The organism is Nostoc sp. C117 (genome assembly GCF_043099735.1).
GTDB lineage: Bacteria > Cyanobacteriota > Cyanobacteriia > Cyanobacteriales > Nostocaceae > Nostoc.
Map to the genome: position 1 here is coordinate 3,867,501 of NZ_CP170991.1, position 115,343 is coordinate 3,982,843.

A 115,343-nucleotide genomic window follows, 5' to 3' on the forward strand; every position below is an offset into this window, starting at 1 on the left:
TACAAGCCACGCCTAGTATCCATCGTTTACGGCTAGGACTACTGGGGTATCTAATCCCATTCGCTCCCCTAGCTTTCGTCCCTCAGTGTCAGTTGCGGCCTAGCAGAGCGCCTTCGCCACCGGTGTTCTTCCTGATCTCTACGCATTTCACCGCTACACCAGGAATTCCCTCTGCCCCGAACGCACTCTAGCCGTGTAGTTTCCACTGCCTTTACAAGGTTGAGCCTTGCTCTTTAACAGCAGACTTACACAGCCACCTGCGGACGCTTTACGCCCAATCATTCCGGATAACGCTTGCATCCTCCGTATTACCGCGGCTGCTGGCACGGAGTTAGCCGATGCTTATTCCTCAGGTACCGTCATTGTGTTCTTCCCTGAGAAAAGAGGTTTACAACCCAAGAGCCTTCCTCCCTCACGCGGTATTGCTCCGTCAGGCTTTCGCCCATTGCGGAAAATTCCCCACTGCTGCCTCCCGTAGGAGTCTGGGCCGTGTCTCAGTCCCAGTGTGGCTGATCATCCTCTCAGACCAGCTACTGATCGTCGCCTAGGTGCGCTCTTACCACACCTACTAGCTAATCAGACGCGAGCTCATCTTCAGGCAGCAAGCCTTTCACCTCTCGGCACATCCGGTATTAGCCACCGTTTCCAGTGGTTGTCCCAGACCTGAAGCCAGATTCTCACGCGTTACTCACCCGTCCGCCACTAGCTCCGAAGAGCCCGTTCGACTTGCATGTGTTAAGCATACCGCCAGCGTTCATCCTGAGCCAGGATCAAACTCTCCGTTTTGTTGTGTTTCGAGTTTGTGGCTCCGAAAAAAATATTTCCCGGAATCCCAGTTAAAATATCGATTGTCTTTTTGGGTTTTCCCAAAAACAAAATCTTCTGACGAGGATTGGTTATTTTTAAGCTTTCAAAGTATTGTGTTTTTACGGTTCAGGTGTCGTTGGCGTTCTCTTTTGCCTTCCGACTTAACTAGAGTAGCTAGTCTTCCCCTAGATTGTCAAGGGGTAAATCTAACTTTTTTTTATAGTGGTTCAGAACGTTTGACTAGTAGTGCTTTGAGCTTAATCGCTTAAGGATTCAGAAGAGAAGCAAAAAACCAAGTGGCTTTTCGTTTATAGATAGGACTCCTATTTGATTTTTGGGCGTGCATTTAGGACGTTTAATGAGACTCTCGGTGTACATCCACAACTGTTTTTGGTTTCTGTGACGGTATCAACAGGGACTTTTTTGTTTCTAAACGAAATCTCTCAGAACTAACCAACACACTTTCTTTTGCGTTGTGCTGTAGGGCGAACAGTTGATTCCGATACTTGCCAATCTTGGGTTATATGGAAGTAATCCCTCTTTGTATCACTCTGAGAAAAGAAAAATAAGAGCCAAATTTTCAACTCTAGATATAACAGGCATTTGAGCGTTTATTTTCTCACACAATGCCTGAAATCAAAATTTTTGGTAAAAGTCTTATGCTGTAAGCATTCAAGATTATTCTCTCCGGAAAGTGATAAAAGAGGGATAAGTTTCGATATTCTCCGAGGCGGAGTGTCTCCGACTCCGCGTCAATATTGCAAGCAAATTAAAAGTTGGTCTTCCAAATCTAATTTATTTGGACAACCTGGAGTTGGTTTAGGAAGGTTTATCCTCAGTTTATTGACCCTGGATCTCAGATTGTAAGTAAGATTTATATGACTAGAGTTGAAGGTGAGAACACTCTATGTAGCCATTATGTTAGACGACTACATCGAAAAACATTGTATGTATTATTCTAAGTATCTAGAAAGGCTGAAATACTCTATTCGATAATTACTTAATTAATTGAAGTATTGTTTTATTCCTCTCTTTGGTTAAGTGATACTGCAATCAGCAACGTCAGTTTTACTTGTGGACTTCACTCTTTTTTTGGTTAGTTAACTGTTGCAGCAATAATTGCAGTGCCAGAGCTAACAAACCAATTGTTACTATACCAAATATCCCGCTTCCTAAAGCAACTACACCGACAACCAAGGTACGAACAGCAGAGGCAATTTTTATTACCAATGGATTAACTGAATAGATAGGTTTAGCCGCAAAATTTGTGGCGATCGCAATCATTAGCGAATACATTGCAAATGCCATTCCTCCGGAAATGACAGCCCCAGTAATAGACCTTAACGGAGTGGCTGTAACCTTGGCTGGAACATCTGTTTTTGGAGTTAAATTTTGGTCACTCATACAATTTTTAGATTTGGGCGTTAGGAATGGGGCATTGGATATGGCGATTGCTGAGTTAAGAGTTTTGTTTATCTTCTTGTCCTCTTTGTCTCACTTATATCCCTCACAAAGCTTTTTTAAACTGAGGATACTACCTCAATACCATGTGTGACTGTCCGAGTCACAAACAATTCTAAATCCTCATCAGAAATTGCTTTCCTGAGATGCAGCTTAACTTTTTCTGCTTGCTGTTCAGACTCAAAAAGAGCAAATACTGTCGGACCAGAACCAGACATCATTGTTCCTAAAACGCCTTCTTGATTTGCAAATAGTTCTCGCAGTTCTAATACTTTGGGATAGGCTGGTAATATTATGCGCTCTAAATCATTATGCAGTTTTTGAGCAATTTTTCCTGGGTCTTGAGCGACGATCGCTTTTACTATTGCTCCTGAGTGGACTGCACTAGCACGCGCTGCTAAGTCGTTGGTATCTTTGATGTAAGAATCACCAAATTGCTGCCGATAGGTTTTGTATGCCCAAGCAGTGGAAACTTCTAAGCTGCGATATTTTGCCAATACTATATATATATTATCCAAACTGGGCAGGGGAGAAAGTTGCTCGCCTCTACCTGTGGCGATCGCTGTTCCACCTGATACACAAAATGGCACATCTGAACCGAGTGTAGCTCCCAATTCTGCTAATTCTGACTGAGTTAGTCCCAATTTCCAGAGTAAATCTATCCCCACCAATACAGCTGCGGCATTTGTCGAACCCCCGGCTAAGCCAGCCGCTACAGGAATTTGCTTATTGATGCTAATCTCTACACCTCCATATTTAGCCCAGGCTTCAGGAAATTGGCTGGCCATGAGTTCTGCTGCTCTATATGCCAGATTACTTTTATCTGTCGGTACTTGTGGGTGGTTGCAGTGAACGCGAATGGTGTCAGTACTGATGGAACGAACATCAATTTGGTCTGCAAGTCCAATACTTTGGAGTATCATTGCCAACTCGTGGTAGCCATCGGGGCGATCTGCAATGATTTCTAGATACAAGTTGATTTTAGCAGGGGCAATTAGGTTGTAAGAATGCATTTTTGCGGAAGTGGGAAGTGTGATATTGGGCATTGTGCAAAACAGTTCCGTTAGCAGCGGGGCGTTTAGCCCGTTCCGAGTTCCGAGTTCCGAGTTCTGAGTAAAGAACTCGGAACTCAGCACTCAGCACTTCTGAGGGGCATTGGGAATGGGGCTTTGGACATTGGTATTAATAATTTTCTTGTGCTGCCTTTCCCTACTCCGTACTCCCGACTCCCAATTTATTTGCTAAAGTTACCCATTGCTGAGTGCTGAGGTCTTCGGCTCTGGCTTGGGGATTTATTTCTAATTGTTCCAGTAAGTGGGTCAGGCGATCGCGTTCTACGACTGATTGCAAGTTATTTCGTAACATTTTGCGCTTGGCACTAAACCCCAACTTCAGCAGACTCTCTAACTGTCTTGGATCGCGTGCTGGTATTTCTATTTTTTGAGGACGCAATCGCACGACTGCTGAATCGACTTTTGGCGGTGGATGGAATGCAGCGGCTGGAACTGTAGAAATTAATTCACACTCAGCTAAATACTGTACCCGCACACTCAATGCCCCAAAGGCCTTTGACCCTGGTTTAGCATACAATCTTTCTGCTACTTCTTTTTGTACCAGTAGCACTATCGAGTCAAATGGTTCTGAGTTGGGGTTAGCGATCGTACCAAGTAGTTTCTCGATGATTGGACCGGTAATATTATAAGGAATATTGGCTACTACTTTATTCGGCTTTTGAAAATTGGGAAATGTTGCTAAGTGTGATGTTAAATCTAGAGTCAGAAAATCTCCTTGTAGTAGTAGAAAATTTTCTTTCTTACCTAGTTGCTTTGCCAATAGTTCGCATAGGTCGCGGTCTATTTCAACTGCGACGAGAGATTGTACCAAAGGTAGTAAACGACGAGTTAAAATACCCGTTCCTGGACCAATCTCTAGAATGCGTTCACCGAAGTCATTGCTTTTTCTACACTCTGCTGCTTGAATAATTGAGTCCAGAGCTTTTTCACTTTTAAGCCAATGCTGGGCAAAGACCTTGCGCGGTCGTATCATGATAAAACTCCATCACAAATTTGATCCTATAAAAACTAGAGGGTAAAAGCGATCGCAATTACCAAAATCACAATATTGCCTTTGGCTGAAAAAATCATATTTGCTTTCTCACCCAAGCACGAAATGCTTTCATTGTTGCATTCCTACCATCAGCTTTACTTCGGTTTAAATATTCGGGAATAATTTGAGCTATGGAGAAATTTGGAAAAATAGAACTTGTAGAAGATTTTATATATGTACCATTAATCAAAACATTAATTTCTAGTTTAGTTCCATTCCAGCGCCATAATTCTGGAACTTCCAATACTTGATAATTATTAAAATGAGTCCGGGAGGTAATATCAATTTCGATTGCTAAATCTGGAGGTGGATCGACTGTTAAATCAATTCTGTCCTTACCTCTAACAGCAGTTTCGTTTTGGATGTAGAAGCAATCATCGGGTTCTACCCCAGCATCCATCTTTTCTCGATCAAAAGTTGTAGACCCCAAACTCCAAAATTCAATATCAAGTTCTTCAAAAAGAACTTTTAGTAAGTCCCCAATAATAACTTTAGCTACCTCATGCTCTGGTAATGGAGCCATTATTTCCAGCTTTCCTTGACTGTAAGATATCCGAGAACTGCGATTTTCACCCAATTCTGCCAAAATATTTTTGTATGTTGACCAGGATATACCTTTAATCAATAACTGATTACCAACAGGTACAATTAGTTGGTTGAGTTCAACTAACATAACTTACTTGCCTCTAAAGTTAACCTAAGTAATACCAAATCCATCTTATCAGGAGAAAATACAGCAGATTTGAATTTGGTCGACTACACAATCTCATTCTCAAAGCCAAGCTTAAAGCCCATTTTACTTCTGTTAGTACAGTAGGGCATAGCTGGAGCGTCTCCGGCTCCCTTTATAAATTCTGCTGTATTACTTGACAATCTATGACTGACTGGTGGGAATTTTAATTATGAATTCTGCTCCTTGTCCAAGTATTGAATTACAAGACAAATTTCCCCGATGTTTCTCTACCACAATCTGGTAACTGATGGATAATCCCAGTCCTGTACCTTTACCAATATCTTTAGTAGTAAAGAAAGGATCAAAAAGTTTTGGCAGTATTTCTTGGGGAATCCCTATACCATTATCTGATATGCTGATGACTACCCATTTGCTATTAAAAACTTCGGTGGAAATGCGAATTTGTCCTTGCTTTACTATCAATGAATCTTCCAAGGCATCAATAGCATTAGTGAGAAGATTCATAAATACCTGATTTAATTGACCCGGATAACATTCAATGAGAGGAAGTTTACCATATTCTTTAATTACAGAAATCTCTGGGTGATTTGGTTTAGCTTTCAAGCGGTTATGTAGAATCATCAAAGTACTATCGATACCTTGATGGATATCTACGTCTTTAAATTCAGCTTCATCAAGGCGGGAAAAATTCCGCAGGGAGAGGACAATTTCCCGAATTCGCTGAGTTCCTACGGACATAGACTGGAAGAGTTTTCCAAGGTCTTGTTTGAGAAAATTAAGGTCAATATCTGCGATTTTTTCTTGAATTTCTTCTGGGGGATTGGGCAAATGTTGTTGATAAAGTTCTACTAGACGCAACAAGTCTTGAGTGTATTCACTGGCTGGAATAAGATTACCGTGAATAAAATTGACTGGATTGTTTATTTCATGGGCAACACCTGCAACCATATTACCTAGTGAAGACATTTTCTCACTTTGGATAAGTTGGCTTTGAGTGCGTTGCAGTTCACGCAAAGTATTTTCCAAATTTTTGGCTTGTTGTTGTAATTGTATTTCGGTTTTTTTGCGCTCAGTAATATCAGTTGAAACACCGAGAATTTGCTTTATTTTCCCATCAGTACCACGGCTAAACATTGTTTCTCTAGTGTATAACCAGCCCCATTCACCATTTGCTTGTCTCACCCGAAATTCAAACTCAAAAATCTCACCATCATTGGCTGTACTACACTTTTTTAGGTGAGCTACGACTTTTTCCCAATCGTCTGGATGAGTAATTGTAGGAAGAATTTGTGTTCCCATCTGCTGAATTTGTTCATTAGAATAGCCAAGAATTTTGCCAATTTCTTGATTTGCATAAACATTACGCTGTTCTTCTAAATCGAAGATATAGAGAATATTAGGAGAAGAGTCAGCAATGCGTTGAATGAAATGTTGGCTGGCTTGGAGTGCTTCTTCGGCTTGTTTACGCTCTGTAATATTTAACGCTGTTCCGACCAGTCTATAAATTTGACCTTCGCTATTTTTTAAAGGATTAATTGTAGTTAGCCACCAAGTTTCTTGACCGTGAAAAGTCAAGCGTTCTTCATACTTTAGACTAATACTACTTTCTATACATATTTGAAATCGTTCACGTACTTGTTGACTTTCAACAATACCATGCACATATTCTGGAGTTTGACCAACGACCTCTGTGCGAGTCATTCCCGTTGCTTTTTCTGCTGCTGTATTCCAGCCAGCATAACGAAATTCATGGTTTTCTAGAATGTCAACCACGAATATTACTTGAGCAACACCATCATAAATACTGCTTAAGAACTGCTCTTTTTCTTGTAGTTGATCTACGGCTTGTTGGCGATCGCGTAATGCAGCTTGTTCTTCGCTAATATCGACCATATAACCATACCAGAGAATTTCACCTCCTGGTTGGCGTTCTGGTCGCGCGATCGCTTTTAGCCATTTCTGCTGGCCAGATGAAGTTACAATCCGCCACTCATGTTCGTAGTTTTGCAGACTTCGGGCAGAACGAATAAATGCTTTGCGTAAACTGGAAATATCCTCAGGATGAACACAAGCAAGTGTTAGAGACACATCATTTCTGATTTGTTCGGGATCTACTCCGTAAATTTCTCGACATCCAGAAGAAACAAAGGGGAACAACATTTTACCATCAGGGTACAGGCAAAATTCATGAATCATTCCTGGTACATTGTCCGCTAGTCGTTGGAATCGTGCTTCTGTATGTTCCTGGCTTTTGGCTTCTAGCTCTTTATAGTCCCGTTTTAGTGTTTCTTGTACTTGTTTGCGATCGGTAATAATTTCAGAGAAAATGACTATACCACCAATTTCGCCGGATTCTTCGTACCAAGGATTTATTTCCCATTTCACCCAATCGATTGTTCCGTTTGTATGGTGAAAGATATCTTCTTCAGATTTATCCACGGCTCCCGCCAAGCAACGTTGATGAATTTCTTGCCAATACGGAGAATTTTCTGGGAAGATTTCAGAGTGAGAGCGACCAATGATGTCTCGATGGCTCAGATGATAATCTTCTCGCCAACGGCGACTAGTCAAGAGGTAGCGCATTTGTCGATCGAGTATAGCGATCGCAGCAGGGATATATTCAATAAACAAACCCATCTGCTGTTGGCTAGATTTTACTGGATTTGAAGACTTGGTATTTTCTAAACTGGCAACTACCTGACGCAGTTCTATTAATTCTTGTTGCAGAGATTGATAAGTCTTGTTATCGAGGGAAATAATATTACAAAGCATAGTTCCATTAGTTGCCAGCTAGGGATATGAAATTGACTTCATTTCTATATTTCCCAATAATCTGTAGTAAACAACGTTAATCTCTCAAGAAAAAATCTCAAGATAATTCTTAATCGCTAATTTCTAATTCGTCAGTATTACACTCCGAGTAAATTCCCTTTGTTTTAGCAAAGAATAAATTTAAGCAGGAATCAATTACAGAATATATCAACTGAGTTAAGTACACTATCTAAGTCTCGAAGCTAGGCATAGAGATTATTATAAATCTGAATTCTGAATTTTGACTGATGAATTCGGCTGTAACAATTACAAATTATCTAAATAATTATTTGAGAAGTATATTGTAAATTCAGCTTTATTTATTCCCTAAACTATTGTAGGTTTTTACCTTTTAGCAACTAATTAAATGTAAATATTTGCAGATGAACCTTTGTAGTAAGGACTAAAGTGCTTGATTTTTTCAGCCCTAAAGTGCTTACTACAAACCGCTCAAAACTTTTGTGAGATACCAGTAGTTTTGCGACTAACAATCCCTGACCATTGTACTTTTTTCTCTTTTTCTCGGCGGTAAGAAAAGAAATGCTCTGGAGTTTGGAAAGTACAATAAGGTGCGATCGCAATTTGTTCTCCAGTTATTCCCAAACTTTCTAGCTGTAAGGTATTCACTCGTCGCACATCCAGCCGTACCTTTCCAGAATTTGCATCTTCTAGCAAAGGTGAATTTGGTAGAAGATGCAATGCAGTTATAATTTTTCCTTCGTTATTATCTGGTATAATAGTAGCCCCAATTTCGGCAGCCACTTCTATGGAGACTTGATAAACCTCACCAGCGATCGCCGGACCCATTGCAATACGTAAATCATCCAGTTGACTGCCTTGAGATTGTAATCGGGCGATCGCTTGGGGAACAATCTTCTTGGCAGTACCCCGCCATCCAGCGTGTATTGCTGCCACTTGTCCGGTTTTCACATCCCCAATCAGCACGGGTGTACAATCTGCACTAGCGACCCAGATAGCTTGTAGAGGCTGTTCGCTAATTAAACCATCTGCCGATGCTAAATCATCTCCCAGAGCTTTTAAAGAACTTTCGACTTCTTCGGGAGTGAGAACAGTATTGCCATGTACCTGCTTTAAGCGATAGACTGATGCCTCTGGTTGCAGTATTGGAGTGATATCTTGTGGCGATCGCGGCCAAAACTGCTGGGTAAAGAAACCGTGATGCCAATTTTCCAAAATACTACAAGTTAGATAGGGCAGTCCTTCCCAATTGCGCCAGTGCCAAGTGTGCATCTTTAACCAAACCTAAACACAAAATCACTCATCAGCCAATTAATGCTAACTTGAACAACGGGATTTGGGTTAACTGCTGTGGAATTTGATCTGCAAAATTTAGAAGTAGCTTTGAAAGCAGGGCGTAAGTATCCATATTTACCATTTTCTCTGCACCTTTTTGAAAGTGTCTCCTCAACTAACCAAACCCTCTGGGATATGCTAAACCTTGGAGCTAGTTCCGGCTCCGTAGTAATCGCAGCGGTACAGACTGCTGGACGCGGACAATGGGGACGCCATTGGATTTCTCCTGTTGGAGGATTGTATCTTTCACTAGCGATTTCTTTTGATCGCAAAATAGAAGCTACTGACAGCTACCAGCTAACTTTCGCTAGTGCTTGGGGAATTGCGTCTCAATTGCGGCAGCACAACGTGAATGTTGGGATAAAATGGCCCAATGATTTAGTTTTAAATGGTCGCAAGCTAGGCGGCATTTTGACAGAAACCAAAGTAAACAAAGGACAAATTACGCAAGCAGTAATTGGTGTTGGTATTAACTGGACAAACCCAGTACCAGAAACTGGAATTAATCTGGAATCTTGGCAAGCTTCCCAACATTACAGACCGATTTCTTGTCTGGAAATGCTCACCTCTACAGTATTACTAGGAATAGAATCCGGTATGGAGTGTCTTCACCAAGAAGGAATAAGTATACTCTTATCTCGCTATTTAGATTTGCTCACAAACATGGGTGATAAGGTCTACGTCAACAATCTTTCAGGTACTGTAGTCGGGGTGACTCCTCAAGGAAATTTACGAGTTGATTTGGAAACACATGATACAAAGGAACTAATTACACCGGAAATTTATATTGAACCCGGTACAATCAGTTTGGGATACCATAAATCTTCCGTTTAAATTTTAGGTTTGTTCAAAATTTCGCTCTTTGGGCAAGACAAACCACTAGCATCATCTCTTTAGGCTCATTACACACAACTGAGAGAACAAATGACGCAGCGCAAAAATTCTGCCCATCATCGTTTGCACTACTTATGGCAGCGAGGTCTGACAAAAAAACGTTTAGCCTCGTCGCTACCAGCCCAGAGTCTCTGTTGGCTAGGTAGTGTTAGTCTCCTTAGCGGCGGCTTCGTGTTTGCCCAAACGGAAACACAAATAGATAATATTGTTCCCACTGTTGAAAATTCCCAGCCAACAGCAGTTACAAATCCAGTTAAAACCTCGACTCCACTCGGCTTAAAAAAACAGACTGTTGCGCCCGAAGTTGCTCAAACACAGCCAGACTTTGCTCAACGACGAGCCAGACTTAAACAAAGACTACGCAAGCCAGAAGTTGCTCAATCAAAAGAGCCAGTTAGGCAGTCTACACCCAAAATCGAAACTGCTGAACCTGTTGTGATTATCAGACAGTCTAAGCCCAAGGTCGAAACTTCCCAGGTTGCTCCTCCAAGGGTGAGAGAGGAAAAACCCAATACGCCTACCCGTTCTTTACCTGAAAAACTCCCAGAAGTTGCTCAACCATCAAATAACTCGAACAACACTGTCAGAGCAACTGCGGCGAAAACTAACGATTATAATAACGCCTATATTGACCCCAACAGTTATGATGCCGACGGAGGTGGCACTTATCAAGCGCCAAATTCCGTAATCCTCACAGAACGCTCTAGTGGTTGTCGCACCACTTTGCCTTCAGGGCAAGGCGTATCAGTTGGGGTTTGCGCTCAACCATCCCAAACCGCGCGTGTAGGTGATTCTAATGGCAAATCAGCACCTAGTTGGCTCAGAAGGAGTCAAAACGCACAGTTACCAGTAGTTCCATCCGTAGAACAGGTTGCAAGTACTGGTAACGTCAGCAGATGGCGTGGTAATCAAAGTAGTTCTGGTGGTGTTAGTAAGACTGCATTCCGGCCCAATCGGTTTATTCCTAGTCCCGGCGAGTTTAGCCCGACGACAGTTAGTGCAACTCCCATTGCGCCGAGTGGTGGTACTTTACCCCCACCAATGGCAGATGGCAACATTGCCCCCCGCCCCAGCACTGTCGCTTATGACTTCTCACTGGCGTCAGTATTGCCACAAATACCCTACACCGGGACAGTTGCCTATGCTAGTGGTACAGGAATGATGTATCCACTATCTATTCCTGCTCCCATTACCTCTTTGTTTGGTTGGCGAATTCATCCCATCACAGGTACTCAACGCTTTCATGCTGGTACAGACTTAGGCGCAGCTATGGGAACACCAGTTTTAGCTGCTGCTGCTGGTCAAGTGGAAACTGCAAACTGGAACGGTGGTTATGGTCTAAGCGTTATCATTAATCACAAAGCTGCTGAACAAACTCTCTACGGTCATATGTCAGAAATCTTTGTTCAACCCGGTCAGTGGGTACAAGCAGGGACTATGATCGGCCGAGTTGGCAGCACAGGTGCTTCTACAGGTCCTCACCTGCACTTTGAAATCCGTCACCTGACAAAAGATGGCTGGGTTGCTACCGATCCAGGTGTGGAATTACAAAGCGCCCTCAGCCAGTTAGTTAGAGGCTTGCAGACCGCTCAGGTAAGCCAAGAACGGGCAGCTAACTAGGGACTGGGGACTGGAGAGTGGGGATTGGGGACTGGGGAGTAGGGATTGGGGACAAATCAATTCAAAATTCAAAATTAAAGAACTCCTGCCTCCTGCCTCCTGCCTCCTGCATCCTTTTTCCCAATGCCTAATTACAAATACCCGTGTTCTGCTAAGAATGCGGGTGTAATGTTGTCTATACTGGTATTATCAGGGGCTGTAGTCTGTGGTTTGCCAGAATAAACGAATTTTTCCACGTATTTGCCAAGAATATCTCCTTCTAGGTTGACTAAACTACCAGGAAGCAAATAGCGAAGATTTGTATCGGCGTAGGTGAGAGGAATTACCGCGACCTTAAATTGGGAGAATTCTGGTTCATATGTGGCTACTGTAAGGCTGATGCCATTAACGGCAATGCTACCTTTGGGGACAATGTACCGGGCGATCGCTTCTGATGCTGTAAAGGTCATTTCCCAAGAACTAGCCGTTTGTTCTGCCACTAGCAATCGACCGATACCGTCTACATGACCCATGACAAAATGACCGCCGACTTTGCTACCCACTCTGAGGGACGCTTCTAAATTGACATATCTCTGTTGCGTTTCCTCGCCTCCGAGAGTTGTGCGACGTAGAGTTTCCGGTGAAGCAGTGGCAATAAACCCGTCTTTTAAAACTTTTTCTACAGTCAGACAAACGCCATCTACTGCAACACTGTCACCATAAGCCAAATCTTGCATAATTACTTCACCAGACTGGCTAACACAAGTAATTTGCCAAGAATCACCCTCTAAGGGTTTCATTGTTCCTAATGCTTGGATTAATCCTGTAAACACCGCTTTTTTGCCAAACTAACTCTATTTATTGCCTAATTTTGGCGGAAATTAACTGGTAATTCTCACATAATTTGAGAATATCTTAAGTATATTTTCTGACTTTTTTTTCCATAAGAAATATTAACACATTCACATCCTTCACAAGGCATACTTGGGTAAGAAGCTTATTGTCTAACCAGACTCTTTTGACTTACTCTGGTGTTCACCACAAGTTCGGAGTTTAATAGAAGCAATTATAGAGAACAAATGCTTATGTTTATTACTGTCCTCCAACTGCCCAATAAAGGGTACTATTTGTTACACAGCGTCCAAGGCTCTCAAAGGATTGTAGAGGCTTAGCCAATGATTGAAATGAAAGTCGCTGGCATAGCATTAGATGCCATAACCCGCAGCCCGATCGTACTTTTGAAAGATTCTTCAGATCGGCGGGCTTTGCCAATTTATATCGGTCAGGAACAAGCTAGGGCAATTATGGGCGCACTGGAGAATCAGAAGCCTCCTAGACCCTTAACCCATGACTTGATTGTGAATCTTCTAGAAACTTGGAACATGACTCTAGAAAAGGTAATTATTCATTCCCTGCAAAAGGATACATTTTATGCAGCTTTAATTGTTCAGCAAGGCGAGGTGAAAAAGGAAATTGACGCCCGTCCTAGCGATGCGATCGCCATTGCCCTGCGTACAAATACCCCAATTTGGGTAATGGAAGAAGTCATTGCCGATGCTTCTATCCCTGTCGATCGCGATGCAGATGAAGCCGAACAACAAGCCTTCCGTGAATTTATTTCCAATCTCCGTCCTGAAGATTTGATCAAGCGCTTTGGTAATGGCGACAGCTAGGAAAGTGCTGAGTGCTGAGTGGGGTTAGTGCTGAGAAAGAATGGAGAATCTAAAAAATAAGTTCTTTATTCTTTCTTTTTCACCTTTCATTTTGTACAAACAATATTAATCGTCTTTCTACTCAGCACTCAGCACTCACTACTCAGGACTCAATTGATGCAATACCGACGCTTTGGGAAAACGAATCTGCACCTCTCGGTTTTTTCTTTGGGAACAATGCGCTATTTGGCTTGTTTTGAAAATGCTCAGCAAACCATCGAACAAGCCTTAGCGCTAGGAATTAATCATCTAGAAACCGCCAGAGGTTACGGGAAAAGTGAGGAGTATCTTGGTAGGGCGCTAAAAGCTGGGTTGTCAGTACCCCGAACGAAGCTTTACATCACTACCAAAATATCAGCCACGGCAGATGCTGACACCATGCGTCGGTGCATCGACGAATCCCTAAAACGATTACAGCTAGATTATCTTGATTGCTTAGGCATTCATGGCTTGAATACCTGGCAACATTTGGACTGGGTGCAAACCAAAAATGGTTGTATGCAAGCTGTAGAGGAAGCGATCGCTGATGGACGAGTCCGACACGTTGGTTTTTCCACCCACGGGTCATTAGAGCTAATTCAAGCAGCAATCAATACAGATGTATTTGAATTTGTCAATCTGCATTATTACTATTTTTTCCAACGGCACGCCCCAGCGATTCAACTAGCTGCCGAAAAGGATATGGGCATTTTTATTATTTCCCCTGCTGATAAGGGAGGGCGTCTTTACACGCCACCCCAAACTTTAAAAGACCTATGTTATCCGTATTCACCCTTAGAATTAAATTATCGATTTTTACTGAATGACAGCCGTATTAATACTTTGAGTATCGGGGCAGCCAAACCAGAAGAATTAATTGAACCTTTGCGAGTTACTGACCGAGATAATCAACTCTCACAAGAAGAAATTTCTGCATTCCAGCGATTAGAAAATCACCAAAAAATTGCTTTAGAAACTGATAAGTGTAGCCAATGTTATGCTTGTTTGCCTTGCCCAGAAAATATCAATATTCCAGAGGTATTGCGGTTACGTAATCTCGCAGTGGCATACGACATGAAAGACTATGGACAATATCGTTATGGAATGTTTGAAAATGCTGGTCACTGGTTTCCTGGTATGAAAGGCGATCGTTGTACAGAATGCGGTGACTGTTTGCCTCGGTGTCCAGAAAATTTAGATATTCCCGCTTTATTGGAAGATACACACCAAAGATTAAGTGGGAAAGCAGGTAGGAGATTGTGGGGTTGACACTCTCCAGTCTAAAGACTTACTGTGTACACACAAGTTGGAAAACCTCATTCATCCACATTGGCTTAAATCTGGTAAGGTGCGTTATAGACATTAGTCTTAATGCACCGAAAATCTGAGATGGTGCGTTAATGGGGTGTTGACTTTGTAGAAAATGCGCTAAAAAAATCATGCAATTTTTATGTCATCATCCCAGCCTGAAAACACAGTTCTTCTTTGCGATAGCATGGACTGACCAAAAACTTGGGATGACCATACTTTGTGATCAAGGTATCGAACAGTATGCAGGGTCAAATTCGCTATCAGTCCCTCTTGTGAGCAACTACTTTGACCTGTGCAATTGCATCCTTTCGAACTATTATGTATAACGACGTATAACGTTCCCAATCACCTGCTGCTAATAACCTCGAACACCGACTGATTAATTCTCAACGGTCTGTGTACATTGGGATTGTTAGACCGTGTTGACTTTGCCAAGTTCGACAAGACCACCTTCAAAAACTTGCATCGTTAGCTGATAGCCTTCCATGAGGGACATCCCGACGAGCGGTTCTGCGTTAGCTTCGTCTACTGGGATTGTCAGAAAGGTGTCGTCCCAAATTACAATTGCTTCGTAAACGTTGAAAACACATTCACTGCCGTCTCCGAGAATTGCCCGTCCTCGTCTTTTCCATTTCAAATTCAATTCAGCAATCAAATCGGGAGGCAATGACAGCCAGCCATTGAATCCAGTATCAACGATCGCATCCTGAGTAAAAACTTTGCCATCAGCCCGACGAATTGGCAGGGGAATAATCGGCTCAAACTCAATATTAACGAACCCAGTTATCATGCAGTTCTCCGGGTGCGTCCGCCAAAACGACGAACATGACGAGAACCAATGCGAACAATCCAAATTTGAGCATCGGGGTGATGGGCTTCGAGGCGATCGCAAGCAGCAATTTCGCTTTGATCGACTTCAAAGGCTCCGGTTTCGATGTCGATCGCCACAATCTTGCCATGATTCCCTTCCTCAACCTGCGATCGCACCTGAGTTTCATAGATTTCATCACCACGCCGAGCAAACTCTTCTTTGCTATATCGAGGTTGTCGAACTACCATCATCTTGCTACCATATCGACTGCACCTCTCAATTTTATCTTGGGCTGCGACTCGCTCGCTCAGGAATCGGAATCGGAAAACCCTGAATATTCAGACAGAAACAAATACATTCCAACGTCTGACATCCTCACAAAAATACTTCAATATTGTCCGCTCCAATGATTTGTTATGCAGCGATCGCTTAACAATTAATTGTCTTTGCAGCGGGACGCATCCTGAAAGGAATCGCCGATAACTTATGTTAACTCAACAACGAAGTCCATTATCTTTGCTCGCCCGATCTCGGATAGAAACAGAGAAGCTTAACGGTGCGATCGCTGTTAGTATAACCTCTGCATCAGCGATCGCCCTCTCATTTTAGCCTCGCGATCGCATCCACGGTTGCAGCTTAAAGTGCAATCTGGCTTCTGGTTAGTGCTGTCAGAGAAAAGTGATGCTGGGTTTCCTGTTGTCAACTGGCTAACGTTCCGGTTGAACGGTTGCTAGTCACCTTTGCATTCAAACCATCGACTTTCGATAGTCCGCTTACCGCCAGCCCTTTCAACGCGATCATTTGTACTATATTTTCCTCCAAAAATACACCCTCAATAAACCCTTACATAATCAGACTTATATTAGGCGAGATTCTCCAAAAAAATGCTCAATTCTAGAGGCAATAAATTGACCGCTTTCGATGTGCGATCGCATAAACTGGCATCGATAGCCCAGAAGCATAATTTTTGGCTGTAGTCTGGGAGCGGGTTTCAGCCCTTGGTTTAGTAGTTCATTTGTTCGCGTTGAAAGGGCTGGGGCTTACCGCCTAATCACTTTCCCAATAATAAAACCTATTATCAAAGCAGTTAACTCATACGAACCAATTAAGAACGATACAACTATAAGCATTATAAAGGTTGCAAATAGCGGATTATCATCGTACTGTTTGGCATTTAGTAAAGCGCCTTTGTACTCATCAAACCTTTCTAGATATTTTTCCTGTGTTAGTTCACGACCTTTCTCATACTTATTGGCACTATCTCTTGCAAACCAATAACCAGCCAGTAGGGTTAAGCCTAAAAGTATGAGTATCTTCGCAAGAAATACGTTCCTAGTTGACTTACTGATGACAAAAGTCACACTTTCTTCAGGACGCTGCTGGGGTGGTTCTGTAGAATTCATAGCTCAACCTCGTTATCATTTTAAATTTTATTCATGATTGTCTAAACACCTTGCTAAGTCGATTGCGCCGACTCGCTTTTCAACTATCTCTAATAAGAAATTCACACTTACTGAAGTTAAGCATCGCATCCAACGGATTAATTTCGCCATACCCCAACAGGTAACTCAGCGGTCTAAAGCCAACATTCTTAGAAAAATGTAAAATTAATAAAGATTTAATAGAGTCAGGAAGATCCGCCCAAGCTGGGGTATCTCGCGGCAAGAAAAATGAAGATTAAAAAAAAAGAAATATCCTCCGCCAATCGCTGACGGTTTTCCGCTACAGTGGACGGGCTGTCAGCTTAATATGGACTACAAGCCGATCGCTTACTATTCTTCTAGCTAGTTTCACTTTATTGGCTGGTCTTTTACCGGCGGCGATATCCTACATTAGTAAATTAATTGTGGATGCAGTGGTATTAGCATCTCAAGTTAATTCACAGAGCAATGGTTTTGTCAATATTTACCCAGCTCTGTTTTATGTAGGATTAGAAGCGATCGCTGTAATTTTACTAGCAGGTAGTCAGCGGGGAATCATCATTTGTCAGTCGTTATTGCGGGCGCTAATGGGTCAGCGAGTGAATGTACTGATCTTAGAAAAGGCGCTGACACTCGATCTTAGGCAGTTTGAAGACTCAGAATTTTATGACAAATTGACCAATGCCCGACGAGAAGCATCAGTTCGTCCCCTTTCGTTAGTAAACCGCACCTTTGGGTTGGTGCAGAATGCCCTTTCGCTGATTACTTACGGTATTTTGCTAGTAAATTTCTCAGTTTGGGCGGTGGTGGTACTGATTTTGGCGGCTATGCCTGTATTTATAGCAGAAACGAAGTTTGCTGGAGAAGCCTTTCGCTTGTTTAGTTGGCGTGCGCCAGAAACTCGTCAACAGCACTACTTAGAAAATCTGCTAGCAAGAGAAGATTTCGCCACAGAAGTCAAACTCTACCAGCTAGGAAAGATGCTGCTAGGACGTTACCGCGACCTGTTCGATCAACTCTATGGTGAAGACCGCGATTTAACTCTGCGGCGAGGATTGTGGGGATATCTCCTAAGTTTATTAAGTACTGGCGCTTTTTACGCAGCTTATGCTTGGATTGTCTTGGAAACAGTGCTAGGTAAGATTTCCTTGGGAGATATGACAATGTATCTCACTGTGTTTCGCCAAGGACAATCGACTTTTTCCAATGCCCTCACTTCTATTGGAGGGATGTATGAAGACAATCTATATCTATCAAATCTCTACGATTTCCTGGAAGAGAAAGTACCAAAGTCTTGGGGTAAAGCAACCATTGGTTTAAATCCCCAGGATGGTATTCGTTTTGAGAACGTATCATTTACTTATCCGGGGAGTTCCAAGCCAGCGTTGAGAAACATTTCACTGCATTTGCAACCGAGAGAAAAACTGGCAATTGTCGGTGAAAACGGTTCTGGTAAGACCACCTTAATCAAACTACTTACCCGACTCTATACCCCAGACTCTGGGCGAATTTTCTTAGATGGCTTGGACTTGCAGGAATGGGATGTGGATGTGCTGCGGCGTCGCATTGGTGTGATTTTTCAGAACTTTGTCCGCTACCAGTTCACAGTGGGGGAGAATATTGGCGTCGGTGATGTAGAACATCTCGAAAACACAACCAGCTGGCAAACTGCTGCCGAAAAAGGCATGGCTCAATCTTTTATTGACCAATTACCCCAAACCTTTCAGACTCAGCTTGGTCGTTGGTTTAAGGGAGGACAGGAACTTTCGGGGGGACAGTGGCAGAAAATTGCTCTATCTCGTGCTTTTATGCGATCGCAAGCAGATATCTTAGTATTGGATGAACCAACGTCAGCAATTGATGCCCAAGCTGAGTTTGAGATTTTCAATCATTTTCGGGCTATTACTCAAAATCAGATGGTACTTTTGATTTCCCATCGCTTCTCGACGGTACGCATGGCTGACAAAATCCTAGTTATAGAAAACGGGGAAGTTATAGAACAGGGAACTCACGAAGAATTGTTACAGCTAGGAGGGCGTTATGCCAAGTTGTTTCTGTTACAAGCAGCCGGTTATCAGTAGAAAACAAAGCTAGATAAGATCAAAACACTTGTAGAGACGGCGATTTATCGCGTCTCATTGTGAAAATCGCCTCTCATTGTCAAATCGGAACCAGCAACACCAAAAAAGGAGCCTGATTCAGGCTCCTTAATAAAAAACTAGATAATTGTGACTACTTGATAGTCACCTTACCGCCAGCTTCTTCGATGCGCTTCTTAGCATCTTCAGCAGCATCCTTAGCAATACCTTCTTTAACAGCTTTCGGTGCAGCTTCCACTAAGTCTTTCGCTTCTTTCAGACCCAGACCGGTCAATTCGCGGACAATCTTCAGTACGGCAATCTTCTTATCAGCGGGAACTGATTCCAGAACCACTTCAAACTCGGTTTGCTCAACGACTTCCTCAGCAGGAGTAGTAGTACCAACACCAGGCATCATCATCATACCGCCAACGGGTGCAGCAGCACTCACGCCAAAAGCTTCTTCAATTTGCTTAACTAACTCAGCAGCTTCCAGCAAAGAAAGACTTTTTAGTTGTTCTAAAATGTTATCGGTTGCAGCAGACATTGATATAACTCCTGTAATTTTGATTATTTATTTGTCATCGGTCATTGGTCTTTGAACATAGACTTTTGACTCTTGACTGATGAACCGTGAAGTTTATTCAGCAGCAGGTTCGGCGCTGCTATCACCTTCAGCAACAGGTTCGGTACTGCTATCTTCTACAGCAGCAGTTTCGGTGCTACCACTACTTTGTTCTTTATCAGCCACAGCTTGCAAAGCACGAGCCAGTGAACCAGGAACTTCGTTGATACCCACAGCAATCTTCGTAGCCAAGGCATTGATAGCCCCAGCAATTTGAGCGATGAGTTGTTCCTTAGATGGCAAGTCTCCCAGAGCCTTGACATCAGGTTCTTTGAGTAGGCGACCTTCCATCACACCGCCGCGAAGTTCTGTCTTCTTGGTGGCTTTCTGAAAGTCCTGGTAAGCCTTAATTGCAGATGAAAAATCGTCTTTGACTAGCAAAAAAGCTGAAGAACCTTTGAGCAGTTCTGATAATGGCTGCCATTTTTCTTGATCTTGAATGGCAATGCCCATTAGGGTATTTTTAGTTACCTTACAAACAGCGCCACTCGGACGTAAACGCTGACGTAAATCTGTAATTTCAGCAACTGTTAGTCCCTGATACTCAATTACCAGTGCCAGAGTTGACTTACTCAAAGTTTCTTTGAGGTCAGCTACAATCTCTTTTTTATTTTCTAGCGTTCTACCCATTTCAATCTCACCTCCTCAAAACAATCGACGATTTCCCTACTTGTGCGTTTTTTCTCAACTAAATCGAAAACAACAAACCCCAGCTGACACAGCCGGGGTTGATTAGTAAAGCTCTTGATGCCATAGTTATCACACCTTAATAGGTTTTGTGCTAATTAGTGGCAATTTAGAGTTTTCACCTCGGCAGGATATTAAGCTATTAGCACCTGCTGTCTCCGGCTTGGTTTATTTAATTTTGTCATTAGTCATTTGTCCTTTGCTTTTACAAATGAATAATAACTAATGACTAAAAAGTTAACCTACTTCGCTTAGTTTCAAATCTCGTAGGGCGCTGATATCAATTTTAATTGATGGACCCATCGTCGCAGCTACATAAAATGTGCGCCAATAACGACCTTTAGCCCCTGAAGGACGGTTACGGTCAATCGTCTCTTGCAATGCCTTCAGGTTGATTAACAAATCTTCAGGCGAGAATGTTGCCTTACCAAACATAACATGAACGATGCCAGTTCGGTCAGCTCTAAATTCTAATTTACCAGCTTTGAATTCAGCGATCGCACTTGCTACGTCAAATGTCACGGTTCCACCCTTGGGCGATGGCATCAAACCACGAGGACCAAGCAATTTACCCAGCTTTGCCACCTGTGGCATAACATCAGGTGTGGCAATCAGCTTGTCAAAGTCCATCATCCCTTTTTGGATTTCGTCAATCAGTTCTTCTGAACCAACTAAATCAGCACCAGCGTTGCTTGCTTCGTTTACCTTTTCACCTCTGGCAATCACCGCCACTCGGACAATTTGTCCTGTACCTTTGGGCAGTGCTACCGTTGTCCGCAACTGTTGGTCTGTATACTTGGGGTCAATTCCTAACCGGATATGTGCTTCAGCGGCTTCAGCAAATTTAGCTGTTGCTGTGTCCTTTAAAAGGGCTAAAGCCTCTAAGGGTTGATAGTCCCTATCTTCTACTTTTGCTTGCAGCCCTTGCAAGCGACGCGATATTTTTGCCATTTTTTCTCCTGGGGTAACTTCGAAGCTTTGCCTCTCCCCCGATAAATTTAATTATTTGTCTTTTGTCATTTGTCTTTTGTTCTTTATCATTCGTCAGTTACAAATGACTAATGACCAATGACTAATCCGAAACTGTTACGCCCATATTCTTAGCAGTTCCTTCCACAATCTTCATTGCCGCTTCGATGTCGTTGGCGTTGAGGTCAGGAAGTTTGGTTTGGGCGATTTCTTGCAATTGCGCTCTAGTGATTTTCCCAACTTTCTTTTTGTTGGGTTCATTGGAGCCTCTTTCTATTTTCGCTGCCTTGCGAATCAGTACTGACGCTGGTGGCGTCTTGAGTACAAATGTAAAACTCCGGTCTTCAAAAACCGAAATTTCTACAGGTATGACCATTCCAGCTTGGTCTGCTGTTTTGGCGTTGTACTCTTTGCAGAACATCATGATGTTGACGCCGTGTTGACCCAAGGCGGGGCCTACTGGCGGTGCTGGGTTGGCTTTTCCAGCATTCAAGGCCAGTTTAATGACCGCCACTACTTTCTTCGCCATTTGTATTTAACTCTGTTTCTCTACCTGATTAAATTCCAATTCTACTGGTGTATCCCGGCCAAAAATCGAGAGCAAGGCTTTAAGCTTACTCCGCTCTGGAGAGACTTCAATCACCTCACCTTCAAAGTCCTTAAATGGACCAGAAAGCACCATGATCTTATCACCACTAGCCATGTCAATTTTGACCACTGGCTCTTGTTCGCTGGTCTGTTTAAATATCCGCTCTACTTCTGAAGAACTCAGTGGTATGGGGTTGACATGACCGCGACCTTTGCTGCTACCACGTTTTTGTTCTGAGCCAACAAAATTAATGACATGGGAGGTGTTTCGTACTACCTGCCAAGTATCATCATCCATCATCATCCGCACCAACACATAGCCAGGGAAAACTTTTTCTTCTGTATGCTGGCGACTGCCGTCTTTGCGGATTTTCACCGCTGGCGTCTGCGGAATTTCTACTTGGACAATCTTGTCAGCGACATCAAAAGTTTGAATGCGTTGCTCTAGGTTAGTCTTGACACGCTTTTCACAGCCTGAGGCTACTTGCACTGCATACCAGCGTGCTTCTTTTGACGCTGCTTCTGCCGTTTCTGCTGTTTCTTCTGACTGCAACATTGAGTTGCGTGGTTCATCTGTTGCAAAACTCATTAGAACACCTGTTTTGCTGCCCAACCGAACAATCCATCGACCAAGTATATCAAAGATGCGGAGAGTGCCACCATTAACAATACGGCGGCGGATTCGCTCACGATCTGCTTGCGACTAGGCCAAACTACTTTTTCGAGTTCTTCTTTGATTCCTTGTATAAAGTTACCAAAGCTGAACCCATTGGTAGTTTCTGGCAATTCTGCTTCACTTTTTTTGGCCATGGCCGTTTATCCCCCGTTTGTCACTCAATTTTGAATTTTGGATTTTGGATTTGAGATTTAACCGATGCGTTACGGCAAGGGCGCTTAATTTTAGATTTTGGGTTGTCGATTTAAACTTTTTTCTCAATCCAAAATCTAAAATCTAAAATTCGGTTATCGAGGTTTGCAGCTTTGACTCTATCCATTTACTGGAATCAAAACAGCTACAAATACAATAAGTTTACCCGAAATTATTAACGCTAACTGCTATATTAGCAGCTGCGTAATTATTTCGGGCTTTGTTTATTGCTGTTGAGCGCGCCCTGGAGGACTTGAACCCCCGACATCAGGTTTTGGAGACCTGCGTTCTACCAACTGAACTAAGAGCGCACAAGCTGTTTTTAACTCAGTTATTGCGCTGAACTGAACTAAATTTTAGTTTAACTTAGTTTAACGCAATACGAGATTTTTATCATACCTCAATTCCATTGAGAAAACAAGTCAGCGGCGGATGCCGCTTGAAGGTTGAGATTTCTCCCATACTTTTAACAGGGAAATTACAAAGGACGGTCAAACCGTTGCTTGATCCGGGTTGCTTTGCCGACGCGATCGCGGAGATAATACAACTTAGCACGGCGGACTTTACCGCGACGTAAGACTTTGATGCTGTCAATCCGGGGAGAATGCAATAAAAATACCCGCTCAACGCCCACGCCTTGAAAAACTTTGCGAACTGTAATTGTTTCGTTGATGCCACCATTCCGCTTGGCAATTACGACTCCTTCGTAGGGTTGGACGCGATATTTTTCGCCTTCTTTGATTTTCACTCCCACTTTTACGGTGTCGCCCACGTAAATATCGGGCAGATTTGATTTTAGGTGTTCCGCTTCAATGGAGCGGATAATCTCTTGAGCGTTCATATCTTTCTTTCTGCTGAAAAAAACTCACAATCATCAATCATAAATCGATAATCCTATTTCAGTCTACCTTTGGAGATTGATAATTTTACTGATACAACAGTCTGCAAAGGGAAGCTATATTGCAAAATGCTGTACCACAAGTAGGAATTTATGAAATTTAGCGTTGTCATTAGTACTTATAATCGCCTGGACTTGCTAAAAAGAGCAATTGAATCAGCTTGGAATCAAACGATGGAGTGTGAGGTGGTTGTTGCTGATGACTGTTCTACTGATGACACCCAAGCTTATGTCAAAAGTTTAGGCGATAAAGTAGTTTATCATCGTAACGAAGTGAACCAGGGTCATGCAGCGACGGTAAATGCTGGAGTTGCCAAAGCCAGTGGCGATTGGATTAAGTTTCTCGATGATGATGACTATCTGGCTGCCAATTGTATAGAAGAAATGTCTAAAGCGATCGCCCTTCGTCCCGATGCTGTAATCTGCTCTTGTGTGGCGGCTCAAGTAGATGGAAATGAAGTTGAACTTTCTCGCACTCCCCAAGTTGGCCCCGGTTTAGCTTTTTATATCCCACAAGCTGATATTCACTACGGTATGCTCTTAGAGGTTGTACCTTTTGGCACACCTGTACAAGTAGCTTGTCAGCGTGATGCTTTTCTGCAAACTGGTGGTTGGGACTCTACGCTTGATGCGAACTGTGATGACATTGATTCGTGGATTCGGATTGCTCAGTTTGGCGATGCTGTTTTTTTGAATCAGTGTCTTGCTTACCGGACTATCTGGCCTGGTGCTTATAATCAAAAGTTTTCTTTATCTCGGCGGTTGGCGACAAATATTTTAATGAAGGAGAAAATTTACTCCTTGGTAAATGACCAATATCGGTCCAAAATTCCTGTTTTTCAGGATATAAAAAATTACCTAAAACTTCATTGGCTTTTGGTAGCACTGAAGCAAAAAAATATCAAGAGTTTTCTTTCAATGATAGATATATCTGTACTTTCTCCTCACTCTTGGAAGTTTTTGCTCAGTGCTGTTTCATCACGCCGTTCTCAGGGAAACAATTCTCAGGTTCGCAAACTTGTGTTGATTGAGTCCTAATTTTTGAAGGGTTGGTAATGGTTTTCAGTATTACAAGCTTAGCTTTTACATAGCCAATTTGAAAAATAACCTAACAAGCGAGTAACGAGCAAAGTTTTTCTGATAGCGATCGCATTCATAACTCATAGTTGACTTGAGTTCAATACAGGTTTGATTAAGAATATTTCTAGGTTGGGTTGAAGGTAGTAAAACTGTCGAATGACACTTACTTAGTTGGATTTAGATCCCCAACTTCTTCAAGAAGTCGGGGATCTGGGCAATAACTTTTGCTTACAGCTATTTTCAGGTAAATGAACCACATCTTTTTATCTCACGCAATAGACGCTTTGCGGCTTCCCGTAGGGTGGCGCAGAGAGAGAGAAATATAAGAGTGTGGTCTAAATATATTGAAAACTGCTGTCAGGTAAGTGACATTCCAATACGGTTGGGTTAAAGGGGAAAGGTTTTGAATACATCCTTTACCTTTTACCCGCAACCCCATTTCCCAGACCATAAGGAAAGTGAAAAATGCTTATCCGAACCGTATTGAGTGACATTCCACCGTACAGTCTAAATATAGAGTTTAGACAAGTACATTAGTACCAACTACCAGATTTGTAGCCGTGAAATTATTTAAAGTTGTCAAGGTGTAAAAGAAATTACCATCACCATAGTAAGAGTAATTCACTACTGTAGAAGTACCTGATTGCACAAATTGGAGATAGCGGTCTGAGATGGGATTGGTACCACTATAGCCTAGACTACTAAACAGGTTAGTCAGAACTAACTTATCCTCACTCTGATTAAAGTCAGTGATTCTATCACCAGCATGATTCAAGGTTTGGTATATGAACTGGTCATGACCACTACCACCAGTTAGGGTATCGTTACCTGTACCACCAATGAGGATGTCATTGCCAGTACCGCCGATCAGGCTATCATTATCAGCACCACCAATGAGGGTATCGTTACCTGCACCGCCAATCAGGGTATCGTTACCTGCACCACCCCGCAGCAGGTCATTACCACTCTTACCGTCGATGCGGTCATTACCCCCCTGACCATTAATCACATCTGCTGAGTTGTCAAAGCCATTGACATTGTTGTTCAGGTCATTGAGAAAGGTGACTGTGTTTTTATTGAAGATGCTGCTTTGGGTGGAGTTAGCATTCAAGATATCAAAGCTATCACGAATCCAGGTTTGCCCATTAAACAGGATATTGCCCAGAGTCCATAGGTTGTCTAGGTTTTCCAGGGCAAAGTTTTGTAGGATAACTTTGTCATCAGCCACCCCTTCAAAGGTGATTTCCAGATTGTTACCATTTTGGGTGAGTAGCAGATTTTGGGCTGTCAATCCAGTACCTTGGAATTTGAGGGTATCCAATTCAGCAATGACTGCTGGTGAGGGATTTGAGCCTTTACCTAGTCCACCAAAATCGGTGATGGTATCAACACCGTCACCTAAGTTGTAAACAAATTTATCTTTGCCACCGCCACCAGTTAGGATATCGTTGCCTTGATTACCTGTGATGGTATCATTCCCAGCTTGAGCGTTAATTATGTCGCCATAATTGTTACCCACTAGGTTATCACAACCAGCGGTTCCATTCACCCCGTTAAACTCCAAAGCCCCAATATCAACTGTACCCTCAGATATTCGGTTAAATCCAGCGCCGCGTTGATCGGTGGTGACACCAGGTGGAATCAGAGCATTATTACCTGCGTTAATGGCGGGGCTATCGGCAAGTAAGGCATTAGTAAAGGTTGAACCACCGTTATTTTGTAGGGGGCTAAGTTTGGGGTCGATGGGGTTGGCGCTGGTGCCGACGAGGGTGCTGGTGGTAAAGCCTGTGCTACTGGCGTTATTCCCAATTAGGTTATTGCCGAGGTCGGTGAAGTTGCCGAAAACCTCGCCTTGAAAGCCAGTATTACTTGCAATGATGGTATTGGCAACAATGGCAGTACCATCAGAGTAATTGAAAACACCTCCATAATCACCATAAAAACGATTAAAGTCCTCATAAAACATCCCAAAGTTGTTGGTAATGGTGCTGTTAGTGAGGTTGAGGATGCCTTTGTTAGAGATGCCAGCCCCATTTTTGTACCCCTTGTTGCTAGAGACAGTGCTATTGTTCAGACTAAAGCTGCCTTGGTTAAAAATGCCGCCACCGTAGGAGGCGTCATTACTAGAGACAGTGCTTCCAGTTATGCTGAGGCTGCCTGTGTTAAAAATACCACCACCATAAGTATCGACTATCTGAATCCCAGGTGCATACAGATAACTATAGATGATGCTGGATATTGAATTATCCGAGACAGTGCTGTTAGTAAGGCTGAGGTTACCTGTATTAGATATGCCGCCACCGAAGTAAACTGTATTGTTGCCAGAGACAGTACTGCTAGTAAGGCTGAGATTGCCTGTGTTAAATATGCCACCTCCTAACGATGTCCCTCGATTGCTAGAGACATTGGTATTGCTCAAGCTGAGGCTGCCTCTGTTAAAGATGCCACCTACTGACCCAGTATTACCAGATACAGTGCTGTTGGTCAAATGAAGGGTGGCATTGCTATTGAGCAAAATACTACCAAAGGCATCATTAGCATTAGTAATCTTTAAGCCGTCAATGGTGGCATCTGTCCCAGAACCAGATATCTCAAATACGCCCGATGAATTATTGCCGCTGAGTGTGAGGTTCAATGCCCCAGTTCCGAAGATGGTGACATCATCGGTAATCGTCAATTTTCCAGAGGTGAGGGTAATAATATCTGGGGTGGCATCAGTGAACACTCCCGCAAAGGTAATTGTATCCGCCCCAGCAGTAGCATTGGCATTGAGGATAGCCTGCCGCAATGACCCTGCCCCAGAATCGTTGGTATTAGTTACCACTGTGTCCGTATTGACAGGAGGAGGTGGGCTGGTTGACTGGACTTCATAAGCACCAATATCAACCACACCGTCGGATATCCGCTCAAATCCAGTATCTCTTTGATCGGTGGTCACACCAGCAGGAACTAGGGAATTATTGCCTGCGTTAATTGCGAGACTATCCGCAAGTAAGGCGTGAGTTAAGGTCGCACCACCGTTATTTTGCAGTGGTCCGATTTTTGGGTTGATGGGGTTGGTGCTGGTACCAACGAGGGTGCTGGTAGTAAAATCACTGCTACCAGTATTATTGCCAATTAGGTTATTGCCAGAGTCAGCGAAGCTACCACTTACGTCGGGGTTGATGTTGCCGGAGGTGGACTTATCGAAGTTGCCTGCAATGATGGTATTGCCAACAGGGATAGTCTGACCTTCGTCGAAAAAACCGCCTCCGTCGCCAGTACCATCGCGGTTCGAGTCAGCTGTGTTATTGGTAATCGTGGTGTTGCTGAGGGTGAGGATGGTATTGTTATAGATACCGCCGCCACTAGTAGTCGTCGTATTACCAGATACAGTACTGTTAGTGACGATAGCTAAACCTGATGTTCCTCCATAAGCTCCATCAGAGAAGTACGAGTTAAAGATGCCGCTTTCGGTATTGCCAGAGACAGTGCTATTAGTAAGGCGAAGAAAACCACCTACGTTATAGATGCCGCTTCCCGTATTGCCAGAGATACTGCTATTGGTAACGGTGAGCAAACTAGACTGATAGAGAGTAGCTTTACCATCTTGACCAGTAACGGTGGCATTATTATAGATGCCACCTCCGGTATTGCTCAATACACTACTATTAGTTAGGCTGGCTCTAATACCTACGTTATAGATGCCACTGCCGAAGGAACCTGTATTGCCAGAGACACTGCTGTTAATGAGGCTGAGGCTGCCATAGTCAGTGTTAGAGATGCCACTGCCGAAGGAAGCTGTATTGTCAGAGACAGTAGTGTTAAGTAAGCTGAGGATGCCACTGTTAGAGATTCCGCTGCCGTAGTACTTTGCTGTATTGCCAGAGACAGTGCTGTTAGTTAGGTTGAGAATGGTTCCGCCAGAGACGAAAATACCGCCGCCATTGCTTGTATCATTACCATTAGTAATTTTCAAACCATCGATACTGACATCTGTTCCTAATCCCGATATATCGAGGACTCTGGAAGCATTGTTCCCGCTCACCGTGAGCTTAGATGCCCCAGTTCCCAAGATGCTGACATCATCGGTAATTGTCAGTTTTCCAGAGGTGAGGGTGATAACATCTGGTGTGTTATCGCTGAACACGCCCCCAAAGATAATGGTGTCATCCCCAGCAGTGGCATTGGCTAAGTCAATTGCTTCCCGTAGGGTGGTGACGCCGTTATTGCGATCGCCATCATCCCCATCTCCGGTATTATTGACTGTGAAGGTCGCCAAGACTCCTGCGTAAGTTTCCCGCATCGTTTCTGTAAACGCTAAAGTCACTTCCATCTCTGCGGTGCAGACTTCTAGTTCCCAGTTCCCACCTAATGCTGCATTGCCTGTCTGCTGACGCGAAGCAGCAATATTTGCCCCTGTGAGTTGGTGCAGTTTTTCGATAAATTCTGCTCCGGCATCACCGGAAGCAACATTGCAACCGTAGATGAGTAAGTTGGTTACAGATTTTATAGTTTTGGATGAGGCGGAAAATATCTTCTGCCATTGTTGCAGTTGCTGGCTATAGTATTCCAGGGTATCGAGTCCTAAGTGGGTGTTTCCCAGTTGCAAGCGACCTGGGACACCGTGGCAAACAATGTGAATGCTGCGAAGATTCTGGCCAGCACGAGTTGCCAAAATGTCTGTAATTTGTTCAACACCGTTCTCTGTCGAGTCAATAACGAAGACTTCTGTGTCAGATATAACACCGTTAACTAAACTCTGATAGTCTTCAAGCGCCATGTCTATGAAGACTAGGCTGTGGGAATGAGATGTGGAAATTACGGAATTTACTTGGAAGTTTGAGGTATGTAGAGTTACCATTTCTTTACTTCAAGATAAGGTTAGAAGGTTAATTCAAACTGATTGAAGCCTTGTCATTACCGAGTTTTCACACACTTATTTACATTAATAATCAATGATTTTTGAATATTAATTTCCTTTTTATCATCAAGAAAATTGGTGTTTTTGTAAAGCTATAAAAGTAGGTAATTTTACTATTGATAATAGAATCGAGCAAGTTGCTGCTTTTGTGAAGACATCAGAATCTTGCAGTTTTACCCCGATTTATCGAGCTATTGCTGAATAAGTCTTTAAAGCTAAGTGGCTGATGAGAAGCGCTTTTAGTCAGTAGCAGGTGGTTAATTTTATTAGACCTCTTGCAAAAGTGCTTTTTGCAAGAGGTGGCAAAAGGGAAAAGGTTAAAGGGGAAGGTGGGGTCCCAAGAAGGGGATAAGGGGCGGGGGAAAATACAAAACCTTTCCCCCTTTTCCCTTCCCCTTTTCCCTTCCCCTTTTCCCGACTTCTGCAAGAAGTCTATTGACTACTGGCTACTTTTGAGTTGTCCCTGAAGACCTCAGCAATTGTGTTAATTAATACTCAGTTACTGGTCTTGATTTTTTATACATATCTCAAACACTATGCGAATCATACATATTTTGAATCACGTTCAAGAAATAGGTAACGGTATTGTGAATGTGGCTGTAGATTTAGCTTGTCTGCAAGCAAAATCTGGTCATGAAGTAGCGGTTATTTCTGGTGGTGGTGAATACGAGGCATTACTAAATATTTATGGCGTCAAACATTACCAACTAGACCAAACTCGGAAACCGATAACTACCATTAAAGCAGCGATGGGTTACAGAGCGATCGCCACAGAATTTCAACCGGATATCGTTCATGCACACATGATGACCGGAATCATCCTAGCACGCATTTTTCAAGGACATAAATATGCTTTAGTTTCTACAGTCCACAATGAATTTCAACGTTCAAGTGTGCTGATGGGTTTAGCTGATAGGGTGATTGCTGTCAGTCAGGCTGTAGCAGATTCTATGGCAAAGCGCGGTGTCCCAAAAAATAAGTTGCGGGTAGTCTGCAATGGAACGTTGGGAAGTCCCCGCACTCGACAAATAGAAAATTATCAAACTTTACCATTACAGCGTCCAGCGATCGCCACCGTAGCTGGAATGTATCAACGCAAGGGAATTGCTGAGTTAATCGCTGCTTTTGAGCAAATTGCCTCAGATTTTCCCGAAGCACATCTTTATTTGGTGGGAAATGGCCCTGATAAACAGCTATTTGAGGCACAAGCACAAGCAAGTTCTGTGGGAAAACGGATACATTTTGAAGGCTTCCAAGCAGAACCTCAGCGCTACCTGAGATCTTGTGATATATTTGTGCTGGCTTCCCATCGTGACCCTTGCCCCCTGGTGCTTTCAGAAGCTAGAGAAGCTGGAACTGCGATCGTTGGTACTCAGGTAGATGGAATTCCCGAAGCTTTGGATAATGGGGAAGCAGGTCTTTTAGTACCAGCAAAAGATAGTCATGCTTTGGCTGGAGTTTTAGTGAAATTACTGAGTGATGGTGATATGCTGCACGAGTGGAAAAATCGGGCAAACCAAAACCTACAACGGCTGAGTGTTGCCCGCGTCCATCAAGAAACATTAGCGGTGTATGATGAGTTAAAGCGTTAAGAGTATAGCGATCGCTTTAGTTTTAAAACTACGCCTAAAGTGCCAAATATCAGTACACCCAAAACATTAGGTGATTCCGGAACAGCGGTGTAATAACTAGCCACTCTGATTGGTCCATCTTTATCCACTCGATCTTCTGGTATTGGTGGAATGATTCCACCACCGGGAGTTAAATCAGGCTTAGTAGCAAATCGATTGAAAAATATGGTTCCATCTGGGATTACACCACCACTATAAGTAGGGGTTGCTGAAAAAGAAAGAGAAGCTCACAGGATATAGATTATCTGACCAAAGAAGTATATTCAGGTGCAAGACTTGAGGGTAAAATAGCCCAAAATCCTTGCATAACCGCGACCAATTGAATCAAAAGAAACAAGATTTAGAATCTGAGAAAATTCGTAATTGTATTGAAGGAAAATTTGGGCAAGCTAAAAGAAGGTTTAGCCTCAATCGAGTGATGGCGAAACTTTCCCATACTTCTGAAACTGCAATTGCTATTACTTTTTTAGTGATGAATCTTTCTACTCACCTGTCGCGCGTGTTTTATGCTTTTTTATGTCTATTTTTGAAAACTGCACCTTTTTTGCAGTTTCCTATAACTGAAAGTTATTATTTTCTGAATTAGAGACAACAAAAGCTTATCTTTCATTTTGCTTGAATAACTAGTCAACCCAAAAGAATTGCTTTTTCATACTTTTTCAGCAACCCCTACATACTAGTAGTCTGCCAACCCAAAATTGCCAGGTTTCGACTAGGAAAAGGGGACTGGGGTTGGGCGAAGGAATTAAAACTTTTTCCCTTTTCCCCTTACCCTTTTCCCCTTACCCTTTTCCCCGCCAAGTTTCCTTGGCGAACTACTAGGACTTACGCAAAGGTGATGGAAAACGTTTGAGAGGGTTTTTGCGTAAGTCTCACATACATCAGGGTTTTGGGCTGATCTGAACTTTATTTGTGCCTAATCTTTATCAGTGATGGAAATAAGTTTTTTCTTAAATCCACGTAACCGGATTAACAAAAACTTAGCCCAATTTCCACCTAGCAAATCGTGCAACAGAATATAAAAACAGGGGATGATAAACAACGTTAACATTGTGGCGATCGCCATTCCAAAGAAAACTACAATTCCTAATGGCTGCAAAAACTCAGAACCTTCGCCAATGCCTAATGCCAAGGGAAACAGTCCCAAAATGGTGGTGACTGTGGTCATGATAATTGGGCGCAAGCGTTGAGGAGCAGCTTTCAGGATGGCAATTTGGCGACTACAACCTTCTTCATCCCGAATTTGGTTTGCTAGTTCTACCATGAGAATCCCTGCGTTCACTACAATTCCCACCAGCAACACGACACCAACAATTACAGTTGCGCCGATTGCAGTTTGGGTAATGTAAAGTCCAAAAATTCCCCCAGCTAAGGCTAGTGGTACGGTGAACATAATTACCAATGGGTCAATCAGCGAATTGTATTGCACCGCCATAACTACAAAGATTAAGAACGTCGCCAACGCTCCCAAAGTTTTTAAAGCATCCTGAAGTTGTTGATTAGTTTCTTGAGCAGAACTAGGCACAATGGAAACGCCATCAGGTAAGTCTACATCCTTAAGTACCTCGTTTACTTCTGCGATCGCTTCACCAAGACTAGCTCCCTCGCTGAGATTTCCTGCCACAATAAAAGCTTGGCGCTGATTAATCCGTTGCACCTCACCTGGCGCTTGACCTTCTTGAATGTTCGCCACATCTGACAGGCGGATTAGTTGATTGTTTTCTGTAAATAGCGGTAATTGCTCTAACTGGGAAGGACGCTGAATCGCTTCTTTATTTAGTTGCACCCGCACATCAACTAGACGATTACCGCGTTGAATTTGTGTGGGAACTGAACCTTCAATTGCTGTTTGAACTGTTGCACCAATTTCTTGAGCGCTCAATCCTAAAGCTGAAACCCTTTCCCAGTCAGGACGAATTTGGATTTCCGGTTGCCTAGCGTCGGCATCTGGTCGAAATGTTGCTAATTTTGCCCTTTCCTGTAATGCTTGCAGTACTTGCGCTCCTGCTTGGGTTAAGCTTTCTTCATTCTCACCTTGGAGAATCACGTCAACTTCTGACCCTTGCACTGGAGAATTACTCAAGATTAAACCCCGCACCTGACCAGGATTGAGGCGTAGCAGAATTCCTGCTAAGTTGAGTTTGTTAAATTCCTGAGTTACTTTTTTGACGAAGGCTTCGACATCTGTGCCTGGTTTTAGATTGATAGTGCTACTGGCACGTAAAGGATTTTCTGTAGTACTGCTACCAAATAAATTACCACCCACAGTTGTGAAAGCTGACTCGGTTTCTGGTTGTTTGAGCAAAATGTCATCGACAATTTGCATAACTTTTTCAGAAGTTGCTAAAGGTGTACCAGGCGGAAACTGCGCTCTCAAGTTAGCTTGACCAGTACTGATGCGAGGTAAAATTTCTTGGGGAATTTGACCAAACATCAAGAAACTGCTACCGCCTAAAATTACCAAAGCAGCAGTGACTACGAAAAACCGATAGCGTAAAACCTTGGTTAAGAAGTTACCGTATCCCCGCGTCGCATCTTCAAATCGGTGATTAAATTGTCTAAGCAGCCAAAATTCGCCGATCCGACTAGACCAGCGAATTCCCAAAAGTCGAGAAGACAGCATCGGTACTATTGTGATGGCGACGACAAGAGATGCTGCGACTGCGAAGCTAATTGTCAGAATCAGTTCATTAAATAGCAGTGCAATAAAGCCACCAATTAAGAGGAATGGCACTACAGAAACTAAGTTGGCACCTGTAGCAGCAACTAAAGCAGATTCTACTTCTTGGGAAGCATTAATGGCACTGTCAATAAAAAATTTAGAATTTTTCTTCTGTCCCCCTGCTTCCATCTCTTTTTGATTGGGTGTCATTCCTGCTTTTTCGGAAATGTTCTCCAAGATCACAACCGATGTGTCAATTGCTTGACCAACTCCTAATGTCAGACCTGCTAAACTGAATACATTCAAAGTCAAGCCAAATATTTTCATTAAAGCGATCGCTGCCAAAGTACACAAGGGAATCGTCAAACTGATAATCAATGTTTGTCTGAACGATCCCAAAAATAACAACACTGCTGCTGCTGCTAACAATGCCCCAGAAATCCCCGAAAAAATCACATCATTTAAAGAATTGCGGATGAAGATAGATTCATCTGTGGTGGGACTCAAAGTCATGTCTGCTGGAATTAAACCCGATTGCCGTAATTGTTCAATTCGCCGCTTAACAGCATCTACAACTGTGATTGTATTAGCCTCAGGCTGCTTTTGAATGGAAAATTTCACCGCCGGCTGACGGTTGAGGTAAACAAATACTCGCTGTTCTTCGGTATCGTCAATTACCTCTGCAAAGTCTCGCAAGTAGACGCGGCGGGAAGGTGTAGGGGAGGCAGAGGAAGCAGAGGAGGCAGGGGCGTAAACTTCTAAGGAAAGGTTTTCAATTTCTCTAGCATTTTGGAAACGTCCGACAGTCCGAGTTAATGGCTCGGAATTTTGCCCGAGAATCCGACCACCGGAAGTATCTTGATTACGAGCTGTTAATTCATCTAAGACATTATTTAATCCTACGCCCAAAGCTTGCAATCGGTTTAAATCAACAAGTACTCGTACTTCTTCCTCTGCACCACCAGATACATCAACTGAAGCGACTCCTGGTACAACACTGAGTTCACGACTTAAGTCTTCGTCAGCAAATACGCGTAAATCTTTACCTGGCAATGAAGCAGAGGTGAGCGCCAATTCATAAACCGGCAATTGGGAAGGATCGACTTTAAATAAGCGTGGCTCCTCTATCGTATCTGGCAGTTGTCCTCGACCTCGGTTAAAAGCAGCAGTAGCATCATTTAAGGCTTGGTCAATATCGCCCCCTGGTTGGAAGTATAAATCGAGGCTTACCTGTCCCTCACGGGTGCGGGAAAAGACTTGTACTACATTCTCTGTGGCCGATAAAGCTTCTTCTAAGGGTCTGGTGATTTCATCTACTGCTACTTCTGGTGAAATACCAGGGGCTTCTAGGCGAACGCCAATCCGTGGATAGGTAATTGACGGTAGGAGATCGACTTGGATAGTTGTGAGAAAAAATACCCCAATGACAACTACTGCCACTGTGAGCATAAGTGTACCAATATGTTGGCGAATAGCGATCGCACTCAGGCTAAATCCGCCATTGCCGTTATTATTTTCTTGTTGCATGATAGTAAGTGCTAAGTGCTGACTGCTAAGTACTTTTTTCGTTGGTATGCTAGTTGTTGCTCACCTGAGTATTACTTTTCGGAAAGAATCGATAAACGTACAGCGTCACCTTCTTTTAACGGCTTACCACTGCGAACAACATAGCGCTCCCCCGCTTGTAAGCCAGATAGGATTTCCACTTTACTATCAGCTCTTTTTCCTAAGGTGACAGAACGCGTCACTACTTTGGTCTTACCATCTGTGTCTTTGACTACAAATAATGTCCCAGATGGATTTTCTTGCTCTCCTGCGGCTCTTTTTGCTGCCCCTGCTGGTTTCTGAATAGCTGTTTGTGGCACTACTATCCGCTGTTGCGTCTGGTTTTCAAAATTCACTCGCGCCAGCAGTCCGCTACCAATCTTTCCTTGACTGTTGGAAATTACTACCTCTACTGGTATCAAGCGAGCTGTGGCATCGGCAGCAGGAGAAACCCGGGTCACTCTACCAATTAAGGTTTCCTTGGGGAAGGCATCTAAGCGCACTTGTACAGACTGACCAACCTGGATTTGTGCCAGTTCTAATTCGGAAACTTGGACGAGGACTTTAACACGACTAAAGTCTCCAATTTTCAAGATTTCGTTACCTGCTTGCAATAGGTTGCCTGGTTCTGTCACCTTTTCTATGACTACGCCAGTGATTGGAGATACCAGCCGAGCATAAGACCTGCGTTCTTTGGTTTGAGCAACCAATGCCTGTTGAGCAAGTACTCTACCTTGGGCAGCTGCAACGGCTTGCTGTTCTGTCCGTACTTGTTCTTGAGCTGCCCGCAATGCCTGAGCAGCGGTTTGTGCCTGGGTACGCGCTTGTTCAGCAGATTGTTGGGCGATCGCTCCAGCTTTGAACAACCTCTGCTGCCGTTCTGAGTCTGCTTGAGCTTGTACTACTTCTAGCCGCGCTCGTTCAACATCTGCACGGGCATTGCTTACCTGATTGCTTGCCCTAGCTACTTCCGATTTCAGAGCTGCTAGCTCTGCTTCTGCTTGCTTTAATTCAGTCGAAAGTATGGCATCATCTAACCGTCCGACGTTTTGCCCCAGTTTTACTGTATCACCCACATCTAAGTTCAAAGCTAATAGCCGAGCTTCCACTTGCGATCGCACTGATACAATCCGAAAGGGTATTGTATTACCTGTGTATTCTGGTTGTTTTTCTAGTAAATCTGTTCGAGCGATCGCCACATCTACAGGTGTTGAAACTTCACCGCGTTCCTGCGCTCCAGGACTTTGAGATTGTGCATCAGCTGATTCCTTAGTCAGCGATCCGCAACTCCCTACCAGCAGTCCCATACCCAACAAACAGGGAATTAATAAACTTTTCAAACAAGTAGCAGCAAGAAAATATTTTTTCGCGCTTTTTGCAAGAAGTCTAGTCCTAAGATCGGTGTAGGAGGCGCAGCCTAACTCAGGGATCGCCACCCCAGTCTTCACAACTGAATCTAACTGGATATTAATTAGCTGGTTGTCGATTACGGTATCTGTCATTTTCACCTGTTTCTGCGGCTTATTTATGTCCAAAATCATTTATTTTTCTCCGATTGGGGAGCTTTTGGGATTAAACAGCCGTGTTTTACCAAGTAATTTTAAAAGATATCATTAACGAAAACGGCGAGAATGGATAAGCTGTCTGACAGTAAACTCTGCATTCAGAAATTACTGTGTTCCCACAAAAATCAAAAAATTCTCACCGCCCTACCACTTCTTATGCAGAGGTAGACAATCTTCTTGCAGCTAATTGATTATAAACTTAGTATAAATATTTTTCACTTTTCTGGAATCTACCCATAGGAGAAACCTAGTTTTACCTAAAGATATGAGATTTTTTCCATATTTCAACATAGGTAGTGTTATAATTATTATCCTTGATATTACATAATCTATAAAATTCCCCTACAAACACTAGTATTTACCGTATTCAGCTATTTTTTAATGCAAAGTAAATATTTATTGATGTTTGGGATTTTTTATGTATGTTGTATTTAAACACTTTTTTCCGAAATATCCCTGACTAATTAGTTTCTTTAATGGACAGTAGTCGGCGTTGAGTACCTAAACATAAATTTTTATAACATTTTTTAAAACTTTCTCCTAGAAAGTAAATTGCTGTGTCATCATGGGGAGTGAAATGAGAATTAATTCGGCAGACAGTGTTTGTTCTTAGTATTGACAGGCTTTTTCCTCTTGGTATTACAGACTTCTCTCCGAAATCTAAATCTCTACAAACTTACGATGATTTTGGAGATACTTGATGTCAATTTACGTAGGTAACCTCTCTTATGAAGTTACACAAGATGCGCTTAGTGCTGTTTTTGCAGAGTATGGTACTGTAAAGCGCGTCCAGCTACCTACTGACCGCGAAACAGGACGTTTGCGCGGCTTTGGTTTTGTAGAAATGAGTTCAGAAGCAGAAGAAACAAAAGCCATTGAAGCTCTTGATGGTGCTGAATGGCTAGGTCGTGACCTGAAAGTAAATAAAGCTAAGCCCAGAGAAGATAGGGGTGGTGGTTCCTTCGGTGGTGGTGGTGGTAACCGTGGCGGTGGCTACGGTGGTGGCGGCGGTCGTGGCCCTCGTTACTAACCTAAGTATACGAAAGCTAAGTTAATTTAATCTAGAAAAGGCTCAGGCGGGAATGCTTGGGCTTTTTCTATGCAAAAATAAACTATATTTTTAATTCAAATCCAGGTAGAGCTATATTACAGTGCCCTGATGAAAGATTATTTTCCATTGATTATCGATCAATTTCCAGATAGAACTTCGCAATGAGTCAACAGGCTGTTCGCCAGATATATGTTTGACTATACGATAAGTCACTAAAACAACCCCTGTTGCTAACACTAACGTTTTGAATTCTGTTATCGATATTTGAGTTAGGGGTTCAATGGGTTCATTCTCCAAGCTCTTGATAATTTGCTGTTTATCAAAAACACGGCCTGAGCTTCCGAACTCAATAAACTCGTCGGCAAGTAAATCCATGACATCTTTAGCTGACTTTCGGATATCTGGTTGAAGTAAACGCTCTTCCAACTCACGGAGAAAGGATTCGTTTAAATAGTCTGCTTTCATCTACTTGCTGAAGTTGATTATGTCTTGGATAAAAGAGCTTACAACCATCCGATGCAACGGGGTATTAAGTAAGGTCGAGTAATCATATACTACAACTAGAGTTTTTAGAATTAGACCGACGAGAGGACGCCGGGACGCGGAGAAATTTTAATGATAAGTGATTAGTCGGACATGATATCCCTTACCTGAAGGGGAATGATGAGATGAATTTTTGGGCGATGAGGAGTTAACCCCATACCCAATGCCCCATGCCCCATGCCCCATGCCCCATGCCCCATGCCCCATGCCCCATGCCCCATGCCCCATGCCCAATTAATAATGAGTTGCCGACTTACGATGATGCACGGCTGTAACGCCATCAGTATCTAATAATTTACCACTCTCGATAGTTGCATAAACCAGCCAATGGTCACCCGATTCCATCCGGTTTTGTACAGAACATTCGAGATATGCTAAGGCATCGGTAAGTATGGGAGAACCGTTTTCAGCTTCTTTGGCGGCGACATTCGCAAATCGGTCTTCTCCTGGGCCAAAAGGTTTGAGAAAGTGCTTCATCAATCCTAGGTGATTGCCTTCTTTGAGGATATTAAGGACAAATTTGTTTCCTGAGTATGTCAAAGACTCCACTGCGCGTTCTTTGGCGACGGCGATGGTTAAACCAGGGGGATTAAAGCTGGCCTGAGCCACCCAAGAAGCTAACATGGCGCTGGAGCGATCGCCTTCTTTGGCGGTGAGAACGCACAGAGAACCCACAATTCGCCCCACTGCTTGTTCTACAGTTGTTGCAGGTTGACCTGGCGATCGCACTTTTCTCGCTTTCTTCAATGCTTGGGCAAAGTCGGTGCCAGCTTCTTCACACAATTGTAAGGTGGCATCTTCGGGTTTGAATTTGACGCGGATGGTGTCAAAACCAAATCGATAGCCAGCATCTTTTAATTTACCTTCAATTAAATCAACTGCTTCACCACTCCAGCCAAAGGAACCAAACACACCAGCAAGTTTATTATTCGTCGCGGTGGATAAGACAATTCCTAAAGCTGTTTGCACGGGTGTGGGTGCATGACCGCCGAGAGTAGGGGAACCGATGACAAAACCAGCGGATTTTTCTACCGCAGTCCGGATGTCTTCGGGGTCGGTGAATTCACAGTTAATTGATTCTACGGCAACACCAGCTTTTGTGATGCCACGAGCGATCGCCTGGGCTAAAGTTGCGGTATTTCCGTAAGCTGATGCATAAATCAAAGCTACTGTCAAGTCAGCAGAAGTTTGCTGCTGACTCCATTTTCGGTAAGCTTTGGTTACTTCGATTAAGCCATAGCGCACTAAAGGGCCATGTGCAGTGGCGTATAATCTCACTGGCAAATCTGCAAGTTTATCCAGGGCTGTTTCAACTTGACGGGCGTGGGGAGCCATGAGGCAATCAAAATAATAACGCCGATCTTCGTTATAGATTTCCCAGCCTTCATCAAATACCTGATCTCCGCAAACATGCGCCCCAAATAATTTATCTGAGTACAAAATTTCTGTTTGCGGATCGTAGGTGCAAAGGTGATCTGCATAGCGGGGGTTGGGGGTGGGAATAAATTCTAAATTATGCCCATTACCCAAATCGAGGGTTTCTTCTCCCCGCATCACCAGAATTTGCAAATCTGGATTTTCCAGCGCCCCACGTAAATTTATCGCTCCTGGATTAGAACAAACAAAGGTAATTTGTGGGGCAATTTCCCACAAAGCTTTTAAAGTTGCAGCCCGGTTGGGATTTACATGTCCCAAAATTACATAATCTAAGTCTTCGAGATGGAAACGCTGTTGTAACGCTTCTAAATAAATTTCTGTAAAGGTTTCCCCTGGAGGGTCAATCAGCGCAGTTTTATCGCTTTCGATTAAATAAGAATTAGCAGTTGTACCCTTAGCCAGAGCATATTCAATTTCAAATCTCAGCCTTGACCAACTGCGCGATCGCAATATTCTTGTATCTGTAGCAATGGGGAAAACTTGAACGTCACGGGGTTTGTTTTTTGACATAACTGAAATAATTTTAGATTTTAGATTTTGGATTATTAATTAGACTTCTTGCAAAAGTTCTTCTTTGCGTTCTCTTCTCTGCGACTCTGCGACTCTGCGTGAGATAAAAAAATATTTATCCAAGAAGTCTAACGAGAAAAATTTCCACTCAACCAATATTGAGCATTGTGGGATTTTGGATTGTTAATCTAAAATCCAAAATCCTAAATCCAAAATTAATAGTGGTTTCCAACTTTGCGATGATGCACAGCTGTCATTGCATCTGGCTTAGACACTCGTCCGGCATAGACGGTACTATATACTCCCCAATGGTCGCCGCAGTCCATTCTACTGATGACTTCGCACTCCATGTAGGCGAGGGCGTCGGTGAGGATGGGAGCACCGTTTTCGGCTGGCTGGGTTCTCACTCCTTCAAAGCGATCGGCACCGGGACCGAATCGCTTCAAAAAGTGCTTCATTAGTGGTTGAAAATTGCCTTCTTCTAAGACGTTGAGAACAAAGCGATCGCCTACTTGCATAAGTGATTCAATTGCCCTGTCTTTGGCTACCGCAATGGAAAATCCCAAGGGTTTGAAGCTGGCTTGAGCAACCCAAGAAGCTAACATGGCACTGGAAACATCACCTTTTTTGGCAGTAATGATATATAATCCGCCGCTAAGTCTACCTAGTGCTTTATCTAAGTCTGCACCCAGGGATTTCATCGCTTTGATACTGCGATCGCGTGTTACCCATTGCCCTAAGTCTGTACCTGCTTCTTCACAAAGCTTGTAGATGTTTTCTGTGGGTGTTTGTTTAATCCGAATCGCGGGAAAAACTGTTGTCAAACCCAAATTGCGGAATTTACTCATCAAAGGATCTATCGGTTCATCATCACCACCACCAGTTTCAAATATGCCGATAGCTTGCTTTTCTTTTGCAGATCCTAAAACTGTGCTGAGTGCAGCTTGAATACTAGCAGCGCCAGAAGCCGGAGGTAAACCAACAATCAATCCAGCACAGCGGCCAACTAGTTCGCGCAACTCTTGTAAATCCAGTTCCGATCCTAAATCGACAATTTCGACAGCCACACTGGTTTTGCCGATACCATTGGCGATTGCTTGGGCAAGGCGATCGCTATATCCATATTCAGAAACGTAAAATATGCCAATGGTTGTTTCTGGCTTGGTTTGGGTTTGGCTCCAAGTACGGTAACGTCCAACTAGTTCTTCAACATTGTGAGATAATAACGGCCCGTGCCCTGTGGCAATCATGTCGATGGTTTTTAGTTCGCCCATCCGCTTCAGGGCAGACAAAACCGATCGCGCATTCGGTCCCATCAAACAATCATAGTAGTAATGAAAGTCTTCTTCGATCGCCTTTAAATCGTCATCAAAGGTGCTATCTGAGCAATAGTGCAACCCAAAAGCATCGCAGGTATAGAGAATTTTGGTTTTATGGTCAAAGCTGAAAATGGTGTCAGGCCAGTGTAAATTGGGAGCAATCACGAATTCAAATTCATGACCATTGCCCAAATCTAGGCGATCGCCATTTTTCACAATCCGCCGTTTAAATGGCTGATGTACGAAATCCTCCAAAAACTGAATCGCCACTTTAGAACCGACAACGGTAATTTCTGGACCCATTTGCAGCAAATCTTTGACTAAACCGCTGTGGTCTGGCTCGGTGTGGCTGATAATCAAATAATCTATTTCTTTTGGGTTGATTAATCCCGTGAGCGTATCAAAATATAGTTGACGAAACTTTTCGTGGGAGGTATCAACTAAGGCAGTCTGCTCCCCACGAATGAGAAACGAGTTATAAGTAGTACCGTTTTGCAGACCAAACTCAATATCGAAGCGATCGCGATCCCAATCCAAAGAGCGAATAGCCGTCGTATCTTGAGCGATTTCTACAGTCTGTATGGTGAGCCGTTTTTCAGTTTTTTCGGTGAGCGCTACCATAACTCCCCTCCTTAATACAATGAGTATTTGTTCCTCTAGTTTTATTGTTACATGGCTTGAATATTAATTTTTATTAAAAAACCTATAGCTGACTTAAAAAAATTAAAAATGTGAAACCGCAGAGGCACAGAGAACACAGAGAGGAAATTTGGCTAGCCTTGGAAATTGGCAATTCTCGGCTGCATTGGGCATTGTTTATAGGCGAGACGCTTGACTCAGCTTGGGATACCGACTATCTACCTGAGTCTGTCATACAGCAGTTAGCTAAATCTCAAACCCTAGATGATTTAATTCTGGCAATTTCCCCACTCGATCGCCAAGGTAATTTTCTCACAAACACTCCACGCCTCCTCCCCCCATCGGTCACTGAGCGTTGGTCATTGAGGCGAAGTGCCGCTCCTTTGCCCCCCTATCCTCTTCTCCTCGCCTCTGTAGTTCCCAGCCAAACTGCTATTTGGCAAACTTATCCTAATATTCGGGTTATTACCTTAGACCAAATACCACTCCAAGGTGTGTATTCCACATTAGGAATTGACCGCGCTTTAGCTTTGTGGGGTGCTGGGAAAACTTGGGGTTTTCCAATGTTGGCGATCGATGCAGGAACAGCATTAACTTTTACAGCTGCGGATGCTAATCAGTGTTTAGTTGGAGGTGCAATTTTGCCGGGATTAGGTTTGCAATTTGCCAGTCTCGGTCAACAAACAGGACAATTACCATTAGTAGAAATGCAAAATTTTGCATCTCTCCCGCCGCGTTTTGGACTGAATACAACAGAAGCTATTCAAAGTGGAGTAATTTACACGCTATTAGCTGGAATTAAAGATTTTATTGAAGCGTGGCTGGATTTATTCCCTGATGGGAAGATTGTCATTAAAGGAGGCGATCGCACTTTATTACTAAACTATCTACAAGCCTTATATCCTGAGATTGCAGCATCTTTAATTGTCGAACCAAATTTAATTTTTTGGGGAATGCGGGAAATAAAGACGCGATAAATCGCCGTCTTTGGATTTATGGCGATTTATCGTGTCTTTGGATTTATGACGAATTATTTAATTAGAAGGTCGAAATTCCGCTTTGATCATCTGAGCGATGGAAGTAGCTTCACGGCGAATTCTCTCAGGGTCAACTGTGAGCATTTTCCGTTTTTCCATGAGAACTTGCCCATTTACAATTACGGTATCAACATCTTGGGCATCTGACGCATAAACCAGATCCGAGATGACATCGTAAAGTGGCAATAGATGCGGTTCTTTAAGCTTGACTTGAATTAAGTCTGCTTGAAGTCCTACCTTAATCGCCCCAATTTTATCTGATAAGCCGAGTGCTTCTGCACTTCCCAATGTTGCCATACGTAAAACCGTCTTAGCCGGTACAACAGTGGGATCGAGGGTAGTCCCTTTATGGATGAGGGCGGTTAGACGAATTGCCTTCCACATATCAAGAGTGTTGTTGGAAGCAGCTCCATCCGTACCTAAACCAACTTTAACTCCCGCTTTCAACATCGCCGGAATCGGCGCAAAGCCCGAAGCCAGTTTCAAATTTGAGTCAGGATTGTGGATAACACCAACACCGCGTTTAGCTAGCAGAGCAATTTCACTTTCGTTAGGCCAGACAACGTGTGCGGCAAAAACACGGGGTTCCAGAAAGCCGAGATTGTCTAGATGTTTGACTGGGGTTGCGTTATAGCGCTGCTGGACATCTTTAACTTCAGTTTGTGTCTCTGCTAAGTGAATGGTTAGGGGGACATCATAATGACGTGCAGCCCGAATAGCCTGGATAAGATGCTCTGGGGAGACGGTGTAAGGAGCGTGAGCAGCAATAGCCGGTATTATACGTTCGTTTTTGCCTTTCCAATTTTTCAGAAAATTTATTGCCGAGGCAAAGGCATCATCCCATCCTTTGAAACCAGGACTAGGAAAATCTATTGACGAAGGCGCAATAATAGCTCTTAAGCCACATTCATTAACCACTTTGGCAGCCACATCCGGCTGAAAATACATATCAACAAAGGTTGTTGTACCACCGCGTATCATCTCCCAGCAAGCAAGCTGTTCGCCAACGCGGACAAAATTTTCATCAACAAACTTTCCTTCTGCTGGAAAGATATAATTTTGGAGCCAATCCTCCAATGCTAAATCGTCTGCAAGACCGCGAAATAGAACCATTGCCGAGTGAGAGTGACCATTAACAAGACCTGGCATCAGCACCATACCCTCGCCTGGGAGCGTCCTGTCGGCTTTGTAAGATGCCATGATTTTGTATTGCGTGTCTACCGCAACAATTTTGCCATCCCTAATGGCGATCGCTCCATTCTCAATAACAGGTTGTGCGTCGTTCATAGTGACGATGAAATCACTACCCACAATCAGTTCTACTTTTTGCTTACCTTGAGTGCCTAAATTATAGTTACTCTGAGCAATAACTATCTGACCAAAAAAGACAAACAACGTTGTACAGAGAAAAAGAACTAAAGGCTTATAGTATTTTGTCAGATGATATTTCACGCTAAAATATCCTTGTTGAACTTTTCTTGTGACTTTATCATCCGTCTAATTGCTACCAATTTGACAACTAAAAATTGTGTTTTATACCAAATCTATTTGTAAGCATTCTTCAAAATTTGATAATCATGAATAGCCCTCTTTTCTTTCTCTCATGAGAGAAAAATAAATGAGAAAATCTAAAATTAAGATATAATAACAAATATGGACTTTAATTTCTCACAGAAAGCCTAAAAGATTGATTTTTACATCAAGCATTTTCTAATAGAGGTTCCACAAAATTCTTCCAACAGATTAATTAAAAATAGGTATTTGATTTTTTGATTTGTGAGAATTGCAAAGCATAGACACCCCACTTATTTGCAAAGTCGGGTATCTTCTTTCCCACTAATAATTTAGGATTGCTATATTAAGTAATTGATTTTAATTTGCAGGGATATTTGCCAGAAATTAAGTGATTAAGCTTTGGCTTTTTGAGTCGCATTTTGTCTACGCTTCATTAACCAGACAACTCCACCAGTGAGAACTACGCCACCCGTTGTTAATGGTTCAGGAATTTGGGTTGTAGGCATAACAGTAATTAATCCATTGTTATGATCTATTGTTCCCTCAGTAGGATTTCTCAGATTAAGGCCTAAACCAACATTTCCAAACAGATAATAATCTCTACTTTGTGTCTTATCCTGACCTACATCAAAGTACCCAAACAAAGACTTTGTACCTGTATCGTAGTTGAAGTCTAAAAAATCATAAACAATACTTCCATTAGTAACCGGAGCAAAACTATTTAACAATTTTTTACTTGGGTCAAAAAAAGAAACTGTAATGGATTGAAGTTTTGAATTGTCTATCGTTGTGTAACCTTGAGTTTCATCATAGGAAAATGAGCCTCTAGCTGAATAGCCAGCATTACCAGTCCAATCAAAGTTGAGTGTAAGTGCATGTACTGGGACAGCTTCTAGTAAACTCAGACCGAGCGCTATCCCAGCAGTAGTAGCAATACAAAGCTTTTGAGTGAATTTCATAAGAAAAACTTTTCTAATCTAAGAATCTGTATAAAGCGGCTCTGTAGTTAGTATAGATTATTGCATTGCGTTGTTAAATACTAATCTAGTAATAATTGCCCTAACATACTCTTGCTATTTCAGCCTAAATACAACTCCAGTTAAGAACAATAAAGAGTTAAAATGCTTAATTTCCTTGAACAAACTCTTTAATATCCATTGCCACAACCTCAGCACAAGATTGTGGTAAGTCATTTCCGGCATGGGCAATTATTTTCAATTCGACTTTGGGAGTTAGTTGAGCATAAACCCGACTCTTAGCTAAAGCATCTGGTGTATCTTGGCCACCTTGTAAAATCAAAACCGGGACTTCAATCATGTAAAGCCGCTTTTGTAGTAATTCCGCGTCAATTTCAGCTTGTCGTCGTTTGAAAAGTAACTGGCAGCCTATAGGATACGGCAACAGGGCCTGACGTAATTGCAAATCCTGTGTAATTTTTTCATGCCAACCCAGAATTTTAGTCAAGGGAGTTAGCGATCGCAACAATTTAACTATGAATGGCGGATAATTCAATAATCGCCGCATCTTCCGGCAATATTCTTGTTGTCCTGGTATCTCTACACCGTCTGGTGCTAGCAGTACCATACCATTAACTTTCTCTGGGTACTTGAGGGCATAGCTAGCAGCAATCCAACTCCCAAGAGAATGACCAACTAAATAGACTTTTTCTAGCTTGACAGCTTGCAAGAACTCAGCTAAACACTCGACTTGTAAATCTATCGAATGGTGGATATTAGGATTCTCCGACTCACCAAAGCCTAACAAATCAGGTGCAAAACAATGGAAATTATCCGTCAGGGACTCCATTACAGATAACCATTGACTGCTATCATTCCAAGCACCATGTAAAAAAATTACAGGAATTTCTGCACCGAATTCACGCCAAAATAATAGCCCTTGAGAAAGTTTTCTCCGGGAGTTACGGAATAGTGTATCCATTTTAATTTAGTAGTCAACTTTTAGCACCATAATATTTTGTCATTGGTCATTAGTTATTTGTCATTGCTCATTATTAATTAGTTTTGGACAAATTAAAACCAGAGAAGTGTCAGCCTTTCATGTAGCTTCTCATAGAGATAGAGAGGCTAACTTAGCTCATAATATTTGCGGCAAATGACAAATGACCAATAACTAATGACAAAACATTATTATGCCAATGTTGTCAAGCCATTGAAGTAGTCTTGCAACTGCCGAGTATGGTCATGAGACATCTGTCCTGGAGGTAAGAAATTCGGCAGGAAAGCTTGAATTTCTATCACTTCCAAAGTATCTTTTACTTCCATTGTCCCATGTACTTCGGCTTCAACCACAACACAAATTGAATGGATTCTGGGATCGCGGTCTGGTGAGGAGTAAACTCCTACTAAACGGTTAATTTTTACTAATTCTAATCCGGTTTCCTCCATCAATTCCCGACGGACTGTGTTGGGAATATCTTCTCCCCAATCCACCATACCTCCAGGCAATGCCCAAAGACCATCATCACGGCGTCGGATCAGTACTATCCGACCATCAGGTAAAATTGGAATGATACTAGTTCCAGTAATGGGATGACGAAATATAATACCCAATACTGTTTGTCCAATACGCCATAAGTTACGTGTGGACTGGACAGCTGCCGGGAAAAAAGCAATAGCGTTCAATCTTCCAAATTTATGTGTTGTATTATCTAGTTCTCTACCACTTAACATAGACTCAACTTATAAATTCATAAATTTATAAGTTGAGTTTTGTTTTATACAAAAATGTTTATGGTTTGAGATTTTATTCTCACGATTTACGTAGAACATTCCCAATTCTAACATCAAGTTTCCACAGAAGCACCGTATTGCTATATACGTAATATTTAAGAATTCAGTAGTCAGAATTCCGAAGTCAGAATATTTGAATAAAAATACAGAATACAGAATTTAGAAGTATATTAATTCATGAAATATTCTCCTAATTCTTTAACTATTCAGGCGGATGTCTTTTGATCATAATGAATTATTAATTATCGATTATGAACTATTGTGACAAACTACTAGATGCCAGGAAGATAATTCTCAAACTTTATTGACATAATAAGTTTCAGTGCGGTAGACTAGAACACTGTTTAAAGTGTATTGATGCTGCACTAGGCTACAAGTATATCAATAACATTGGTAGCTCATATTGCCTACGTCATGCCTAGTTGCCACTTTTTTGTTGTTTATTAAATGAGGTGAATATGGCTAAGCGCCGTAATCCGAAAAAAGAAAAGGCGCTACGGAACCAGGCATATGCCCGGAAGTTTCGTAAACGGACTACGACAGGAAGAATGCAGAGAAGGTTCCAACAAAGACCACCCAAGAGTGAGGAAGATGAAGGCGCAGCAGCAGTTGATGCTGAGTAAGTTGCCTGTTGCAATACTTGCTATTTGAGTCTTTTTGGTTTTGGGGGCGTACAAGTGTACGCCCTTAATAATTAGGAGTGCTGTTAGCGGTAGCGGGGCGTTTAGCCCGTGCTGAGTGGGAAGTGAGGAGTTTTGTTTATCTCCTTATTTCCTTGTTCCCTTGTCTCCCTCTCTTACCCCATTTGAGCGCGGGCAGCTATGAGTGCTTCATTTACCTGTGCAAAGCCTGTACCACCATAACTGTTACGCGCAGCAACAACTTGACGGGGGGAAATGGCTTCATAAATATCTGCTGCAAATGCCGGATGTATTTGTTGCCACTCCTCTAATGTCAAATCTTTCAGGAGTTTACCTGCGGCAATACTGGTTTTTACAACTTTGCCCACAAGGTTATAAGCTTCGCGGAAGGGGACGCCCCTTGCTGCTAGATAATCTGCGACATCGGTAGCATTGGAAAAGTCTTCGGTTACTGCTTCGGCTAGGCGCTGGGTACGAAATTCTAAGCCTTGCTCTAGCAAAATTGTCATCGCCTCTAGAGAGGCTTTGACTGTGTTAACGGTATCAAATAAACCTTCTTTATCTTCTTGTAGGTCTTTGTTATATGCCAAGGGTAGACCTTTCATAATCACCAGCATTGCTTGGAGATGACCAAATACACGGCCGGTTTTCCCGCGCACCAATTCTGGGACATCGGGATTTTTCTTTTGGGGCATGATGCTGGAGCCAGTTGCACAGCTATCTTTAAGGGTGACAAAGCGAAATTCTTCAGATGACCAAAGAATGACTTCTTCTGCAAGCCGGCTGAGGTGAACCATAATTAAGCTAGCAGCACATAAGAATTCGATCGCAAAATCGCGATCGCTCACTCCATCCAGGCTGTTAGCATAAATATTCTCAAAATTCAACAGTTTGGCTGTGTAATGGCGATCGATGGGGAAAGTAGTTCCCGCCAAAGCACCGCATCCCAAAGGTGAGATATTCACCCGGCGAGAAACATCACCTAAGCGTTCCCAGTCGCGTTGTGCCATTTGAAAGTATGCCAAGAGGTGGTGAGCTAAACTCAGTGGTTGGGCGCGTTGTAGGTGAGTATAGCCAGGAATTAAAGTTTCAACGTGCTTTTGGGCTATATCTACTAAAACACCTTGAAATTCCCGCAATTTGCCTTTGATTTGTTCGATTTGGTCGCGGAGGTAGAGTCTGGTATCGGTGCCAACTTGGTCATTACGCGATCGCGCTGTATGCAGCTTTTTACCCACATCGCCGACAATTTCTGTCAATCGTCGTTCAACTGCAAAATGCACATCTTCAGCATCGACACCAGGCTGAAATTTTCCCTGGTGGTACTCTTGGCGAATTTGTTCTAAACCTGCAACTAATTGCTCCCCTTCTTGTTGGGAAATTATGCCTGTGTGAGCCAGCATTTGGGCATGAGCTTGAGAGCCAGTTAGGTCATATTCTATTAATTCAATATCAAAACCTATACTCGCATTAAAACGAGCGATCGCCGGATGTAACGCTGATTCAAACCGCTGACTCCAAGTTTGTTCTTTGGTCATACATTATGAGGGGAGTGGGAAGAGGGGAATGGGGAGTGGGGAAGATCGGGAAAATAATTTCCCCCTTTCCTCTAATCCCGACTCCCTAATCCCCACTAGTTTTAACCGTAGCTAGTTAGATTCCGAATGATATAGCCAATGACTAAACCAATCAACAATGCCCAGACTTGACCTGTCTGTATAAAGTGGTTCCAAGCTTTTTGCATTTGACCCATCAGGTCTGGATCGGTAATTGTTTGTGCAAGGGCTGTCCAATTTACAGGCAAATGCCAAAGTAATTGAGACATCAATTCGTTATAGTGGCTCATATTTGGTGATTAAGAAGTTGGGGTGGCAAGTTTCAGTATCAGTTTATTTATGACAATAATTACTGGTAAATACTGAAATATTGAGTATAACTTTAATGTCTTAACTCAAGATCCCAGGGATGCCAACCGTAATTTCTCGGCTGTTCGCAAAATTTGCCCTGCCAAAACTGCTGCGCCAAAACCATTATCGATATTGACTACACCAACTCCCGCAGCACAAGAGTTGAGCATTGTCAATAAAGGTGCTAAACCACCAAAACTTGCGCCATAACCGATGCTGGTGGGTACCGCAATCACCGGACAACTTGCTAAACCAGCAACGACGCTGGGTAAAGCGCCTTCCATCCCCGCCACAACAATCAACACCGATGCCGAATCGATGACGTGACGGTTACTTAATAAGCGGTGAATACCCGCAACGCCAACATCCCAGAGGCGCTGGACGCAAAAACCAGAAAGTTCAGCAGTGACAGCGGCTTCTTCAGCAACAGGTAAATCAGCTGTACCGGCAGAAAGAATGCCAATTTCCCCCTGAAATTGTGGTTCGATGTTAGGAGGAGCGATCGCACAAATTCGCGCCGATGGGTAATATCGCAAACCGCTAACTTTTGTTTGCAGTGTGTCATACACTGCTGGTTCAATGCGAGTTGCCATTACCACCGAGTTGCGGAGGCGCATCACCTCGATAATTTGAGCAATTTGATCGGCAGTTTTCCCAGGTCCCCAAATTACCTCCGGGAAACCAGTTCTTAGCTGACGATGGTGGTCAATTTTGGCAAACTCACCCACAGATTCATAAGTTAAGTCTTTGAGTGAGTCTAAGGCTATATCTGGAGTAACTTTACCACTGGCAACCGCTTCAAGGAGCGATCGCAAAGTTTCATGTTGAGACACTGGTCAGTTGTTTTGATTTTACAAATTTTCTTAAATTTGCCACAGAAGGCAAATATTATACTACTTTAAATAAATAGAAAATATCACAAATTATTTCGGACAAGATCTATAAAGGTATAATCCCCAATATTTCATTTAAACTCTATTCTCTTACTTTCAGTTCATATTTGTTCCACAGCGTTCCTTTTTGGGAGCCAAGTGCAGAGAATTTGACGTTTTGGAGGCGATCGCGCACTGCTACCAAAGACAAAGGATTCACTAAATAAATGTAAGGTAAATATTCCTGAGAAAGGCGTTGAGTTTGGGCGTAAATTTCTTTGCGCTTTGCTTCGTCTAACTCTCGCGCTGCTTGAATATAAAGACGACCAATTTCCGCTTCCCAATCTGCAACTTGCCAACCAATAAGAGCTTCTTGCCCTGTTTGAAGTTTTTGATTGAAGGTGTGTAATCCACCTTCCGGTAACCAAACATTAGCCCCATCATTTGGTTCAACCCCTCCAACAAAGCCTAGCAGATAACATTCCCAATCAAGAGAATTAGAAAGCTTGCTTGTAAGGGTATTAAAAGCAAGTGGATTAAAATCAACTTGAATGCCGATTTTACTCAAATCTTGCTTAATTTGCGCTCCCATTAATACACGAGTTTTATTTTCAGTATTTGTCAATAAACTGAAGCGCACACGATTACCATCAGCATCCACTAACTGTTTATTGTCATTATATTTAAAACCTGCACTTAATAGTAAATTTTTAGCTTTTTCTTGATTATATTCATAAATTTTTAGACCTTTTTCTGGAGAAAAGTAGTAAGGACTTTGAATTTCTATCGGCGAATTTTGTAACACACCGATTCCCCGGAAAACATTATTTAACATTGTTTGACGGTCGATTCCATAGGCAATTGCTTGTCTAAAAGCAAGGGTATTAAACCAACGGGATTTAATTGGATTAACCACATACTCTCCATTTTGCCGCCGACCTTTGTTGAGATTAAATGAAATATAAGTATTGGTAAATTCCGGACCTCCATTGTAAATAGTAAACTTTCCTCGCTTTTCTTCGCGCTTAAGTAATGAAAAGTTTTCTGGAGAAACAGTTACTGTATCTAGTCCTCCAGAGCGAAATTGAAGAATTATTGTATCTGTAGATTCAATAATTTCCCAAACAATCCGCTCAACATAAGGTAATTGATTACCTTGGTTATCTTTGCGCCAGTAATAAGGATTGCGCCGAAATACCACACGTTGACTAGGAGAATAACTTTCTATTTTATAGGCACCATTGACAATAATTTTATTAGGATCTGTATCAGTACCCCAAGTAGATAAAAATTTGAGATTACCTTTAGCATCTTTAGATTTAAATGATTCAGCTAAAGCATGTTTTGGCAAAATCCCAACTGAATTTGTTGATGCTCCAGAAGTGGTAGAAAGGAAGGGAGCAAAAGGCTCAGGTAGAATAAATTCAATTTGGCGATCGCTTATTTTTCTAATTTTAGGAAAAGTACCACTAGAACCAATTTTCAGACTATCTTTCCAATCGGTAGGAATCTGTGGATTGAAAATTATATCCTCATAAGTGAAGATTACATCATCTACGGTCAGTGGTTCGCCATCTGACCATTTCAAGTTTTCTCGCAAAGTAAAAGTAACTCGCTTTTTATCATCAGCAATATCCCACGATTCAGCTAAAGCTGGCTCAAATTGGCCTGTAATTCCATTGAGGGTAGTTAGTCCTTCCGTTGTGAACAGAAAAACATGAGGATATTCCTGATTAAAGGCGTAATTAAAAGTTTTCGGATCGCCAATCGTGCTTGTAACCCATTGCGATACTTGTGCAGCTTTACTCTTAAAATTAATTGGGTTGCAACTGATAAGAGCTATCTGACAAATCAAGAATAGACCAAATATTCCTAAAAATGCAAACCCACGGTGGCGGGTAGGCAAGAGAGCAAAAATCATAGAACTGAAAGACTAAACTGTTTGCATAATACACCTCGTGTTCAGCTTATGAAAATTAACTAGCTTGTTTGTCTGCTATTTTGAGTTCATAAATATTCCAGTTGTAACTTCCAATAGCCGAGTATTTTACGTTCTCAATGGTATTACGAACGGCTACTAAAGCTAGGGAATTAAATAGATGAATAAAAGGCAGATACTCTTGTGAGAGTTGTTGGGTTTCTGCATAGATGGCTTTGCGTTTTGTTTCATCAAATTCTCTTGCGCCTTGGATGTAGAGGTCTTCAATTTTCTGCTCCCAATCGCTAGCTTTCCAACCTACAGTGGGGGATTGTCCTGCTTGAGCTTTCTGATTAAATACATGAAAGTTACCTTCTACAGACCAGACATTGAAACCATCTTGCGGTTCAATCCCACCTGTGATGGCTCCATACCAACATTCCCAATCTAGGGTGTTAGAGATTTTTTCTCCAATAATATTAAAGTCAAGAAATTGTAAATCAACTTTAATGCCTATCTTGGCGAGATCCTGTTGAATTTTCGGTGTAATTGTGGGTCTATTACTAGCAACAGCCATCATTGTGAAGCGGACTCGATTACCATCTGTATCTAAGAGTTGACCTTTGTTATCGTATTTGAATCCTGCTCCTAGTAAAATTTGTTTAGCTTTTTCTGGATTGTAGTCGTAGGTTTTTAAACCTTCTTCGGGAGATAAATAATAGGGGCTGGGAACAGAAATTGGCGAGTCTTGCGGTTTACCCAATCCCCGCAAAGTGTTATTGATCATTGTTTGGCGATCGATAGCGTAGGCTACAGCCTGTCTAAAAGCAACATTGTTAAAAACGCGGGACTTAATGGGATCTACAACAGGCTTACCATTGCGACTACCTTTATTGAGATTAAAAGTAATAAAATTTGTCCCAGTATCAGGCCCAGCATTTTTAATAGAAAAGTGACCGCGTTTTTCTTCATGCTTAAGCAATTGAAAACTTCCAGGCCCAATTTCTAATAAATCTAATCCTCCAGAACGAAATTGCAGCAAAGCTGTATCAGGCGATTCTACAATTTGCCAAATTAGACGTTCAATATATGGCAGTTGTTGTCCTTGTGCATCTTTTTGACGCCAATAGAAAGGGTTACGCCGAAATATTAAGCGTTGATTAGTTGAATAACTCTCAATTTTGTAAGGGCCATTAACAATAATTTCTTTCGGGTCTGTGTCCGTTCCCCAAGTGGACATAAACACTGGTTTACCCTCAGAGTTTTTGGTTTCCACTGCTTTACGCAGGGAGTGTTCTGGTAATATTGCTACCCCTGCTGCAATCGATCGCAAGAAAGGAGCAAAGGGTTCTGGCAGAATAAATTCTACCCGACGCTCGTCGATTTTGCGGACTTTGAGAAAAGCTTTACTGATACCAATGCGGAGAGCATCTTGGGTATAAGTGGGAATACGTTTGTTCATGTAGATGTCATTGAAAGAGAAAACGACATCATCAGCTGTTAATGGCTTACCATCCGACCACTTCAATCCTTCTCGCAAAGTAAAAACAAACCGCAGTTTGTCTGGGGAAAGTTCCCAAGATTCAGCCAAAGCTGGCTCAATTTCCTTAGTTATTCCGTTTTGAGTAGCTAATGCCTCATAAGTGAAACCGGCAATATTGGGAGATTCTTGGATGAGGGCGCAGTTAAAGGTTTTAGGGTCAGTTGTAGTAGAAACCACTAACCGGGGAATTTGTGCCGCTGCGGTTTTAAAGTTAGATGGATTGCACGCAGTAACTGTAATTGCTGTTGCCGAAACCAGAATTATTGGTAAGAGAAAACGCTTAATTATGTTAACAATTATCGAATATTTCATAATTTTTATTGTTTCAAAAGCAAGACAACAGCATAAGCACAAATGCCTTCTTCGCGGCCAACAGGACCTAATTTTTCATTGGTGGTAGCTTTGATGCCAATTTGATTTGGTTCTAATTTTAAAACCGTCGCTAGTTTGTCGCGCATATTGTGAATATGCGGTTTTAATTTGGGACGTTCTGCCACTACCACCGAGTCAATATTTCCAATTTCCCAGCCCCGATCGCTAATTAGCTGATGTACTTGAGTTAATAGGACTAAACTATCTGCTCCCGCCCATTGGGGATCGCTAGGCGGAAAATAATGACCAATATCCCCCAAAGATAATGCCCCCAGCATGGCATCCATAATCGCATGAGTTAGGACATCAGCATCACTGTGACCTAATAAACCGAGTTCATGGGGAATTTGGATGCCACCTAAAATTAAAGCGCGATCGCTCACCAATCGATGAATATCGTAGCCGTTACCAATACGAATTTTTGTCATTTGTTATTTTATGATTGGGCGTTAGGAGTGCTGTTAGCGATAGCGGGGCGTTTAGCCCGTGCTGAGTTAAGAGTTAGCAGTTTTGTTTATCTCCTTGTCCCCTTGTCTCCTTGTCTCCCTCATCCCCCCGCATCCCCTCTTCCCAATTGTTCAACAAATCGGGACGGCGATCGCGTGTTTTTTCAATTTGTTGTTCGTAACGCCACTTAGCGATGGCGGCGTGATTCCCAGACAATAATACCTCTGGCACTTTCAACCCGCGAAAATTTGCTGGGCGAGTGTACTGGGGATAGTCCAATAACCCATCCTCAAAACTTTCTGCTGTCAGAGACTCAGTTTTGGCCACAGTTCCTGGTAGAAGCCTTACTACACCGTTAATCAAAGCCATTGCGGGAATTTCCCCACCAGTCAGAATAAAATCTCCTAAAGATACTTCACGAGTCACCAAATGCAGTACCCTCTCGTCCACTCCTTCGTAATGTCCACAAATCACTACTAATTGGTCATAATTTGTTCCCAATTCTCGCAACAAAGGTTGATTGATTGTTTGACCTTGTGGACTCATCAAAATGACTTCTCTTCGGGGAAGAATCGGCAGCGACTCCACGGCAGCAAAGATTGGTTCTGGCTTCATGAGCATCCCCACACCGCCACCGTAAGGTTCATCATCTACCTTATGGTGCTTGTCAGTCGTAAAGTCCCGTGGATTAATCAGATGCACTTCGGCAATCTGTTTAGCTAAGGCTTTACCCAGCAGGCCAGAACTGAGAACGGAGTGAAAACAGTCCGGAAAAAGTGTAACTATATCAAAACGCACAGTAATTCGTATTCAAGGACACTAATCTTAAATTTGAATGTCTAGCAAACACAAGAAGCCAATGTCAGGTCAAACTACAGTTAAACTTTATCAATAGTATCTAAAAGTACCAGGAGTCTTGGATTTTAGCTGCCATCTAAAGTTTTTCTAATTACTTAATTTATGTTTAAATGTTGTCACAAGTACATTTAAATTAATAATCATATCAAGTTAACAACTTTCAGGATGCATCGAGCCAGCCTCAGAAAAAAGCGTGGTCTTACCTGCTCGTCCCCAATCCCAAAGGGGAAAACTGACACTTTTATGCCAGTTTATTCTTTTGACGGAGACGCTAGGCAAACAAGTTGGCAAAGCCGACAGCACTTGCTAACCTTTGGGAATGCCAAGGACGAACAACTTTGCGAAAGTTCGCAAGGCAGTGTCTCCCCAACGCACTTGCTCCTCAACGGGGGTTTACCCCACAGAAGTGTCCTCCCTAGCCTACTAAGTCAGGACTATTTTGCCAGTCTGGAAGTGAACAGGTGAAAAACAAGGCGCTGGCAGCAGGGGAACTGTAACGGCCACGTTTAGACTGAGGCATCGTGTGCGTTAAACAAGAATTTGGAACTGTGCCTAAGGCTAATCCAAACTTCACAAAAGTGTCCTCTCGAAAATTGCAAAGCGCAAAAATCATCAGGCTTCTAATCTTGTTAAATTCACCTGAAGTTGTTGACAGGAGAAACACAATGCCGGAATTAAAAGTTAAATCGCTGGAAATGAGGACACCCCAAGCTACAAAAACTGCCGTTCTAGTTATCGGAGGCGCAGAAGACAAAGTTCACGGGCGGGACATCCTAAGAACTTTTTTTGGACGTGCTGGTGCTAGTAAGGCTCATATTACAATTATTCCATCTGCCTCTCGGGAACCCGCGATCATTGGTGGTCGGTATATTCGGATTTTTGAAGAAATGGGTGCCCAAAAGGTAGAGATTTTAGACATCCGGGAACGAGAACAGTGTGAATCCTCTCAGATCAAAGCATCCTTAGAAGCCTGTAGTGGGGTCTTTTTGACGGGAGGAGACCAACTGCGTCTCTGTGGTGTATTGGCAGATACGCCAGCGATGGAAATTATCCGACAGCGGGTGAGGTCAGGGCAACTTACCTTGGCAGGCACCAGCGCCGGAGCAGCAGTGATGGGGCATCATATGATTGCTGGTGGCGGTAGTGGAGAAACGCCAAATCGTTCTCTAGTGGATATGGCGACGGGTTTGGGATTTATTCCTGAAGTAATTGTTGACCAGCATTTTCACAACCGTAATCGCATGGGGCGGCTAATTAGTGCAATTTCTGCTCATCCCGATCGCTTAGGTATTGGTATTGACGAAGATACTTGTGCTGTGTTTGAACGTGATGGTTGGTTACAAGTTATGGGTAAAGGCAGTGTTACTATTGTTGATCCCACTGAACTCACCCACACCAACGAACCCCATGTCGGTGCTAACGAACCCCTAACAGTACATAACTTACGTCTGCATATCCTCAGCTATGGCGATCGCTTCCACTTATATCAGCGGACTGTATTACCCGCTGTACACCGAATTTCCAGCTGACGGCATTAAGTATCTGAGGTTACACTGAGTTGACCATAAATTTTAGATTTGGGATTTTTGATTTTAGATTAAAAGAGCTTTTTGCTATATGCTGGACCACCGTCCTGCTACGCTAACGCAAGAAAGTTGGCGAAACAAATTTCAAAAAGGCTCGTTTTGCAGCGTAATGTTCTCCCGACTCGGCTTAGCTACGCTATCGTAAATCTAAATAATTAAGAGAGCTAAGTACACTTGTTGTCTCTTTCAATGCAAAAGACGCTGGTTCCGCTCTAGGAGACACTGCGCTAACGCTGCACTATCGCCAATCTCAAATCCTTTTAGGGGTTGACCGCTGATTTATTTCTTGCTGTAGAAAAATGATGAGAATACTATGTAAAAAGAAAAAACTGTTTGTAATGAACAGTTTAGCGGTCAATTCCAGTAAGAAACTAGAATTTTGGTTCCGAATCTCCATCTACCTATTCCCATGAGAATCCTCAAGATCCAGACCTTACGCGGCCCAAACTACTGGAGCATTCGACGCCAGAAGCTGATCGTCATGCGCCTCGATTTAGAAAACCTTGCTGAAACGCCCTCGAATGAAATCCCTGGCTTTTACGAAGGATTAGTTGAGGCGCTGCCAAGTCTGGAGGGTCACTATTGTTCACCTGGCTGTCGTGGTGGTTTTCTGATGCGCGTCAGAGAAGGCACGATGATGGGCCACATCGTCGAACATGTAGCCTTAGAACTCCAGGAATTAGCCGGAATGCATGTCGGCTTTGGTCGCACTCGCGAAACTGCCACACCCGGAATTTATCAAGTAGTGATTGAGTACCTGAATGAGGAAGCGGGACGTTACGCTGGACGAGCTGCGGTGCGGCTATGCCAGAGTATTATCGATCGAGGCCGTTATCCCAAGGCAGAACTAGATCAAGATATCCAAGATCTGAAAGACTTCAGCCGTGATGCTTCGCTAGGTCCTTCTACAGAAGCGATTATCAAAGAAGCTGAGAAAAGAGGTATTCCCTGGATGTCTCTGGAAGCCCGCTTTTTAATTCAACTAGGCTATGGCGTCAATCAGAAGCGGATGCAGGCCACAATGACCGACAACACCAGTGTTCTCGGCGTAGAATTAGCTTGCGACAAAGAAGCCACCAAACGCATCCTCGCTGCTGCTGGTGCGCCAGTACCCAGAGGTACAACGATCAACTTCCTAGATGATTTGGAAGAAGCCATTGAATACGTTGGCGGCTATCCCATCGTCATTAAGCCCCTCGATGGCAATCACGGACGGGGTATTACCATTGATATCAGAAGTTGGGAAGAAGCTGAGGCTGCCTATGAAGCTGCCAGACAGGTTTCCCGAGCAATTATTGTCGAAAGATATTATGTTGGCCGCGACCACAGAGTACTAGTAGTCAATGGCAAAGTTGTCGCAGTTGCCGAACGTGTCCCGGCTCATGTCATTGGCAATGGCAGATCCACCATCGCCGAACTAATTGAGGAAACTAACCTTGACCCAAATCGTGGTGAAGGACATGATAACGTCCTCACCAAAATTGAACTAGATCGCACCAGTTACCAGCTACTAGAAAGGCAAGGCTATACCCTAAATAGTGTGCCGCCAAAGGGCACTCTTTGTTATTTGAGGGCAACGGCAAACTTGAGTACAGGTGGTAGTGCCGTAGACCGTACCGACGAAATTCATCCTGAAAACCTTTGGTTAGCCCAACGGGTAGTGAAGATTATCGGTTTGGATATCGCTGGCTTAGATATCGTCACCACGGATATTAGCCGTCCTCTGCGAGAAGTTGATGGCGTCATAGTTGAAGTTAACGCCGCTCCGGGTTTCCGGATGCACGTTGCCCCCAGCGTTGGCATTCCCCGTAACGTTGCTGGAGCAGTCATGGATATGCTATTCCCCAACGAACAATCTAGCCAAATTCCCATTCTCAGCATCACGGGTACTAATGGCAAAACCACTACCACGCGACTCCTAGCACATATTTATAAGCAGACTGGAAAAGTAGTAGGCTATACTACTACTGATGGAACTTATATCGGAGATTACTTAGTAGAAGCTGGCGATAACACCGGTCCTCAAAGCGCCCACGTCATTCTACAAGACCCCACAGTGGAAGTAGCAGTATTGGAAACGGCTCGTGGTGGGATTCTCCGCTCCGGACTAGGCTTTGAAGCAGCAAATGTGGGTGTAGTATTAAATGTAGCCGCTGACCACTTAGGAATAGGCGATATAGATACCATTGAGCAGTTAGCTAACCTGAAGAGCGTCATCGCCGAAGCCGTATTCCCTGATGGCTATGCGGTACTCAACGCCGACGATCGCCGCGTCGCCGCCATGTCAGAAAAAACAAAAGCCAATATTGCTTACTTCACCATGAATCCCGATTCGGAATTGGTGCGAAAACATATCCAAAAAGGGGGAGTAGCGGCGGTATATGAAAATGGCTATTTGTCTATTGTCAAAGGCGATTGGACACACCGAATAGAAAGGGCAGAACAGATACCCTTAACAATGGGTGGACGAGCGCCATTTATGATTGCCAACGCTTTAGCAGCAAGTTTGGCAGCTTTCGTGCAGAACGTCTCAATTGAGCAGATTCGTTCAGGTTTAAAGACCTTCCGGGCTTCAGTTAGTCAAACCCCAGGAAGGATGAATTTGTTTAATTTAGGCAACCACCACGCTTTAGTAGATTATGCCCACAACGCAGCCAGTTACGAAGCAGTAGGTGCTTTTGTCCGGAACTGGACTACAGGACAACGCATTGGCGTAATTGGTGGTCCAGGCGATCGCCGCGACGAAGATTTTGTGACCTTGGGCAAACTCGCAGCACAAACTTTTGACTACATCATCGTCAAAGAAGATGATGACACGAGGGGAAGACCACGGGGATCGGCCGCCCAGTTGATTATTCAAGGCATTACCCAAGCTAAGCCTGATAGCCACTATGAATCAATATTGGATGAAACCCAAGCGATTAACAAAGGCTTAGATATGGCGCCAGATAATAGCTTAGTGGTGATTTTACCAGAAAGCGTTAGTCGAGCAATTAAATTAATTAAACTCCGTGGTGTAGTCAAAGAAGAGACACATCAACAAAATACTGGTACAACCGTCATCGATTCCCAAAATGGGATCGCACCTTCTTCTGTTGTTAACACATTGCTGTAGTCAAAAGTCAAGAGTCAAAAGTTTAGCATCTAAAAGTTTTTGACCCTTGACTCTTGACCCTTGACTATTGTTCTTCTTGTTCTTGATTGGTTTCCTCGCTGGGAGTTTTCATCTCCTCCTTAAAACCTCTAAGGGTTTTGCCCAGTGCGGTTCCCAGTTCGGGAATTTTTTTCGGCCCAAAAATGAGAATAGCAACGATCGCAATAACACCCATTTCTGGCAATCCCAGTCCAAACATACACAGTTCCTCTCAATAATTTTTAACTAACTGTTCTCTATAGCAATCCTAAATCATTCGTGAGAGACAAGATCCCCAACTTCTTAAAGAATTCGGGGATCTATTTCAGCATGAACATCTCTAATATCTTCTTCATCCTCTAAAAGTTGTAAAACTTTTCCTAAAGTGTTTTCGGATGAGATGTTGAGATGTTTTTCAATTAATTACATTAAGAATTGCCTTTTGCTTGTAGTTGTCATTTTTAGACCTCTTTAAGATTATTTGTTTTGTTTATTCTCGCGTAATTGGGATACCTAACCAATGACTTAATTCATGAGCTAACCATTCCAGTTCGGCTTCAGATTGAATCGCACTACGATCGAGTTGATACTTTTTTACTCCTGCCCAAATATTTAATTCTGCTGGAATAACGCTAGTTATAGTGCCGTTAGAGCTTTTAGTTAAATGTCTTGGAATGTAAACCAACTTAGTAACACTTTGTTTTGGCCATGCAGGGATACGATAAAATTTCCAAGCAAACAATTCTGAGGTTAGGACAATTTGTTCGGGATTCACGCGTAAGTCGATGCGTCCAAATAAATGAAAGAGAAGTTTATACACCATGACAAAGCCAGCACCCCAAAAAGGAAGTGAAAACAAGGCAAAGGGGATGTTGACAGGAAAAGGCGCTGAAAGTGCGCCAATTGTCCAAAATAAGATAAATGAATTCCAGGCGATCGCAAAGAAACCTGTGAGTACTATTGATGAATCAAAACCAGCTGGTGGAACGATAATTTCTAGAGAATCCCCATTTTTGGTTAATTGAATTTTACTCCCATGCGGTTTGTCAACAACCAAAGTAGTCAAGTTTCTCGGTTGTGGTTTCTCTAAAACTGCGATCGCTTTAGTAGCAGAACTCAAACGCCGTTCTAAACTGGGTTCAATCATCCACTTTAACCAATTGCTAAAGCTAGGACTGAGATTTGCCGCTTGCTCAAACTGAATGCGAAAATCCTTTTGCGGTAAATCGGCTGGATGAGTACCTGTAACCAAGTAAATTAACGTTGCGCCTAAACTATAAAGATCGGATGCGGGGACAGTGCGTCCGCCAAATTGCTCCTGTGGCATATAGCCATAGGTTCCCACCACAGTCCTAGTCCCACTTTCTATGGCTAGGACAGTTTGCACGGAGCCAAAATCTACCAGATAAACTTCACCGACACTATTACCAGAGCGATGCCTTCGGCAAGCCGCGCTTGGCGCGTCTACGCTTAATAAAATATTGCTAGGCTTAATATCGCGATGGATTACAGGTGGATGCAACCCATGTAAATAAATCAGAATTTCTAAAATAGCTTTGGCTATCTCTTTGATTTCCGCTTCCGTAAAAGTACGTCCAGTTTGTAAATATTGCTCTAAAGTTTGTGCTGGAATATAAGTTTGTACTAGGGCAAATCCTTTGATGGTTGGTGAATTTACCTCAAAATAGTCTAAGTAACGGGGAATAAACGGATGTGACAGAGATTTTAAAGTTTCTGCTTCTCGCCCAAATAGTTTGAGATCGTCCCACTCAAATTCATGGCCAAAAGAGAGTAATTTGATAACTACTAATTCACCAATTACCAAATCTCTAGCTAGTAGCGTTCTACGCCCTGCTTTCTTTCCTAACTGCTGCTGAATTTCGTAGCGGTCAATTAGTATTTCCCTAACCATAATAGTTACTTATTCTGTAATTAACTATAGACACTAAGAAACTTTTTCTATCTCTATACCTAACCAATCACTTAATTCCTGAGCTAACCATTCACTTTCTACTTCAGTGTTGACCCTATTAATAGGAATACTAAGTTGATACTTTTTTGTACCTGCCCAAATCTCCAATTGTGCTGGCTCTTCAACTGTTGCGTGAGGAGTTTCTCTGGAGTGTTTCGGTATGTATACCAGCTTAGTGATGCTATGACTATCTAGGTGTGACGACTGACATAAATATAAAAATCCAAATAAATTGTAGTTTAAAGTAATTTTTCGGCTATCTATATGCAGTAGAGTATGTCCAAATAAATTAAAAACAATCCGATATATAAAACAGAAGCCAACACCACACAAGAAAAGCATTATCAGGGAATTAAAGTTAAAGCTAAAAGGAACCCCATAAAATGTAGTAATCGTACCAAAAAAGATAGGGGTACTCCAGCAGATTGCAAAGCAAATATCAGAAATCATTGAGCGAAAATTAGCTGGTGGAATAATGATTTCCAGAACATCTTCAGTTTTATACAGTTGAATTTTAGTCAGTTTAACTTTAGTACGAATTGGCTTGATCGCGGTTAGAGTGCCAGCATTTTGCAGTTGCGGTTCACCCAAAGCTGCTAATGCAACATTGGCTGAGCTAAAACGCTTTTCTATACTAGGTTCAGTCATTTGCTGCAACCAGCGAGTTAATTTAGGACTCACATTTGCCGCTTGCTCAAACTGAATGCGAAAATCCTTTTGGGGTAAATCGGCTGGGTGAATACCCGTCACCAAGTAAATTAACGTTGCACCTAAGCTATAAAGATCGGAAACCGCAACAGTGCGTCCGCCAAATTGTTCCTGTGGCATATAGCCATAGGTTCCCACCACAGTCCTAGTCCCACTTTCTATGGCTAGGACAGTTTGTACTGAGCCGAAATCTACCAGATAGACTTCACCGACACTATTACCAGAGCGATGCCTTCGGCAAGCCGCGCTTGGCGCGTCTACACTTAATAAAATATTGCTAGGCTTAAGATCGCGATGGATTACAGGCGGATGCAACCCATGTAAGTAAATCAGAATTTCTAAAACAGCCTTGGCTATTTCTTTAATTTCAGCTTCGGTAAAAGTCCGCCCAGTTTGTAAGTATTGCTCTAAAGTTTGTGCTGGGATATAACTCTGTACGAGGGCAAATCCTTTGATCGTAGGTAAGTTTACTTCAAAATAGTCTAAGTAACGGGGAATAAAGGGATGTGATAAAGATTTTAAGGTTTGGGCTTCCCGCTCAAACAGCTTCAGATCGTCCCATTCAAAATCACTATTAAAAGAAAGTAACTTGATGACGACTAATTCCTGAGTTTTCAAGTCACGAGCTAACAGCGTCCGCCGCCCTGCTTTTTTTCCTAATAGCTGCTGAACTTGGTAGAACTCGCCTAATATTTCCCCAATCATTATGGTTTGTGATAACGCTAGATTTGAAAAGTTTTCATAGCCTATGGCTTTTCGATATGGTCTGCCAATATCTTTAGTATAATTACGTAATTCTATGCCTTCCCAACTTTGGCCTTATATTACCCCTGGTATTCCCGATGAATTGTTCGAGCATTTGCCAGGAATTCCCCTGAGCCAGCGAGAAGTCCGACTGTTGTTAATTGCTCAACTACGACTACAAACAGATTCAGTTTTATGGGACATTGGCGCCGGGACGGGTACAATTCCTGTAGAGGTGGGATTGCTGTGTCCCAAGGGAAAGATTATAGCTGTAGAAAGGGATGAAGAAGTAGCTAATCTAATTAAGCGTAACTGCGATCGCTTTGAAGTCAAAAATGTCGAAGTCATTGAAGGTAGCGCCCCAGAGTGTTTACACGATCTCAAAGTTACCCCTCACCGTGTTTGTATCGAGGGAGGACGCCCTATTCAAGAAATATTGCAAGCAGCTTGGCATTATTTGCCACCATCAGGTCGTGTTGTAGCCACAGCTGCTAATCTAGAAAGCCTGTATGCTATTTCCCAGAGTTTTTCTCTCTTAAGGGCTAGAAATATTGAAGTTGTCCAATCTGCGGTTAATCGCTTAGAAACACGAGGCTTTTCCCAAACCTTTACCGCCGTCGATCCAATTTTTATCCTCAGTGGTGAGAAACTGGATTAGGGAATGGGGACTGGGGATTAGAGACTAGGGACTGGGAATTAGAGAAGAGTTTTCCCATTACCCAATCGCCAATACCCAATCCCCAGTGCCCAATCCCCAGTGCCCAATCCCCAGTACCCAATACTTCTATGCCTTGGTCTCGGATTATTAGTGGAATTATTGCGATCGCTCTTGCTCTTTCTGCAACCCTTTTGGGAGGTTGGTACTTTACCACCATGTTTGCAGTTATTGTATTTTTGGGTCAACAGGAATATTTTAATTTGGTGCGAGCCAGAGGCTTTGCTCCCGCAGCTAAAACAACTATGGCTGTTAGCCAAGTTTTGCTGGTAATCTGTACCCTAAATGGCAGTTTAGCTGATGCTGTAATGCCTATAGCTGGTACACTTATTTGTTTTTATCTACTGTTTCAGCCCAAATTTGCCACGATCGCCGATATTTCCGCTTCTATTATGGGGCTATTTTACGTCGGTTATTTACCAAGTTATTGGGTGCGGTTACGAGCAATTGATACGGCTACTTTTAGTAATCTACCTTTAGGAGCTTACTGGCCTACAAGCTGGACAGATTTTTGGGAAAAGGCAAATTCTGCCTCTTTACCTCAAGGTTTGACAGCAACACTGTTGACTTTGTTATGTATTTGGGCAGCCGATATTGGTGCCTATACTATTGGCAAATTCTTTGGCAAAACCCGTTTATCTGAGATTAGTCCGAAAAAAACCGTAGAAGGTGCGATTTTTGGTATTACCTCCAGTGTTGCTGTAGCTTTGGCTGGAGCCTATTATCTGCACTTACCTAGATCGCTGTTTACTGGTTTAGCATTGGGCTTGCTTATTGGGATTGCTAGTCTTTTAGGGGATCTTACTGAGTCTATGCTTAAGCGGGATGCTGGAGTCAAGGATTCTGGGCAGTTAATCCCTGGACATGGTGGTATTTTAGACCGTACTGATAGTTATATTTTTACAGCTCCTTTGGTTTACTATTTCGTAACACTACTTTTGCCCTTGATAGAGAGATGAGGAAGATTGGGAGACTTGTACTGAGTTTCGACTACGCGGAAATCGAGCGACTTGTACTGAGTTTCGACTACGCTCAACTACCGCGGCCTCGAAGTGAGTCGAGATCCAACTACCGCAAAGCCGTTGGCGCAGCCTCTCGTAGAGAAGTATGGGGAAATAAACAAAACTCCTAACTCAGCACGGACTAAACGCCCCGCTATCGCTAACAGCACTCTTTTGCCCAATGCCCTATGCCCCCTTAAGGATTAACATTAATCCGTCCACGACACACTAACTTACCGGGGATCAGCGTTAGGTCTTGGATATCGACATCTGAGCCAAGATCAAAATTGTACCCATCATTGTTATCTAATAAATCTCTCTGGTCGTCCTTGATTTGGATATGTGTCAGTTGCAACTCATGACCATTGAGTAAGTCCAAGCCCAGACAAATCTCTAGAGGCGTTGTTTCACTATTGGTTACTCTCATACCTCGGAGTATAATTTGGTTGTTTTCAAGAATAATTTCTTGCCAATTAATGGGTTGTGTTTTTGGGCAATATGTTGGTAAAACCTTAACCAGTAAATCGCCTAAAGCAGACGATAATAAGTTAGATGACAGAGAAGCATTGAGATCTTTCTCATCTATAGTCAAATCGGCAACTACTGGTACTATTTCCAACAGTCGCAAGGGCTTACCCTTGAGTATTGACCCGATGTTGATCTGAATATTTTCTGCGATTAATTGAATTTGTGTAATCAGGAGACCTTGATAGACTGCATGAGTAGCAAAAATAGATACAGAGGGAATGCGTCCGGAGATAAGTTGGCGATCGCTAGCTTTAATTTCTACTTCTAGTTCAGATATTTGGCTGACTTGCGCTCTCAACCAAAGCTTTACTGCTGTTGTGAGTACTTGCGTAATTATGCGGATCTTGTTTACATTTGTTGTTTGGGAATTTTGCTCTGACATCTAACCACTGGAGTTTATGAGTATTTGCTCAACAACAGACGAATTTAAAACAAGACTTAAATGTAACATTTATGCCTACTCGCTACAAAATGCAAATATCATTTAATTGTTAACAGTAAATCAGCAATTTCCACATGGAGGCACGGTTACAAAAAATTCTCGCTCAATGGGGTATTGCCTCACGTCGTGAAGCCGAAGAAATGATTAGGCAATCACGGGTACAGATCAATGGAGTGATAGCAAATTTAGGTCAAAAAGTTGATCCCGAAAAAGATGCGATCGCTATTGATGGCAAGCTTGTATCAGAAAAGCAGCGTCCGGCTTTAATATATTTATTGCTGCATAAACCGGCTGGAGTAGTTTCAACTTGCGACGATCCTCACCGAAGACCGACAGTACTGGATTTACTACCAAAAGAATTACGAGAGGGTTCAGGTATTCATCCAGTTGGGCGTCTAGATGCAGACTCTACAGGGGCATTAATCCTGACCAATGACGGAGACTTGACATTTGGACTAACCCATCCACGTCATAGTATTACCAAAACATATCGTGTTTTGGTAAAAGGACATCCTCCAGAAACAGTATTGCGGATGTGGCGTCAGGGTGTGGTGTTGGAGGGTAGAAAAACACGACCCGCTAAGGTACGGCTGATAGAAGATTGTGCTGAAGGAAGCTTTTTAGAAATTGTTTTACAGGAGGGAAGAAATCGCCAAATTCGCCGCATCGCACAACAATTAGGATATCCAGTAATTCAGCTGCATCGAACTGCGATCGGCTCAATTGAATTACAAACACCAAAAGAACCTTTTTTGTCAGAGGGTAAATATCGTTCCCTCAAAGATCCTGAGATTCAGTTTTTGCAAGAGCAAATAAACCAGAATTAAGCCTGTTCCAGCAACCTATTAAAGATTTAGTTGAGTTAAGGAGTGTCAGAAGCCATGAAATGGCCAAAAAAGAAAAATAATCAACAGGTACCACTTTCATTAGAGCAACAAAGATCTGAAAAGTTAGCAGAAATAGGCGCTCAACTTTGGGCATCACGTCAAGAACAAGGCCTATCTCTAGAACAAGTGGTTGTATTGACCAGGATTCCCCGGCGGTTATTGCAGGCCATCGAAGAAGGTAATTTGAACGATCTCCCAGAACCAGTTTATATTCAGGGTTTTATCAGACAATTTGCTGACGCAATGGGCTTAAATGGAGTACAAGTTGCTGACACGTTTCCCATCAATTCTTCACGAGCAAACTCCCAATCTATAAGGATTAATTCACCTCTCAATCAATTACGTCCCATTCATCTTTACTTTCTTTACGTATTGCTAATTGTATGCTCTGTCAATGGCTTGTCTCAGTTATTAAATCAGGCTGTACTACAAGCAAATAATAGCCAAAGCGACACCCACTCAACACAAAAGTCCATTGTTAAACCAGAACTAACTGAGCCCAAACAAGTCAAACCAGAACTAGTAGAACCAAAACAGTCACTAGAAGTTCAACCTGTGAGCGACACTTTGAGCGGCGTTAAACAGGGAGAGATTGTACAAATTGGCGTTACCTTGAAAGCGTCATCTTGGATTCGCGTCATAGCTGATGGCAAAACCCAGTTTGAGGGTACTTTACCAGAGGGTACTCACCGGATTTGGAAAGCTCAAGAGGAACTAACAGTAAAAACTGATAATGCTGGTGGTGTCTTGATGAGCGTTAATCAAGAGAAAGCCAAAGAAATGGGAGAGCCAGGGAAAGAGGAAGAAGTTAGGATTGCCGCCAAGCCTAAGTTTTGAAATATGGGGCATGGGGCAAAATAGTGCTGAGTACTGAGTGCTGTTAGCAGGGCGTTTAGCCCATACTGAGTTAGGAGTACTGAGTTAGGAGTTATTATTCTCCTCATACTTCTCTACGAGAGTCTGCGCCAACGGCTTTGCGGTAGTTGAGCGTAGTCGAAATTCAGTACAAGTCTCCTCATCTCCCCATGCCCCCTTGTCCTTATTGTTCTTGCGGGGCGCGTCCATTGAGTCTGGTCAGAGCTTTCAGTCTTGTACCTAATTCTTCTGTCAAAGCTGCTCCTTGATAGCGCCATTCCCAGTTCCCCTCAGCAACACTGGGAAAATTCATCCGCGCTTCGTTTCCTAATCCCAAGACATCTTGCAAAGGAATAATTGCTTGATTGGCTATGGAACTTAAAGCTAGTCGAATTAAATCCCAATGAATGCCTTCAGGACTGATACAACCTAAATAAAGCAACAGGTTTTGCTTTTCATTGTCGTTAGCTGTGTTGAACCAGCCTAAAGTTGTGTCATTATCGTGAGTACCAGTATAAACTACAGCATTTCGCGGGTAATTGAATGGTAAAAATGGATTAGCGGGATCGGAACCAAAAGCAAACTGCAAAACTTTCATTCCCGGAAATTCATACTTGTCTCGCAGCGCTTCTACCTCTGGTGTAATGACTCCCAAATCTTCTGCCAAGACGGGTAGTTTGCCCAACTTCTGTTTAATCGCTTCAAAAAAAGCGTCTCCGGGTGCTTCCACCCATTCGCCATTCATGGCAGTTTCTTCACCTTGGGGTACAGACCAATAAGCCTCGAAGCCCCGGAAGTGGTCAATGCGAATAATATCTACATAATCCAGCATTGCCTCAAAGCGCTGTAGCCACCATTTAAAGTCTTGTTTTTGCAATTCCTCCCAGTTATAAACCGGGTTTCCCCACAATTGACCCGTGGCACTGAAATAATCTGGTGGGACTCCTGCCATTTGAGCAGCTTCTCCGGTTTCTTCATCTAAGCAAAAGATGTCGGGATGCGCCCATACATCGGCACTATCATGAGCTACGTAGATGGGGATATCGCCGATAATGTCTATACCGCGCATGTTGGCGTAGCTTTTCAGGTCTGACCACTGGCGGAAAAACTCAAATTGGATGAACTTGTAGTAAAAAATCTCTCCGTTGAGCCGACGCTCTACCTGAGCTAGTGCTTCTGGTTCGCGCTTGACAAATTCTCGCTTCCATGTGTTCCAGCTTGCACCTTCGTTGGCATCTTTTAGCGCCATAAATAAGGCGTAATTATCTAGCCAGTAAGCTTTGCTGTCACAAAAACCTGCAAACTCTTTTTGCTGAATGGGCGTAGCATTAGCTCTAAACTTTTCACAGGCTTTTTTCAGTAACCCAATCTTAATGGGCACAACTTGGTCGAAATCTACCTTTTCCAGTGGAAATCCTGGTAAATTAGCAAAGTCTTCTTCAACTAGCAAACCCTCTTCTAGAAGTTTTTCTGGGCTAATCAGTAGAGGATTTCCTGCCATTGCTGAGTAGCACATGTAGGGGGAATTACCGTATCCAGTAGGGCCTAAGGGTAAAACTTGCCAATATTGTTGATGGCTTTCTTTGAGAAAATCAATGAAGCGATAGGCTTCTAAGCCTAAATCCCCAATGCCAAATCGACTGGGAAAGGAAGTAGGATGCAGCAAAATGCCACTAGATCTAGGAAAAGGCATATTTAACCTGAGTTATAGGAGCAAGCGATCGCATAGAATTTATCACGGAACAGTATTTGCAGGGTAAAGTCATTTGTCATTTGTCATTTGTTCTTGGTTAATGCTTAAGGTTTGATGCCCACCTAAGTTAATCTAAAATCTAAAATCCAAAATCCCATGACTTACCGAAATCCTGCACCGACAGTTGATATCATCATTGAACTAGTAGATCGACCTCATCGGCCAATAGTGTTAATTGAAAGACATAATTCACCCTTGGGTTGGGCTATTCCTGGTGGTTTTGTGGATTATGGCGAAGCGGTGGAAGTCGCGGCGCAAAGAGAAGCTAAGGAAGAAACGGGTTTACAGATAGAGTTGGTTGAACAATTATTGGTGTATTCTGACCCCGATCGCGATCCACGTCAACATACCATTAGTATTGTGTTTTTAGCGACGGCGACGGGTGAACCTATGGCTGGGGATGATGCTAAAGGTGTAGGCATTTTTGAGTATTGGTGTGTGCCTGGTAATTTATGTTTTGACCACGATCGCATTTTGCGCGATTATTGGCGATATCGGCATTATGGAATACGTCCGAGGTTGGGGTTGTTTTGATGCACTTTACTCGGTTAAAAATGACTTAAATAATTCATTCACTGTTGAGGAATGAAAGCGTGAAATTTGATGAACTTGATAGCAAAATGCGAGTATTTGAGACAGCACACGATTATTGTGTGCTACCTGGACTTTACATAGTTGCAAGATTAGATGGACGCAGCTTTACTCGCCTGACAAAAGAAGTGCATCAATTTGAGGCTCCCTACGATACTCGGTTTCTAGACTTGATGCTTGCAACTGTCGAACATTTGCGATAATGCCAGATGGAGAAGTTTACAAGCCGATCGCTTCTCAGCTAGAAATCGGTCAACAGGAAACATCGTTAGAGAAAGTAATATCTATGACCCGTAAAGTAATTAATACTGATAACGCACCCGCACCAGTTGGACCCTATAATCAAGCGATCGCCGCTTCTGGTCAATTTGTATTTGTGGCTGGACAAATTGCCATCGATCCCCGTCTTGGTGATGTCGTCTACACTGATGATGTCAAAAAGCAAACTGAGCAGGTATTAGCTAATCTTGAAGCCATCCTCATCGCCGCTGGTGCGACTTTTCAAGATGTGGTGAAGACCACTGTATTTTTAGCTGATATGAATGATTTCGCGGTGGTGAATGCCGTTTATGCTAAATATTTCCCAGAAGATACAGCCCCAGCCAGGGCTTGTGTTCAAGTATCGCGGTTACCTAAAAATGTGTTGGTAGAGATTGATGCGATCGCTGTAATTAGTGGTTAGAAGGAATATATCAATGAGCAAAATCTTAACGGTTACATTTGATGGTTCTGTTTTGCGACCAGATATACCACTTGATTTAGAACTAAACAAGCGCTACGTAATTACCATTGTTTCTGAGGATATTAACTCATCTGAAACTAAAGCGGCTGATGTTTGGGATGTATTAGAAGATTTAACGGGGACAGTTGATGCACCTGAAGATTGGGCAAGTCAACACGATCATTACCTGTATGGCACACCAAAACATCAGCCGGAAATTAACACATGACAGGTGAGCGAATATTTTTAGACACTGTTTTTATCCAAGCATTACTGAATGTACGCGATCAACACCATCTCAAGGCCAAAAATCTGCTACCGCGTGTCCAAAGTGCCGTGGAAGTATGGTTAACGGAAGCTGTTTTAATTGAAGTTGGTAATGCTTTAAGTGCTTTTAATCGCACAGCAGCAATACGATTTATCCAACAGTGCTATCAAACACCAAATATGTGTGTTGTGAGTGTAGAGACAGAATTGCTCAACCGTGCTTTACAGTTCTATCAGTCCCGTCTAGACAAAACCTGGGGGCTAACTGATTGTATTTCGTTTATTGTTATGCAGGATCGGGGCTTAATCATTGCAGCAACAGCCGATCAACACTTTATTCAAGCAGGTTATCGGGCGCTTTTACTTGAAATAGAAGCTTGATTTATCATCAATATGTTGGTGTAAAGCTAGATAATGTTGATAGTTTCCTGCCCATTCGACAAATACTTCATCGTCAGAAGTTTGACCTTGGCTATATTTGGCAAAAAATTCTTCTGAATTAATTTGGTACTTTATTTCATAGGTATTTAACTGTTTGGTAAGGGCAATCAGCGCATCTAGTGGAGATGTATATTCAATGATTTGTTTACGCATTTCTTTTTGGATTCAGTTTTATTAGTTTATACTATAGCAGTTCTCATTAAGGTGAGGTATACCCCCATTGGTGTCAACTTTAAGACAGATAGATAAATCATGAACATTGAACTTAAACCTGAACATGAGCAATTTATCCAAGCTCAAATTGCTAGTGGGAAATTTACAAATGCAGATGAAGTAATTGATGTAGCATTTCAACTACTAGAAAAATTGAATTCCGAGTATGTCCAATGGGTAGAAGAAACCCGGCAAAAAGTTGATGTCGCAATTGCTGAAATTGAACGGGGGGAAGTTTTGGATGGCGAAACTGTAGTGATGCAGATACTAGAAAAATTTCAAAAGGCGCGTGAGGCTTAGTAATGAGCCGCTATGTAATTTCACTATCTGCAAGTCGTGACTTAAATGAAATTTCTGATTACTTTTTAATGCGAAATCTGGAAGCAGGAGAAAAGCTATTTAGAGAGTTTAACAATAAATGTCAAAATTTAGCGGTGTTTCCAAATATGGGACGCAGTTACGCTCATATTAAACCTTCATTACGTGGCTTGCCGCTAGATGTATATGTCATTCTCTACCAAGTGATTGATGATGGCGTTAAAATTTTGCGCGTTATCAACGGTCGTCAGGATTTAGAATCTTTATTTGCAGAGTCGGATGATGAGTAAAGCCATGAATTTTGTTAATTAAGATAAGGGAATTTAAACTCTCTTTTCGGCTTTGCATAAAGTGCAAAAAAAACTCTATTAATTACCTCTCCAGAAACGCGATCGCCTTTAGAACTTTGGGAATACTGAAATTAAGTACCCTAAAGGAGTATTAAAAATGGCAGAAAATCGCATCAGTGCCAAGTTAGCCCCAGCAGACAAAGAAGCGGTCATGGAAGCGATCGCTACAATTAGAGAAAAATTACCATTTTTGATTGATTTGACCCCTGAAGACCGACGGACGATAGTCAAAATGGGAGATAAAAGTCAGGCTTTTGTCAGCAAAGCTTTAGAAGTGGCGACACAGAACCCTAACTTTTTGCCTCGTTATTTTGATTTGGAAGAAATGCGCCGAGACTTGGAAATATATGAGGACTTGTATCCGGTGCTGTTGTCTCTAACCCAACTCCAAGAATTGGTAGATGATACCTGTATTGCGGCTGGTAGTGAAGCTTATGCAGCAGCATTGGCAATTTATAGCTATGCCAAAGCTAGCGGTAATGTCACAGGTTTAGATGGAGTCATTGATGAGATGGGACGCAGGTTTAGCCGCCGTTCTAAGAAAAAGAAACCCGAAGCCACAGCTAGCTAAAGCCTAAGATAGACAATAATACCAGTTATTAATTCAGTACAATACGGCTTCTTTCTAGGGGTATAACAATGTTCATTGGTGTCAACTTAACGCCAAATCCTTGTCAAGACGTGATATTCAGTTCTCTGGCTGACCGTCACTCAACGCGTTACCCCACCCTAACCCTCCCCTTGGAAAGGGGAGGGAACTAGATTCCTGTTTCCCCCCTTTCCAAGGGGGGATTAAGGGGGGTAAAACGTATGTGGGACAATCCTTTGGGCTTAAGTTGATACCTACGAACAATGTTATGCCCCTTTCGCGTTTTGTATCTCAAAATTCTTGTAACCTGCCTCCGCAGGTTTTGTTTGTGTAGCCGGGATTTCTAATCGCCAGGGCATTTTTGAGCCTTTGAGCCTGAGAGTTGAGCCTTTGAGCCTAAAAGTTGAAGCTTTGAGCCTGAGAGTTGAGCCTTTGAGCCTGAGAGTTGAGCCTTTGAGCCTGAGAGTTGAGCCTCTGAGCCTAAGAGTTGAGCGTTTGAGCCTGAGAGTTGAGCCTCTGAGCCTGAGAGTTGAGCCTCTGAGCTTGAAAGTTGCGCCTTTTATCCTCGAAGTTGCGCCTTTGAGCCTAAAATTAGAAGTTTATATAGACAAATTATTAAATCTACTGCTGGTTTTCAGGAAAAATCTCATAAAACCTTGTTGAAATATATTAACTCAGTACATCTACCAGCATCATACAACAGCGATGAGCAATACCTCTGGATTTTCAGTTAGCAAACCTGTTGCATTATGGAATAAACCTATTAAAGCTGACTTTAAAGAACTATTTAAATCACTAGGCAAAGGTGTAATAAATGGAGTCTTTGGGCAGTGGGAAGAGGTAGCTAAAGATGCTGTAGAAGCAACAGCAGCACTCGGTTTAGGGTCAGCACCAGAGAAAGTTGCTTGGTTACTAATTTACCGGTCTTTGGTAGAAGCAATAGTGAGTTTGGTCAAAGGAAATCAAGAATTACTGTTTGCAAAACCAAACGAGGGCGATCTTGAGCTATTGTGCGATCGCAATGATGCCATTAGAGTGATTAGTGGTGGTCTAGGAAGTGGTAAATCTTCCTTTACCAAAATCTTTGCAGCTAACCAAGCAGAAAAAGGGAAAATTCCGGTTTTATTTATTCCTTTGCACCATTTTGAACCATCGGATGACTTAGTTGAGGCAGTGGGTAAGTTTGTACGAGATGATGGCTTTCTCAGACATAATCCACTAGATAAAGATAAGGCTGATTCCCGCTTACTGATTATCTTCGATGGTTTAGATGAGCTTGCCATACAAGGCAAAATTGCCTTCTCCTTCTCATAACAATGTGTAGGCGATCGCTCAACACGATTGCATACAAATATTAAGCGATCGCTACTATTACTTTGCCCAACTCATGACAAAGTATAGGCGATCGCTTTGTTATTAAGCTGTAGGTAAGCGATCGTAAGATTCCGGTTCAATATCTGGTACTTTCGCTAAGAGGTTGTTTGAAAAGTGGTTGGCTGTGATTTTAGGTACTTATTGATCCCCCCAACCCCCCTTTTTAAGGGGGGCAAAACCTTTCAAAGTCCCCCTTTTTAAGGGGGATTTAGGGGGATCTAAAACGTTTTGCTACCAAGAAGAGGACTTTTCAAACATCCTCTAAGGTAAATTCCGAAATACGGCGTTCATATTTAGTAGTTATTCTCTAAACATTAATAGCTCAAAATTAAATCTGGCAATGAACCCGCAAAACAAGCCCAAGAGTCTACAAGATATTCTCAAGCAGCGCCAACAATCAGGTTTTGTGGGTCGTGAAGACCAAGTAAACCAATTTCGCCAAAATCTAGCATTACCCCTAGAAGACGATCGCCGTCGTTTTCTGTATAACGTTTGGGGTCAAGGTGGAGTTGGTAAAAGTACCCTGCTGCGACAGTTTCGGAAAATTGCCGACGAAGCAAAAATTATTTCGGCTTACATCGATGAAGCGGAAAAAACTGTACCAGAAGTTATGGGTCGTTTAGCTGAGGAGTTAGAACGGCAAGGTCACAAACTAACACAGTTTAGCGATCGCTATAAAGTTTACTGCCAAAAGCGCCAAGAATTAGAAACCGATCCAGAAGCTCCCCAAGGCTTCTCAGCTTTTGTCGGCAAAACCGTCTTTAAAACTGGTGTGCGTTTGGCGCGTCGAGTTCCAGTTGGCGGTGCTGTATTTGATTTTGTCGATGAAGACGCTTTTGCTACCCAAGCCGGAGAATGGGCATCTTATGTTGCCAAGAAAATAACCAATAAAGACGAGGTACGCTTAATTCAAGAACCTGTAGAAGTTCTGACGCCGTTATTTTTGCAAGATATTTTTAAAATTGCTAAAGAAACTGCTGTTGTTTTGTTTTTTGATACCTATGAACGCACCGGGGAATTCCTAGATAACTGGCTACGGGAAATTTTGGAGGGTCGCCACGGTGAAGTATCTCTCAATATATTGATAGCGATCGCCGGTCGCCAAGAATTAGATAAAAATTATTGGGCACCTTACGAGGGGTTAATAGTTCGTTTTTCTTTAGAACCCTTTACACAAGAAGAAGCCCAACTATATTTAACTCGCAAAGACATTACCAACAGTCAGGTTGTAGAAACGATTTTGCGCCTTTCGGGAAATTTGCCCCTGCTGGTAGGAATGCTAGCAGATGCTCATCCCAATGACCCTAACCAAGTAGTTGAGCCTAGCAGTAATGCTGTAGAACGCTTTTTAAAATGGATTGATGACCCCAAGCGAAGACAAGTAGCGCTTGATGCTGCCATTCCTCGGTGCTTGAATCGGGATGTTATAGCTCAGTTAAGAGGAGAACAAGAAGCTGATGCGCTATTTACTTGGCTGAAAGAAACATCCTTTGTCAACGAACGTACTGACGGTTGGGCTTATCATGATGTCGTTAAAACCCAAATGTTACGCCACAAGCGTTTTTCATCGCCGCAAAGTTGGGCTGATATACATAGCAAGTTGGCAGACTATTACGACATATTAGGAAACGAACTGGAATTGGAGCAAGTAAAAGCTTGGCAAGATCAAACTTGGCAAAGCCATAAGCTCAATGTTTTGTATCACCGCTTATGCCAATCACCACAAAAGTACTTACCTGTGGCTCTCAATGAATTCCTTGCTGTTCTCAAAAATCAACGCATTTTTGCCCAATTTTGGGCAGCAACAATGCTTCAGGCTGGTAAAGATGTGGATTCTGCCGAAGTTCAAAGTTGGGGTGAGCAACTAAGCAATTGGTTAAAAGCCTATGAAGACAAACGTTATGAAGCTGCGGCTCAAATGCTCACAACACTCTTGAGCGATACTCGTCTTGAGGATAAATGGCGTGCAGTAGCGTTAGATTGGCGTAGTTATATTTACTGTCAATCTAATGAATACTCAAAAGCTTTGGAAGATTTGACCCAGGCGATAAAGTTAGTACCTGAAGAAGTTGAATATTTAACAGTTCGAGGTATGACTTACTGCCAAATCCAGCGTCACCAAGAAGCACTGCAAGACTTTAATCGTGTTATTGAGCTTAACCCGAATTATCAATGGGCGATCGCCAATAGGGGTATAGCTTACCGCGTAATGAAACGCTACCAAGAAGCACTGCAAGACTTTAACCGTGCTATTCAACTCGACCCTAATGACCAATGGGCGCTGGCACATCGAGGTGTGATTTACCGTTTTATGGAGCGTTACTCAGAATCACTCCAAGACTTAAACCGTGCTATTCAACTCGACCCCAATAATCAATGGGCAATTGCCTGTCGAGGTAATACTTACCGCTGTATGCAACGCTATAATGAGGCACTGCAAGACTTTAACCGTGCCATTGAACTTGACCGCAATTTTCAATGGACAGCAGCCAGGGGATTTAGAGGTTTTATTTACCAACGAATGCAGCGCTACCATGAAGCACCCCAAGATTTAGACTGCGCTATTGTACTTAACCGACATTACCAAGATGATTGGTGTTTATACGAGCGTGCTTTAACTTATTTAGTCGTTAACCAGCCAGACAAAGCACGGGCTGACTTGGCGCTTGCGATGAAGCTAGCTAAAGAGCATTACGAAAAAGATGCTAAAAACTGGCGTAATAGCTTTAACTTAGCTCTTTACTATTTGGCTGCTCAATATAATCAACCAGCAGAGCATTTATATCGGCGTATCTTATCTCAAGGTGCTTCCTTAGATATCCGTATAGCAATCCAAATAGCAATCCAAGATCTGAATACCTTTTTAACTGTATTCCCTAACCATGTGCAAGCGACATCTATGCGACAGTTGTTGCAGTCTTCTCTAACTGAGGTGATGTAATGTGCATATAAATACAAAATAAAGCGATCGCCTTTACATTATCCTCGTTTCATGACAATGTGTAGGCGATCGCTTTATATTTGACTTTTCTAAGAGTCTATCAAAATTTGCTGCCGAGTATTAACGGAACACACTAAAGAACTTATTATTAAACTTTCTCATTAAAATGTCAAGTTTTTCGTCTGCATTTCAGCAAAACTTGCCATTAACTCTTGCTACTTCTCTACACTCATCGGACTGTGTTTCTAAACCTTTATTACCAAAATGCTCATTCATCAGCGCGGGGATTTGTGCCGCTTGAATTCGGCTATGGCGTGTTTTATCTGGCATAACTAGGTTTGGTCCGGCTTTGCAGTTTTTCATGCAACCAGTACCCTTGATTGTAACTTGGTCTTCTAAACCGCGATCGCTTAAAGCCGCCTCCAAAGCCTGACAAACTCCTTTACCACCGCGTTTCATGCAATCAGACTTTTGACACACCAAAATCGTTGCTTTAGTCTTCGCTGGTTTTATATTGGCACGATCGATTGATGGTGTTTCTGGTGGTGCAGTAATAGTTTGAACTTTTCCTATCTCCAAACGCGCCGCCATCACCCGTTCAGCTTTCAGTGTCGCTTTGTCTTTTTTTATATCGTATTCTTTATAACCAACAACCTGCAGCCAAGTACCTGGTTGTAACCGCAAATCAAAAGCAGCCCGTAAATGCTTAGCTAATTTAACGTAGCATTCACCCTCGTGAGTTCCGAGCAGCAAACCTTTCAGCTTATAGCCATCTTTAATAACAAAATCTATAAATCTGCCCTCAAGGCAAAATTCTGATACTTCCATATTGCGAGATGCACCCATTTTTTAGTGTCCTTTTAACAAATACAAGCCATTAATCGAGATATTTTCAGCACCAGACTTAAGACTGGCGATCGTAGATTAAAACTTTTGATAACGACTTTTCCAGCAGGATTCAAGAGTCCATATCTGGTCTTGACGAGAGGCTGAGAATCGCCGTATCACACTCCAAAGTTGAACAACCGCTGTAGCAGAGCTAATTTCAACTTGTAATGGCTGATTACTGGCACAACTACAGGGAATATCTAACTCCTTTAGGCGTTGATAGACTTGCCAGCGGTCTGCCCAATTTACTTCTACAACGTGCTTGTTTTCAATTTCTGAACTGAACGATTTCAAGAGAATTGCCCTCAAAGTGCAACAAACTTGCAGTAATTACCGCGATTTAATTTCTGACTTTTTGAAATTTTTAGGAGTTTAACCTCTTAATATCAGCATAGCTTAAGTGCAAACTATTCTCAATAATTTTGGAAAAAATAAAATATTTATGGGTATGGAGCATTGCAATACTACTCGGTTAAGGAATTTCTTGGTTGAGGCAAGCAGGGGAAGCAGTGGAGAAATGGAGGCTGGAATTAAGTTTTGCCTCCTCCGCTTATCCGAGCAGTATTGTGGGGCATTGGTATTGCACGTTGGTTATGGGACATGGCATTGCGCGTTGGGTATGGGTAAAAGACAACGAAGAAGCTTATTCAATAATTCTCTCTAGTAGTTCGCCAAGGAAACTTGGCGGGGTAAAGGGTAAGGGGAAAAGGGAAAAGGTTTTAATTCTTTCCTCCAACCCCAGTCCAAACCTAGCAATTTTGGGTTGGCAGACTACTAGTACAGCACGCCGTAAATAAACCACTGATTCCAAATCAACACAACCCTTACACTGCATTGATTTTTGATTTTGAATTAGGGACTTGCAGAAATTAAATTATTCAATTTTGCCAGAGAAGACGATTGTTAGATTCTTCCTCCTCTGCTTCCCCTGCTCACTGAAACGATGGGATATTTTTTTAGTTGGAAGTCCCTTACGCCTTGCTGTACTAGTCTCTAATCCATAGTCCCCACAACTTGAAATTATCCAGTAAACAATAAAGTTGAGAATTTTTGTAAGCAAAAATACAAAATATTGCATTGGCAAATTGGCTTGTTATTTTTATTAAAATGTTAATATTGTAAAGATTAAGCAGTTAAAAACTGTAACTGCTAAAAAGAGAGGAACACAATGTCTGAAACGCAAACTTTGTTACGGAATTTTGGTCATATATATGACAATCCCGTGTTGCTGGATCACAGTGTAACTGCTCCAGTTACAGAAGGATTTAATGTTGTATTAGCTAGTTTCCAGGCACTCTACTTACAGTACCAAAAACATCATTTTGTAGTTGAAGGTTCAGAATTTTACTCACTGCATGAGTTTTTTAACGAAAGCTACAACCAAGTACAAGATCACATCCATGAAATTGGAGAACGCTTGGATGGACTGGGTGGTGTTCCAGTAGCAACCTTCAGCAAATTAGCAGAATTAACCTGCTTTGAACAAGAATCTGAAGGCGTATATTCCGGCCGCCAAATGGTAGAAAATGACCTAGCTGCCGAACAAGCAATTATTGGTGTAATTCGCCGCCAAGCCGCTCAAGCAGAAAGTTTAGGCGATCGGGGCACACGCTATCTGTACGAAAAGATTTTGTTAAAAACTGAGGAACGTGCATATCATTTGTCTCACTTCCTCGCCAAAGACAGCTTAACCTTAGGGTTTGTCCAAGCTGCTCAAAGCTAAGACTCTCATAATCTAGATTTGTTTACCTAAACTCAAAGAAAAAGTTCGCAGATCTAACTCTTAAAATATTATAAAAAAATGGCAGATACATAGCGACACTATTATGTGCCATTTTTAATTTCACTAAACGTATTAATATAATATTTAACGTTGAAAATATTTAGCAATTAGTTAGTTAAACATAGATTATCATTTGTTACAAAGTTTTATAAAATTAAATAACAAAGATTTGCAAAATCTCTTAAAAATTGATGGTAACAATTAAATAAAATTAGAAATACAAAATAATCATCAATAGTGTATGGGGCATGGGACGTTAGGAGTGCTGAGTTAGGAGTTTTGTTTATCCCCTTGTCCCCTTGTCCCCCTCATCCTCCTCGCCCCTCTTTGTCATCAAACTTAAAAAACTTAATAATAAAAAGCACGAGAGGGGGTAAAGACCCTTAAAATAATCAGGATTTGTATTCTCGTACTCCAAGGCAACTACTATGCCCCGCCGTGATGACCTCCGGAAGATTCTACTGTTAGGCTCTGGTCCAATTGTGATCGGACAAGCCTGTGAGTTTGACTACTCTGGCACTCAAGCCTGTAAAGCGTTGCGAGAAGAAGGCTATGAAGTGGTTTTGGTCAACTCTAACCCTGCAACGATTATGACCGACCCAGAAACAGCCGATCGCACTTACATTGAGCCGTTGACACCAGAATTAGTCGAAAAAGTCATTGAAAAAGAACGCCCTGATGCTCTACTACCAACGATGGGAGGACAAACCGCCCTCAACCTCGCCGTTACTTTAGCCAAAAATGGCGTGTTGGAAAAGTACGGCGTTGAATTAATCGGCGCTAAACTACCAGCCATAGAAAAAGCCGAAGACAGAAAACTTTTTGGTGAGGCAATGGCCAGGATTGGGGTAGCAGTGTGTCCTAGCGGCACAGCCGAATCTTTAGAAGAAGCCAAAGTTGTTGCTCACCAAATTGGCAGTTATCCCCTAATTATTCGTCCCGCCTTCACAATGGGGGGAAGTGGCGGCGGCATTGCCTACAACCAAGAAGAATTTGAAGAAATGGCACAGGTAGGTATAGATGCCAGTCCCGTTTCGCAAATTCTCATTGACCAGTCTTTACTCGGCTGGAAAGAATACGAACTCGAAGTGATGCGTGACTTGGCGGATAACGTGGTGATTATCTGCTCCATCGAAAACCTTGACCCGATGGGCATCCACACCGGGGACTCTATTACCGTCGCTCCCGCGCAAACCCTTACTGATAAAGAATATCAAAGGCTGCGGGATATGGCAATTAAAATCATCCGCGAGATCGGTGTGGAAACTGGCGGCTCTAATATTCAATTTGCTGTTAATCCTCTCACCGGGGATGTGGTGGTGATTGAGATGAATCCCCGCGTTTCTCGGAGTTCGGCTTTATCTTCCAAAGCCACTGGTTTCCCGATCGCCAAAATTGCCGCCAAATTGGCTGTAGGCTATACCCTGGATGAAATTCAAAATGACATCACCAAGAAAACTCCGGCGTCCTTTGAGCCAACAATTGATTACGTAGTCACAAAAATCCCCCGCTTTGCTTTTGAAAAGTTCCCCGGCTCCGAAGCAGTGCTGACAACTCAAATGAAGTCAGTTGGCGAAGCAATGGCAATTGGCCGGACTTTTAACGAATCCTTCCAAAAAGCACTGCGATCGCTCGAAACCGGACGTGCTGGTTGGGGTTGTGACAAAGCCGAAAAATTACCCAGTGGCGAACAAATTCGCGCCCAACTGCGAACACCTAACCCCGATCGCATTTTCGCCGTGCGTCATGCCTTACAGCAAGGGATGACCGTTGAGGAAATCTACGAACTCACTGGTATTGACCCGTGGTTCTTAGATAAATTGCAACAACTACTCGATGTGGAGAAATTCCTCAAGCGGACACCTTTACACCAGTTGACAAAAGAGCAACTTTATGAGGTGAAACGCGATGGCTATAGCGATCGCCAGATTGCCTATGCCACCAAAACCACCGAAGATGAAGTCCGCGCCTACCGCAAACAATTAGGGGTCATCCCAGTTTACAAAACCGTAGATACTTGTGCCGCAGAGTTTGAAGCGCTTACTCCTTACTACTATTCTACCTACGAAGAAGAAACAGAAGTTTTACCAGCAACCAAGCCAAAAGTATTAATTTTGGGTGGTGGTCCAAACCGCATTGGCCAGGGAATTGAGTTTGACTATTGTTGTTGTCACGCCGCCTATGCCTTGAAAAAAGCGGGGTACGAGACGATTATGGTTAACTCTAATCCAGAGACAGTTTCCACAGATTATGATACGAGCGATCGCCTTTACTTTGAGCCGTTAACAAAAGAAGATGTCCTTAATATCATCGAAACTGAAAATCCTGTAGGCATAATTGTCCAGTTTGGCGGACAAACACCCCTGAAATTGGCTATTCCCCTCCAAGAATATTTGCAGAAATTGGGAACAGCGGATAACATTCAATGCCCAATACCCAATGCCGACTACCCAATTCCTCAGATTTGGGGTACATCGCCAGATTCCATCGATATGGCAGAAAACCGGGAGCGGTTTGAAAAGATTCTCCAACAATTGAATATTGCTCAACCACCTAATGGTATTGCTCGCAGTTACGAAGATGCGCTGATTGTCGCCAAACGCATTGGCTATCCGGTGGTGGTGCGTCCCAGCTATGTCTTAGGGGGACGGGCGATGGAAATCGTCTATTCCGATACGGAATTGGAACGCTACATGACCTTTGCGGTACAAGTGGAACCAGAGCATCCAATTTTAATCGATAAGTTTTTGGAAAATGCCATCGAAGTTGATGTCGATGCGATCGCCGATCGCACTGGAAGAGTGGTAATTGGTGGTATAATGGAACACATCGAACAAGCGGGAATTCATTCCGGAGACTCGGCTTGCTCGTTACCTTCGATTTCCTTATCCCCAGCAGTTCTCAACCAAATTCGCACTTGGACGGTGCAGCTAGCACAGGCGTTGTCAGTTATAGGGTTGATGAATATCCAGTTTGCCGTCGTTGGTGCAAATGGTTATTCTCCCCAAGTCTACATTTTAGAAGCCAACCCCCGCGCCTCCCGCACAGTGCCATTTGTTTCTAAAGCTACGGGTGTCCAGTTAGCAAAACTAGCATCCTTAGTGATGTCAGGCAAAACCTTAGAGGAGTTACACTTCACCAAAGAAGTTATTCCCACACATATTGCCGTCAAAGAAGCAGTATTACCGTTTAATAAATTTCCTGGAACTGATACCATATTAGGCCCAGAAATGCGCTCCACTGGTGAGGTGATGGGGATTGACAGCGACTTTGGGCGAGCCTTTGCGAAAGCCGAAATGGGTGCAGGAGAGCATTTACCCTTAACAGGAACCGTATTTGTATCAATGAGCGATCGCGATAAAACTGCCGCAGCTGGTGTGGTGAAGGAATTTATCGATTTGGGCTTTAAAGTCATGGCTACACTTGGTACACGCCGGGTTCTTCTCGAACAGGGGTTAAATGTTGAATTAGTCCTGAAACTCCATGAAGGCCGCCCCCACGTTGTAGACGCAATTAAAAACCAGAAAATCCAACTGATTATCAACACGCCCTCAGGAGAAGAAGCCCAGACTGATTCGAGGTTAATCCGCCGCACAGGCTTAGCTTACAAAATTCCCATCATAACTACCATCGCCGGTGCAAAAGCTACCGTCGCCGCCATCCGTTCGTTACAAAATACGACCTTGGACGTAAAAGTTCTCCAAGATTACTGCAACATTGTGATGGAGTAGGGAAGAGGCAAAGAGGCGGAGGGCAAGGGGAGACATGGGAGACAAGGAGATAAACAAAACTCCTAACTCAGCACTCAGCACGGGCTAAACGCCCCGCTATCCATGTACAGCACTCCTAACTCCCCATGCCCAATGCCCCATTAAAAAATTAAACAATTCTTATAAGAGAATGACTATAGTTCTCATTGAGATACTTTAACAAGTATGAGGAAGCTTATTTGAGCGATATATTTCATGAAATCGACTTTTAGGAAGCCTGGAGAAGGAAGACAGTATATATTGCGTAAACTGTAACAGCCAGGAAATTTATCCAGCCATATAGCCAAAACCTTCTCATAAAGGTTACAATTATTAATATTAATCGAAATACAAAAATGTTTAAGAAGCTACCTTTTATCTAACTGTAGATACTTGTGGAAACTAGGAAATAATTGTAACTTTTAGCAATTAAGAAGCTCAATTTTGACGATTATGAGCAGCCGAATTAGTCGGGCGCGTAAGTTGCAAACCATAGCATGGGTTCCCAGTCTGACTGGTTAGTACCCATACAGAGCATCTATACCTTAATCACCCTACCGTCAAACTCATCATTCATTATCAAAGAGTAGCGCCATGAAGACCGCTCAGACAGCCACAGACCTCGTGCGGACTTACCTGCGTGAGATTGGCCGTGTGCCACTCTTAACCCACGAGGAAGAGATTTTCTATGGTAAGCAGGTGCAACGTTCAACGGCCTTGCACGAATCGAGGGAAAATCTTGCCACCCAGTTAGGTCGTCAACCAACTATAGAAGAGTGGGCTAAAGCGACAAAATTAGAACCAGCAGAATTGAATGAAGCGATCGCTGATGGTGAAATTGCTAAGCGTAAAATGGTAGAAGCCAATTTGCGCTTAGTAGTCTCCGTTGCCAAAAAGTACATAAAGCGCAACGTCGATTTACTGGACTTGATCCAAGAAGGTAGCATTGGTATGCAACGCGGGGTAGAAAAGTTTGACCCCACAAAAGGTTATAGGTTTTCTACCTATGCTTATTGGTGGATTCGCCAAGCTATCACTCGTGCTATTGCCGAAAAAGCTCGTACCATTCGCCTGCCTATTCACATAACCGAAAAATTAAATAAAATTAAAAAAGCACAGCGGCAATTATCTCAAAAATTGGGACGCGCTCCGACAGCTGGTGAGCTAGCTGAAGAATTAGAATTGACCCCCAAGCAAGTGCGAGAGTATCTAGAAAAGGCGCGTTTGCCGCTTTCCTTGGATTTGCGGCTTGGTGATAACTACGACACCGAACTCGGAGAAATGCTGGAAGATCCAGGAGCTTCTCCAGAAGAGTTTGTTATGCAATCTTCCCTATCTTATGACTTAGATCGCCTGATGGGTGACCTAACGCCACAACAGAGGGAAGTAATCACACTACGCTTTGGGTTAACTGATGGACAAGCGCTGACTCTTGCGAGAATCGGTGAAATACTGAATATCAGTCGAGAAAGAGTCCGCCAAATCGAGCGGGAAGCCTTGAGTAAACTTCGTAAGTCTAAAGCTAACATGGATGAATATTTGGCGAGTTAGTCATTTGTCATTAGTCCTTTGTCCTTTGTGAAAACTAATGACAAATGACCAATGACCAATGACCAATAATTAATGACTAATTGGTGAGAAAATACGCTGGTTTTGGTACGGTTACACCCACTTTCATCAGTAAGTTAGACTGTTACATTAGTTGATAGGAAGACCAAATAGCCACCTAAGTCAAATCGAAAAAGGTATTTAGTCTCCCAATAGCAGACACCGTAGCCAGCAATGGTAGTCAAGGAGATAAAAAATGAGTAACCCATCCAATCGCGTCTCAGAATTTTTCAATGGCGAATCAGAAACTAGCGATTTACTATGGCAGTACGTTAAATCCTTGAGTCCTGAGACAGTGACACAGCTATCTAAACCCAACTCTCCTGAAGTTTTTCAGGTGATGGAACGTAATATTACAGGATTGTTAGGAAATCTCCCGTCAGAACATTTTAGTGTGACTGTAACCACCAGTCGTGAAAGTCTGGGTCGCCTTCTAGCATCTGCTATGATTAGTGGTTATTTCTTGCGTAATGCCGAGCAGAGAATGAATTTTGAAATAGCCCTACAAGGAAATGAAACCAACAATAGCGAAATTGAATAAAAATGTATATTCTAACTAGAATAGATTTAATATTGTTGGGCTTAATTTTCTCATAATTACGCCTATGTCAATGAAAAATAGCTATTTGCTAAATCCTTGTCTATGATTTAAATCATGTATCACATAAATATTTATTTTGAAAAATCCAAAAAAATAGTGAGTTTGGATTTAAATTTAAGCCCAAAGAATGGAGGGTAATGTAGAACTTTTTAATTTGTTTTTCTCCAAATTTATGTAACTTGCGAACTGTTGAAACTAGTGGCGTATGTTGAAATGAATAATAAATAAAGACGCGTGGATGAATCAACAGCGATAGACAAAATTCGCAATCAATACAAACTCGGCAGAGTTGAAACTAGTCTGCCGAGTTTTGTTATTAGTTATTGGGCATTGGGCAAAATAGTGCTGAGTTAAGAGTTAAGAATTTTGTTTTATTTGTCTCCTTGTCCCTCACTTTCTACTCCCCACTCCATAAACTATGAGTCAAATCAGTTCTTTCCCACCACATAAAATCATTGGTGTTGCCGTAATTTGGAACGATCGAGAGCAAATTTTAATCGATCGCCGTCGTCCAGAAGGAATGATGGGTGGTTTGTGGGAATTTCCTGGTGGTAAAATTGAAGTTGGTGAAACCATCCAAGAATGTATTCAACGGGAAATTTATGAAGAACTGGGAATAGCGATCGAAGTGGGAGAGCATCTGATCGCTATTGACCACACTTATACAAACTTGCGCGTTACCCTTATAGTACATCACTGCCGTCATATCACAGGTGTTCCGCAACCTTTAGAATGTGATGAAATTCGCTGGGTAAGCTTAGAAGAACTCGATCGGTTTACTTTTCCTAAAGCAAATATTCAAATTATTGCAGCCCTAAGAGAGAGTGGGGAGATGAGGGAGATGGGGAAGAAAAGAGAACAAGAGGACAAGGAGATAAACAAAACTCCTAACTCCTAACTCAGTACTTAGCACGGGCTAAACGCCCCGCTACCGCTAACAGCACTCAGCACTCAGCACTCCCAATCCCGTAACAATCTATGAATTGCCTCAGGTTGAGTCCCGCAATTTTCTACAATAGGCGCAGGGACTTTGATTAAAGGTGTCAGTAAATAAATGCCTAAAACCGTTGCCGATGTGATGAGCCGCGATCCGATTGTGGTTCGGGCAGAAACTCCACTGAAGGAAGCTATCCAAATTTTGGCAGAACGCCACATCAGTGGGCTACCTGTTGTGGATGATGCCGGTAAATTGGTGGGCATTATCTCAGAAACCGATTTGATGTGGCAAGAAACTGGTGTAACCCCACCTGCATACATCATGTTTCTTGATAGTGTTATCTATTTGAAAAACCCTGCTACATATGAACGTGATTTACATAAGGCATTAGGGCAAACCGTTGGTGAAGTGATGAGTAACAACCCCATCACTATTTCCCCTGATAAAACTTTAAAGGAAGCGGCTACAGTTATGCACGATCGCAGCGTTCACCGCTTGCCAGTACTTGACAGCACAGGCCAAGTAATTGGTATCCTCACTCGTGGGGATATTATTCGGGCAATGGCAGCCAGTCAAGATTAATCATTGGTTATTGGTCATTAGTCATTGGTCATTAGTCATTGGTCATTGGTCATTAGTCAAGAGTTTTTGACGCTTGAATTTTGGCTTTTGGCTCTTTTTTATACGTTTGAAAATCAAGGATAACTAAATGAGTATTACTCCGGAGTCTGTTAAGCAAATGCTTGGTTCTCAAGATTTAGGCGATCGCTTACGTGCAGTAAATCAAATCCGTCAATTAGAACCAGCCATCGGCTTTGAATTGATTCAAAATGCGATCGGTGACAGCAATGCCCGTGTCCGATACTCCGCGGTGAGTCAAATGGATACGCTCGGAACACAGGATTTACAGTTATCCTTGAATATCTTACGCGATCGCTTGCTCAATGACCCGGAAATAGATGTACAAGCAGCAGCAGCAGACTGTTTGGGCGCTCTGAAGTTACACGAAGCTTTTGAAGACTTGGAAAAGCTGTATCATACAACCAATGAATGGTTAATACAATTTAGTATCATTGCTACATTAGGAGAGTTAGGCGATCCACGAGCTTTTGAACTACTTAAACAGGCACTCTCATCAGATAATGAATTAGTTCAAACTGCGGCTATTAGTTCTTTGGGTGAATTGGGAAATTTAGAAGCAGTTACCCTTTTGGCTCCTTATGCTACCAACCCAGATTGGCAAATCCGTTACAGACTTGTGCAAGCCTTGACTCATTTGGGTAGTGCAGAAGCCAAATCTATATTAGAAACTCTGGTTGATGATGATGTAGAAGCGATCGCCACTGAAGCTAAAAAATATTTGCAATCAGCTTAAGTCTGTACTTTTCAGACACTAACGATAAAAGCAACCCCTTTTTTCAGTTTCTATACTTGTAAAACCCTTTCACACTGTGGAGGCAATATGGTTCGGTTAAAGGGGAAAGGTTAAAGGGATTCATGTTTTGAATACATCCTTTCCCCTTTACCCCTTACCCTTTCCCCAGACCACACTCGATTGTGAAAAATGCTTATCCGAACCGTATTGACTGTGAAGGGGTTTTTGATTTTTTCAGAAGACAGGCTAAAAGAAGCGCTTAAATCCTGTCCGAAGTTTTGTCATCAAAAACTTTTAATTTCTCAGTGAAGATACAGTGAATTATTCAATACCAGTTTTATTTTATGCTAGTACGTGATTAATTCATGTATAAATTACGCCAATTAAAAAAATTAGTTCTAAAAATATTCATATAGAGTAATTCACTAGTAAAGATTATGTAAATTAAGACTCAGGTAGATGCACTTAGGTAATTGCCGCGGCTAATATACGAATATACAAAGGCAATGAACACCAGGTATTACTAATCAGAGGGAAAAATTCTAATGAAAAAGTTCACTATTATAGCAACAACATTTATCGCATCAACTATAGGTTTAAATCTGGTTGGTGGTATATCTAAGGCTCAAGCTTTTTCTTTAGTTCCCACAACAGAAGGGGAAATAAAATTGACAAATGTTGCTTGTGTGACTGGTAGCTGTATTGATACAACTCCCTTAGGTTATACAGTAACCAGTGAAGTTTATAGCGCAGATTACAAGCCAAGTTTATTATTTAGTGATGATAGTTCAACAACAAATAATTATGGCTTTGGTATTTCGTTTGGTGCGCCAGATGGAGGAACTAATACAATTGCAGGTGAAAACTGGTTCCGTCCTGTGGCTATAAGAACTAACGGTAAACTACCTGAAAATGGTCAATTGGAAGTTGGTAAGTTTAAGTTTAACTTTACTAGCACAATTAGCGAGTTAGTATTATCATTCTTTGATGTGGAAGATACAGGTACTTCTATTCTGAATGTTAATGGTAATCCTTTTGCAGGAGCAATTACTCCAGGAAGTAATGCCAATATCAAGACAGTTACCCTCACAAATGTCAATTCATTGGAGGTCAAACTGGGTAATATTGGTGGTAGATTCGCCACTGGTGATGGTGTTCGCTTGAATGTCAACCAAACTGTACCTGAACCAGGAACTACTGCAAGCTTAGGTCTTTTGGGATTAGTAGCTTTGTTCGGTTTGCAAAAGCGTAAAAAAGTCTCACAAGCTGTTTAATGTAAACCATCACTGTGGTTTAATCCAAGATTATAAATTCAAAAAATAATTAATTTTGAATGATAAATCTTGTATATAAAAGATTAGCACTTTGACCTATTTTTTCCTGGGGGATCAATTTTTTACTGTTAGATTGAGTAGATAGAGTAACTAATTATGTAAGTTAGTTATTCTTATCTACTCAATTTTCTTATTTGGGTAAATTCAGTAAAATCCTCAATAAATTCTAAGCACCGTATACTTGTGACCAAGTTGTAATTATAAATACTGTAACTGCGGCGATCGCCAACAACCCTTGAATCAAATTCCCAACCAAAGACCCGACTACAATTCCGATACCCGCCTTAACGGCTAATCCTAATTCACGTCGGTAAAGATACTCACCAATAATTGCTCCCAAAAGCGGCCCTAGTAAAATTCCTAACAATGGACCTCCAAAAGGTAAAGCTGGTAATAATCCCAAAAATCCCAACACTAAACCGACAATTGCGCCAATTTGCCCCCACTTGCTAGCTCCAGCTTGTCTTGCTCCCACGTAACTAGCCAGAAAATCGACTCCGACACTGAGGAGCAAAACAATAATTGTTACAATTAATGGAATTTTGATAGCTGCAAAGGAACTGCTAACAATTCCCCAAATGATAATTGCAATTAAAATTAAGCTGCTACCGGGAATCGCAGGAACTACTGCGCCGATAATCCCTACAACCATTACCGTAACTAATAGCCAATAAACAATTTGCATAGATAAAATCTTAAATTCTCAAATTCCTAGTATGGGCGCACAGCTACAACTGTGCGATCGTGTAGCATATTCTAACCAAACAAGAACTGCTAAAAAATCATTTATAAAGTAAATCTATCGCATTTTGTGGCCTGTGAGTGTCTATCCACCTCCATTAAAGGCTGATATGTTAGGCATTTAATTTGTACATTTACCTGATGACTGAAAACTCGTCAACACTCAACGGCCATCAATAGTGTTTATATACTTTAGACGCGCATCAGTTTATTGATATCTGGCTAAACTTTCAACCTGAATCAAATATGATTTTCCAGTTTAATCTGGTAGAATCTGTTTCTAGATCGCTCTTGGTCGTTGTCGAGACTAATTAGTTGCTGGGCAGATGTGATTTATACTATTGATTTTTCTGAGCAGCAAGCAAGTAAAAGCACTTATCTTTTCTAATACTTTCCAAATATTGCTCTGAAAAAACTCAAAACCAATGGCGAGAAAAATATTAACTGGACTGAGTTCAAAAGCTTACGAACACCCCTTCGATCGCAAAGCCTTGGCTTCTTTGCAAAATATGCCCGGTGTTTCTCTACTACTCAAAAAAATTAACGAGTACGGTATCGATCGCCTACTCAGATTACAAAGTCTTGGGAGTGAAATCAGAATCACGCCCCGTAATTTTCCGTCATTACATCAGACATTTATAGAAACTTGCCAAATTCTTGATATCGACCCAGTTCCTGAACTGTATCTATTTCGAGGTACAGGTCATATTAATACTTATATTATTGGTGTCGAAAAACCCATTGTGGGGATTAATTTAGATGCAATGGAGTGGCTTAATATGGATGAGTTGCTTTACGTTTTCGGACATGAAGTTGCTCGCATTAAGAGTCAGCACATAGCTTATCACCAAATGGCAATCGTGATGCCGACTTTAAAAAACTTGTTGAGTAGTACTACACTGGGGTTCGGTGGCTTGGTAGCTGGTGGAATGGAATTGGCTTTATATAATTGGCGAATGATGGCTAGATTCACTGTCGATCGCGCTGGTTTGTTGGCATGTCAGGATATTAATGTTGCAACCACTGCATTGATGAAACTTGCCGGTTTACCAGATGAATATTTGACTCCTGCTGTAATTGAAGATTTCCTGATTCAAGCCCGTGAATTTGCATCTGAGAATTTTGATAGTGTAGATCGGGTAACTAAAATATTAAGTTATACAGAATCTGATCTTTCTTGGGTAGTTATGCGAACTGGCGAGTTATTGAAATGGGTTGATTCTGGAGAATATGATAATTTAATTCAACAGAAAAATTTAACGATATCCGAAGAAGAAGAAGGAAATACACCGGAAGAAAAAGAAGGGTGGAATTTTTTAACTTCTTGGTGACTTAATAATTTGTAATACTTCTCTACGAGAGGCTGCGCCAACGGCTACGCGGGAGTTGAATCCCGACTCACTTCGACGCCACTCAGTGCAAGTCGCTCGATTTGCGCGTAGTCGAAACTCAGTACAAGTTCGTAATTTCTTCAGGTTTGATTACATAAATACTGTGAAGATTGATGGTATCGAGATCCCTGACCTAAGAAGAAGTCAGGGATATAAGTTTTTGACGTTTAGTTTGCTTGGGTGGATGAAATTGAACTCAAAGTAACAGCTAATTTATCTGCAATTCCTGCAATCCAGTTTTCGTCTTGCTTGGTATAACTGCGAGGCGTATTCGCTCCCAAAATTAGGACACCTTGATTGCCAATAGGTTGACATATTACACCTTGTGTATTTTCTGGTAAATAATCAAATTCAAATCTACCGGGATATACTTTTAGTGCTACTAAATAAATCGGCTTTTGTTTTTCGAGTACCTGTTTTAAGATTACTCCTGGCACAACCTCAGATTTAGGACTCAAAATACCGCGACGCAACAAAACTTTATCTTGATAAAAAACTACTAGCGATCGCGTGACTGTATTAGTCAATAATAAATGAGATGCCCAAGCTAGTTCAATTTTTACAGCTTCTGGTAAGTCTGCTGCTAATACAAAACCCTCTTCTCCAATTAGTTCTACAGTATCAGGCGATCGCGGTTGCACCTGCTGCCAAATTAAACCCGTCAAAATTAACACCGCACTCAAAATTACACCCAGCACATCACCACGCGCTTGAGATTCCGTTAATTGCGATGTCAACAAACGGTTAATTAGCAAAAGCACAGCGCCTAGTCCACCTACAACAATGGGTAGACGCCGCAAAACTCGATTAGGATCAGGTTTATTCATTGGGAATTGGGCATTAGACAATAATTAATAGTTCTTCTTCCCCAGCTCCCTCTGCTCCCTCTGCTTCCCCTACCATCTTTCCCCCTGCTCTCTCATCTCCTCACTCCTCCCCTGGTTCAATAATTCGCTGGAAAAGATAACCAGTACCTCGCGCTGTCAATATCAATTCTGGGTTGCTGGGATCGTCTTCTAACTTTGCCCGTAAACGAGATATATGCACGTCTACTACACGGGTATCCACATGCCGTTCTGGCGTGTAACCCCATACTTCCTGTAAAATTTCTGAACGAGAAAAAGCTTCTCCAGAGCGACTGACTAACAACTCTAATAAGCTAAACTCCATACCTGTCAATCTAATGCGCTCATCGCCTTTGTAGACTTGTCGCTTATTTGTATCAATCCTAATGTTAGCGACATGAATCACCCCAGAACTAGGAATGCCAGAAGCACTGGTTTTGTCTACTCGCCGCAGCACCGAACGAATCCGGGCTTCTAGCTCTTTGGGGGAAAATGGTTTAACTACGTAGTCGTCAGCACCCAATTCTAACCCAGTAATGCGATCGGCTACATCACCTAAGGCTGTTAGCATAATAATAGGGACATCTGATTCCTTTCGTAATTCTTGACAAACACCATAGCCATCTAGCTTTGGCATCATCACATCTAAAACTACTAAATCTGGCTCAGCCTTGCGAAAAGTTTCCAAAGCCTCTTCCCCATCACCAGCTGTCACTACATCGTAGCCAATCATCGAAAGGCGCGTTTCCAAAATCCGGCGAATACTCGCTTCATCATCTACTACCAAGATTTTTTCTTTATGACTTTCCAAGTTGATCGAGGCTCCTTCAGTAAAAATTTACATGATTAATTTTTAATACCATAATATTAAGATATCATTCCATGAATTCATTTGGAAAAAGCTCTAACTACTACTATTATTGGATTTTAGTTTTATCCAAGAATTAAGCAAATATTAAGATTATTTAATAAGATTTAAAAATGGCAAAGCCAAAAACCTTCTACGTTTGTAACGATTGTGGGGCAGAATCGCCTCAATGGTTTGGGAAATGTCCAGCTTGCGGCACTTACAACTCTCTAGAAGAACAAATTTCTATTCAATCATCAGTAGATGTACCCACGAGAGGGGGAGTAAGTGGTTGGCAATCAACTCAAGGGAATGGCAAATCTCACTCTAAACCAGCTAAAGCACGAGCCTCTTTAACATTTGATCAAATTACCGATCGCCAAATTGCTCGCTGGGAATCTGGTTATGGAGAATTGGATCGGGTGCTTGGGGGTGGGGTTGTCCCTGGTTCTATGGTGCTGATTGGTGGCGATCCGGGTATTGGTAAATCTACTCTATTACTGCAAGTATCAAATCAATTAGCGCAGAAATATCGCATCCTTTATGTAACTGGTGAAGAATCGGGACAGCAGGTAAAATTACGAGCTTCTCGTTTGGGAGTATCAAAACCCTTAAGTGTGGTTAATGAAGAGAAGGTAACGGTAGTAGTAGATAGTACGCTTCCTATAGACCCTGATAGTATCGGTGCAGATTTATATGTACTGCCAGAAACAGATTTAGAAGAAATTTTACGAGAAATAGACTCTCTCAAGCCAAATGTGGCAGTAATAGATAGTATCCAAACGGTGTTTTTTCCGGCGCTGACTTCTGCACCAGGTTCGGTGGCTCAGGTACGGGAATGTACCGCAGCATTGATGAAGGTAGCGAAGCATGAAGATGTCACCATGCTGATTGTCGGACACGTGACCAAAGAAGGAGCGATCGCCGGGCCGAAAGTCTTAGAACATTTAGTTGATACAGTGTTGTATTTTGAAGGCGATCGCTTTGCCTCCCATCGGTTATTACGCACAGTCAAAAACCGCTTCGGCGCAACCCACGAAATCGGCATCTTTGAAATGGTGACGGATGGATTGCGGGAAGTCTCCAATCCCTCAGAGCTATTTTTAGGTAACCGTGACGATCCCGCGCCAGGTACTGCCATTGTAGTTGCTTGCGAAGGCACCCGCCCCATCGTTGTGGAATTGCAAGCTTTAGTAAGTCCTACCAGCTACCCTTCCCCTCGACGTGCTGGAACTGGCGTAGATTACAACCGCCTAGTGCAAATTCTCGCCGTCTTAGAAAAACGCGTGGGAATTCCGATGTCCAAATTAGATTCCTACGTTGCTTCTGCGGGTGGGTTGAATGTAGAAGAACCAGCAGTAGATTTAGGAATAGCGATCGCCATTGTAGCCAGTTTTCGCGATCGCATCGTCGATCCCGGCACAGTATTAATCGGTGAAGTTGGGTTAGGTGGACAAGTGCGATCGGTTTCCCAAATGGAACTGCGGTTGAAAGAAGCAGCTAAGTTGGGATTTAAAAGAGCGATCGTGCCCAAAGGGACAAAATTCCCCGACTTAAATATTGAAATATTACCAGTATCAAAAGTCATAGATGCAATTATCGCCGCCATCCCGCATCAGGAATTGACAGCCGACGATTTAGAACCCGATGAAGAAGAGTAAATATTGGGGACTGGGAAGATGAGGGAGAAGAATTAATAACCAATGCCCAATGCCCCATGCCCAATACTTCGACTTCGCTCAGTACAAGTGCCCAATGCCCAATCCTAAAGGAAAACCCATCATGACAACCCTCACCCAAGACTACCAAATCACTTGGGAAAAACTACCCGATGATTACAAACTCCCAGATGATCCAGTGGACAACATCAACCAACCAGCCTTAGCCGCTGCACTCACAGAAAGCCTACAATTAGCCGGAAAAATTTCAGCTAACACTTTAACAACAACTAATTACGGCATTTGTGCCACTCTAAACAACAAAATGGTCATTAAAGCCCCTGATTGGGCTTTCATTGCCAAAATTAATGTTAGTAGAGAAGAAGTAACACGCAGTTACACACCTCAATTACAGGGTGACATTCCCGTAATTGTGATGGAATTTGTTTCCGATACACAGGAGACAGAATATTCTATCAAAGCCACATATCCCCCAGGAAAATGGTTTTTCTACGAGCGCATTTTAAAAGTACCAAACTACATCATCTTTGAACCAGATAGCGGCAGTTTAGAGATGTATCGCTTAACTACAGAACAGTACATTTTGCAAGAGCCTGATGAAAATCAACGCTACTGGATAGCCGAGATGAATCTTTACCTTGGAGTATCCCAAGGTACTCGTGAAAATCGCGCCGGAAAGTGGTTACGGTGGTGGGATGAACAAGGAAACCTTTTGCCTTGGGGTTCTGAGTTAGCCCAACAGGAACACGAACGCGCCGAACAAGAACGCCAACGCGCTGAACAAGAACGCCAACGTGCTGAACGACTAGCAGCACAATTGCGGGCGGCGGGAATTGAGCCAGAAGATTAGATTTCCTGTAAATAATTTAGGTTTGCTAGATTAGCGGAAAATTTGCTAAATCTAGCATTTTTTTTATAAATATGAAATTTTAAATAATACTAATTAAAGCCAAAAGTTGACAGTGCTTTTGTTAATTAGTATTGCTAATATTACCAAAGCTAAGGCTAATTTATACCCGTTAAAACTTGAAAATTATGATTAATAATTTTCAAGTTTTTAGTTGACAAGTATAATTTTATACCTTAATATAAAGACATGATAAAGGCGATCGCCCAATCCCGCAAAAGATGAATGCGATCGCCCTTATCTGTCCCCCTTATCAGGAGATAAATACAATCATGGCACAACCAGAAGATTCCGCCCAGTCAAAGTTAGAACAGTTCTTAGGTGAATATTTAGATACACCCAGCGTCAATCAACCAATTCAAAAGCCACTTCCTCAAAGAAAACCGGTTAAGCATCTATTGATTGGTTCAACCAAAGCCGTTACCAGTACAATTCACTACTTACAGGTAATTGGCTACGCCAGCGTAGGGGAATGGAGTCCACTAGTACCAACCGGCAACCCAGATGAGGTAATGAGTATTTTAATTCGGCAAATTCTGATGCAATAGTTTTTAGATCCCCGACTTTTCAAAAAAGTCGGGGATCTGTACAATGCAAATTTTCACAAATCAGATAGGATTATTGGATTAATTTTTGTCTATTCCCATATCCCTGTTTTCTGTCTCGTTGGATTCTTGCGCTTCATTAGCAATCATCCCATTGATGTAGGTAACAATTATCACTAATTCCCCAATAGCTTCGAGTTCAGCCTCTTCTTCTGGTGTCTGAGAATTAGCTGTTTTCTTATCAACAAGTTCTTGCATCCGATCTGACAATTCATCTGTAATTTTAAATAGGTTAATATTACTAACTTTTTCGAGTTGAATACCATTCTCTAGCCAGGATGATGGTTTAACTACTGCGATCGCCATAGGTTGATTACGATTGAATACACTGCTTATTGTAAGCTGCATCAGAATCGCCTTAAATCTCCTTTGCCAAATGGCGATATCTATGGTGTGCCAAAATAAATATCAGTAAAACTACGGTCTTGACTAATGGCGTGGAATCCAGGGCAGCAGTTATTCGGCGATCGCTACATCATCGAGAGAAAATTAGGCGAGGGTGGAGTTGGTATTACCTATCTCGCTAAAAATCGACGCGGTGAGTTGCGAGTCATCAAAACCCTCAGAGAACAAATCCTGAATCATCCCGCCTGGATAAACAAGCAAGATAAATTACGGCACGACTTTCGAGATGAAGCTTTGCGACTGGCTTTATGTCGCCATCCTCATATTGTGCAGGTAGAAAATGTCTTTGATGAAGGTAATTTGCCATGTATGGCGATGGAGTACATCGAAGGCGAAGATTTGGGGAAGCGAATAACTGAAAAAGGGGCGTTACCGGAAGCGGAAGCACTGCAATATATTCAGCAAATTGGCGACGCTTTAACTTTAGTTCACGAAAAAGGCTTACTGCATAGGGATTTAAAGTCGAGTAACATCATGATGCGTGCGGGTAAACAAGAAGCAGTGCTAATTGACTTTGGTATTGCCAGACAATTTATTCCCGGTGGAGTTTTACAGCATACAGAGAATCTTACCCCTGGTTATGCTCCACCTGAGCAGTATGTCCCCGATGCCGAACGGGGGGAATATATTGATGTTTACGCCTTAGCTGCGACGCTGTATTCTTTGCTGACTGGACAGTTGCCAATGCCAGCACCAGCTAGACTGCAAAATTTTACCATGCGATCGCCAAAAGATTTGAATAGCAGTGTTAGCGATCGGGTGAATGACGCAATTATGAAGGGGATGGCGTTAAATTACAAGTTTCGTCCCCAGTCGGTGCAGGATTTATTGGATTTGTTGGGTGCAAGTCCCATACCATTAGCACAACCAGTAATACCTTCTCCTTACATACCCCCATCTTGGGAATGCGTCCACATCATAGCAAGTATTTCTAAAGTAATTGGTCTTAGCCGCAAAGGAGATATCGTAGCATCTGTGGCAAAAAATTCAGTTATTCATTTGTTTTCATCAACTACAGGTCAACTTCTCCGCACCCTGAGTGGTCATTCCGACTGGGTTAAATCTGTTGCCATTAGTAGTGATGGGCAAATGCTGGCTAGCGGTAGTTGGGACAACACTATCAAACTGTGGAACGTGCAAACAGGCAGAGAAATTCGCACCCTGAGTGGTCATTCCCACTCGGTTAATTCTGTTGCCATCAATAGTGATGGGCAAATGCTGGCTAGTGGTAGTTCGGACAACACTATCAAACTGTGGAATGTGCAAACAGGAAAAGAAATTCGCACCCTGAGTGGTCATTCCCACTCGGTTAATTCTGTTGCCATCAATAGTGATGGGCAAATGCTGGCTAGTGGTAGTTCGGACAACACTATCAAACTGTGGAATGTGCAAACAGGAAAAGAAATTCGCACCCTGAGTGGTCATTCCCACTCGGTTAATTCTGTTGCCATCAATAGTGATGGGCAAATGCTGGCTAGTGGTAGTTCGGACAACACTATCAAACTGTGGAATGTGCAAACAGGCAAAGAAATTTGCACCCTGAGTGGTCATTCCGACGGGGTTAATTCTGTCGCCATCAGTAGTGATGGGCAAATGCTGGCTAGTGGTAGTTCGGACAACACTATCAAACTGTGGGGACTATCAAAACACTGGCTACAAAAGATAAAAGTTAGAGAAATTCGCACCCTAAGTGGTCGTTCCCACTGGGTTAATTCTGTCGCCATCAGTAGTGATGGGCAAATGCTGGCTAGTGGTAGTTGGGTCAAACTGTGGAATGTGCAAACAGGCAGAGAAATTTGCACCTTGAGTGGTTATGCTCATTCCGGGTCTGTTAATTCTGTTGCCATTAGTAGTGATGGGCAAATCCTGGTTAGTGGTAGTTGGGACAATACCATCAAACTGTGGAATGTGCAAACAGGAAAAGAAATTCGCACCCTGAGTGGTCATTCCCACTCGGTTAATTCTGTTGCTATTAGTAGTGATGGGCAAATGCTGGCTAGTGGTAGTTCGGACAATACTATCAAACTGTGGAATGTGCAAACAGGTAAAGAAATTTGCACCCTGAGTGGTCATTCCGACGGGGTTAATTCTGTTGCCATCAGTAGTGATGGGCACATGCTGGCTAGTGGTAGTTCGGACAACACTATCAAACTGTGGAATGTGCAAACAGGTAAAGAAATTCGTACCCTGAGTGGTCATTCTCTATGGGTTAAATCTGTTGCCATTAGTAGTGATGGGCAAATGCTGGCTAGCGGTAGTTGGGACAACACTATCAAACTGTGGAACGTGCAAACAGGCAAAGAAATTCGCACCCTGAGTGGTCATTCTTACTTTGTTAATTCTGTTGCCATTAGTAGTGATGGGCAAATGCTGGCTAGTGGTAGTTGGGACAACACTATCAAACTGTGGAACGTGCAAACAGGCAGAGAAATTCGCACCCTGAGTGGTCATTCCCTATGGGTTAATTCTGTTGCCATCAGTAGTGATGGGCAAATGCTGGCTAGTGGTAGTTGGGACAACACTATCAAACTGTGGAATGTGCAAACAGGCAGAGAAATTCACAGCTTTACTCATTTTAATAATGTTTTGTCCGTCGCGTTTAGCCCTAATGAAGCTTGGCTTGCTGCTGGTGATAATAGCGGAAATATCAAAATATGGCGATCGCAGTTAATTGTAGAATAACAGCGTCAAAATATCATCTTCAAAGAAATGGTAGACCGTCCAAGAGGAGATAATACAGGAGTAAAGCCCATCAGATTTTCCCAACACGCTTTGGGTTATGTGACAAAACGCGGTTTCACAATAGCTGAAGTAGAAGAAAGCATCCGCAGTAGTTCCTGGGAAGAAGCTGAAGAAAATCGTTTACAATGCCACAAAGACTTTACCTTCGGTCAAGAATGGAATGGTAAGGTTTATGCTACAAAACGAATCCGCCCGATATTCATGGAAAAAGCCACAGAAATTGTAGTTATAACCGTTTACACTTATTACTTTTAAACAGAGATATTCCTATGAAAATTAGCTATGATGCCGAAGTTGATGCTCTCAGTATCACTTTCCGCGAAACCACTGTAACAACGCAACATTTAGCTGAAGGAATCGCCGCCGATTATGATGCAGAAGGACAATTAGCTGGTATCGAGATATTAGATGCTGTCAAACGATTTGGCGGACAAGAAACTCTCCGCCAAGTAATTATTGAAGGAATAGGTTTGTCAGTTACTAGTGAAAACATGACAAATGTTGAAAAAACAACAGCCTGACAATGAAAATTACTTACGATCCAAGGTACAACATAGCTAAGAGTCGCACATCGTAAAGATATTTATAGAATTTTTCCTTAATACAATATCTTTAGAGAAACACATATCATAAATTGTATCGCGCTGACTATGACAACCGTAATTGCTAGACCTTCATCCTTAATTGGCAGTATCAGAATAGAAAAGCTGGATAAATTTAACCTATTCAAATTTAATGATGAACTGCAAGCACGGATGGAAGAACTTTTAGAACGCAAAAAAGCTGATTTACTAACTCCAGAAGAAGCGATCGCACTTGAAGAAATTGGAGAACTAGATAGAATTTTCACCCATATCAACGCGATGCTAGTAGCTCAACACAATAATTGATGATGCTACTAAAGAAATTGTCCGAAAACGGAGAGGCTCAAATCCCCGACTTATTTAACAAGTCGGGGATCTTGTTATTCACCAATAATTTAGGATTGCTATATAGGTGATACTTCACTAATTATCAGCTTGGGTGCGATCGCCGCTCAATTAGCTTTAATATCCTTGGGTTATCGCCGGAAATAAACTGTATCGATCTCAAACCTATCTCAAACAGTAACACTTTCAATACAGTGCCATGAATAGAAACTAGCCCATGAATACGCGATTGGTCGATTCACTTGTACAAATCATCGAATCCCTCACCCCAGAAGAACGCATCTTTTTGCAACAACGACTAAGCAACCAGCCAATTCAAGTGACAGTTGGTATTTGTGGTGGACAACCACGCATTCGCAACACGCGCATCCCTGTGTCGACGCTGGTTGCTTTTCGCCAACAGGGAGCAGATGAGGAAGAGTTACTGCGAAACTACCCTACCCTAACCCATAACGATTTAACAGCTGCCTGGACTTATTACGAACAGCACCGCGAACAATTAAATCGAGCAATCATCACGTTCGTTGAGGATGATGATGGTTAAACTCTACTCTAATGAGAATTTTCCAATGGATATAGTCAGAGAACTACGCCAATTAGACTACGATGTTCTCACTTCCTAGGAAGTAGGACAAGCAAATCAAGGTATCCCTGATGAGGAAGTTCTCACGTTTGCCATACAAAACCAGCGAGTTCTCATAACTCTTAACCGTGACGACTTCATTGCTTTACATAGTAGCGGCATTTCTCACAACAACATCATTATCTACAAAACTGATAAAGACTATGTAGGGCAAACTCAAACACTTCACGCCTACCTGCAAGATATCAAGTCGCAAAGTCTTGCTTGGGCGATGACACTGCAAAATCGCCTCATTCGTGTCAAAAAGCAGAACCAGCCCAAATCCAGCAAACAAGTTTTCATCATCCAAGAATACTTAAGATAAGCATCAAAGTGTTTACTTAAGCGCTTATTTTCAAACATTAAAGTCTCTGATACCAATTTAACGTGAAGTTGCACATATCTTGATCCCCCTAAATCCCCCTTAAAAAGGGGGACTTTAATAGATGTTTTTCTGGTTCCCCCCTTCTTAAGGGGGGCTAGGGGGGATCGAATTATATGCAGCTTCATAAAAAATTGGTATGATACTCAGTGCATTACGAAACTGCTAGATAATTTTTTGTCGTGACTATCTTCAATCTCAGGCGTTAGCGTAGCTTACCGTAAATATCACTCTTTAACCTTGAACGTTTCAGTTCTAAACACAAATACTTTAACTTTAAACCAAAACGTTCTCATTCAAAACCAGAACATTCTCACCTAAAACGACACTATTCTCGTTTAAAACCAGAACATTCTCACCTGAAACGACACTATTCTCGTTTAAAACTAAAACGTTTTCACTTACAACAGCAAAATTTAAGCTCTGAACTCGGAGTTTTTCATTTGAAACTCAAATACCCAAGCTCAGAGCTATAAATTTTAGGTTTTTAGGTAGAAGCGTTGAGTTAATTTCTCGACTTATGAACTTTGTGGTTGCACTTTTTTAGCTTTCCGGGCAAATCTGCGTCCTAAATCATCAACCATTGACTCTAAACCCGCGCCTTTACCACTGACTTTCGCATAGTTATATACCATCAACCCCGCCGCATAAGCTTCGCTACCAACAGCCACAGATGTATCATCCACCAGTTCTTGCAGTTGCGTCAACGACAGCAAAATGGGATACAGGGCTTCAAATAATTCGATATCTTGGCGCATTTCATTCAAATCAAAAGAACGAGGTAAGAAGTCAGGGTTTTGGGTACCGATTTCCAACGCCTTACTCACAAACGCCCGACTCTTATCCCCCAGCTTCGGTAAAGCTTTACGCTCCTCCGTTGTCAAATCAATCAAGAACGGTAACTTTTCGCGGATAGTAGTAATAGCTTGCATCACGGCTTCCCTGTCTGCGGAGGAAAGTTTTGCACTGACTTTATTATCTGCCATTTTTCATACACCTTTAATGGTACTAAATTCAGTATTCCCCAAGTAATTTAGGCAGTAATAGTTATTTATCAGCAATTAAGAAAAATTTTTTATACTTTTAAATAAGTGATATCTCGCTAATTACCAACCTTGAGCAAGTTTCACCATTAGAGTCCAGTGGCATTTGACTCAAGCAAGCCGAACATTTAGAGATAATAGTAGCAGAGGTAATCTCAAAATTTGGCGTTAGCAGAGCGGTACACTAGCACTTCGCGGCTAGTTGTGAAATAACATTATTACTTCTATAGCAATCCTATTTGATTGCGTGAAAAAACTCAGTACACATCTATTCGTTTCTGTTCCTTATTCCCTATTCCCTCTTAGAAGCTGTGAATTTAGCATAATAAGTACAGTAGAGCCATAGTTCCTTATTCCCTATTCCCTCTTAGAAGCTGTGAATTTAGCATAATAAGTACAGTAGAGCCATAAAAGTAATAGCCGAAAAATATCAAACCCAATTTTGATTATGACTTCTTCTCCCCATTACATCCCTCAATCTGACCCGCCGCTTCCTCCTTGGGAAACACTACCAACGATGTATGATTTACCAAGTGATAACCCAGAGGAACCAGGTTTGCCAGACGATTTTCACTTTTTACAACCCTTACTTTTATACTTAACTTTTCAGCCCATTAACTGGAATCCCGAACTAGTTTACAGTGCGGCTGACCTTAATCTCTACTATGATTTACAGCATCCTTTGTGGTATAAGCGCCCAGATTGGTTTGGTGTGGTAGGCGTAGGAAAATTATACAAAGGGCAAGACTTACGGTTAAGCTATGTAACTTGGCAAGAACCAGCAAATCCCTTCGTGGTTGTTGAGTTATTATCTCCAGGTACGGAAGACGAAGATTTAGGCACAAGAAGAGAAAGTGCAGCAGATAAACCTCCTAGCAAATGGGAAGTTTATGAGCGAATTCTGCGGATTCCCTACTACGTTGTTTTTAGTCGCTATACTAATGAACTTCGGGCTTTTCAGTTAGTCGGCGGTCACTATGAACCGATAAATTTAACTGAAGGACGCTTACTAATGCCAGAAATAGATTTAAGTTTAGGCTTATGGCAGGGTTCATTTCGAGATATTGAGAGGTTGTGGTTGAGGTGGTTCACCTTGACAGGAGAATTAATTCCCGCACCCACAGAGGAAGCTGCTGCTGCAACGGAACGAGCTATGATTGCAGAACAAGAAGCTACAGAAGCTAAACAAGAAGCTAAAGAAGCTAAACGAAAAGCGGAACAACTGGCAGAACGTTTGCGTCAATTAGGACTGAATCCTGATGATTTAGATTAATTATTGTAACTATAGATATATTTTTATTATTGTTTTATCAATTTATGTTAACAATCGAGTTCTTCCATGCATAAAAGAAGCAGTTAATCCAGTTAATTAAAGTATAGAGGTCGAAATTCTTCGATACGCAGCATAATTTTCTAAAGGAATTATCTGTACTTGAAGCTTCTATATCCGATACTGAGGTAGCCATCTAATAGCAATTTTCAATTGCAAAAAAGTTAATTTTTGAGAGCGATCGCATATTCACTACTTGAAATACATATAATATTTACTTCTAGAAGTTTATAGCAACTTCAGTTTTGCAAAAAAACTATGATGTGATGCTATATGCTAGCTGTTCCCAACTTTAGTAGCAATTGGGTTACTAGGGGTAAGGTAAGGTTAAACAGCAAATCCAAATGGTGATGCCGAAAACACTCGCAGACATTACCGCAGACACTGGTTATATTCCGACTGCTAAAATAAATATTTAAATACGAGTAGTATAAAAAGTACTCAAGTAAAAATTGTCTATTTGGTCACACAAGACCATTAAAAGATTGTAGAAAAGTGTATTTCCTAGTTTTGACAGTGGTGCTAATCTCTATTTTAGAGATGATATAAGTCTTTATCTGCTAGAGTTTCTTACTTTCAGCAAACTAAATAATCTATGAATAATAAAATCGCTAGGAGTGCGATGATGATGTCACAGTCCCCTTTGACAAGACCAGAAATAGCTGCTGGAACTCTAATCGATAACCGCTATATTATTCAAAAACTTCTGGGACAGGGAGGATTAGGACGAACTTACTTGGCGTTTGATACTCGTCGCTTTAATGAAGCTTGTGTCCTCAAAGAATTTGCACCCATTGGCACAGGAGAAAGTGGACTAGAACAATATCGAAACTTATTTAAAAGAGAAGCAAAAATTCTTCACCAACTGCAACATTCTCAAATTCCTAAGTTTTTGGCTTGCTTTGAAGGAGATGGCCGGCTGTTCTTAGTACAAGAATATGTTGATGGGAAAACGTATTCTCGGCTACTGGGAGAACTTCAACGTCAAGGAAGAAATTTTTCGGAAGAGGAAGTTATACAGTGGCTAAAAAATCTGCTTCCTGTATTAGAATATGTCCACGAGCATAATATTATTCATAGAGATATCTCTCCTGACAACATTATGTTACCCGATGGCAATGAACTGCCAGTGCTGATTGATTTCGGTGTCGGTAAGCAAATAGCTGATGTGAATGAGGGGAGAAGTTCTAATCACCAAGTGACCTTTGTCGGGAAAATGTCCCTAGTAGGAAAAGTAGGATACGCTCCCCGCGAACAGATTAGCTTGGGTTTATGTTCTCCCTCTAGCGATCTTTATGCTTTGGGAGTAACAGCTATTGTACTGCTCACAGGTCGAGATCCATCCTTATTAATGGATCAGTACTCTTTAGAATGGAACTGGCGCTATTATGCTTATGTTAGCGATCGCTTCGCTCAAATACTCGATCGTATGTTAGCAGATAGACCCAACAAACGATACCAAACAGCCAGAGAAGTGATCACAGATTTAGAGAATCTTGTAGAACCAGAAGTAGCAATATTTCCTGCAATCACCACTGATTTACCTCCCACAGTATTTAATCCCGCATATCAGGCCATGTCGGCAATATCCCAGTCATACAACCCACCTAGTGAGACAATCTTTAGTTCACCTAGTTCATTTGCGAGTCCGCAAAATGAGCGAATTGAACAACAACCTTCGCTCAATCCAGGATTTGTCAAACACTGCCAGCAACAGCTAGCTTACCACATCGGACCAATGGCAAATCTGGTTACAGAAGAAATATTGGCTGAAAATCCTTACATTTCACCTGACCAATTTGTTGAAATGATAGCAAGAGAAATTCCTGACTTTCAAGCAGCTTTTGAATTTAGAAAAAGCTTATTATCATAGACATTTAGACATCGACTGAATTTAGGGATAATTTTAAAAATAAATGATTCAGGATTCAGTCGCTATAATTAGCTTGTTTCTATTCTGTATGACTGGTGAATAGCGCAGCAGTAGCGAGTTATATCAAGTTTGCTTGAAGATAGACTTATCATTAGGACTGAAATGGATATACAGAGACACGGGGAAGTGGAGATTTTTGAATAATAAGTGATGATGCCAACTTGATATTATCGAGCGTTGGAAATAAAGGTGTTTAAATCCCCCACTAGATAAATATGCGGATTTAGTGGTTAAGTTTCCTAGTGGCGGTTATAAATTCTGAATTCTCTGTTTTTCTTCAATCCCCTGTACCTCCCTGAGTGCGTTTGATTCGTTTCATTGCCATTTCTAAACTTAATTGCATCCGTTTAAAAGCTCTAGCTAGATTACCAATTTCATCATTAGATATCTGCTCAAATTCAACTTCCATATGTCCCGTACTCACTTCTTCCGCTATACGAGTCATGCGTTTGAGAGGAATAACAACTTGTTGATTCAAGAAAAAGTTAACTAACAAAATAGTGGCTATAAAAATAGTTGATACAATTAAGATTATCAGCAAAGAAGATTGATTAGCTTTTCCGATCACATCATTCGCCGGTACTGATATGATTTGAGCGCCAACAATTTCATTCAGTTTCCAACCAAATCCATTAGCTGTACCATAAAGGGCAATCATACTTTGAGGTGCAGCTTCAGGTACGCTATGACACTTCAAGCAACTTTCTTCAGAAATGGGTAGCGGACGAGCAATGTAAAAGATATCTCCACCAGGAATTGAGCGAAATCCACTGTCTTGTTGCAAGCCTGATTGATTTCTAAACTTTTCGACAATTTCTGTCTCAAAACCGTCTGCTTTATCCCGAAGATTAGTGGGATTGAGAGTTGCTTCTTTATAAAAGAAGTCACGATAGTCTGTTGTTTTCCGCAAAATTTCAAATACTTCGCGTGCTGAGTATGCAGGTACACTTTGAGGCAAAAACTCAGTTGCTAATTTATCAGTTAACTCTGGATTTACTTGAGTACTGGTGTATTTACGGACAGAACTCATTGTTTGCATCAGCATCAGAGCCGTTGAACTAATGTCTTGTTTAGCATTTTCTCTCAGTAGGGAAGAAAGAGCTAATCCACTTAAACTCAGACCAGATGTCAAAATTACCAGCAGGAGAATTGTAAACTTTTGTTTCAGATTCAGATTCTTTAGCATAATTTTAGATTACCTACAAGTCAAATAATTATAAGCAAATATGGCTAAAGTCGTCGTTTACTCTAGCATGAGCGGTAAGGATAAAGGCGTGAGGGATCAAAATTCAGAATGATTAGAAAATTAAAGGTGCTGTGGCTTCTTAATTTTATTCAAATTATTAAGTTTCCGTCTCAAAATCTTCTTAATTCTGAGTTCTGGATTGTGGATTATAGATTCTTAGCCATCAGCAATTAACTTTCATCTTTTGGTGTAAATGCATAGTTTAGCTAAAACTATGAAGGTATCTCCAACTTGATACTATTAATTAATAGTAATTATTGAGGCATAAAATGTTCTCTAAGTAACTAAATTACCAAAAGCTACAACAGCAATTCCAATGCAATTCCCAGAAATTCGTATTGGCTGTTCTGATACCGTGCCAAAATAAATACCAGCAATCGTCAAATATTACTAATGGTGTGGAATCCAGGAAAGTCTTTATTCGGAGGGCGCTACATTATTGAAAGCCAACTAGGCGAAGGTGGAATTGGCATTACTTATCTTGCCATAAATCAGCAAAATCAACTGCGAGTGATTAAAACACTCAAAGAAGAAATTCTCAATCACCCCGCTTGGATACTCCACCGAAATAAATTACGGCAAGACTTCCGTGATGAAGCAGTTCGGCTGGCTGTGTGTCACCATCCTCATATAGTAAAGATAGAAAATGTCTTTGATGAGGGAAATTTGCCTTGTATGGTGATGGAGTACATCGAAGGCGAAGACTTAGGACAGCGCTTAAAGCGCACAGGAGTTCTACCAGAAGCAGAAGCGGTCTTGTATATCCGCCAAATTGGCGACGCTTTGACGTTGATTCATTCAAAAGGACTTTTGCATCGGGATCTTAAACCGCGCAACATCATGATTCGCATTGAGAAGTCAGAGGCAATGCTGATAGACTTTGGCATTTCTAGAGAATTTATTCCCAATGCAGTTCAAAGGCATACTGTGTATCGCACTCCTGGTTTTGCCCCACCTGAACAATATGAATTAGAAGCGCCACGAGGTGAATACATTGATATCTACGCCCTAGCTGCTACCTTGTATAATATACTAACCGCAGTTGTACCAACGAGTGCAGAAGATCGCCGTCACAATATTAATTTAGAACCGCCACAATATTTTAATCCCAGCATCAGCAACAGGGTAAATCAAGCTATTATGTGCGGCATGGATTTGGAGTCAACTTATCGTCCCCAGTCCGTGCAGGAGTGGTTGAATTTACTGGGTTCGTCACCAGGAGACGATGTAGCAACAATAGCATTGTCTTCAGCGAGCAAGGCTAGACAACCCTCACCTTCACCTGTGCCTGTGATGTTAGAGCGGGAGAACTGGCAATGCATACAGACCCTTAAAGGTCATTCTAGTATGGTTCATGCGATCGCCATTAGCCCAAACGGGCAATTTATTGCTAGTGGCAGCAATGACAAGACTATCAAACTTTGGCAAGTCGGTACTGGTAAGCTAGTGCGTCAAATGGGTCGTTGGTTTTCTGGTCATTCCAATATGGTTCATTCCGTCGCTTTTTGCCCAATCTCCGCAAATTCTTCTTATCAAGGAGAGTCAGGCAGAACTACTAAAACTACAGATATCAACTGGGGAATATTGGCTAGTGGTAGTTGGGATAACACAATCAAATTGTGGGATATAAACACAGGCAAAGAAATTCGTACTCTCATCGGTCATACTAATTGGGTAAATTCCGTCGCCTTTAGTCCAGATGGCAAGCTTTTGGCTAGTGGCAGTGCTGATTGCACAATTAAACTATGGCAGGTAAACACTGGTATAGAAATCCAAACTTTTACAGGTCATTCTGACTCAGTTTCATCAGTCGCCTACTCTCCAAGAACAGCTACAACCACCAACAGCCAAGATAGACAGCTTGTGGCTAGTGGTAGTAATGACTACACTATTAAACTGTGGCAAGCATACACAGGTAGAAACATTTGCACACTTACAGGACATTCGTTCTTCGTCAACTGTATTGCCTTCAGCCACGATGGGGAAATCCTTGCTAGTGGTAGTGGTGACAACACAATTAAACTCTGGCATATAAATACAGGCAAAGAAATCCAAACTTTTACAGGTCATTCTGATTCAGTTTGGTCAGTCGCCTTTAGCAGAGACAGGCAATTTCTCGTTAGTGGCAGTTGGGACAAGACTATCAAACTGTGGCATTTGCAGAGTGGCAGAGAAATCAGCACACTTACCGGGCATTCCAGCTATGTTAGATGCGTCGCCTTCAGTCCTGATGGGCAAACCCTAGTCAGCAGCGGTGATGATGACACTATCAAGATTTGGCGACGTGGGTAATTTTGAGGATGGGGGATTAGGAGTGCTGAGTTAGGAGTTTGGAGTTAGAAGTTAAGAGTTTGGAGTTTTAATTTTTAATTTTTAATTTTTAATTTTTAATTGACTTGTCCCCCCACTCCCACTTTCTCTTCTAGTCTTTCGATAGAACTGCGATCGCCAAAAACCTGTGAAAATAATGACAGTAACAGTTATTTTTGCACGATAAATAATTTTATGGGCTTTGGTATTGGTGATTTATTCTGGATTTTTCTGCTTCTTACTTCTTTGCAACCCCTTTGGCAAAAACGTCAAATAGAATATCGACGCTTACGTGCTTTAGAGGAATTCCAACAGCAACGCAAAAGCCGAGTAATTTTGCTGATTCACCGCCAAGAATCTATTAGCTTTCTGGGAATTCCCATATCTCGCTACATTACTATTGAAGACTCAGAACAGATACTGCGAGCAATTCGTCTCACTCCCCCAGATGTGCCCATTGACCTAATTTTGCACACCCCTGGGGGTTTGGTTTTGGCTACCGAACAAATCGCTAGAGCATTAATTCGCCACCAGGCAAAAGTTACAGTCTTTGTACCCCACTACGCTATGAGTGGGGGTACAATGCTTGCCCTCGCCTCTGATGAAATTGTTATGGATGCTAATGCTGTTTTAGGACCAGTCGATCCCCAACTCGGTAACTACCCAGCAGCTAGTATCCTAAAAGTAGTTGAAGATAAGCCCATCAGTGAGATTGACGACCAAACCCTAATTATGGCCGACCTCTCACGGAAAGCAATTCAGCAGGTACAACGGTTTGTACGGACTTTGCTAAAAGACAATATACCCAAACAAAAGGTTCAACCAGAAAATATCGAATCGATTATTGAAGCTTTGACAACTGGGCGGGTTACCCACGATTATCCCATCACTATTGAAGAAGCAACAGAAATGGGGCTGCCCGTAACAGTCGGACTGCCCCATTCTATTTACGATCTCATGGATTTGTATCCACAGTCACAAGGAGGACGACCAAGCGTTCAATACATTCCTATGCCTTACAACGACCGTCGTCCAATTCTACCTGTACCTAAGGGCAGACCCTTAGAAGAACCAAATCAGATTAGTTAAAGCTCATCTAAGTTGAGAACCGTAGTTTTCGCCCTCACCCTAAATCCCTCTCCCAGATCTGGGAGAGGGACTTTGAAATTCTAGCTCCCCGAATCCCATATCTGGGAGAAGGGGTTGGGGGATGAGGGCAAATCTTTTTCATCAGAGAAGAACTACAGGTTTCAAGATAGACGTGGTTTAAAGCTTTGAGGTAGAAAGTTTTTCGTAATGACTAGGGTGTAGATGTCGGTGTAGGTGTTGGTGTCTCTGTTGGCGTAGCGCTTGGTGTAGGCGTTGGGGTCTCGGTTGGCGTAGCGCTTGGTGTAGGCGTTGGCGTAGCCGTTGGTTTAGCTGTGGGTTTAGCCGTTGGTTTAGCCGTTGGTTTAGCTGTGGGTTTAGCCGTCGGTTTAGTTGTGGGTTTAGCCGTCGGTTTAGTTGTTGGTGTAGGTGATGGCTTCGCAGTTGGCTGAGTGAAGAGTGTCTTTGCTTCTTCATTCAGCTTTTGGCGGAGTGCTAAATTAGCAATTCCGGTTTCTTGCAACTGATTTTTCTTCTGATATTCCTTTATTGCCGCTTCCACCTGGGGACCAAAAAAATGATCGCGGGGAAGGACAGGATTGGGCTTCACCACTGCATTCAAATTTGTTTGCAGAATTTTGATGATGTTAGCAGCAAAAGCTTGGGTTTTTGGTCCGGCTATCCCATCAACTGGTTTTAGCTTATAACCAGTCTGAAATTCACGAATTGCCTTTTTAGCTTCGTCGTCCGTCAAAGGCGCATTTGTTACCTTGACGTTATACCCCAATCCATGCAACACAGCACGAAATTGCTCTGGTGTATAGCTACGTTGAGAGGCGGCAAAACCTGTATCTGCAACTACTATGCTAGCAGTTACCAGGCAGGTAACAGCAAAAGTAGCGCTTGATTTTCCAAATCCACACCACATATTTAAAACTCCTTTGGATTAAATCAGCAGGATTATAAACGTTAACAGCTGCATTTTAAGTTTCTTTAATAACTTTTTTCGCGCTTATTTAATGATTTTTGAATAATTTATAATTTTTTTTGTCAAAATCAACTGATTTAGAAAAAATTATTTTTGTCATCTATCAAAAGAAGTATCTTGTATTAGCAGAGATAATTGGTTGTCAAGAGCAAGAAGTCAATCTCTGAGAAAGATGATATTGAAAATCCGAAAAATTTGTATAATATAAAACAAAAAATGAAGAGCATAAAAATTCCTAAACAGCGTAGCCTTTGGTTTGAGAGAATTATGGCATTTATTGCCACAGTAAATTTAGGTTTAGTTTTGTTTAATTTAAGTTACGTACAGTGGCGGGATTTGTACTTGCAAAAACTTCCCCAAATTGTCGATATTTATGACCCCATCAAAGGTATTCAACCTCATCGAGAAACGAAAAGGTATCTAGAAACACTAGACCAATTACAAGAACAAGTCAGCCAAACAGGGTTACAGTCTGCTCAAGTCAAAACCAGGTTAGAGGAAATAAGTCGTCTGAGTAACGAGATGATTGACACTAACCCATTTGCGGGAGCGAATAAAAGTGGTACCTTAGAAAAAATCAAAAATAGGATGCGCGATCGCATCAGTAAAGAATCTGCAAAACAATCTTTTGCTACTTTTTGGAGTCAGCCGTACTTAACCCAACAAGGTTGGGCTAAAGAAATTAATTTTTTCAACCAGAGTATCCGCCCTTTAATTGCCACTAACTACTACCGTCGAATTAGCGAAAGTGGCGAATTTGTCGATGATTTCTGGATTATTGACTCAGTGTTTATGATTTTATTTGCCCTAGAATTACTGGGGCGTACTTTCTTGCTCAAACGCCAACGTCCTGGTTTAAGCTGGTTTGAATCACTGTTGTGGCGTTGGTACGACCTATTTTTACTACTACCTTTTTGGCGAGAGTTAAGAATATTACCTGTATTAGTTCGCCTCGATCAAGCAGATTTATTGAGTTTCTATTCAGTCCGCCGACAAATTAATCAGGGAATCGTTGCCAATTTTGCTGAAGAACTGACAGAAATTGTCGTAGTCAGGGTAATTAACCAGGTTCAAAGTTCAATTAAGCGGGGTGATTTAATCCGCTGGGTGTCGCAACAAGAAAATGTGCGCTCCTACATAGATATTAATAACGTGAATGAAATTGAAGCGATCGCAGCTCTTTTGCTAAAAACAATCGTCTACCAAGTACTACCCGAAATCCAACCAGCGATCGCAGCTCTTTTGCGTCACAATATCGAAACCGTCATCCATCAAGTTCCCCTCTACCAAAACCTCCAGAATCTCCCAGGCTTAGGACAAGCCCAAACCCAGCTCAGCGAACAACTAGCCACCCAAATCACAACAAACCTTTACAAAATTGTAGTTAGTGCCGTCGAAGATCCTGTTGGTGCAAAACTCACCAGTCAACTAGTACAAAGCTTCAGCGAAACCTTGGGAGCGCAAATCAAGGAAAAACACTTAGTCTCAGAAATTGAGAGTTTACTTTTTGACTTCTTAGAGGAAATAAAACTCAACTATGTCCAGCGTTTATCTCAAGAAGATATAGACCAAATTATCGAGCAAACCAGGCAGCTACGAACACAAGTATCAGTTCCAGTAGTAGTGGATAAAGGTACTGCTCTAGCAGAGAGGGGAGGGACAAGGGGACAAGGAGATAAACAAAACTCCTAACTCCTAACTCAGCACGGGCTAAACGCCTCGCTATCCATGTACAGCACTCCTAACACCCAATGATTAATGACTATCCAATAAATACGCTAAACTCGAATTAGGGCGAACTAGTATTGGTTCGTCACAAGACTTCTTGGAAGATATACCTATCGCAGGAAGTGGGTCGATGCCCACTTTTTTTATTGAATTCTCTCATGGCTCATCCCTTAGTACCACAAATTATTGATTTGGCGACACCAGTAGCAGAAGAACTGGGATTGGAACTAGTTGGCGTGGTTTTTCACACTAATCAAAGTCCACCAGTGTTACGGGTAGACATTCGCAATCCTCAGCAAGACACTGGGTTAAATGATTGTGAGATGATGAGCCGTGCCTTAGAAGCTTCCTTAGATGCTGCGGAAATCTTTCCAGATGCTTATGTCTTGGAAGTGTCCAGTCCTGGTATTTCGCGGGAATTGGTTACTGACAGGGAGTTTATTTCTTTTAAAGGATTTCCTGTTATCATCTCCACTTCACCACCCTACGACGGACAACAACAGTGGACTGGTAAGTTGATTCGCCGGGATGAAACAGCAGTTTACTTAAACCAAAAAGGTCGTGTAGTCGAAATTAAGCGCTCCCTAATTACTAGGGTGCAGCTAGACGAAGGCCGATAAACAAGTGAATAAAGGCTAGGGATTAGGGACTATCGGCTGCGGGAGTAGAGGAGCAGAGGAGTAGAGGAGCAGAGGAGCAGAGGGGAAGTTGCTGCAATTCTTTCCCCTTTGCACCCAATCTTCTCTGCCCAATGCCCCATGCCCCATGCCCAATAACCACTCTCTAGTTCCTAATTTTTAAA

The 115,343-nt window shown here is 42.2% G+C and carries 102 protein-coding genes, 1 tRNA gene, 1 rRNA gene, 3 pseudogenes and 1 other annotated feature (1 of these 108 only partly in view); of the genes and pseudogenes, 55 read left to right on the forward strand and 52 right to left on the reverse strand.

Annotated elements, in window-relative coordinates; translation table 11 throughout:
• Nucleotides 1-786 (reverse strand): 16S ribosomal RNA (locus ACFG4S_RS16630); it reaches 704 nt to the left of the window's first position.
• Between the two features lie 821 nt (nucleotides 787-1,607).
• Here ACFG4S_RS16630 and ACFG4S_RS16635 point away from each other — a divergent pair.
• Nucleotides 1,608-1,803, forward strand: a pseudogene (locus ACFG4S_RS16635) (IS1 family transposase); the annotation flags it as partial.
• Between the two features lie 72 nt (nucleotides 1,804-1,875).
• On the opposite strand, the gene ACFG4S_RS16640 reads toward ACFG4S_RS16635, so the two are convergent.
• From ACFG4S_RS16640 to pgeF, 6 genes are all read right to left on the reverse strand, one after another.
• A complete protein-coding gene (locus tag ACFG4S_RS16640) occupies nucleotides 1,876-2,211 on the reverse strand; it encodes a DUF3082 domain-containing protein (protein WP_392535830.1) in 336 nt (111 codons plus the stop codon).
• Nucleotides 2,212-2,327: 116 nt separating this feature from the next.
• Complete coding sequence (ispE, locus tag ACFG4S_RS16645) at nucleotides 2,328-3,281, reverse strand: 4-(cytidine 5'-diphospho)-2-C-methyl-D-erythritol kinase (RefSeq protein ID WP_392536001.1); 954 nt, start codon at nucleotides 3,279-3,281, stop codon at nucleotides 2,328-2,330.
• Nucleotides 3,282-3,477: 196 nt separating this feature from the next.
• The gene (rsmA, locus tag ACFG4S_RS16650; protein WP_392535831.1) at nucleotides 3,478-4,314 is read right to left on the reverse strand and encodes a 16S rRNA (adenine(1518)-N(6)/adenine(1519)-N(6))-dimethyltransferase RsmA; all 837 of its coding nucleotides are present in this window, start codon (nucleotides 4,312-4,314) and stop codon (nucleotides 3,478-3,480) included.
• Between the two features lie 94 nt (nucleotides 4,315-4,408).
• Nucleotides 4,409-5,047: a Uma2 family endonuclease gene (locus ACFG4S_RS16655; RefSeq protein ID WP_392535832.1), complete on the reverse strand. Its 639-nt coding sequence runs from the start codon at nucleotides 5,045-5,047 to the stop codon at nucleotides 4,409-4,411.
• Between the two features lie 201 nt (nucleotides 5,048-5,248).
• On the reverse strand, nucleotides 5,249-7,840 hold the full coding sequence (locus ACFG4S_RS16660; RefSeq protein WP_392535833.1) for a PAS domain S-box protein: 2,592 nt from the start codon (nucleotides 7,838-7,840) through the stop codon (nucleotides 5,249-5,251).
• A 489-nt stretch (nucleotides 7,841-8,329) separates the two neighbouring features.
• On the reverse strand, nucleotides 8,330-9,130 hold the full coding sequence (pgeF, locus tag ACFG4S_RS16665; protein ID WP_392535834.1) for a peptidoglycan editing factor PgeF: 801 nt from the start codon (nucleotides 9,128-9,130) through the stop codon (nucleotides 8,330-8,332).
• A 78-nt stretch (nucleotides 9,131-9,208) separates the two neighbouring features.
• Here pgeF and ACFG4S_RS16670 point away from each other — a divergent pair, with 78 nt between their 5' ends.
• Nucleotides 9,209-10,027, forward strand: coding sequence for a biotin--[acetyl-CoA-carboxylase] ligase (locus ACFG4S_RS16670; RefSeq protein WP_392535835.1), 819 nt, complete (start codon nucleotides 9,209-9,211; stop codon nucleotides 10,025-10,027).
• A gap of 90 nt (nucleotides 10,028-10,117) precedes the next feature.
• Nucleotides 10,118-11,707 carry a peptidoglycan DD-metalloendopeptidase family protein gene (locus ACFG4S_RS16675; RefSeq protein ID WP_392535836.1) on the forward strand — a complete coding sequence of 530 codons (1,590 nt, stop codon included), beginning with the start codon at nucleotides 10,118-10,120 and terminating at the stop codon, nucleotides 11,705-11,707.
• Nucleotides 11,708-11,838: 131 nt separating this feature from the next.
• Here the strand turns inward: ACFG4S_RS16675 and ACFG4S_RS16680 are convergent, their stop codons facing one another.
• The gene (locus ACFG4S_RS16680; RefSeq protein ID WP_392535837.1) at nucleotides 11,839-12,519 is read right to left on the reverse strand and encodes a riboflavin synthase; all 681 of its coding nucleotides are present in this window, start codon (nucleotides 12,517-12,519) and stop codon (nucleotides 11,839-11,841) included.
• 342 nt (nucleotides 12,520-12,861) lie between these two features.
• Between ACFG4S_RS16680 and ACFG4S_RS16685 the strand changes: the two genes are divergently transcribed.
• Nucleotides 12,862-13,359: a bifunctional nuclease family protein gene (locus tag ACFG4S_RS16685; RefSeq protein ID WP_012406891.1), complete on the forward strand. Its 498-nt coding sequence runs from the start codon at nucleotides 12,862-12,864 to the stop codon at nucleotides 13,357-13,359.
• 156 nt (nucleotides 13,360-13,515) lie between these two features.
• Nucleotides 13,516-14,646, forward strand: a complete 1,131-nt coding sequence (locus ACFG4S_RS16690) for an aldo/keto reductase (RefSeq protein ID WP_392535838.1) — start codon at nucleotides 13,516-13,518, stop codon at nucleotides 14,644-14,646.
• Nucleotides 14,647-15,100: 454 nt separating this feature from the next.
• Here ACFG4S_RS16690 and ACFG4S_RS16695 read toward each other — a convergent pair whose 3' ends face one another.
• Nucleotides 15,101-15,478, reverse strand: a complete 378-nt coding sequence (locus ACFG4S_RS16695) for a clan AA aspartic protease (RefSeq protein WP_392535839.1) — start codon at nucleotides 15,476-15,478, stop codon at nucleotides 15,101-15,103.
• Complete coding sequence (locus ACFG4S_RS16700) at nucleotides 15,475-15,747, reverse strand: hypothetical protein (RefSeq protein ID WP_392536002.1); 273 nt, start codon at nucleotides 15,745-15,747, stop codon at nucleotides 15,475-15,477. The genes ACFG4S_RS16695 and ACFG4S_RS16700 overlap by 4 nt, the downstream gene beginning before the upstream one ends.
• A 238-nt stretch (nucleotides 15,748-15,985) precedes the next feature.
• On the opposite strand from ACFG4S_RS16700, the gene ACFG4S_RS16705 reads away from it, so the two are divergent.
• Nucleotides 15,986-16,108 carry a hypothetical protein gene (locus ACFG4S_RS16705; RefSeq protein WP_392535840.1) on the forward strand — a complete coding sequence of 41 codons (123 nt, stop codon included), beginning with the start codon at nucleotides 15,986-15,988 and terminating at the stop codon, nucleotides 16,106-16,108.
• Between the two features lie 431 nt (nucleotides 16,109-16,539).
• Here the strand turns inward: ACFG4S_RS16705 and ACFG4S_RS16710 are convergent, their stop codons facing one another.
• Complete coding sequence (locus tag ACFG4S_RS16710) at nucleotides 16,540-16,902, reverse strand: hypothetical protein (RefSeq protein WP_392535841.1); 363 nt, start codon at nucleotides 16,900-16,902, stop codon at nucleotides 16,540-16,542.
• A 290-nt stretch (nucleotides 16,903-17,192) separates the two neighbouring features.
• Here ACFG4S_RS16710 and ACFG4S_RS16715 point away from each other — a divergent pair, with 290 nt between their 5' ends.
• Nucleotides 17,193-19,001, forward strand: a complete 1,809-nt coding sequence (locus tag ACFG4S_RS16715) for an ABC transporter ATP-binding protein (RefSeq protein ID WP_392536003.1) — start codon at nucleotides 17,193-17,195, stop codon at nucleotides 18,999-19,001.
• A gap of 151 nt (nucleotides 19,002-19,152) precedes the next feature.
• Here the strand turns inward: ACFG4S_RS16715 and rplL are convergent, their stop codons facing one another.
• From rplL to rplS, 8 genes are all read right to left on the reverse strand, one after another.
• Complete coding sequence (gene rplL, locus ACFG4S_RS16720) at nucleotides 19,153-19,545, reverse strand: 50S ribosomal protein L7/L12 (RefSeq protein WP_392535842.1); 393 nt, start codon at nucleotides 19,543-19,545, stop codon at nucleotides 19,153-19,155.
• Nucleotides 19,546-19,638: 93 nt separating this feature from the next.
• Nucleotides 19,639-20,253: a 50S ribosomal protein L10 gene (gene rplJ / locus ACFG4S_RS16725; RefSeq protein ID WP_392535843.1), complete on the reverse strand. Its 615-nt coding sequence runs from the start codon at nucleotides 20,251-20,253 to the stop codon at nucleotides 19,639-19,641.
• A gap of 62 nt (nucleotides 20,254-20,315) precedes the next feature.
• Nucleotides 20,316-20,490 (reverse strand) — a sequence feature (ribosomal protein L10 leader region).
• Nucleotides 20,491-20,547: 57 nt separating this feature from the next.
• Nucleotides 20,548-21,261, reverse strand: coding sequence for a 50S ribosomal protein L1 (gene rplA / locus ACFG4S_RS16730; protein WP_392535844.1), 714 nt, complete (start codon nucleotides 21,259-21,261; stop codon nucleotides 20,548-20,550).
• Between the two features lie 121 nt (nucleotides 21,262-21,382).
• Nucleotides 21,383-21,808 carry a 50S ribosomal protein L11 gene (gene rplK / locus ACFG4S_RS16735; protein WP_392535845.1) on the reverse strand — a complete coding sequence of 142 codons (426 nt, stop codon included), beginning with the start codon at nucleotides 21,806-21,808 and terminating at the stop codon, nucleotides 21,383-21,385.
• Between the two features lie 6 nt (nucleotides 21,809-21,814).
• Nucleotides 21,815-22,456 (reverse strand): transcription termination/antitermination protein NusG, encoded by a 642-nt coding sequence (gene nusG, locus ACFG4S_RS16740; RefSeq protein ID WP_392535846.1) that lies wholly within the window; start codon nucleotides 22,454-22,456, stop codon nucleotides 21,815-21,817.
• Nucleotides 22,456-22,677: a preprotein translocase subunit SecE gene (secE, locus tag ACFG4S_RS16745; protein ID WP_190879730.1), complete on the reverse strand. Its 222-nt coding sequence runs from the start codon at nucleotides 22,675-22,677 to the stop codon at nucleotides 22,456-22,458. The genes nusG and secE overlap by 1 nt, the downstream gene beginning before the upstream one ends.
• Before the next feature lie 296 nt (nucleotides 22,678-22,973).
• A tRNA-Trp gene (locus tag ACFG4S_RS16750) sits at nucleotides 22,974-23,046 on the reverse strand.
• A 167-nt stretch (nucleotides 23,047-23,213) separates the two neighbouring features.
• Nucleotides 23,214-23,576 carry a 50S ribosomal protein L19 gene (gene rplS, locus ACFG4S_RS16755; protein ID WP_118168186.1) on the reverse strand — a complete coding sequence of 121 codons (363 nt, stop codon included), beginning with the start codon at nucleotides 23,574-23,576 and terminating at the stop codon, nucleotides 23,214-23,216.
• A gap of 150 nt (nucleotides 23,577-23,726) precedes the next feature.
• Here rplS and ACFG4S_RS16760 point away from each other — a divergent pair, with 150 nt between their 5' ends.
• Entirely contained in the window at nucleotides 23,727-24,671 is a 945-nt protein-coding gene (locus tag ACFG4S_RS16760; protein WP_392535847.1) for a glycosyltransferase family 2 protein, read from the forward strand.
• A gap of 562 nt (nucleotides 24,672-25,233) precedes the next feature.
• Here ACFG4S_RS16760 and ACFG4S_RS16765 read toward each other — a convergent pair.
• Nucleotides 25,234-29,556: a DUF4347 domain-containing protein gene (locus ACFG4S_RS16765; RefSeq protein WP_392535848.1), complete on the reverse strand. Its 4,323-nt coding sequence runs from the start codon at nucleotides 29,554-29,556 to the stop codon at nucleotides 25,234-25,236.
• Between the two features lie 596 nt (nucleotides 29,557-30,152).
• Between ACFG4S_RS16765 and ACFG4S_RS16770 the strand changes: the two genes are divergently transcribed.
• Nucleotides 30,153-31,208: a glycosyltransferase family 4 protein gene (locus ACFG4S_RS16770; protein WP_392535849.1), complete on the forward strand. Its 1,056-nt coding sequence runs from the start codon at nucleotides 30,153-30,155 to the stop codon at nucleotides 31,206-31,208.
• Here the strand turns inward: ACFG4S_RS16770 and ACFG4S_RS16775 are convergent.
• Nucleotides 31,205-31,336: a hypothetical protein gene (locus tag ACFG4S_RS16775; RefSeq protein WP_392535850.1), complete on the reverse strand. Its 132-nt coding sequence runs from the start codon at nucleotides 31,334-31,336 to the stop codon at nucleotides 31,205-31,207. The two genes, ACFG4S_RS16770 and ACFG4S_RS16775, sit on opposite strands and share 4 nt — an antisense overlap.
• Nucleotides 31,337-31,572: 236 nt before the next feature.
• Between ACFG4S_RS16775 and ACFG4S_RS16780 the strand changes: the two are divergent.
• A pseudogene (locus tag ACFG4S_RS16780) lies at nucleotides 31,573-31,833 on the forward strand (transposase); the annotation flags it as partial.
• 330 nt (nucleotides 31,834-32,163) lie between these two features.
• Here ACFG4S_RS16780 and ACFG4S_RS16785 read toward each other — a convergent pair.
• Together ACFG4S_RS16785 and ACFG4S_RS16790 are read right to left on the reverse strand one after the other, a co-directional pair.
• Nucleotides 32,164-35,436: an efflux RND transporter permease subunit gene (locus ACFG4S_RS16785; RefSeq protein ID WP_392535851.1), complete on the reverse strand. Its 3,273-nt coding sequence runs from the start codon at nucleotides 35,434-35,436 to the stop codon at nucleotides 32,164-32,166.
• Between the two features lie 71 nt (nucleotides 35,437-35,507).
• Complete coding sequence (locus tag ACFG4S_RS16790; RefSeq protein WP_392535852.1) at nucleotides 35,508-36,995, reverse strand: efflux RND transporter periplasmic adaptor subunit; 1,488 nt, start codon at nucleotides 36,993-36,995, stop codon at nucleotides 35,508-35,510.
• Nucleotides 36,996-37,719: 724 nt separating this feature from the next.
• Between ACFG4S_RS16790 and ACFG4S_RS16795 the strand changes: the two genes are divergently transcribed.
• Nucleotides 37,720-38,049, forward strand: coding sequence for an RNA recognition motif domain-containing protein (locus ACFG4S_RS16795; RefSeq protein WP_392535853.1), 330 nt, complete (start codon nucleotides 37,720-37,722; stop codon nucleotides 38,047-38,049).
• A gap of 111 nt (nucleotides 38,050-38,160) precedes the next feature.
• Here ACFG4S_RS16795 and ACFG4S_RS16800 read toward each other — a convergent pair whose 3' ends face one another.
• The 3 genes from ACFG4S_RS16800 to ACFG4S_RS16810 all read right to left on the reverse strand — a co-directional run bounded on the left by ACFG4S_RS16800 (nucleotide 38,161) and on the right by ACFG4S_RS16810 (nucleotide 42,500).
• Complete coding sequence (locus tag ACFG4S_RS16800) at nucleotides 38,161-38,535, reverse strand: DUF4440 domain-containing protein (RefSeq protein ID WP_392535854.1); 375 nt, start codon at nucleotides 38,533-38,535, stop codon at nucleotides 38,161-38,163.
• A 312-nt stretch (nucleotides 38,536-38,847) separates the two neighbouring features.
• Complete coding sequence (locus ACFG4S_RS16805; protein ID WP_392535855.1) at nucleotides 38,848-40,560, reverse strand: diflavin flavoprotein; 1,713 nt, start codon at nucleotides 40,558-40,560, stop codon at nucleotides 38,848-38,850.
• A 215-nt stretch (nucleotides 40,561-40,775) separates the two neighbouring features.
• Nucleotides 40,776-42,500, reverse strand: a complete 1,725-nt coding sequence (locus ACFG4S_RS16810) for a diflavin flavoprotein (protein ID WP_392535856.1) — start codon at nucleotides 42,498-42,500, stop codon at nucleotides 40,776-40,778.
• Between the two features lie 110 nt (nucleotides 42,501-42,610).
• Between ACFG4S_RS16810 and ACFG4S_RS16815 the strand changes: the two genes are divergently transcribed.
• On the forward strand, nucleotides 42,611-43,495 hold the full coding sequence (locus tag ACFG4S_RS16815) for a pantothenate kinase (RefSeq protein ID WP_392535857.1): 885 nt from the start codon (nucleotides 42,611-42,613) through the stop codon (nucleotides 43,493-43,495).
• A 57-nt stretch (nucleotides 43,496-43,552) separates the two neighbouring features.
• Here the strand turns inward: ACFG4S_RS16815 and ACFG4S_RS16820 are convergent, their stop codons facing one another.
• The 4 genes from ACFG4S_RS16820 to ACFG4S_RS16835 all read right to left on the reverse strand — a co-directional run bounded on the left by ACFG4S_RS16820 (nucleotide 43,553) and on the right by ACFG4S_RS16835 (nucleotide 47,712).
• Complete coding sequence (locus tag ACFG4S_RS16820; RefSeq protein ID WP_392535858.1) at nucleotides 43,553-45,007, reverse strand: amidohydrolase; 1,455 nt, start codon at nucleotides 45,005-45,007, stop codon at nucleotides 43,553-43,555.
• 455 nt (nucleotides 45,008-45,462) lie between these two features.
• Nucleotides 45,463-46,029: a PEP-CTERM sorting domain-containing protein gene (locus ACFG4S_RS16825; protein ID WP_392535859.1), complete on the reverse strand. Its 567-nt coding sequence runs from the start codon at nucleotides 46,027-46,029 to the stop codon at nucleotides 45,463-45,465.
• A gap of 166 nt (nucleotides 46,030-46,195) precedes the next feature.
• Nucleotides 46,196-47,008: an alpha/beta fold hydrolase gene (locus tag ACFG4S_RS16830; protein WP_392535860.1), complete on the reverse strand. Its 813-nt coding sequence runs from the start codon at nucleotides 47,006-47,008 to the stop codon at nucleotides 46,196-46,198.
• Nucleotides 47,009-47,217: 209 nt separating this feature from the next.
• Nucleotides 47,218-47,712, reverse strand: a complete 495-nt coding sequence (locus tag ACFG4S_RS16835; protein ID WP_392536004.1) for an NUDIX hydrolase — start codon at nucleotides 47,710-47,712, stop codon at nucleotides 47,218-47,220.
• A 566-nt stretch (nucleotides 47,713-48,278) separates the two neighbouring features.
• On the opposite strand from ACFG4S_RS16835, the gene ACFG4S_RS16840 reads away from it, so the two are divergent.
• Entirely contained in the window at nucleotides 48,279-48,443 is a 165-nt protein-coding gene (locus tag ACFG4S_RS16840) for a hypothetical protein (RefSeq protein WP_016860072.1), read from the forward strand.
• A gap of 173 nt (nucleotides 48,444-48,616) precedes the next feature.
• On the opposite strand, the gene argH is transcribed toward ACFG4S_RS16840, so the two are convergent.
• The 7 genes from argH to trmD all read right to left on the reverse strand — a co-directional run bounded on the left by argH (nucleotide 48,617) and on the right by trmD (nucleotide 56,318).
• On the reverse strand, nucleotides 48,617-49,999 hold the full coding sequence (gene argH / locus ACFG4S_RS16845; protein WP_392535861.1) for an argininosuccinate lyase: 1,383 nt from the start codon (nucleotides 49,997-49,999) through the stop codon (nucleotides 48,617-48,619).
• Between the two features lie 101 nt (nucleotides 50,000-50,100).
• A complete protein-coding gene (locus ACFG4S_RS16850; protein WP_392536005.1) occupies nucleotides 50,101-50,286 on the reverse strand; it encodes a hypothetical protein in 186 nt (61 codons plus the stop codon).
• 126 nt (nucleotides 50,287-50,412) lie between these two features.
• A complete protein-coding gene (larB, locus tag ACFG4S_RS16855; protein WP_392535862.1) occupies nucleotides 50,413-51,201 on the reverse strand; it encodes a nickel pincer cofactor biosynthesis protein LarB in 789 nt (262 codons plus the stop codon).
• A gap of 142 nt (nucleotides 51,202-51,343) precedes the next feature.
• Complete coding sequence (locus tag ACFG4S_RS16860) at nucleotides 51,344-53,161, reverse strand: ABC transporter substrate-binding protein (protein ID WP_392535863.1); 1,818 nt, start codon at nucleotides 53,159-53,161, stop codon at nucleotides 51,344-51,346.
• Nucleotides 53,162-53,216: 55 nt separating this feature from the next.
• Entirely contained in the window at nucleotides 53,217-55,013 is a 1,797-nt protein-coding gene (locus tag ACFG4S_RS16865) for an ABC transporter substrate-binding protein (protein ID WP_392535864.1), read from the reverse strand.
• Between the two features lie 5 nt (nucleotides 55,014-55,018).
• Nucleotides 55,019-55,501 carry a 2-C-methyl-D-erythritol 2,4-cyclodiphosphate synthase gene (gene ispF / locus ACFG4S_RS16870; RefSeq protein WP_392535865.1) on the reverse strand — a complete coding sequence of 161 codons (483 nt, stop codon included), beginning with the start codon at nucleotides 55,499-55,501 and terminating at the stop codon, nucleotides 55,019-55,021.
• Nucleotides 55,502-55,574: 73 nt separating this feature from the next.
• Entirely contained in the window at nucleotides 55,575-56,318 is a 744-nt protein-coding gene (gene trmD, locus ACFG4S_RS16875; RefSeq protein ID WP_392535866.1) for a tRNA (guanosine(37)-N1)-methyltransferase TrmD, read from the reverse strand.
• Between the two features lie 725 nt (nucleotides 56,319-57,043).
• On the opposite strand from trmD, the gene ACFG4S_RS16880 reads away from it, so the two are divergent.
• Together ACFG4S_RS16880 and cphA are read left to right on the forward strand one after the other, a co-directional pair.
• Complete coding sequence (locus tag ACFG4S_RS16880) at nucleotides 57,044-57,907, forward strand: cyanophycinase (protein WP_392535867.1); 864 nt, start codon at nucleotides 57,044-57,046, stop codon at nucleotides 57,905-57,907.
• 466 nt (nucleotides 57,908-58,373) lie between these two features.
• Complete coding sequence (gene cphA, locus ACFG4S_RS16885; protein ID WP_392536006.1) at nucleotides 58,374-61,079, forward strand: cyanophycin synthetase; 2,706 nt, start codon at nucleotides 58,374-58,376, stop codon at nucleotides 61,077-61,079.
• A gap of 64 nt (nucleotides 61,080-61,143) precedes the next feature.
• Here cphA and tatA read toward each other — a convergent pair whose 3' ends face one another.
• The 3 genes from tatA to ACFG4S_RS16900 form a co-directional block, all read right to left on the reverse strand.
• Nucleotides 61,144-61,317 carry a twin-arginine translocase TatA/TatE family subunit gene (gene tatA / locus ACFG4S_RS16890; protein WP_392535868.1) on the reverse strand — a complete coding sequence of 58 codons (174 nt, stop codon included), beginning with the start codon at nucleotides 61,315-61,317 and terminating at the stop codon, nucleotides 61,144-61,146.
• 270 nt (nucleotides 61,318-61,587) lie between these two features.
• Nucleotides 61,588-63,009, reverse strand: a complete 1,422-nt coding sequence (locus tag ACFG4S_RS16895) for a serine/threonine protein kinase (protein ID WP_392535869.1) — start codon at nucleotides 63,007-63,009, stop codon at nucleotides 61,588-61,590.
• A gap of 33 nt (nucleotides 63,010-63,042) precedes the next feature.
• Entirely contained in the window at nucleotides 63,043-64,482 is a 1,440-nt protein-coding gene (locus ACFG4S_RS16900) for a serine/threonine protein kinase (RefSeq protein WP_392535870.1), read from the reverse strand.
• Between the two features lie 94 nt (nucleotides 64,483-64,576).
• Between ACFG4S_RS16900 and cbiT the strand changes: the two genes are divergently transcribed.
• Nucleotides 64,577-65,179 (forward strand): precorrin-6Y C5,15-methyltransferase subunit CbiT, encoded by a 603-nt coding sequence (gene cbiT, locus ACFG4S_RS16905; protein WP_392535871.1) that lies wholly within the window; start codon nucleotides 64,577-64,579, stop codon nucleotides 65,177-65,179.
• Nucleotides 65,180-65,307: 128 nt separating this feature from the next.
• The gene (locus tag ACFG4S_RS16910; RefSeq protein ID WP_392535872.1) at nucleotides 65,308-66,195 is read left to right on the forward strand and encodes a phosphatidate cytidylyltransferase; all 888 of its coding nucleotides are present in this window, start codon (nucleotides 65,308-65,310) and stop codon (nucleotides 66,193-66,195) included.
• Between the two features lie 238 nt (nucleotides 66,196-66,433).
• Here the strand turns inward: ACFG4S_RS16910 and ACFG4S_RS16915 are convergent, their stop codons facing one another.
• Nucleotides 66,434-67,147 (reverse strand): DUF2993 domain-containing protein, encoded by a 714-nt coding sequence (locus tag ACFG4S_RS16915; RefSeq protein WP_392535873.1) that lies wholly within the window; start codon nucleotides 67,145-67,147, stop codon nucleotides 66,434-66,436.
• 134 nt (nucleotides 67,148-67,281) lie between these two features.
• Between ACFG4S_RS16915 and ACFG4S_RS16920 the strand changes: the two genes are divergently transcribed.
• Together ACFG4S_RS16920 and ACFG4S_RS16925 are read left to right on the forward strand one after the other, a co-directional pair.
• A complete protein-coding gene (locus tag ACFG4S_RS16920; protein ID WP_392535874.1) occupies nucleotides 67,282-68,034 on the forward strand; it encodes a pseudouridine synthase in 753 nt (250 codons plus the stop codon).
• A 54-nt stretch (nucleotides 68,035-68,088) separates the two neighbouring features.
• Nucleotides 68,089-68,931 (forward strand): helix-turn-helix domain-containing protein, encoded by an 843-nt coding sequence (locus ACFG4S_RS16925; RefSeq protein WP_392535875.1) that lies wholly within the window; start codon nucleotides 68,089-68,091, stop codon nucleotides 68,929-68,931.
• Between the two features lie 202 nt (nucleotides 68,932-69,133).
• Here ACFG4S_RS16925 and malQ read toward each other — a convergent pair whose 3' ends face one another.
• Nucleotides 69,134-70,642 (reverse strand): 4-alpha-glucanotransferase, encoded by a 1,509-nt coding sequence (malQ, locus tag ACFG4S_RS16930; protein ID WP_392535876.1) that lies wholly within the window; start codon nucleotides 70,640-70,642, stop codon nucleotides 69,134-69,136.
• 156 nt (nucleotides 70,643-70,798) lie between these two features.
• Between malQ and ACFG4S_RS16935 the strand changes: the two genes are divergently transcribed.
• The 5 genes and pseudogenes from ACFG4S_RS16935 (at nucleotide 70,799) to ACFG4S_RS16955 (ending at nucleotide 72,662) form a co-directional block, all read left to right on the forward strand.
• A complete protein-coding gene (locus ACFG4S_RS16935) occupies nucleotides 70,799-71,236 on the forward strand; it encodes an NUDIX domain-containing protein (protein ID WP_392535877.1) in 438 nt (145 codons plus the stop codon).
• Between the two features lie 86 nt (nucleotides 71,237-71,322).
• Entirely contained in the window at nucleotides 71,323-71,496 is a 174-nt protein-coding gene (locus ACFG4S_RS16940; protein WP_392536007.1) for a tRNA(His) guanylyltransferase Thg1 family protein, read from the forward strand.
• Nucleotides 71,484-71,975: pseudogene (locus ACFG4S_RS16945) on the forward strand (RidA family protein); the annotation flags it as partial. The gene ACFG4S_RS16940 and the pseudogene ACFG4S_RS16945, both read left to right, overlap by 13 nt.
• A gap of 13 nt (nucleotides 71,976-71,988) precedes the next feature.
• A complete protein-coding gene (locus ACFG4S_RS16950; RefSeq protein ID WP_392535878.1) occupies nucleotides 71,989-72,243 on the forward strand; it encodes a hypothetical protein in 255 nt (84 codons plus the stop codon).
• Nucleotides 72,240-72,662 carry a type II toxin-antitoxin system VapC family toxin gene (locus ACFG4S_RS16955; protein ID WP_392535879.1) on the forward strand — a complete coding sequence of 141 codons (423 nt, stop codon included), beginning with the start codon at nucleotides 72,240-72,242 and terminating at the stop codon, nucleotides 72,660-72,662. The genes ACFG4S_RS16950 and ACFG4S_RS16955 overlap by 4 nt, the downstream gene beginning before the upstream one ends.
• On the opposite strand, the gene tumA is transcribed toward ACFG4S_RS16955, so the two are convergent.
• Nucleotides 72,642-72,875 carry an antitoxin TumA gene (gene tumA, locus ACFG4S_RS16960; protein WP_392535880.1) on the reverse strand — a complete coding sequence of 78 codons (234 nt, stop codon included), beginning with the start codon at nucleotides 72,873-72,875 and terminating at the stop codon, nucleotides 72,642-72,644. The two genes, ACFG4S_RS16955 and tumA, sit on opposite strands and share 21 nt — an antisense overlap.
• A gap of 99 nt (nucleotides 72,876-72,974) precedes the next feature.
• On the opposite strand from tumA, the gene ACFG4S_RS16965 reads away from it, so the two are divergent.
• From ACFG4S_RS16965 to ACFG4S_RS16990, 6 genes are all read left to right on the forward strand, one after another.
• Nucleotides 72,975-73,235: a type II toxin-antitoxin system ParD family antitoxin gene (locus tag ACFG4S_RS16965; RefSeq protein ID WP_392535881.1), complete on the forward strand. Its 261-nt coding sequence runs from the start codon at nucleotides 72,975-72,977 to the stop codon at nucleotides 73,233-73,235.
• A gap of 2 nt (nucleotides 73,236-73,237) precedes the next feature.
• Nucleotides 73,238-73,543, forward strand: a complete 306-nt coding sequence (locus ACFG4S_RS16970) for a type II toxin-antitoxin system RelE/ParE family toxin (RefSeq protein ID WP_392535882.1) — start codon at nucleotides 73,238-73,240, stop codon at nucleotides 73,541-73,543.
• A gap of 157 nt (nucleotides 73,544-73,700) precedes the next feature.
• Nucleotides 73,701-74,174 carry a hypothetical protein gene (locus tag ACFG4S_RS16975; protein WP_392535883.1) on the forward strand — a complete coding sequence of 158 codons (474 nt, stop codon included), beginning with the start codon at nucleotides 73,701-73,703 and terminating at the stop codon, nucleotides 74,172-74,174.
• A 408-nt stretch (nucleotides 74,175-74,582) separates the two neighbouring features.
• Nucleotides 74,583-74,855, forward strand: a complete 273-nt coding sequence (locus tag ACFG4S_RS16980) for a hypothetical protein (protein ID WP_392530246.1) — start codon at nucleotides 74,583-74,585, stop codon at nucleotides 74,853-74,855.
• Between the two features lie 42 nt (nucleotides 74,856-74,897).
• Complete coding sequence (locus ACFG4S_RS16985) at nucleotides 74,898-75,506, forward strand: hypothetical protein (RefSeq protein WP_392530247.1); 609 nt, start codon at nucleotides 74,898-74,900, stop codon at nucleotides 75,504-75,506.
• A 400-nt stretch (nucleotides 75,507-75,906) separates the two neighbouring features.
• Nucleotides 75,907-78,507: a tetratricopeptide repeat protein gene (locus ACFG4S_RS16990; RefSeq protein WP_392530248.1), complete on the forward strand. Its 2,601-nt coding sequence runs from the start codon at nucleotides 75,907-75,909 to the stop codon at nucleotides 78,505-78,507.
• Between the two features lie 189 nt (nucleotides 78,508-78,696).
• On the opposite strand, the gene ACFG4S_RS16995 is transcribed toward ACFG4S_RS16990, so the two are convergent.
• Together ACFG4S_RS16995 and ACFG4S_RS17000 are read right to left on the reverse strand one after the other, a co-directional pair.
• Entirely contained in the window at nucleotides 78,697-79,353 is a 657-nt protein-coding gene (locus ACFG4S_RS16995; protein ID WP_392530249.1) for a (2Fe-2S) ferredoxin domain-containing protein, read from the reverse strand.
• 78 nt (nucleotides 79,354-79,431) lie between these two features.
• Complete coding sequence (locus tag ACFG4S_RS17000; RefSeq protein WP_392530250.1) at nucleotides 79,432-79,689, reverse strand: Asr1405/Asl0597 family protein; 258 nt, start codon at nucleotides 79,687-79,689, stop codon at nucleotides 79,432-79,434.
• 194 nt (nucleotides 79,690-79,883) lie between these two features.
• Here ACFG4S_RS17000 and ACFG4S_RS17005 point away from each other — a divergent pair, with 194 nt between their 5' ends.
• The 9 genes from ACFG4S_RS17005 to ACFG4S_RS17045 all read left to right on the forward strand — a co-directional run bounded on the left by ACFG4S_RS17005 (nucleotide 79,884) and on the right by ACFG4S_RS17045 (nucleotide 90,722).
• On the forward strand, nucleotides 79,884-80,192 hold the full coding sequence (locus tag ACFG4S_RS17005) for a hypothetical protein (protein WP_392530251.1): 309 nt from the start codon (nucleotides 79,884-79,886) through the stop codon (nucleotides 80,190-80,192).
• A gap of 371 nt (nucleotides 80,193-80,563) precedes the next feature.
• A complete protein-coding gene (locus ACFG4S_RS17010) occupies nucleotides 80,564-81,118 on the forward strand; it encodes a Dps family protein (RefSeq protein WP_392530252.1) in 555 nt (184 codons plus the stop codon).
• Between the two features lie 488 nt (nucleotides 81,119-81,606).
• Complete coding sequence (gene carB, locus ACFG4S_RS17015) at nucleotides 81,607-84,909, forward strand: carbamoyl-phosphate synthase large subunit (protein ID WP_392530253.1); 3,303 nt, start codon at nucleotides 81,607-81,609, stop codon at nucleotides 84,907-84,909.
• A 612-nt stretch (nucleotides 84,910-85,521) separates the two neighbouring features.
• Nucleotides 85,522-86,478 carry an RNA polymerase sigma factor, RpoD/SigA family gene (locus ACFG4S_RS17020; protein WP_392530254.1) on the forward strand — a complete coding sequence of 319 codons (957 nt, stop codon included), beginning with the start codon at nucleotides 85,522-85,524 and terminating at the stop codon, nucleotides 86,476-86,478.
• Between the two features lie 253 nt (nucleotides 86,479-86,731).
• Nucleotides 86,732-87,076 (forward strand): DUF760 domain-containing protein, encoded by a 345-nt coding sequence (locus tag ACFG4S_RS17025; RefSeq protein WP_392530255.1) that lies wholly within the window; start codon nucleotides 86,732-86,734, stop codon nucleotides 87,074-87,076.
• Nucleotides 87,077-87,554: 478 nt separating this feature from the next.
• The gene (gene mutT, locus ACFG4S_RS17030) at nucleotides 87,555-88,034 is read left to right on the forward strand and encodes an 8-oxo-dGTP diphosphatase MutT (protein ID WP_392530256.1); all 480 of its coding nucleotides are present in this window, start codon (nucleotides 87,555-87,557) and stop codon (nucleotides 88,032-88,034) included.
• Nucleotides 88,035-88,190: 156 nt separating this feature from the next.
• On the forward strand, nucleotides 88,191-88,655 hold the full coding sequence (locus ACFG4S_RS17035; protein WP_392530257.1) for a CBS domain-containing protein: 465 nt from the start codon (nucleotides 88,191-88,193) through the stop codon (nucleotides 88,653-88,655).
• Nucleotides 88,656-88,782: 127 nt separating this feature from the next.
• On the forward strand, nucleotides 88,783-89,448 hold the full coding sequence (gene nblB, locus ACFG4S_RS17040; protein WP_392530258.1) for a phycobilisome degradation protein NblB: 666 nt from the start codon (nucleotides 88,783-88,785) through the stop codon (nucleotides 89,446-89,448).
• Nucleotides 89,449-89,993: 545 nt separating this feature from the next.
• The gene (locus tag ACFG4S_RS17045; protein WP_392530259.1) at nucleotides 89,994-90,722 is read left to right on the forward strand and encodes an LEVG family PEP-CTERM protein; all 729 of its coding nucleotides are present in this window, start codon (nucleotides 89,994-89,996) and stop codon (nucleotides 90,720-90,722) included.
• Nucleotides 90,723-90,948: 226 nt separating this feature from the next.
• Here the strand turns inward: ACFG4S_RS17045 and ACFG4S_RS17050 are convergent, their stop codons facing one another.
• The gene (locus tag ACFG4S_RS17050) at nucleotides 90,949-91,467 is read right to left on the reverse strand and encodes a DUF456 domain-containing protein (protein ID WP_392530260.1); all 519 of its coding nucleotides are present in this window, start codon (nucleotides 91,465-91,467) and stop codon (nucleotides 90,949-90,951) included.
• A 481-nt stretch (nucleotides 91,468-91,948) separates the two neighbouring features.
• Between ACFG4S_RS17050 and ACFG4S_RS17055 the strand changes: the two genes are divergently transcribed.
• On the forward strand, nucleotides 91,949-92,854 hold the full coding sequence (locus ACFG4S_RS17055; protein WP_392530261.1) for a M48 family metallopeptidase: 906 nt from the start codon (nucleotides 91,949-91,951) through the stop codon (nucleotides 92,852-92,854).
• A 227-nt stretch (nucleotides 92,855-93,081) separates the two neighbouring features.
• Here the strand turns inward: ACFG4S_RS17055 and ACFG4S_RS17060 are convergent, their stop codons facing one another.
• Both ACFG4S_RS17060 and rpaB read right to left on the reverse strand, forming a co-directional pair.
• Nucleotides 93,082-93,741 (reverse strand): cofactor assembly of complex C subunit B, encoded by a 660-nt coding sequence (locus ACFG4S_RS17060; RefSeq protein ID WP_392530262.1) that lies wholly within the window; start codon nucleotides 93,739-93,741, stop codon nucleotides 93,082-93,084.
• 100 nt (nucleotides 93,742-93,841) lie between these two features.
• Complete coding sequence (gene rpaB, locus ACFG4S_RS17065) at nucleotides 93,842-94,570, reverse strand: response regulator transcription factor RpaB (protein ID WP_392530263.1); 729 nt, start codon at nucleotides 94,568-94,570, stop codon at nucleotides 93,842-93,844.
• 170 nt (nucleotides 94,571-94,740) lie between these two features.
• On the opposite strand from rpaB, the gene radA reads away from it, so the two are divergent.
• The 3 genes from radA (at nucleotide 94,741) to ACFG4S_RS17080 (ending at nucleotide 97,740) form a co-directional block, all read left to right on the forward strand.
• Nucleotides 94,741-96,267 (forward strand): DNA repair protein RadA, encoded by a 1,527-nt coding sequence (radA, locus tag ACFG4S_RS17070; RefSeq protein ID WP_392530264.1) that lies wholly within the window; start codon nucleotides 94,741-94,743, stop codon nucleotides 96,265-96,267.
• A 121-nt stretch (nucleotides 96,268-96,388) separates the two neighbouring features.
• Nucleotides 96,389-97,135, forward strand: a complete 747-nt coding sequence (locus ACFG4S_RS17075; protein ID WP_392536008.1) for a Uma2 family endonuclease — start codon at nucleotides 96,389-96,391, stop codon at nucleotides 97,133-97,135.
• Between the two features lie 329 nt (nucleotides 97,136-97,464).
• Entirely contained in the window at nucleotides 97,465-97,740 is a 276-nt protein-coding gene (locus tag ACFG4S_RS17080) for a hypothetical protein (protein WP_392530265.1), read from the forward strand.
• 78 nt (nucleotides 97,741-97,818) lie between these two features.
• Here the strand turns inward: ACFG4S_RS17080 and ACFG4S_RS17085 are convergent, their stop codons facing one another.
• Nucleotides 97,819-98,145, reverse strand: a complete 327-nt coding sequence (locus ACFG4S_RS17085) for a hypothetical protein (RefSeq protein ID WP_392530266.1) — start codon at nucleotides 98,143-98,145, stop codon at nucleotides 97,819-97,821.
• An 84-nt stretch (nucleotides 98,146-98,229) separates the two neighbouring features.
• Between ACFG4S_RS17085 and ACFG4S_RS17090 the strand changes: the two genes are divergently transcribed.
• From ACFG4S_RS17090 to ACFG4S_RS17115, 6 genes are all read left to right on the forward strand, one after another.
• Nucleotides 98,230-100,884 carry a protein kinase gene (locus ACFG4S_RS17090; RefSeq protein ID WP_392530267.1) on the forward strand — a complete coding sequence of 885 codons (2,655 nt, stop codon included), beginning with the start codon at nucleotides 98,230-98,232 and terminating at the stop codon, nucleotides 100,882-100,884.
• Nucleotides 100,885-100,911: 27 nt separating this feature from the next.
• The gene (locus tag ACFG4S_RS17095; RefSeq protein WP_392530268.1) at nucleotides 100,912-101,199 is read left to right on the forward strand and encodes a DUF4258 domain-containing protein; all 288 of its coding nucleotides are present in this window, start codon (nucleotides 100,912-100,914) and stop codon (nucleotides 101,197-101,199) included.
• Nucleotides 101,200-101,213: 14 nt separating this feature from the next.
• Nucleotides 101,214-101,465: a DUF2283 domain-containing protein gene (locus tag ACFG4S_RS17100; RefSeq protein WP_335055501.1), complete on the forward strand. Its 252-nt coding sequence runs from the start codon at nucleotides 101,214-101,216 to the stop codon at nucleotides 101,463-101,465.
• 129 nt (nucleotides 101,466-101,594) lie between these two features.
• Nucleotides 101,595-101,834 (forward strand): hypothetical protein, encoded by a 240-nt coding sequence (locus tag ACFG4S_RS17105; RefSeq protein WP_392530269.1) that lies wholly within the window; start codon nucleotides 101,595-101,597, stop codon nucleotides 101,832-101,834.
• Between the two features lie 256 nt (nucleotides 101,835-102,090).
• Nucleotides 102,091-102,417 carry a DUF433 domain-containing protein gene (locus tag ACFG4S_RS17110; protein WP_392530270.1) on the forward strand — a complete coding sequence of 109 codons (327 nt, stop codon included), beginning with the start codon at nucleotides 102,091-102,093 and terminating at the stop codon, nucleotides 102,415-102,417.
• Between the two features lie 154 nt (nucleotides 102,418-102,571).
• Nucleotides 102,572-102,820 carry a hypothetical protein gene (locus tag ACFG4S_RS17115; protein ID WP_392536009.1) on the forward strand — a complete coding sequence of 83 codons (249 nt, stop codon included), beginning with the start codon at nucleotides 102,572-102,574 and terminating at the stop codon, nucleotides 102,818-102,820.
• 575 nt (nucleotides 102,821-103,395) lie between these two features.
• On the opposite strand, the gene ACFG4S_RS17120 is transcribed toward ACFG4S_RS17115, so the two are convergent.
• Nucleotides 103,396-103,863 (reverse strand): hypothetical protein, encoded by a 468-nt coding sequence (locus ACFG4S_RS17120; protein ID WP_392530271.1) that lies wholly within the window; start codon nucleotides 103,861-103,863, stop codon nucleotides 103,396-103,398.
• 505 nt (nucleotides 103,864-104,368) lie between these two features.
• Here ACFG4S_RS17120 and ACFG4S_RS17125 point away from each other — a divergent pair.
• Nucleotides 104,369-105,193, forward strand: coding sequence for a Uma2 family endonuclease (locus ACFG4S_RS17125; RefSeq protein WP_392530272.1), 825 nt, complete (start codon nucleotides 104,369-104,371; stop codon nucleotides 105,191-105,193).
• 685 nt (nucleotides 105,194-105,878) lie between these two features.
• A complete protein-coding gene (locus tag ACFG4S_RS17130) occupies nucleotides 105,879-107,123 on the forward strand; it encodes a protein kinase (RefSeq protein ID WP_392536010.1) in 1,245 nt (414 codons plus the stop codon).
• A gap of 337 nt (nucleotides 107,124-107,460) precedes the next feature.
• Here the strand turns inward: ACFG4S_RS17130 and ACFG4S_RS17135 are convergent, their stop codons facing one another.
• Nucleotides 107,461-108,369 (reverse strand): DUF3365 domain-containing protein, encoded by a 909-nt coding sequence (locus ACFG4S_RS17135; RefSeq protein WP_392530273.1) that lies wholly within the window; start codon nucleotides 108,367-108,369, stop codon nucleotides 107,461-107,463.
• Between the two features lie 453 nt (nucleotides 108,370-108,822).
• Here ACFG4S_RS17135 and ACFG4S_RS17140 point away from each other — a divergent pair, with 453 nt between their 5' ends.
• Together ACFG4S_RS17140 and ACFG4S_RS17145 are read left to right on the forward strand one after the other, a co-directional pair.
• Nucleotides 108,823-110,721: a protein kinase gene (locus tag ACFG4S_RS17140; protein WP_392530274.1), complete on the forward strand. Its 1,899-nt coding sequence runs from the start codon at nucleotides 108,823-108,825 to the stop codon at nucleotides 110,719-110,721.
• Between the two features lie 213 nt (nucleotides 110,722-110,934).
• Nucleotides 110,935-111,828: a hypothetical protein gene (locus ACFG4S_RS17145; RefSeq protein ID WP_392536011.1), complete on the forward strand. Its 894-nt coding sequence runs from the start codon at nucleotides 110,935-110,937 to the stop codon at nucleotides 111,826-111,828.
• Nucleotides 111,829-112,039: 211 nt separating this feature from the next.
• Here ACFG4S_RS17145 and ACFG4S_RS17150 read toward each other — a convergent pair whose 3' ends face one another.
• Entirely contained in the window at nucleotides 112,040-112,753 is a 714-nt protein-coding gene (locus ACFG4S_RS17150) for a peptidoglycan-binding protein (protein ID WP_392530275.1), read from the reverse strand.
• 276 nt (nucleotides 112,754-113,029) lie between these two features.
• Here ACFG4S_RS17150 and ACFG4S_RS17155 point away from each other — a divergent pair, with 276 nt between their 5' ends.
• Nucleotides 113,030-114,505, forward strand: a complete 1,476-nt coding sequence (locus ACFG4S_RS17155) for a hypothetical protein (RefSeq protein WP_392530276.1) — start codon at nucleotides 113,030-113,032, stop codon at nucleotides 114,503-114,505.
• A 194-nt stretch (nucleotides 114,506-114,699) separates the two neighbouring features.
• Nucleotides 114,700-115,161, forward strand: coding sequence for a ribosome maturation factor RimP (gene rimP, locus ACFG4S_RS17160; RefSeq protein ID WP_392530277.1), 462 nt, complete (start codon nucleotides 114,700-114,702; stop codon nucleotides 115,159-115,161).
• Nucleotides 115,162-115,343: the final 182 nt, after the last annotated feature.

Bases quoted from the DNA above. Each gene is read 5' to 3' on its own strand.
- ACFG4S_RS16690 (WP_392535838.1), top strand. From the start codon at position 13,516: ATGCAATACCGACGCTTTGGGAAAACGAATCTGCACCTCTCGGTTTTT.
- ACFG4S_RS17025 (WP_392530255.1), top strand. From the start codon at position 86,732: ATGAGTAACCCATCCAATCGCGTCTCAGAATTTTTCAATGGCGAATCA.
- argH (WP_392535861.1), bottom strand. From the start codon at position 49,999: ATGACCAAAGAACAAACTTGGAGTCAGCGGTTTGAATCAGCGTTACAT.
- ACFG4S_RS17075 (WP_392536008.1), top strand. From the start codon at position 96,389: ATGACAACCCTCACCCAAGACTACCAAATCACTTGGGAAAAACTACCC.
- ACFG4S_RS17050 (WP_392530260.1), bottom strand. From the start codon at position 91,467: ATGCAAATTGTTTATTGGCTATTAGTTACGGTAATGGTTGTAGGGATT.
- malQ (WP_392535876.1), bottom strand. From the start codon at position 70,642: ATGCCTTTTCCTAGATCTAGTGGCATTTTGCTGCATCCTACTTCCTTT.
- rimP (WP_392530277.1), top strand. From the start codon at position 114,700: ATGGCTCATCCCTTAGTACCACAAATTATTGATTTGGCGACACCAGTA.
- ACFG4S_RS16710 (WP_392535841.1), bottom strand. From the start codon at position 16,902: ATGAATTCTACAGAACCACCCCAGCAGCGTCCTGAAGAAAGTGTGACT.
- ACFG4S_RS16985 (WP_392530247.1), top strand. From the start codon at position 74,898: ATGAGCAATACCTCTGGATTTTCAGTTAGCAAACCTGTTGCATTATGG.
- ACFG4S_RS16895 (WP_392535869.1), bottom strand. From the start codon at position 63,009: ATGGTTAGGGAAATACTAATTGACCGCTACGAAATTCAGCAGCAGTTA.
- ACFG4S_RS17135 (WP_392530273.1), bottom strand. From the start codon at position 108,369: ATGCTAAAGAATCTGAATCTGAAACAAAAGTTTACAATTCTCCTGCTG.
- ACFG4S_RS16640 (WP_392535830.1), bottom strand. From the start codon at position 2,211: ATGAGTGACCAAAATTTAACTCCAAAAACAGATGTTCCAGCCAAGGTT.
- ACFG4S_RS16700 (WP_392536002.1), bottom strand. From the start codon at position 15,747: ATGGTAGTTCGACAACCTCGATATAGCAAAGAAGAGTTTGCTCGGCGT.
- secE (WP_190879730.1), bottom strand. From the start codon at position 22,677: ATGGCCAAAAAAAGTGAAGCAGAATTGCCAGAAACTACCAATGGGTTC.
- nblB (WP_392530258.1), top strand. From the start codon at position 88,783: ATGAGTATTACTCCGGAGTCTGTTAAGCAAATGCTTGGTTCTCAAGAT.
- ACFG4S_RS17110 (WP_392530270.1), top strand. From the start codon at position 102,091: ATGAATACGCGATTGGTCGATTCACTTGTACAAATCATCGAATCCCTC.
- ACFG4S_RS16865 (WP_392535864.1), bottom strand. From the start codon at position 55,013: ATGAAATATTCGATAATTGTTAACATAATTAAGCGTTTTCTCTTACCA.
- ACFG4S_RS16765 (WP_392535848.1), bottom strand. From the start codon at position 29,556: ATGGTAACTCTACATACCTCAAACTTCCAAGTAAATTCCGTAATTTCC.
- ACFG4S_RS17155 (WP_392530276.1), top strand. From the start codon at position 113,030: ATGAAGAGCATAAAAATTCCTAAACAGCGTAGCCTTTGGTTTGAGAGA.
- ACFG4S_RS17095 (WP_392530268.1), top strand. From the start codon at position 100,912: ATGGTAGACCGTCCAAGAGGAGATAATACAGGAGTAAAGCCCATCAGA.
- ACFG4S_RS17090 (WP_392530267.1), top strand. From the start codon at position 98,230: ATGGCGTGGAATCCAGGGCAGCAGTTATTCGGCGATCGCTACATCATC.
- ACFG4S_RS17080 (WP_392530265.1), top strand. From the start codon at position 97,465: ATGGCACAACCAGAAGATTCCGCCCAGTCAAAGTTAGAACAGTTCTTA.
- ACFG4S_RS17120 (WP_392530271.1), bottom strand. From the start codon at position 103,863: ATGGCAGATAATAAAGTCAGTGCAAAACTTTCCTCCGCAGACAGGGAA.
- mutT (WP_392530256.1), top strand. From the start codon at position 87,555: ATGAGTCAAATCAGTTCTTTCCCACCACATAAAATCATTGGTGTTGCC.
- radA (WP_392530264.1), top strand. From the start codon at position 94,741: ATGGCAAAGCCAAAAACCTTCTACGTTTGTAACGATTGTGGGGCAGAA.
- ACFG4S_RS16990 (WP_392530248.1), top strand. From the start codon at position 75,907: ATGAACCCGCAAAACAAGCCCAAGAGTCTACAAGATATTCTCAAGCAG.
- ACFG4S_RS16685 (WP_012406891.1), top strand. From the start codon at position 12,862: ATGATTGAAATGAAAGTCGCTGGCATAGCATTAGATGCCATAACCCGC.
- ACFG4S_RS16810 (WP_392535856.1), bottom strand. From the start codon at position 42,500: ATGGTAGCGCTCACCGAAAAAACTGAAAAACGGCTCACCATACAGACT.
- ACFG4S_RS16760 (WP_392535847.1), top strand. From the start codon at position 23,727: ATGAAATTTAGCGTTGTCATTAGTACTTATAATCGCCTGGACTTGCTA.
- ACFG4S_RS16860 (WP_392535863.1), bottom strand. From the start codon at position 53,161: ATGATTTTTGCTCTCTTGCCTACCCGCCACCGTGGGTTTGCATTTTTA.
- ACFG4S_RS16950 (WP_392535878.1), top strand. From the start codon at position 71,989: ATGAGCAAAATCTTAACGGTTACATTTGATGGTTCTGTTTTGCGACCA.
- ACFG4S_RS16995 (WP_392530249.1), bottom strand. From the start codon at position 79,353: ATGGGTGCATCTCGCAATATGGAAGTATCAGAATTTTGCCTTGAGGGC.
- ACFG4S_RS16970 (WP_392535882.1), top strand. From the start codon at position 73,238: ATGAGCCGCTATGTAATTTCACTATCTGCAAGTCGTGACTTAAATGAA.
- ACFG4S_RS17100 (WP_335055501.1), top strand. From the start codon at position 101,214: ATGAAAATTAGCTATGATGCCGAAGTTGATGCTCTCAGTATCACTTTC.
- tatA (WP_392535868.1), bottom strand. From the start codon at position 61,317: ATGTTTGGACTGGGATTGCCAGAAATGGGTGTTATTGCGATCGTTGCT.
- ACFG4S_RS16795 (WP_392535853.1), top strand. From the start codon at position 37,720: ATGTCAATTTACGTAGGTAACCTCTCTTATGAAGTTACACAAGATGCG.
- ACFG4S_RS16965 (WP_392535881.1), top strand. From the start codon at position 72,975: ATGAACATTGAACTTAAACCTGAACATGAGCAATTTATCCAAGCTCAA.
- ACFG4S_RS16900 (WP_392535870.1), bottom strand. From the start codon at position 64,482: ATGATTGGGGAAATATTAGGCGAGTTCTACCAAGTTCAGCAGCTATTA.
- rsmA (WP_392535831.1), bottom strand. From the start codon at position 4,314: ATGATACGACCGCGCAAGGTCTTTGCCCAGCATTGGCTTAAAAGTGAA.
- ACFG4S_RS17055 (WP_392530261.1), top strand. From the start codon at position 91,949: ATGGCGAGAAAAATATTAACTGGACTGAGTTCAAAAGCTTACGAACAC.
- ACFG4S_RS16675 (WP_392535836.1), top strand. From the start codon at position 10,118: ATGACGCAGCGCAAAAATTCTGCCCATCATCGTTTGCACTACTTATGG.
- ACFG4S_RS16655 (WP_392535832.1), bottom strand. From the start codon at position 5,047: ATGTTAGTTGAACTCAACCAACTAATTGTACCTGTTGGTAATCAGTTA.
- ACFG4S_RS16880 (WP_392535867.1), top strand. From the start codon at position 57,044: ATGCCGGAATTAAAAGTTAAATCGCTGGAAATGAGGACACCCCAAGCT.
- rplJ (WP_392535843.1), bottom strand. From the start codon at position 20,253: ATGGGTAGAACGCTAGAAAATAAAAAAGAGATTGTAGCTGACCTCAAA.
- ACFG4S_RS17010 (WP_392530252.1), top strand. From the start codon at position 80,564: ATGTCTGAAACGCAAACTTTGTTACGGAATTTTGGTCATATATATGAC.
- pgeF (WP_392535834.1), bottom strand. From the start codon at position 9,130: ATGCACACTTGGCACTGGCGCAATTGGGAAGGACTGCCCTATCTAACT.
- rplL (WP_392535842.1), bottom strand. From the start codon at position 19,545: ATGTCTGCTGCAACCGATAACATTTTAGAACAACTAAAAAGTCTTTCT.
- ACFG4S_RS17060 (WP_392530262.1), bottom strand. From the start codon at position 93,741: ATGAATAAACCTGATCCTAATCGAGTTTTGCGGCGTCTACCCATTGTT.
- ACFG4S_RS16770 (WP_392535849.1), top strand. From the start codon at position 30,153: ATGCGAATCATACATATTTTGAATCACGTTCAAGAAATAGGTAACGGT.
- ACFG4S_RS16705 (WP_392535840.1), top strand. From the start codon at position 15,986: ATGTTAACTCAACAACGAAGTCCATTATCTTTGCTCGCCCGATCTCGG.
- nusG (WP_392535846.1), bottom strand. From the start codon at position 22,456: ATGAGTTTTGCAACAGATGAACCACGCAACTCAATGTTGCAGTCAGAA.
- cphA (WP_392536006.1), top strand. From the start codon at position 58,374: ATGAGAATCCTCAAGATCCAGACCTTACGCGGCCCAAACTACTGGAGC.
- carB (WP_392530253.1), top strand. From the start codon at position 81,607: ATGCCCCGCCGTGATGACCTCCGGAAGATTCTACTGTTAGGCTCTGGT.
- rplK (WP_392535845.1), bottom strand. From the start codon at position 21,808: ATGGCGAAGAAAGTAGTGGCGGTCATTAAACTGGCCTTGAATGCTGGA.
- ACFG4S_RS16790 (WP_392535852.1), bottom strand. From the start codon at position 36,995: ATGATTTTGGACATAAATAAGCCGCAGAAACAGGTGAAAATGACAGAT.
- ACFG4S_RS16910 (WP_392535872.1), top strand. From the start codon at position 65,308: ATGCCTTGGTCTCGGATTATTAGTGGAATTATTGCGATCGCTCTTGCT.
- ACFG4S_RS16785 (WP_392535851.1), bottom strand. From the start codon at position 35,436: ATGCAACAAGAAAATAATAACGGCAATGGCGGATTTAGCCTGAGTGCG.
- ACFG4S_RS17045 (WP_392530259.1), top strand. From the start codon at position 89,994: ATGAAAAAGTTCACTATTATAGCAACAACATTTATCGCATCAACTATA.
- ACFG4S_RS16935 (WP_392535877.1), top strand. From the start codon at position 70,799: ATGACTTACCGAAATCCTGCACCGACAGTTGATATCATCATTGAACTA.
- ACFG4S_RS17020 (WP_392530254.1), top strand. From the start codon at position 85,522: ATGAAGACCGCTCAGACAGCCACAGACCTCGTGCGGACTTACCTGCGT.
- ACFG4S_RS16850 (WP_392536005.1), bottom strand. From the start codon at position 50,286: ATGTCTCAATTACTTTGGCATTTGCCTGTAAATTGGACAGCCCTTGCA.
- ACFG4S_RS17035 (WP_392530257.1), top strand. From the start codon at position 88,191: ATGCCTAAAACCGTTGCCGATGTGATGAGCCGCGATCCGATTGTGGTT.
- cbiT (WP_392535871.1), top strand. From the start codon at position 64,577: ATGCCTTCCCAACTTTGGCCTTATATTACCCCTGGTATTCCCGATGAA.
- ACFG4S_RS16800 (WP_392535854.1), bottom strand. From the start codon at position 38,535: ATGAAAGCAGACTATTTAAACGAATCCTTTCTCCGTGAGTTGGAAGAG.
- tumA (WP_392535880.1), bottom strand. From the start codon at position 72,875: ATGCGTAAACAAATCATTGAATATACATCTCCACTAGATGCGCTGATT.
- ACFG4S_RS16840 (WP_016860072.1), top strand. From the start codon at position 48,279: ATGGCTAAGCGCCGTAATCCGAAAAAAGAAAAGGCGCTACGGAACCAG.
- rplA (WP_392535844.1), bottom strand. From the start codon at position 21,261: ATGGCAAAAATATCGCGTCGCTTGCAAGGGCTGCAAGCAAAAGTAGAA.
- ACFG4S_RS16805 (WP_392535855.1), bottom strand. From the start codon at position 40,560: ATGTCAAAAAACAAACCCCGTGACGTTCAAGTTTTCCCCATTGCTACA.
- ACFG4S_RS16920 (WP_392535874.1), top strand. From the start codon at position 67,282: ATGGAGGCACGGTTACAAAAAATTCTCGCTCAATGGGGTATTGCCTCA.
- ispE (WP_392536001.1), bottom strand. From the start codon at position 3,281: ATGCATTCTTACAACCTAATTGCCCCTGCTAAAATCAACTTGTATCTA.
- ACFG4S_RS17130 (WP_392536010.1), top strand. From the start codon at position 105,879: ATGTCACAGTCCCCTTTGACAAGACCAGAAATAGCTGCTGGAACTCTA.
- ACFG4S_RS17150 (WP_392530275.1), bottom strand. From the start codon at position 112,753: ATGTGGTGTGGATTTGGAAAATCAAGCGCTACTTTTGCTGTTACCTGC.
- ACFG4S_RS16925 (WP_392535875.1), top strand. From the start codon at position 68,089: ATGAAATGGCCAAAAAAGAAAAATAATCAACAGGTACCACTTTCATTA.
- ACFG4S_RS16825 (WP_392535859.1), bottom strand. From the start codon at position 46,029: ATGAAATTCACTCAAAAGCTTTGTATTGCTACTACTGCTGGGATAGCG.
- ACFG4S_RS16940 (WP_392536007.1), top strand. From the start codon at position 71,323: ATGCGAGTATTTGAGACAGCACACGATTATTGTGTGCTACCTGGACTT.
- ACFG4S_RS17145 (WP_392536011.1), top strand. From the start codon at position 110,935: ATGGGCTTTGGTATTGGTGATTTATTCTGGATTTTTCTGCTTCTTACT.
- ACFG4S_RS16660 (WP_392535833.1), bottom strand. From the start codon at position 7,840: ATGCTTTGTAATATTATTTCCCTCGATAACAAGACTTATCAATCTCTG.
- ACFG4S_RS17125 (WP_392530272.1), top strand. From the start codon at position 104,369: ATGACTTCTTCTCCCCATTACATCCCTCAATCTGACCCGCCGCTTCCT.
- ACFG4S_RS16955 (WP_392535879.1), top strand. From the start codon at position 72,240: ATGACAGGTGAGCGAATATTTTTAGACACTGTTTTTATCCAAGCATTA.
- ACFG4S_RS17105 (WP_392530269.1), top strand. From the start codon at position 101,595: ATGACAACCGTAATTGCTAGACCTTCATCCTTAATTGGCAGTATCAGA.
- ACFG4S_RS17140 (WP_392530274.1), top strand. From the start codon at position 108,823: ATGGTGTGGAATCCAGGAAAGTCTTTATTCGGAGGGCGCTACATTATT.
- ACFG4S_RS16695 (WP_392535839.1), bottom strand. From the start codon at position 15,478: ATGATAACTGGGTTCGTTAATATTGAGTTTGAGCCGATTATTCCCCTG.
- rplS (WP_118168186.1), bottom strand. From the start codon at position 23,576: ATGAACGCTCAAGAGATTATCCGCTCCATTGAAGCGGAACACCTAAAA.
- ACFG4S_RS16975 (WP_392535883.1), top strand. From the start codon at position 73,701: ATGGCAGAAAATCGCATCAGTGCCAAGTTAGCCCCAGCAGACAAAGAA.
- ACFG4S_RS16915 (WP_392535873.1), bottom strand. From the start codon at position 67,147: ATGTCAGAGCAAAATTCCCAAACAACAAATGTAAACAAGATCCGCATA.
- ACFG4S_RS16830 (WP_392535860.1), bottom strand. From the start codon at position 47,008: ATGGATACACTATTCCGTAACTCCCGGAGAAAACTTTCTCAAGGGCTA.
- ispF (WP_392535865.1), bottom strand. From the start codon at position 55,501: ATGACAAAAATTCGTATTGGTAACGGCTACGATATTCATCGATTGGTG.
- ACFG4S_RS17085 (WP_392530266.1), bottom strand. From the start codon at position 98,145: ATGCAGCTTACAATAAGCAGTGTATTCAATCGTAATCAACCTATGGCG.